Here is a 110786-nt window from a genome sequence, read left to right on the forward strand (position 1 = left end):
TCGCCCGCCGGCGACGGCTCCGCTAGACCACCTGTGCCCGTTAGCGAATTTTTCAACGACACAGGTTTGGTGCCGACTTCCCCGGGGTAGACCTGCCCACAATGGCCCGAGCTTGCCCTGAACCCCGTCGGAGATAACACGTGCCGTTGAACCGGCCTGCCCTGTCCTTGGGCAGTGGACCCCGAGGTGTGCAAGACGCGCGCCGCTGGGTGGTCGCGACCTGCGTGGACATCGACCGCGCCGACCTGGTCGAGTGCGCCGAGCTGGGCGTGTCCGAGCTCGTCACCAACGCGTTGCTCCATGGCGCCCCCCCGATCCAGGTGCGCGTGCGCGGCACCTGGGAGCACCCGCGGGTGGAGGTGCGCGACGGCTCGACCACGCCTCCGCTGCTGCCGTCGGTCACGGAGCCCACCGACGAGGACGACCTGCTGCTGACCTTCGGCCGCGGCCTGAGCATCGTGGCGCGCAGCGCGGACGCCTGGGGTGCGGAGATCGAGGAGGACGGCAAGATCGTCTGGTTCAACCCGGCGCCGGTCTTCTCCGAGGACGACGGGGTCGAGGGCGTCATCACCGGCATCGCCCGCGAGGACCGCTCGCTGTCGGACTCCCCCGACATGATCGAGTTCGAGATCCGCGACGTCCCGCTCAAGGCGTACGTCGCCTTCCACCGGCACTACCGAGAGCTGCGCCGCGAGGTGCGGCTGCTGGCCCTGGCCCACGAGGCCGACTACCCGCTCGCCAAGAGCCTCTCCGACCTGTTCGGCTCCCTCGAGCAGCCCCTCCACGACGGGATGGGGGCCGGCCAGATCGAGGCCGCCCTCGAGGCCGGCAGCACCACGACCGACGTCCACGTGATCATGGAGCGCTCCTCGGCCAAGCTGATCGGCCGGTTCATGGAGCTGCTCGACCTGGCCGACGCGTTCTGCCGCGAGGAGCGGCTGCTCTCCCTGGCCCGCACCGAGGAGCAGCAGCAGTTCCAGGAGTGGTTCCTCGGCGAGTTCGTCCGGCAGGCCAACGGCGAGGAGCCGCTGCCGTGGCGCGGGTCGAGCGACCCGTCGGTGCGCCAGACCTCGCTGTCCTGAGCCTCCGAGAGGCTCGCGGGCCGGGTCAGGCGTAGCCGAGCTCGTGCAGGCGGTCGTCGTCGATCCCGAAGTGGTGGGCGACCTCGTGGACGACGGTGATCCGCACCTCCTCGACCAGCTCGGCCTCGTCGGCGCACATGTCGAGCAGGGGGCCGCGGAAGACGAAGATCCGGTCGGGCAGCTCCCCACCCGGCATCCACTCGCGCTCGGTGAGGGCGACCCCGTCGTAGAGCCCCAGCAGGTCGTCGGGCTCGCCCTCGGGCGGCTCGTCCTCGACGAGCACCACGACGTTGCGCACCAGTGAGGCCAGCTCGTCGGGGATGCCGTCCAAGGCCTGGTCGACGAGCTCGTCGAACCGCTCCGGCTCCATCTCGATCGGCACGCCGCCATTGTGCCCGAAGCCGTGCGCGAGCCCGGCGAGCGGTGCGGTGCCCCAGGACGCACAGACGCCCCGGACCGTGATGGTCCGGGGCGTCTCTCTGCGACCCCGACGGGACTCGAACCCGCGGCCTCCGCCGTGACAGGGCGGCGCGCTAACCAACTGCGCTACGGGGCCAGGTGTGGTGCTTTGGTGCTGCTCGCTGCGGCTCGGCCGAAGCGCTGGAACTCTAACCCATCGACGCGAGCAGGTCCCAATCCGGGACCCGCGCCGCACCCCCAACGGGATTCGAACCCGTGCTACCGCCGTGAAAGGGCGACGTCCTAGGCCGCTAGACGATGGGGGCCTTGCTGCCGGGCCAGCATAGGGCCGCGCACGATCGGCCTCCAAAGTGCCACCCCGGGGTGGCCCGGAGCAGGCCCGGACCGTCTCGTGGTCTCGCTTTCGCCCCCGCCCGGGGCCTCCTGTAGGGTTTCGGTCGCTTGGCCAGGTAGCTCAGTTGGTACGAGCGTCCGCCTGAAAAGTGGAAGGTCGGCGGTTCGACCCCGCCCCTGGCCACCGGCACCCGAACGCCCCCGTCGCACCGCGGCGGGGGCGTTCGGCGCTCAGAGGCGCTCGAGGATCGTCACGTTGGCCTGGCCGCCGCCCTCGCACATCACCTGCAGGCCGTAGCGGCCGCCGGTGCGCTCGAGTTCGTGGAGCAGCGTGGTCATCAGCCGGGTGCCGGTGGCCCCGATCGGATGGCCGAGGGCGATGCCGCCGCCGTTGACGTTGGTCTTCGCCAGATCCCCACCGGTCTCCTTCGCCCAGGCGAGCACGACGGAGGCGAAGGCCTCGTTGACCTCGAACAGGTCGATGTCGTCGATGCTCATCCCGGTGCGCTCCAGGGCCCGTCGGGTCGCCGGGATCGGGCCGGTGAGCATCCAGACCGGGTCGTCGGCGAGCACGCTGAGGTGGTGGATGCGGGCGCGCGGGGTGAGCCCGTGGTCGGCGAGCGCGCGCTCGGAGGCGACCAGCATGGCGCTGGCGGCGTCGCTGATCTGCGAGGCGACGGCCGCCGTGATCCGGCCACCCTCGGCGAGCGGCTTCAGGCCGGCCATCCGCTCGCGGGTGGTGTCGCGGCGTGGCCCCTCGTCGGCCTCGAGCCCCGCCAGCGGCTCGATCTCGCGGGCGAAGCGCCCCTCGTCGGTGGCCCGGATCGCCCGCTGGTGGCTCTCGTAGGCGAAGGCCTCCATGTCGTCGCGGGAGATGTCCCACCTCTCCGCGATCATCTCGGCGGAGCGGAACTGCGACACCTCCTGGTCACCGTAGCGGGCCTGCCAGCCCGGCGACTCCGCGAACGGCGTCGTGAACCCGAGCTCCCGACCGACCACCATGGCCGAGGAGATCGGGATCGCCGACATGTTCTGGACCCCGCCGGCCACGATCAGGTCGGCGGTCCCCGACATCACGCCCTGGGCCGCGAAGTGGACGGCCTGCTGGCTGGAGCCGCACTGCCGGTCGATGGTCACCCCCGGCACGTGCTCGGGCAGCCCGGCGACCAGCCAGGCGGTCCGCGCGACGTCGCCGGCCTGGGAGCCGATCGTGTCGCAGCAGCCGAGGATGACGTCGTCGACGGCGCCGGGGTCGACGCCGCTGCGGCGCATGAGCGCGGCCAGCGCGTGCCCGCCGAGGTCGGCGGAGTGGACGCCCGCGAGCGCGCCGCCCCGGCGGCCGACGGGCGTGCGGACGGCGTCGACGATGTAGGCCTCAGGCACGGGGTCCTCCAGGGACGAGGGAGCTGCTCACGGGTGCTGGCTGCTGACCGACACGACCTCGCCGGTGAGGTACGACGAGTACCCGCTGGCGAGGAAGACCATGACGTTGGCGATCTCCCACGGCTCGGCGGCGCGACCGAACGCCTCACGGCCCTGGAGCTCGGCGAGGAGCTCGTCGCTGGTGACCTTGGCGAGGAACGGGTGCATCGCCAGGCTCGGGGAGACGGCGTTGACCCGGATGCCGTGCTCGGCCAGGTCCATCGCGGCACTGCGGGTCAGGGCCATGACGCCGGCCTTGGCGGCGGCGTAGTGGGCCTGACCCTCCTGGGCGCGCCAGCCGACGACGGAGGCGTTGTTGACGATCACGCCCTTCGTGCCTCGCTCGACCATGCGTCGCCCCGCGGCGCGCACACACCGGAAGGTGCCGGTCAGCGTGACGTCCAGGACCAGCGACCACTGCTCGTCGGTCATCTCGAGGAGCGAGGCGGTGCCGCCCAGGCCGGCGTTGTTGACCATCACCTCGACGCCGCCGAACGGCTCGGCCGCGTCGAGCAGCGCCTGCACGTCGTCCTCCCGGGTCACGTCGCACACGACCGAGACCACGCGGTCGGTGCCGAACTCCGCACCCAGGGCCGCGCTCGCCTCAGCCAGGCGGCGCTCGTGGGTGTCGCCGATCACGAGCCCCGCGGCGCCCTCCTCGAGGACCTTGCGGGCGACCGCGGCGCCGATCCCCGCGCCGGCGGCCGCGGTGACGACCACGGTGCGGCCGGCCAGCAGCCCGTGGCCCGGCACGTAGTCGGGCGCGCTCTGTCCGGGTCGGGCCGAGGTCATCCGCGAGGCTCCTTCGGTAGGCCGAGCACCCGCTCGGCGATGATGTTGCGCTGGATCTCGTCGGAGCCGCCGTAGATCGTGTCGGCCCGGCTGAACAGGAACAGCGTCTGCAGGTCCCCCAGACCGTACGGCGCCTCGACGGTGAGTGCCTCCGCGCCGAGGACGTCCATGGCGAGCTCGCCCAGGTCGCGGTGCCACCGGGCCCAGAGCAGCTTGGAGACCGACGCCTCCGGGCCCTGCGAGCCGGCGTCGTACGCGCTCAGCGTGCGCAGCGCGTGGGTGCGCATCACCTCGAGCCCGAGGCGGGCGCGCGCGATGCGGTCGGCGATGACCGGGTCGTCGAAGGCGCCGGTGCGCCGGGCCTCGGCGACCACCCGGTCGAGCTCGCGGCCGAAGCGGACCTGCTGGCCGACCGTGGAGACGCCGCGCTCGTAGCCGAGCGTCGCCATGGCAACACTCCAGCCCTCGCCCGGCTCCCCCACGACCAGCCCCGCCTCGGTCTCGGCACCGTCGAAGAAGACCTCGTTGAACTCCGAGGTCCCGGTCAGCTGCAGGATCGGGCGCACCTCGACCCCGGGCTGGTCCATCGGCACCAGGAGGTAGGAGAGGCCGCCGTGGCGCTGGGAGCCGGCCTCGGTGCGGGCCACGACGAAGCACCAGTCGGCGACGTGGGCCAGGGAGGTCCAGACCTTCTGCCCGTCCAGCACCCAGCGCTCGCCCTCGAGCCGCGCCCTGGTCCGTACGCCGGCGAGGTCGGAGCCGGCGCCGGGCTCGGAGTAGCCCTGGCACCACAGCTCGGTCACGTTCACGATGCCGGGCAGGAAGCGGGCGCGCTGCTCGTCGGTGCCGAGCGCGATGAGCGTGGGACCGAGCAGCTCCTCGCCCAGGTGGTTGACGGTCGCCGGCGCGTCGGCCCGCGCGTACTCCTCGTGGAAGATCACCTGCTGGAAGAGGCTGAGCCCCCGACCGCCGTACTGCTCCGGCCAGCCCAGGCAGGTCCACCCCCCGGCCGCGAGGTGCCGGTTCCAGGCGAGCCGCTCCTCGTGGGCCTCGTGCTCGCGCCCCGACCCGCCCCGCCCCTTGAGCGCGGCGTACTCCCCGACCAGGTTCTCCGCCAGCCAGGTCCGGACCTCCTCGCGGAACGCCTCGTCGGCGGCGGAGTGGGTCAGGTCCATGCCTCGCACCGTACCAAACCAAGCACTTGTTTGGTACGGTGCGCAACATGACCCACCCGGCCCCCGTGGAGCTCACCGAGGCCGAGGAGGCGTTCCGCGTCGAGGCGCGCGCGTGGCTGGCCGAGCACCGCCCCGGGCGGCTGCCGTCGATGGACACCCCGGACGGCGCAGCCGCGCACCGGGCCTGGGAGCGGACCCTCGCGGAGGCCCGCTGGTCGGTCGTGGCCTGGCCCGAGGAGTACGGCGGCCGCGACGCGTCGCTGACGGAGTGGGTGCTCTTCGAGGAGGAGTACTACCGCAGCGGCGCCCCGACCCGGATCGCCCAGAACGGCATCACGCTGCTCTCGCCCCTCCTCTTCAGCCACGGCACCCCCGAGCAGCAGGCCCGCTACCTGCCGCCGATGACCGACGGCACCGAGGTCTGGGCCCAGGCGTGGTCCGAGCCCGAGGCCGGCAGCGACCTCGCCGGCATCCGCAGCCGGGCCGAGCGCGACGACGAGCGCGGCGGCTGGGTGCTGACCGGGCAGAAGACCTGGAGCTCGCGCGCGCCGTTCGCGGACCGCGGCTTCGGGCTGTTCCGCAGCGACCCGGACGCCGAGCGGCATCGCGGCCTGACCTACTTCCTGTTCCCGCTGGACGCCGAGGGCGTGACCGTGCGGCCGATCGCCCAGCTCGACGGCGACTCCGGCTTCGCGGAGATCTTCTTCACCGACGTCTTCGTGCCCGACTCCGACGTGCTCGGCGGGGTGGGCGACGGCTGGCGGGTGGCCATGAGCACGGCGGGCAACGAGCGCGGGCTCTCGCTGCGCGCGCCCGGACGGTTCCTGGCGGCGGCCGACCGGCTGCTGGGGCTGTGGGGCGAGCGGGGCGCGGACGCCCCCCACCTGCGCGACCGCGTGGTCGACGCCTGGATCGGTGCCCAGGCCTACCGGCTCTACACCTGGGCCACGGTCGACCGGCTGCAGGACGGCGGCGACCTCGGCGCCGACGGCAGCGTCAACAAGCTCTTCTGGTCCGAGCTCGACGTCGACCTGCACGAGACCGCGCTCGAGCTGCTGGGCCCCGACCAGGAGCTGCGCGGCGACGGAGCCAGCGGCGCGTGGGCCGACGACTACCTGTTCTCCCTGGGCGGGCCGATCTACGCCGGCACCAACCAGATCCAGCGCAACATCGTCGCGGAGCGCCTGCTCGGGCTGCCGCGTGGCGATCGGAGGGCCGGCGCATGAGGTTCGGGCTCTCCGGGGAGCAGCGGGCGTTCGGCGAGGCCGTCGAGTCCCTGCTCTCCGCGGCCGACGTCACCGCCGCACGGCGCTCCTGGGCGGCCGGCGACCCCGCGGCCGGCCAGGCCCTGTGGGGCCGGCTCGCCGAGCTCGGCGTGGCCGCCCTCGGCGTCCCCGAGGAGCTCGGCGGCCTCGGCGGCACCCCGCTGGACCGGGTCGTCGCGCTCGACCGGATCGGCTACCACGGGGTCCCCGGCCCGGTGGTCGAGTCGCTCGCCGTCGCACCCGTGCTCCTGGCCGGCACCGCCGAGAGCGGCCTGCTCGAGCGGGTCGCCGGCGGCGAGGCCCGGGTCACGTTCGCGCTGCCGCCGCACACGCCGTACGCCCTCGACGCCGACAGCGCCACGCACGTCTTCCTGGCCGCCGCGGGCACCCTGTCGCGGGCGCGCGTGGCGCGCGAGCTGACCTCGGTCGACCCCGCCCGACGGCTGGCCGAGATCACCGCGACCGATGAGATCGGCGCCCTCGACGAGGCGACGGTCGCCCGCGCCCTGGACCATGCGGCGCTGGCCACCTCCGCCGTGCTCGTGGGGGCCGGGCAGCGACTGCTCGACGAGGCGGTGACCTACGTGGGGCAGCGCCGCCAGTTCGGCCGGGTCATCGGCGAGTACCAGGCGATCAAGCACCTCCTGGCCGACGTGCGGGTGGCCCTCGACTTCGCCCGCCCGCTCCTCCACGGCGCCGCGCTCGAGCTCGGCGGGGGCAGCGCGGTGGCGTCGCGCGACGTGTCCGCCGCCAAGGTCGCGGCCTCGGACGCCGCCCACCTCGCCGCTCGTACGGCGCTGCAGGTGCACGGCGCCGTCGGCTACACCCTCGAGCTCGACCTCAGCCTGTGGCTGCTGCAGGTGCGCGCGCTCCTCGGGGTCTGGGGCACGCCGGGCTTCCACCGGGCCCGCGTCCTCGACCACCTGACGGGGGTGTGACCGTGCGCTTCGCCCTCACCCAGGAGCAGGAGGAGCTGGCCGCCGCCGTACGCGGGCTGGTCGAGCGGCGGGCCGGCACCCTGGATCTGCGCGCCGCCGCGGCCTCCGAGAGGGGCTACGACCAGGAGCTGTGGTCGACCCTCGCGAGCCAGATCGGCGTGGCCGCCCTCGCCGTGCCCGAGGAGTACGGCGGCGCCGGCTTCGGGCTGTTCGAGACCCACGTCGTGCTGGAGCAGCTCGGCGCCGCACTGACCCCGTCGCCCCTGCTCGGCTCGGGCGTCCTGGCCGCCCAGGCGGTCCTCGTCGCGGCCGGTCCCGACGACTGCGCCCGGCTGGTGCCCGGCCTGGCCGAGGGCACCACGATCGGCGCACTCGCCTGGGCCGACCCGGCCGGACGGTGGCGCACCGACGGCAGCGACGTCACTGCGACCGAGGACGGCGGCTGGACCCTCACCGGCACCGCCACCCTCGTGCTGGACGGCGCGCGCGCCGACCTGCTGCTGGCGGTGGCCGACACCGGCAGCGGCATGGGGCTGTTCGAGGTGGACCCCGCGGCCGTCGGGGTGACCCGCACGCCGACGCCGGCGCTGGACCTGACGCTCCAGCTCGCCGAGGTGCGCTTCGAGGAGGCACCGGCGACCGCACTGTCGACCGACGCCGGCGCCGCGCTCGAGCGGTTGCACGCGATCGCGGCGGTGGCCGTGACCGCGCTGCAGGTCGGCGGCGCGCAGGCCGCGCTCGACCGCACCGTCGCCCACCTCCAGGAGCGCGAGCAGTTCGGCCGGCCGCTCGGCTCGTTCCAGGCGCTCAAGCACCGCGTCGCCGACCTGCTGGTCGCCGTCGAGACGGCCCGCTCCATCTCCTGGGCGGGCGCCTGGGCGACCTCGCGTGACACCCCCGACCTGCTGCTGAAGGCATCCCTGGCGAAGGCCTGGTGCTCCGAGGCGTTCTCCACGGTCGCCGCCGAGGCCGTCCAGCTGCACGGCGGCATCGCGATCACCTGGGAGCACGACGCGCAGCTGTACCTCAAGCGCGCCCACGCCACCGCCCAGCTCTTCGGGGCCGCGCACGAGCACCGGGCGCGGATCCTTCAGGCCCTCTGACCTCGCCTCACCACGGGATCGCCCCGTCGTCGTCGAAGAAGCCGCCGCTGGGGCCGTCGTCGGGCAGCGTGGCGAGCCGGATCGGCGTCGCCGCGCCCTGCTCCGGGCTGCGGTGGCCACGGAAGCCGTTGAAGTCGGTCGCGACGAAGCCGGGGCAGGCGAGGTTGATCAGGACGTTGGTGTCCGCCAGCTCCTTGGCGTACTGCACCGTCACCGCGTTCAGCATGGTCTTGGACGGCGAGTAGGCCACGGCGATCGGCCCGGAGTCGCGCTCCGGGTCGCTCTGCCGGGTCAGGGAGCCGACCGTGCTGGACACGTTCACGACCCGCGGCGACGCCGAGCGCCGCAGCAGCGGCAGCAGCGCGTTCGTCACGCGGATGACGCCCAGCACGTTCGTCTCCAGCGCCTCACGGACCGTGGAGAGGTCGGCCGTGGTCGGGGTCTGGTCCATGCCGCCGGTGACGCCGGCGTTGTTGACGAGCACGTCGAGACGTCCCTCCTGCCGCTCGACCAGCCGCGCCGCGGCGGCCACGCTCTCGTCGTCGGTCACGTCGAGCGGGACGCCGAAGGCGTCGACACCCGAGGCCCGCAGCCTCGTCACGGCCTCCTCGCGTCGTCCCGCGTCGCGGGCGCCCACGACCACCCGGTAGCCGCGGGCGCCCAGTCCCGCGGCGATCTCGTAGCCGATTCCCTTGTTCGCGCCGGTCACCAGCGCGGTCGTCCTGCCCTGCGTCGTGTCTGTCATGCCTCGAGCCTGGCCCGCACGGCCTTTCGCTCCAACACCGATCGGGTGGGCGCCGATATCCTCAGGGTATGGATCCCGAGGACGCCGTCGCCGGCCTGGAGACCCGGGAGCTGCGGTACTACGTCGCGGTCGCCGAGGAGCTGCACTTCGGCCGCGCCGCGGAGCGGCTGGGCATGGCGCAGCCGCCGCTCTCGAGGGCGATCGGCCAGCTCGAGCGCCGGCTCGGGGTCACGCTGCTCGAGCGCACCAGCCGCCGGGTCGACCTGACCGAGGCCGGCGACGTGCTGCTCCACGAGGCCCGGGCCGCGCTCGATGCCGTCGCGGCCGCCGGCCGCCGGGCCCGGCGCGCCGCACGGGCGTCGACCGGCGCGCCCTCCGTGGTGCTCGTCGCCAAGGCGGGAGCGTCCAGCGAGCTGCTGGCCAAGCTCCTCGACGCGTACGCCGCCGAGCCGGGCGCCGCCACCGTCGACGTGCACCTGTGCGGCCCGGGCGAGCAGGAGCCGCTGCTGCGCGACGGGCGCGCGGACGTCGCCATCCTGCACCGGCCGTTCGACGCGACCGCCGGGCTCGACTCCGAGGACCTCCTGACCGAGGGCCAGGTGCTCGTCCTGCCCGCGGGCCACCCGCTCAGCCACCGCAGCGCCATCACCGAGGCCGAGGCCGGCTCGCTGCCCGGGCTGCCCCTGCCCCGGTGGCCACGCCGCGACGGCACCTTCCCCGAGGGCCCCGGCCCGCAGGTGCGCGACCACACGCAGCTGACCCAGCTCATCGCCCTCGGGCGGGCCTGCGCGATCGTGCCGGAGTCAGGGGTCGCCGGTCTGCGCGGCGACCTGGTCGCCGTACCGGTGACGGACGCCCCGCTGGTCACGACCGTGATCGCGTGGCCCGCGCACAGCCGCTCGCGCGGCGTGGCCGGTCTGGTGCGGGCTGCCGTGGGCCGCTAGGGCCTGAGCAGACCGCCGTGGAGCAGCGCGAGGTACTGGTCGGCCACCGACTCGTGCCGGAGTCGCCCGTCCGGGCGGTACCAGCGCACGGTCGCCCAGACCGCGTCGCGGACGAACCGGTAGACCAGCAGCGGCTCGAGGTCCTCGCGGAAGTCGCCGGAGCGCTGGCCCTCCTCGATGACGCCCAGCCAGATCCGGTTGACGCGGGCACTGGTCTCGCCGACGAAGCCGAGCTCCGGCAGGGTCGCGATCACGGCGGACTCGTTCTGGTAGAGCGCGACCGCGTCGGGGCTGGCGTGGATGGTCGCGAAGGCGCTCCGGATGAGCCCGTCCAGGCTCTCGCGCGGCCCGCCGCCGCGCTCGACACTCTCCTCGAAGCCGGCCAGGAGGGTCTGCATGAAGTCCTGGAGGATCTCCTGCAGCATCGCCTCCTTGGAGTCGAAGTGGTGGTAGAGACTGCCGGAGAGGATCCCCGCCTCGTCGGCGATGTCGCGCACGGTCGTCTGCGAGTAGCCCCGGGTCGCGAAGAGCCGCTCCGCGATGCCCAGGAGCTCGGCGCGGCGACTCGAGCCGGCGCCGTTGCCGGCACGGCGGCGAGGTCGCTCGGCGTCGCTCGGGCTCATCGACGACCCCTTCCGATCGGGTTACCGTAGGCTACCAAACAAGCACTTGGTCAGTGAGGAGGCCCCCGTGGCCGCACCGCACACCGTCCCGCGCCTCCTGGAGCAGGCGGCGACCCGCTTCGCGGACCGCCCCGCCATCATCGACGGCGACCGGTCGCTGACCTACGCCGGGCTCGCCGCCGAGGTCCTCCGGACCAGCCGGGGGCTGCGCGCGATCGGGGTGTCTCCGGGCGACCGGGTGGCGGTCTGGGCGCCCAACCGCACCGAGTTCGCCCTAGCCCTGCTGGGCGCGCAGTGCCTCGGTGCCTCGCTGGTGCCGCTCAACACGCGCTACCGCGGTCACGAGGCGCGGGCGGTCCTCGAGCGCTCCGGCGCCGGCGTGCTCGTGGTCGCCGACGGCTTCCTCGACACCCACTACACCCGCATGCTGCGCGAGTCGGCGCCGGCGGGCGGCGTACCCGGCGGGGGGCCGGTGGCGGGCCTGCCCCGGCTGCACACGGTCGTGGACCTGGAGGGCGGCGACGAGGCGGGGACGCTGGCGTGGGCAGACCTGCTGGCCCGGGGCCGAGAGGTGCCGGAGGCCGAGGTCACCGCGCTCGCCGAGCAGGTCACGCCCGACACCGTCTGCGACATCCTCTTCACCTCCGGCACGACGGGCCGACCCAAGGGCGTGATGAGCAGCCACCGGCAGACGATCGGGGTGGCGTCGGTCTGGGCGAGCGGCGCCGCGCTCACCGACGAGGACCGGTACGCCGTCATCAACCCGTTCTTCCACAGCTTCGGCTACAAGGCGGGGCTGATCGCGGCCTGCACCGCCGGCGCGGCGGTCTACCCGGTGCCGGTCTACACCCCCGAGAGCCTGATGGGGCTCATCGAGCGGGCGCGGATCACCGTCCTGCCGGGCGCACCGACGATCTTCCTCACGCTCATCAACCACCCGCGGCGCAGCGCCTTCGACCTGTCGTCGCTGCGCTTCGCGATCGCGGGCGCCGCCACCGTGCCGCCGAGCCTCTTCCAGCAGATGCGCGACGTCCTCGGCTTCGACACCGTCGCGCAGGCCTACGGCCTCACCGAGTGCGTCGTCGCCACCCAGTCCCGCCCCGGCGAGGACCCGCGCCACGTCGCCGAGACGACCGGCCCTGGGGTCGCCGGCATCGAGGTCCGCGTCGTCGACGCCCTGGGTCACGACGTCCCGGTCGGCGCGGACGGGGAGGTCCTGCTGCGCGGCGAGAACGTGATGCTGGGCTACTTCGAGGACCCCGTGGCCACGGACGAGGCGATCGACCCCGACGGCTGGCTGCACACCGGCGACGTGGGGCGCCTCGACGAGCACGGCTGCCTGAAGATCACCGACCGGATCAAGGACATGTTCACCGTCGGCGGCTTCAACGTGTACCCCGCGGAGGTCGAGCACGTGCTGAGCGGCCATCCCGACGTCGTCGAGGCCGCCGTCGTCGGCGTGCCCGACGAGCGCCTGGGCTTCGTGGGGCGGGCCTACGTCACCCTGCGTCCCGGCGCCGACCTCGACGAGGCCGCGCTCACGGCGTACTGCCGCGAGCGGCTGGCGAACTTCAAGGTCCCGCGCGAGGTGACGGTGCTGAGCGAGCTGCCGCGCAACGCCAGCGGCAAGGTGCTCAAGAAGGACCTCCGCTAGGCAGCTCGGTGCGGCGGGCCGACCACCGCGGGTCGTGGCGCACCAGGCCCGCGACCGCTCCACCGGCGACCACCAGCCCGGCGAGGGTGAGGTAGGGCGAGGCGACGGCCCAGCCCAGCAGCACCGGGTGGAAGCCGGTCAGGGCCAGACCGTCGCCGACGGCGCGCGCCTCGACCCGCTCGCCCTGCATCGGGGCCGGACCGCCGTAGCGGTCGCTCACGTCGCCCTCCCCTGACCCCCACGTCGCCGCACAGGTCCGCGCCTCCTCCGGTGGCGGGCCCACGCGGCAGCGGGCGTCGTGGGCCACCACCGCGGTCACCGGGCGGTCCTCGACCCATCCCTCGGCCGACCCGTGCATGAAGACCCAGACCGGCGTGCCGAGCAGCACCGCGGCGCACGCCGCGACGAGCGCCACCACCAGCGCGCGCATCAGGCCGGGCCGCCGGCTGGGTCGCAGGTTGAGCGGAAGGTCGAACGCGTCGGCCACCGGCTACCCGGCCTCGCGCTCGCGGGTGACCTCGAGCCGGCGTACGCCGCCGAGCCCGCGGCGGTAGCGCACGTGCGCGGCATGCGTGTCGAGGGCGTCGTAGAGCGCCTGGTGCGCGGCCCAGGGCAGCGGCTCGTCACCCGTGCGCCAGCTGGCGCCGAAGGCGACCCACACCGGGACCCACTGCGCCGCGCAGTCCCAGGCACCCCGGCGTGCCTCGACCAGACGGCGGCGGAGCTGGAAGGCGGCCCGCGGCCCGTCCTCGTGGACCTGGGCGGTGGCCACCGGCCACACCCACAGGTCCAGGGCCATGAGGTCCAGCTCGAGCTCGCGCAGCGCCGCGGGATCGACCAGCACGGTCGCGACGTTCTCGTGGCCCGGGCGCCTCATGTCCGCAGACGCTAACCGACGCCACCCTCCCTGTCCCCGCCTCCGACCGCTGACCCGTCAGAAAGTTTCTGACGGGTCAGCGGTGAATCGCGTGAGTTGGTGACGGGTCGGTGGGCGCATCCGGGGGGAGGGGGGTGGGTACCGCGCTGGCGTCGAGCCCCGAAGTCGCCCAGGACGGAGAGCTGCGTGAAGCCGAGATGGACCAGCGGACCGGCCGGACTGACCCTGGTCAGGCACGGCCACAGCGTCGGCAACGAGGCCGACAGCGCCGCGCGTGAGGCCGGCGCGGAGGTGCTCGACCTGGACGCTCGCGACGCCGACGTGGAGCTCTCCCGCACGGGACAGGAGCAGGCCGACGCCGTCGGGCGGTGGCTCGACGAGCTCGGCGACGACGACCGCCCGACGGTGGTCGTCAGCTCGCCGTACCGGCGCGCCGCCGAGACCGCGCGGCGGGCCGTCGAGCGCCTGGGCGTCGACCTGGAGTACGACGAGCGGCTGCGCGAGCGGGACCTCGGGGTGCTCGACGGGCTCACCGGGACCGGGATCCGCAAGCGGCACCCGGAGGAGGCCGGGCGGCGCGACAAGCTCGGCAAGTTCTACTACCAGCCACCCAGCGGCGAGAGCTGGGCCGACGTGGTGCTGCGGGCGCGGAGCCTGCTGCAGGACCTGCGCCACGGCTACGACGACGCGCGGGTCTACCTGTTCACCCACCAGGCGGTGATCATGTCGTTCCGCTACGCGCTGGAGGGCCTCTCGGAGGAGGAGATCCTCGACATCGACCGCGAGGTGCAGATCCCCAACGCCTCGTTCACGACCTACCGGCGCGAGGGCGAGGGGCTCGAGCTCGTGACCTTCGCCGACACGGCGGCGGTCGACCGCACCGACGCCGACGTGACCGAGCAGGCGGACCGAGTGGGGGCGGGCGGCGCGGATGTCTGAGCCCACGGTCGTCACCCCCGCGGTGCTGCGGGACTGGGCGCTGCCCGCCGCCGGGGAGGGCAAGCAGGCCCGGGGGCGGGTCTGCGTGGTCGGCGGGACCAGCGCCACGCCCGGGGCCGTCCTGGTCGCCGGCGAGGCCAGCCTGCGCGCCGGCGGCGGCGTGCTCGCGCTCGCGACCGCCGCGGCCGCCGCCCCGGCGCTCGCCGTCGCGGTACCCGAGGCGTCGGTGGAGGGCGTGGCCGTCGACCAGGACGGCAACCTCGCCGAGTCCGCGGCCGACGTCCTCGCGCCCTGGGCGCAGGGAGCCGACGTGGTGCTGGTCGGCACGGGCTTCTCCGATCCCGAGGCCTCGGCGGCCCTGCTGCGCCGCCTCGCGCCCGAGCTGGCCGGGACGGTCGTGGTCGACGCGCTGGGCTCGGCGTTCCTCACCGCCCACCCCGACGGACTGCACCACCTCGAGGGCCGCGCCGTGCTCTGCGTGAACCCGACCGAGCTGGCCCGCACCGCGGGCGTCGAGGACGACGAGGCCGAGGGTGACCTGGCGGCGGTGGCGGCGGACGTGGCGCGACGCTGCCGCGTCGTCGTCCTGTGCGGAGCCGCCGAGAAGCACGTGGTCACCCCCGAGGGGGACTCCTGGCTCGTGCAGGGCGGCGGTCCCGGGCTGGGCGTCTCCGGGTCCGGCGACGTGCAGGCCGGGATCGTGGCCGGCCTGATCGCGCGCGGGGCCGAGCCCGCCCAGGCCGCGACCTGGGGCGCCTATCTGCACGCCCGCGCCGGCGAGCGCCTCGCCGCGGAGGTCGGCGTCGTGGGCTACCTCGCCCGCGAGCTGCCCGCGCAGGTGCCGCAGATCCTGGTCGAGCTGGGCTGACCGGGGGCTGACTGGCGGCTCAGTCCCCGCGCAGCCGGGCGTAGGCGTGCTGCAGGACGTCGGAGGTCGCCGTGACCGACAGGACCGCGGCCGCCGCCCGCGTCGCGCGCGGCGCCAGGGTGAGCCCCGCGACGTACCCGGTGGCGACCCAGACGCCCAGGCAGAAGGGGCAGGTCAGGAGCTCGCCGACGGTGTGGCGCACCCCGTGGCCGCGGGGCGCCTCGACGTGCTCACCCGACCCGGCAGCTTCCTCGAACCTCGTGAACGGCGCCCGCAGCGGACTGGCCACCGAGGAGCGCGACAGCAGCCGGGTGAGCTTGTGGGTGGCCAGCCCACCCACGGCCAGGTCGGAGAGGGCGTAGCGCTCCGGCGCCTCGTGACCGCCCGCCCTGGCCACGGCCACGAGCGACGCGACGGCGGTGCCGTAGGCGGTCAGGCTGCCGGCGAACCCCGTCAGGTGCACCTGGTCGTCGGGGTCGTACGCCGAGTCGCCGCGGTGGAGTGCGGTGACGCCGTCAAGGAGGTCGGACAGAAGGGTCATGACGAGTGGTACCCCACTCGTGGCGCCGTATCCCCTCCGCTCCGACAGGATGTCCCCATGACGCTCGACGAGGTGCTGCGCGAGCCCGCCCCGGCCCTGTCCGCTCGGGCGGTGACCGCGCTGCTCGAGACCGGCTGGGGGCTGGGGGCTGCCGGGATCCGGCCGCTCCCGAGCGAGCGCGACCTCAACGTGCTGGTGGGCGCGGGCCACGTGCTCAAGTTGTCCAACCCCGCGGAGACGCGCGAGAGCGTCGAGCTCGAGGTCGCGGTCATGGCGCACGCCGCCGCGACCGACCCGGGGCTGGTGATGCCGCGCACCGTCCCCACCATCGGCGGTCACGGGCTGCTCGAGACCACCGACGACGCCGGCCGGGCCTGCCTGGCCCGTCTCGTCACGGTCGTCCCCGGGGAGATCCTGGAGGGGGCGGTCCTCACCACCTCGCTGGCCGAGCAGGTCGGCGACCTGGCGGCCCGCACGAGCGTCGCGCTGCAGGGGTTCTTCCACCCGGCCGCGGGCGGCCGCGGCCTGGACTGGGACGTACGCCGGCTGCCCGACGTCGTGCGCGGCGCACTGGTCTCCGGGGTGCTGGACCCCGCCCGCGAGCCGGTCCTGGCCGGCCTGCCCGACCGGGTCGCCGGCTCCCTGCACGCCTGCGCCGCCCTGCCGTCGGGCATCCAGCACGCCGACGTGACACTGACCAACGTGCTCGCCCACGACGGCCGGGTCACCGGCGTCATCGACTTCGGCGACGTCCACCACACGGCCCGGGTCGCGGACCTCGCGGTCACCCTGACCGCCGTGCTCCGCAACTCGGGACCGCGCCACGACGCCGGCCTGTGGGACCTCGCCGCGGCGGTGCTGCGTGGCTACCAGCGCCGGCAGCCGCTGCAGGCCGAGGAGGTCGAGGTGCTCGGCGACCTGGTGCTGGCCCGGCTGGCGGTGTCCACGCTCATCTCGCGCACCCGGGCGGCCGGGCACGCCGACAACCTCGCCTACATCACCCAGTACGACGACGCCAACGCGCGGGTGCTCGCCGAGCTGGCGGCGCTGTCCCCGGGCGAGCTGCGCGGGCGCCTGCACCGCCTCGCCGGTACCGCCGACCCCCACGTCGACGGCGACCTCGGCGTGCGGCGGGCCGCGGTGATGGGCGGTCGCCTGTCGCCGCTCTTCTACGCGCGCCCGCTGCACGTCGTCCGCGGCGAGGGCCCGTGGCTGGTCGGTGACGACGGCCGCCGGATGCTCGACGCCTACAACAACGTCGCGGTCGTGGGTCACGCCCATCCCACCGTGACCCGAGCCGTGACCCGCCAGCTCGCGCGCCTCAACACCCACTCGCGCTACCTGCACGCGGGCGTCGTACGGCTGGCGGAGCGGCTGGTCGCCACCATGCCCGACGGGCTCGACACGGTGCTCTTCACGACGTCCGGCACCGAGGCCAACGAGCTGGCGTGGCGCCTGGCCACCGAGGCGACCGGCGGCGACGGCGCGCTGGTCGCCCGCCACGCCTACCACGGCAGCACCCGCTGGCTGGCCGACCTCAGCCCGAACGAGTGGCCACCGGGACACCGGCCGGAGGGCGTGGCGCGCTTCGAGGCGCCGTACGGCGACCCCTCGCTGCTCACCGCGGCGACCGCGGCCGGGCGGGTCCGCGACGCGGCAGCGGAGCTCGCCGAGCGCGGGCACCGGCCGGCGCTGGTACTGGCCGACAGCGGGTTCACCAGCGAGGGGGTGCGCGACGCCCCGCCCGCCTACCTGCAGGGCTTGGTCGACGGCGCGCACGCGACGGGAGCGCTCTTCCTCGCCGACGAGGTGCAGGTGGGCTACGGCCGCACGGGCCCCCAGCTGTGGCGCTTCGCACTGGCGGGCATCACGCCGGACATCGTCACGCTCGGCAAGCCGATGGGTGCCGGCTACCCGGTCGGCGCGGTCGTCACCCGCCGGGAGATCGCCGACGCCCTGGCCCGCCGCTACGAGTACTTCTCCACCTTCGCCGCGACCCCGGTGGCCGCGGCGGCCGGCAACGCGGTGCTGGACGTGCTCGAGGCCGAGCGGCTGCCGCAGCGCGCCGTCCTCGTGGGCGAGCACCTGCGCCGCGGCCTGCGGGACCTGGCGGCGACGCACGACGCGGTCGGCGAGGTGCGCGGGTCCGGGCTGCTCGCCGGTCTGGACCTGCCGGGTCGCGACCTGGCCGGCGAGGTGCTGGCGGGCCTCGTCGGGCACGACGTGCTGGCCGGGCTGACCGGTCCCGGCGGCGACGTGCTCAAGGTGCGGCCCCCGCTGGTGTGGGAGGTCGAGCACGCCGACCTGTTCGTCTCCACCCTGGACCGGGTCCTGCACGAGGTGGGCGGGCGCCGATGACCGGGTTGCCCCGCTTCGAGACGGTCGCCCGGCTGCGACCGGTCGAGCTCGTGGTCCCCGGCACCGACCTCCCCGGCGCCCTCGCGCCGTACGTCGCGGTCCAGGCCGACGTCACGGGTCCCGGCCGGACGGCACTGACCCTGCGCAGTGGCGGCGACCGGCTGAGTGGCGGGTACGACGACGGGCTGGCCCTGACGGTCACCGCCGGGGGCCGCACCACCACCCACCGGAGCCGCCGCCACGCCCGCCCCGGCGGCCCGCTCGAAGCGGTCGGGCTGAGCCTCACCGGCACCCACCTCGCGGTGCTGGGCCGCGAGGGCGGCGTGTGGACGGTCCGGGGCCGGGTCGACCTCGCCGGGCGGGTGGACACCCGCGACGAGACCTGGCTGGCCGGGCTCGAGGCCACGGCCGACGGGCCGGTCCGTGCCGTGCGCTCCGGTGGCTTCGGGCAGCTCGGGCTGCGGGACCTGCGCCTGGTCACCCATGCCGACGGCACGCCGTACCGGGACGGCGGCGAGGCGCTGCTGACGGCGACCAGCGCCGGCCCGGGCTTCTTCGACACCGCCCACACCTCGGTCTGGGGCCTGCGCCCGGACACCCTCGCGCTGCGCCACCGTGGCGACCTGTTCTTCCGCCGCCCCGACCGCCCCGGCGTCTTCGGGGACCACGCGACCCACCTGCTGCGCGACGGTGACCGGTGGCTCGCCGCGACCAGCACCTGGGGCGACTTCGACCGCGCGGCGCCGGGCGCCACCGTCGGGGTGACCCTCGCCGAGACCACGGCCGACCTCACCCGGGGTCGCCACGTCCTCGACACCCGCGCCCTGGCGCTGCCCACCGACGGCCTGCGCTCGGTCGGGGTCTGGGACCCGCACCTGGTGCGCGACGGCGACACCTGGCTGGTCGCCTACGTCAGTGCCCGCCGGTTCTTCGCCTTCCACCCCGTCCTCGCCACCGGAGCCCGGCTCGACGCCCTCGCCTTCCGCGCCGCCGCCTCCCGGCGGCGCGCCACCGAGGGGCCCACCCTGGTCCGGCTCGAGGGCGAGTGGCGCCTGCTGGCCAGCGACGGCCGCGACGGGCGGGCCGGGGAGCGCGAGCGCTATCCGGTCTTCGACCTCGACCTGGTCGAGGTCGGCACCCTCGAGGCGCCGTACCACTCCAACCTCCCGTGGCCCACGCTCCTGCCGCCCGACGGCGAAGGGCCCTGGCTGCTGATCGGCTTCGACGCCACGAGGTACGGCGGCGCGCTGGTCGGGTACGGCGCCCACGGCGACGTGGTCCTCGCCCGCGGCGACACTCCCGGGAGCCCGAGGGGTGTCACGCCCGGGGCGGCAGGGTAGGAAGGGGGGGCGGAGGGGAGACATGGTGGACGCCGATGAGCTGCTGCGCGGCATCGTCGCCGACAGCCCTGACGGGCTGTGGGTGGTGGACGCCGACGGCGCGACCGTCCTCGCCAACCCCCGCATGGCCGAGATCCTCGGGCGCCCCGGCGACGACCTGAGCGGGGTCACGCTCTTCGACATCGTCGACGACGAGGGCCGCCGTCAGCTCGAGGACCACCTCGAGGACATGCGTGCGGGGCACCCCGGCGAGCACAACCTGGACTCGCTCACGTTCCGGGCCGACGGCACCAGCGTGTGGACGCTGCTCAGCTGGGCGCCGCTCCACGGCGCCGACGGCTCCACGCTGGGCTGGCTGCACCGGATCAGCGAGTACGCCGACCGCAAGAGCCTCCTCGACACCCTGCAGGACCGCGAGCACCAGCTGGCCGCAGCCCAGTCGCTGGCCCGCCTCGGCAGCTGGGAGTGGGCGATCGGCAGCGATCGGATCTGGTGGTCCGACGAGCTCTACCGGATCTACGGCCTGCACCCCGACGAGTTCGAGGCGACGTACGACGCCTTCCTCGCCCACATCCACGAGCACGACCGCCCCACCGTCGAGACGGCCATCGCGCGGGCCCTCGCCGGCGCCAACAGCTTCCGCTGGGAGGCCCGGATCCGGCGCGGGGACGCCGGCGAGCGGTGGGTCCGCGGCCTCGGGGTCGTCGAGCGCGGGGCCGACGGGGCGCCCGTGCGGATGACCGGCACCGCTCAGGACATCACCGACCTGGTGCGCGCCGACTTCCAGGCGGCCGAGGCGACGCGACGGCTGCACCTGCTGCGGGGCATGGCGGAGGCGGCCAACCAATCGAGCAGCCTGGCCGCCGCCGTCGAGCACGCCTCCTCCGCGCTGTCCGGCACCGACGGGTGGGAGGTGATCAGCCTGCTGGTCCGCGAGCGCCCGGGCGGCCCCCTGGTGCCGATGAGCCTGCCCGGGGCCGACGACGCCTCCCTGCCCGAGCCCGACTTCGAGCTGGCCGAGCGGTGCTGGGCGTCGCGGGAGATCGAGTCGGTCCCGGCTCCCGGCCGGGAGTCGACCCACAGCCTGGTGGCCTTCCCGGTGGTCGGCGGCCCCGACGTGGCCTGCGTCGTCGAGCTGATCGCCGACGAGATGCCGCCGGACGACCGCTCGCGCGAGCTGATCCACCAGATCGCCGACCAGCTCAACCGGGTCGCCGACCGCGAGCGCAGTGCGGCCGACCTCGCGGCCGCACGCGACAGCGCGATGGAGGCCTCCCGGCTCAAGTCGGAGTTCCTGGCGACGATGAGCCACGAGATCCGGACCCCGATGAACGGCGTGATCGGCCTCAACGACCTGCTGCTGCGCACCGAGCTCGACGCGCGTCAGCGTCGGCTCGCCGAGGGCGTCCGCAGCGCCGGGCTGACGCTGCTCGGGCTGATCAACGACATCCTCGACCTGTCCAAGATCGAGAGCGGCAAGCTCGAGCTGGAGTCGGAGGACCTCGACATCCGCGCGGTCTTCGAGCAGACGGCCGCGGTGCTCGCCGGGCCCGCCCACGAGAAGGGGCTGGAGCTGGTCGTCGCCTGCCACCCCGACGTCCCCGTCCTGGTCAACGGCGACTCCGTGCGCTTCGGGCAGATCATCACCAACCTGGGCTCCAACGCCGTGAAGTTCACCGACCACGGGGAGGTGTCGATCCGGGCCTCGGTGGCCGAGCGCACCGACGACGAGCTGGTCCTGCGCGTCGAGGTCTCCGACACCGGCATCGGGATCACCGACGCCGAGCGTGACGGGCTCTTCGACGCGTTCACCCAGGCCGACCGCTCCACGACCCGGCAGCACGGCGGCACCGGTCTCGGGCTGGCGATCTCCCAGCAGCTGGTCCACGCCCTCGGTGGTGAGATCGGCCTCGAGAGCACGCCCGGCCAGGGCAGCACCTTCTGGTTCACGGCGCGGCTGGGCACGGCGCGCTCGCACCGGAGCGCCGGCCCGGACGTCTCGCCGTACCCGCTGCAGGACCGCCGGGTCCTCGTGGTGGACGACAACGGCACCTCGCGCACCGTCCTGCTGGAGCAGCTCGGAGCCTGGCACCTCACCTGCGTGCCCGCCGCGACAGCCGACGAGGCCCTGGCGGAGGTGGGCCGCGCGGCGCTGCAGCGCAGGCCGTTCGACGCGATCCTCCTCGACCTGACCCTCGACACCACCGACGGCCTGGCGCTGGCGTCCCGGATCCACGACGCGGAGCCGGTCGCGCCGCCGCTGCTGCTGCTCACCCGCGACCAGGTCGTCTCGGAGAGCCGCACCAGGGCCGCGGGGATCACCGCGACGCTGACCAAGCCGGTGCGCTACTCCGAGCTGTACGACGCGCTCCTGCACACCATCGTGGGCGAGGCGCCCCAGCCCTCTCCGCGCCGCTCGCCGTCGCCGACCACCCTCGGCGTGAGGGTGCTCGTGGTCGAGGACAACGCCGTCAACCAGCTGGTGGCCACCGGGCTCCTCGAGGCGCTCGGCTGCCACGCGGACGTCGTCGGCAACGGGGTCGAGGCGGTGAGCGCCCTTCGAGGCGACCACGGGTACGACGTAGTGCTGATGGACTGCCGGATGCCACTGCTCGACGGCTACGACGCCACACGCGCCGTGCGGGCCGCGGAGGAGGGGGCCCGGGTGCCGATCATCGCGATGACCGCCTCCGCCCTCGAGGGCGAGCGTGAGCGGTGCCTCGCGGCCGGGATGGACGACTTCCTCACCAAGCCGGTCGACCCCCCGCAGCTGGCCCGGGCACTGTTCCGCTGGGCGCCGGCGGCCCGCGGGTCGGCACCCGTCGAGATGCCCGCTGTGTCGGCTGTGCCGGCTGGGTCGGCTGGGTCGGCTGGGCCGACAGAGGTCGTCCTGGACCCGGAGCGCGTCGCGATGCTGGCCAGGCTGGTCAAGGACGGGGTCAGCTTCTTCGAGCGCACCCGCGCGTCCTTCATCGCCCGCGTCGAGGGGGCGCTGGACGATCTGCGCGCCGCCGTCGCCGCCGGCGACGCGGCCGGCACCGCCGCGACCGCCCATCAGCTCAAGGGCAGCGCGCTCAACCTGGGCCTGGTGCAGGTGGGCGCCGCCGCGGCGGCCGTCGAGGCCCAGGCCGACGCCGGCTCCACCGACGGCATCGACGGCCTCCTCGCCGTCCTGACCGCCACAGTCGCCGACGGGGTCGAGGCCCTGGCGGCGGCCGACCCGGCGTAATCCACCAAACCGAGGGCGCTTTCCTGTCGGCGAGGACGAGGCGGCCGCCGGGTCGTCGGCCACTATTCTGAGGCTGTGGGCGGCGTCACCCCTGCCGCCCCGACACCACCTCGGCCCGCCCACCCGCGCGGACCACGACACAGAACGGACAGCACCCATGTCTGGAAGCCCTTCGGCCGACGTCTTCGACCTCGGCGCCGAGCACGAGCAGGTCGTCTTCGCCAATGACCCGGCCACCGGCCTCAAGGCGATCATCGCCATCCACTCCACGGCGCTCGGCCCCGCCCTCGGCGGCACCCGCTTCTTCCCGTACGCCAGCACCGCCGATGCGGTGCGTGACGTCCTCGACCTCTCGCGCGGGATGTCCTACAAGGCCGCGCTCGCCGGCCTGGACCTGGGCGGTGGCAAGGCGGTGATCATCGGCGACCCTGCCGAGCTCAAGACCGAGGCGCTGCTGCGCGCCTACGGCCGCTTCGTGCAGTCGCTGAACGGCCGCTACTACACCGCCTGCGACGTCGGCACCTTCTCGCCGGACATGGACGACATCGCCCGCGAGTGCTCGTTCGTCACCGGCCGCACCACCGCCCACGGCGGCGCGGGCGACAGCTCGGTCCTCACGGCGTACGGCGTGTTCCAGGGCATGCGGGCGGCCGCCGCCTTCGCGTGGGGCACCGAGTCGCTCGCCGGCCGGACCGTCGGCGTGGCCGGGGTCGGCAAGGTGGGGCGACACCTGGTGCGCCACCTCGTCGAGGACGGCGCCGACGTCGTCGTCACCGACGTGTACGCCCCGTCGGTGGACCGGCTGCGAGACGAGCTCCCCAGCGTCCGCGTCGCCGCCTCGACCGAGGAGCTCGTCGCGGGCGCGCTCGACGTCTACGCCCCCTGCGCGATGGGCGGCGCCCTGAGCGACGAGGTCGTCGACGTGCTGTCGGCGCGGATCGTGTGCGGCGCGGCCAACAACCAGCTGGCCCACCCCGGAGTGGAGAAGGCCCTCGAGGACCGCGGAATCCTCTACGCGCCCGACTACTGCGTCAACGCCGGCGGCCTGATCCAGGTCGCCGACGAGCTCGAGGGCTTCTCCTTCGAGCGTGCCCACCAGCGCGCGACCGGCATCTTCGACACGGCGCGGACCGTCTTCGAGCTCGCCGCCGCCGACGGCGTACCGCCCGCCACCGCCGCCGATCGCCTCGCCGAGCGCCGCATGCGCGACGTGGGCCGCCTGCGCGGCGTGTGGCTCCCCCGCTGATCTCGGCTCCGTGGCGTCAGGTGGGCGCTGAGGTCAACTCCCGTCCCGCCGGGTGCGCGAAAATCGCGCCTCCCCGACGAAGCTTCGTCGGGGAGGCGTGAGTTTCACCGGGTGCCCGGTGAAACTGGCGCGCTGCGGCAACCGGGTGAAGGCGCCACGGCACAGTACGCAGCAGGCGTCGCACCGACCTCACAGAACTCACGGCTCCCCGACAAAGCTTCGTGGGGGAGCCGTGAGTTTCACCGGGTGCCCGGTGAAACTCCCCGCGCCCGACCGAACCCGGTCACCACGCGAGGTCCGTCAATCGCGCGAGGGCTCGATGACGTCGGACCACTTCTCCAGCACCTCGGGATCGACCTGCTCGTCCTTGGTGCCGCTGTCGCCGTGCAGCTCACTGGCGAGCGCCCCGAAGTCCGTCTCGTGAGTGCGGTACTTCAGGTCGCGCGCGACCTTCGTCTGCTTGGCTTTAGCTCGGCCGCGCCCCATAGGGTCAGCCCCCTCGCAAGTCGGCCGGGGCAACCATGGCTCCCGGGCTGTCTCAAAGATTTCTCGTGAGGACAACGCTACCTGCTGCCTGGCTGTTCCCGCACGTCCGGGTGCGATGTCCGGCGTTTTTCGCCCGGACATCGTGGCCGCAGGGTCACCAGCCGGGGTGCTGGCCCTCCAGTACGACGCGGCCCGACTGCTCGGGGTCGACGGCGACCTCGCCGGCGACCCAGGCGCGGATCCCGAAGCCGTCGAGCACCTCGATCGCGCGGTCCATCGCCGCCGGAGCGGTGATCGCCACCATGCCGACGCCGCAGTTGAGGGTGGCCTCGAGGTCGGGCTGCGACACCTGGCCGACGCCGCGGACCAGGTCGAAGATCGGCTGGGGCGTCCAGGTGCCGCGCTCCAGGGTGGCCATGAGCTCCTGGGGCATCACCCGGGCGAGGTTGGCGGCGAGACCGCCGCCGGTGACGTGCGACATGGCGTGGACCTCGGTCTGCTCGGCCAGCGCGAGGCACGCCTTGGCGTAGATCCGGGTGGGGGTGAGCAGCTCCTCCCCCAGCGTGCGCCCGAGCTCCGGCACGTCCTTGTCCAGGGCCCAGCCGGCGGTCTGCAACAGCACGTGCCGGACCAGCGAGTAGCCGTTGGAGTGCAGGCCGCTGGCCTGCATGGCGATCACGGCGTCCCCGGGACGTACCCGGCCGGGGCCGAGCAGCCGGTCGGCCTCCACCACGCCGGTCGTCGCGCCGGCGACGTCGTACTCGTCGGGGCCCAGCAGGCCGGGGTGCTCCGCGGTCTCGCCGCCCACCAGGGCGCAGCCCGCCTCGACGCACGCCTCCGCGATGCCCTTGACGATGGCCGCGATCCGCTCGGGCACGACCCGGCCACAGGCGATGTAGTCGGTCATGAACAGCGGCTCGGCGCCGCAGACGACCAGATCGTCGACGACCATGCCGACCAGGTCGAAGCCGATCGTGTCGTGGACGTCCATCGCCTGAGCGATCGCCACCTTGGTGCCGACGCCGTCGGTCGACGTCGCGAGCAGGGGACGCTCGTAGCCCTTGAGGGCCGAGGCGTCGAAGAGCCCGGCGAAGCCGCCGAGGCCACCGATCATCTCGGGGCGGCGGGCCTTCTCGACCCACCCCTTCATCAGCTCGATCGCGGTGTCGGCCGCCTCGATGTCGACGCCGGCCCGCGCGTAGGCGTTGCCAGGGGTGGGGGTCTCGCTCACGGCATGCTTCCGATCAGGGGTTGTTGAGGACGGGGAGCGCCTTGCCCAGGGTGGGCGAGCTCAGCGTGGCCTCGAGCAGGTGCTTGCCGAGCAGGCTCGCGTCGGGCAGCTCGATGGGGTACTCGCCGGTGAAGCAGGCCGTGCAGAGCCGGGTCTTCTCCTGCTTGGTCGCCTCGATCATGCCGTCGAGGGAGATGTAGCCGAGGCTGTCGGCGCCGACGCTGGCCGCGATCTCCTCCGGGGTCAGCCCGTTGGCGATCAGCTCGGCGCGGGTGGCGAAGTCGATGCCGTAGAAGCACGGCCACTTGACCGGCGGGCTGGAGATCCGCACGTGGACCTCCTGGGCGCCCGCCTCCCGCAGCATCCGGACCTGGGCACGCTGGGTGTTGCCGCGCACGATCGAGTCGTCCACGACGACGATCCGCTTGCCCCGGATCATGTGCTCCAGCGCGTTCAGCTTGAGCCGGATGCCGAGCTGGCGCAGCGTCTGGCTCGGCTGGATGAACGTACGGCCGACGTAGGCGTTCTTGACGAAGCCCTGGCCGAACGGGATCCCGCTCTCCTCGGCGTAGCCGGCGGCGGCCGGGGTGCCGGACTCGGGCACCGGGATCACCAGGTCGGCCTCGACCGGGAACTGTCGGGCGAGCTCGCGGCCCATCTCGACGCGCGACTCGTGCACGCTGCGCCCGGCGATCGTCGCGTCGGGGCGCGCGAGGTAGACGTACTCGAAGACGCAGCCCTTGGGCTCGGGCGCGGCGAAGGTGTGCGAGCGCAGGCCCTGGTCGTCGATCACCAGCATCTCGCCGGGCTCGACCTCGCGTACGACGCTCGCGCCGATCGTGGCGAGCGCGGCATCCTCCGACGCGACGACCCAGCCGCGGTCGAGCCGGCCGAGCACGAGCGGCCGGATGCCCTGCGGGTCGCGGGCGGCGTACAGGGTGTTCTCGTTCATCCACACGAACGAGAAGGCGCCCTTGAGCAGCGGCAGCACCTCGAGGGCCCGCTGCTCCAGGGAGGTGTCGGGGTGATGGGCCAGCAGCGCGGTCACGAGGCCGGTGTCGTTGGTCGACGACTCGACGTTGCGCGCGTGCAGGTCGAGCTCGCCGGGGTCGGCGGGCAGCTCCGTGACCAGCTGCGCGAGCTCGTGGGTGTTGATCAGGTTACCGTTGTGGCCGAGCGCGATCGACCCGTCGGCCGTGGGCCGGAACGTCGGCTGCGCGTTCTGCCAGGTGCTGGCGCCGGTGGTCGAGTAGCGCGAGTGCCCGATGGCCAGGTGGCCCTTGAGCGAGTCCAGCGTGGTCTCGTCGAAGACCTGCGACACCAGCCCCATGTCCTTGTAGACCAGGATCTGGCGGCCGTTGCTGACGGCGATGCCAGCCGACTCCTGGCCCCGGTGCTGCAGGGCGTACAGGCCGAAGTAGGTCAGCTTGGCGACGTCCTCGCCTGGGGCCCAGACCCCGAAGACTCCGCACGCGTCCTGGGGTCCTTGGTCCTGGGGATCGAGCGCCGCGGTGAGTCGGCCGTCTCCACCGAGACGCTGGCCACGACTGCTGAGGTAGGGCACGGGTCGAGTCTAGGAGATCGCACGCCGAATCGCCGGGTCGCCCGTAGCATGGCGGGGCTGGACGCCGTATCGGGACGATGAAGCAGCGAGGTGGAGATGGCTCTCGAGCCCGTCGACACGCTCGCCGCCGACCGGGCCGGCTGGTCGGACGCCCTCTCGCGCGACGCGCTGCGGCTGATCGCCGAGGCGGTGCGCGAGATGGCCGGCTTCCAGGTGGCCGCGGTCTCGGTGGTCCGCGGCGACGACCTGCACTCGGTCGCGATCGCGGGCAGCGACGAGGCGCGTGCGGCGCTGTGGGACGCCGTCACGCCGATGCAGGTGATCCGCGACGAGCTGGCCAAGGCCGACGACTGGGGGCGCTTCAAGTTCGTCCCGAGCGAGCGTGCGGGCGCCGTCGAGGAGTGGGGCTGGGTCCCCGCGTACGAGCCCGCGGACGACGACGAGGCGTGGGACCCCCGCGACCTGCTGCTCGCGCCGCTGTACGACGACGACGCCCGCCTGGTCGGGCTGCTCTCGATCGACCTGCCCACGAGCGGGCGCCGTCCCGACGCCCGCCAGCGAGCGCTGCTGGAGCGCTATGCGGCCCATGCCGAGCGCACCGTCCTCGTCGCGCTCGAGCGCCATGACTTCTCCGAGCAGATCCGCCTCGCCACGACGGCGCGGGAGATCGTGCGGAGCCTGAGCGTCCATCTGCCGATCGAGGAGCTGCTCGAGCAGTGCGGCGCCGCGCTCTCCGCGGGCTTCCGGGCCGGTGGCAGCTGGGTCCAGACCTTCGCCGGTGACGTCCTCGGCTCCGGGGCGCTGCACAGCGCCCGGGGGGCCGAGATCGTGCTGCCCGACCTGCTGATCGAGGTCGCCGAGGAGTCCGCCCACCAGCTGTGGGCCGCGCAGCAGTGGGTCGTGATCGAGCGGGACCTCCCGGTCCAGCTGCTCACCTCGGAGCAGTCCGGCCTGATCCACCTGTTCATGGAGCGGATCGAGGCCGCGTCGCTGCTGTTCGTCCCGATCGGCGCCGGGGCGTCGTGCGTGGGCAACCTGGTGCTGACCCGCGTGGACGGCCAGCCCCCGTGGGGGCGGACCGAGGCGGAGGCGGCGCTCGACATCGGCCACGACCTCGGTCGCTCGATCCTCAACGCCCGGACGTTCGCTCGCGAGCACCGGCTCGTCCAGGAGCTCACCGCGCTCGACCAGTACAAGGGGCGGCTCATCGCGACCGTCGCGCACGAGCTCAAGAGCCCGCTGACCGCGGTGGTCGGCCATCTCGAGATGGCGGAGGCGGCCCCCGAGCTCAGCGAGACGACCCGCCGCTCGCTCGCCGCGATGGATCGCGGGGCGCAGCGCCTGCAGCGGGTCATCGACGACCTGCTGCTGTTCTCCAAGGTCGGTGACCCCGACAGCGCCCTCATCGCGGTCCCCGTGCCGCTCCAGCCGGTGCTGGAGGAGCTCGCCGAGCTGCACACCGTCACGGCCCGGCGTGCCGGCGTCACCATCCGGCTGGAGACGCCGGACGAGCCGGTGGGGGCACTGGGCGAGCCGGAGGAGATCGACACCGCACTCGGCAACGTGCTCGGCAACGCGGTCAAATACGGCCGCCCCGGCACCGTCGTGACGGTCAGCCTGGCCCGGGAGCGGGACGACGCGGTGGTGACCGTGCGCGACGAGGGGATCGGCATCTCGCTGCAGGACCAGGCGCAGCTCTTCGACGAGTTCTACCGCTCCGCGGACCCGGCGGCACTGGCCCAACCCGGCACCGGGCTCGGCCTGGCCATCGTCCGCCGCATCGTCGACCGGCACAGCGGCACCGTCACCGTGACCTCCGAGCTGGGCGTCGGCAGCACGTTCACGCTGCGGCTGCCCGCCGCACCCGCCTGAGCGGCCGCCGACCGACCCGCCTGCTCAGCGGCGGACCAGGCCCGCGAGCTGGGCGCGGGCGACCTCGGCCGCCTGGCCGCGGATCTCCGGGATCGCCGTCGACTCCCAGAGCACGCCCTTGCGCGGCGGCCCCACGGCGTACAGGCCCGGCACCACGCGGCCGTCGGGGTCGAGGAGCGCGCCGTCGGCAGTGGTCGCCAGGCCGAGGTGCAGGGCGTCGGGCGCGGCCAGGCCGCGCTCTCGCAGGGCGAGCAGCAGCGGGTCGCTGCTGCGGGTGATGTCGGGTGAGGGGCCGGTGCAGTTGACCAGCACGTCGGCCGGCACCGGCGCCCCGACCTGCCCGATGTGCACGTCGCAGCGGCGTCCGCGGTCGACGACCCGGGCGATGCCGCCCGAGAGGACCACGAGCCGACCCTCGGCCTGGTAGTGCTCGAGGCGCTCGGCCACCTCGGGGGCCATGCGGTGGCGGCGTACCTCCCAGAAGCGGGCGTGCGTGGCCAGGAAGCGCCGCCGCTCGTCGAGGCTCATGCCCTGCCAGATCGCCTGGGTCTGGGGGCGCAGACCGTCGACGACGGCGCGCCAGTCGACGCCGCGCGCCTCGGCCGCGGCCACCTGCGTGCGGAAGAACGCCGTCAGCGCGTCGGCGGTCACCGGGGTCTCCACCGGAGGGCTGACCCAGGCCGTCGACTGCTGCCCGACGTGCGGGAACGGGAGCAGGCCGTGCCGGCTGGCCATCACGACCCGGCGCGACGCGTGCTTCTCCAGGAAGGTGATCGTGGTGTCGATGGCGGTGAGCCCGGTGCCCACGACGACCGCGGTGGCGTCGCCCGGCAGCAGGTGCAGGCCGGCCAGGTCCCACGGGTTGGGCAGGTGCCACGGGGCGGCGGGCAGGGTGTCGCCGTCGACGACGAGGTCGCGTGGCTCCTGGTTGCCGTAGGCCAGGACGACCGCGTCGGCGACCGAGACGGCGCCGGCGGAGTACAGCTCGTAGCCCCCCTCGGGCAGCGGCACGATGTCGTCGACGCGCCCGGCGCGGACGGTCAGGCGGTGGTCCGCGACGCTGGCGAGGGTGTCCTGCAGGTAGGCGGCGTAGTCGCGGCGGGGCAGAAAGCCCTGAGGGTCGAGGTCGCGCCCGGTGCGGGCGGCCCACTCCAGCAGGTCGGAGGGTACGTCGGGCCAGGCGCTCATGTGCCGGGCACGGACGTTGAGCAGGTGCCGCGGATCCGAGGTGCCGTAGGCGATCCCGCGTCCCACGATGCCGCTCGCCTCGTGGATCGTGACGGACAGCCCCTCGCTGCCGGCCGCGCTCAGCAGGTTGACCGCGGTGAGGACGCCGCTGGCGCCGCCGCCCACGATCGCGACCCGGGTCGCGGGCGCGGTGCTCGGCGGAGCGGGAGGACTGGACGGGTACAGAGTGGCCACGCCGAAAGTCTAGTGCCTCTATCGAGATGATGCGAAAGCGACACGACGGCCGCCCCCACCGCTGACCCGTCAGAAACTTTCTGACGGGTCAGCGGTGATTTCGTCGAGTTGGTGACGGGTCAGCGGGCCAGGTTGCGCAGGAGGAGCGCCTCGGCGAGGACGACCCGGGCGAACTCGGCCAGGTGCAGGCCCTCGTTGGCGCCGTGGGCGCGGGTGTCGGGGTCCTCCACCCCGGTGACCAGCACGCTGGCCTCGGGGAAGGCCTCGAGGAACTCCGCGATGAACGGAATCGACCCGCCGACGCCCATGTCGACCGGCGCGACGCCGTCCCAGGCCTCCTCGAACGCCGCCCGCGCCGCGTCGTACGCCGGGCCGGTGGCATCGATCCGCGTGGCCTCGCCGGTGTCGACGAGGGTGACGCTCAGCTCCGCGCCCCACGGGACGTGGGCCTCGAGGTGGGCGGTCAGGCAGGCCAGGGCGTTCTCGCAGGTGTCGCCGGGGGCGACGCGCAGGCTGATCTTGGCGCGCGCGGCCGGGACCAGGGTGTTGCTGGCCCCGTCGACCTTGGGCGCGTCCAGGCCGGTGATCGAGAGCGCGGGCTTGGTCCACAGCCGCTCGACCGCGGAGCCGCTGCCGATCCACTCGATGCCCGGCACGGCACCGGACTCGGCGCGCAGCCGCTCCTCGGGGTAGACCACGTCCGCGGCCGGGCCGGAGTGCAGGCCGGCGATCGCCACGTTGCCCTCGTCGTCGTGCAGGCTGGCGATGACCCGGCTCAGTGCCATCAGCGAGTCGGGCACGAGGCCGCCCCACATGCCGGAGTGGACGGCGTGGGTGAGCGTGCGGACCTCGACGTCGACGCGCACGAGGCCGCGCAGGCTGGTCGTCAGAGCCGGCTCGCCGATGTCCCAGTTGCCGGAGTCGGCGATCACGATGACGTCGGCGCGCAGCCGGTCGTGGTGCTGCTTCAGCAGTGCCGGCAGGGTGTCGGAGCCGACCTCCTCCTCGCCCTCGATGAACATCGTGACGCTCACCGGCAGGTCGTCGCCGAAGACCCGCAGCGCGCCCAGGTGGGCGGCGATGCCGGCCTTGTCGTCCGCGGCGCCGCGGGCGTAGAGCCGCCCGTCGCGCTCCGTGGGCTCGAACGGCGGCGAGTCCCAGTCAGCGGGGTCGTTCTCCGGCTGGACGTCGTGGTGGGCGTAGAGCAGCACCGTCGGCGCACCCTCCGGCCCGGCCTTGTGGGCGATGACCGCCGGCGCCCGGCCGTCGGCCTCCGCGCTCACGATCTCGACGGAGTCGAAGCCCTCGGCGCGGAACAGCTCGGCCACGGCCTCGGCGCTGCGCTGCACCTCGCCGGCGCGCGCCGGGTCGGCGCTGACCGACTCGATGCGGACCAGATCCTCGAGGTCACGGCGGATCCCGGGGAGCAGCTCGGTCACCTTGGCACGAATGTCGTCACTCATCCGTCCAACTTAACCTCAGCCCAGCGGCAGGTACGGCGAGAGGTCGGCCCGCTCCCCGGAGGCTCGCACCCGGCCGGCACTGTCCGCCTCGGCCCACGTGAGCTCTCCGGTGGCGAGCGCGACCCAGGTGGCGCCGTCCATCTCGACAACGGCCGGCGGCGTGCCCCGGGTGTGGCGCACGCCGGGGATCACCTGGACGGCGGCGTACGGCGGGACCCGCACCTCGACCGAGTGACCCGGCGCGCGCTGCTCGAGCACGGCCAGGAAGTGCTTGGTCAGCGCCCGCTGGTCGCCGGCCTCGAACGCCGCGGCGAGGTCGGTGGGAGCGAGCTGTCGGAGCCGGGGAGCCATGCGCGCAGGCTACGCAACGCCGGCGCGCGCGAAGCGGGCGCTCACCTCGCTCACCAGGTCGACCAGCTCGACCGGTGACTCGACGGTGAAGTCGGCGCCGAGCTGAGCGAGCACCATCACCGGCCACTGCAGGTCATCGACGCTCATCGCGAGCAGGCAGCCCTGCTCGTACGGCGTGACGTCGCCCCAGCGGCCGACGGCGCGCGCGACCACCGCGGGGTCGGCCGCGACCCGGACGCGTACGTCGTAGCGCTGCGGGATCCGCCGGATCCCGGCCTGGACGAACGCGAGCGCGTCGTCGGCGGGCAGCTCGCGCGGCCGGTAGCGGTGGCCGGTCGTGCGCGGGGACGCGATCCGGTCGACGCGGAACGAGCGCCAGTCCTGGCGGTCGCGGTCGTAGGCGACGAGGTACCAGCGGCGCCCCAGGGAGACCAGCCGGTGCGGCTCGACCCAGCGCTCGGTGGGCTCGGCACCCCGGGCGGTGTAGGTGAGGTGCAGCGGCTCGTCGTCGCGGCAGGCCTGGGCGAGCGTCGTCAGGATGGCGGGGTCGATGTGCGGACCACCGCCCCAGACCAGATTGTCGGTCTGGGACCGCAGCGCGTCCATCTGCCGGCGCAGCCGCGGCGGCATCAGCGCGATCACCTTGGTCAGCGCCTGCACCGAGGTCTCCTCCATGCCGCCGACCGAGCCGTTGGCCGCCTGCTGCAGGCCGACCGCGATCGCGACCGCCTCCTCGTCCTCGAGCAGCAGCGGCGGCAGCGAGCCGCCCGCGCGCAGCTGGTAGCCGCCGGCCACGCCCCGGGAGGCGTCGACGGCGTACCCGAGCTCGCGCAGCCGGTCGATGTCGCGGCGCAGCGTGCGGCCGCTGACCTCCAGCCGCTGGGCGAGCTCCTCGCCGGGCCAGTAGCGGTGGGTCTGCAGGAGGGACAGCAGGCGCAGCATCCGAGCACTGGTGGACATGGGCCCAGACTAATTTCGAATGCGGACGGAATGTGGCCTAAAGGCTCGGAAGAGTGCACGGCATGACGACAACCACCCGCTCCGGCCCGGTGATCCGCACCCGCGGGCTCACCCGGCACTTCACCCGCCACCAACAGACCGTCGAGGCGGTCCGCGGCCTCGACCTCGAGGTCACGGACGGCGAGCTCGTCGCGTTCCTCGGCCCCAACGGCGCCGGCAAGTCCACCACCCTGCGCATGCTGACCACCCTGATCGCGCCCACGTCCGGCGCCGCCGAGGTCGCCGGGTACGACGTGGTGCGCGAGCACCGCGACGTACGCCGCTCGATCGGGTACGTCGGTCAGGGCAACGCTGCGGGCCACCAGCAGCGCGGCCGCGACGAGGTCGTGAGCCAGGCGCGCTCGTTCGGGATGAGCCGGGGCGCCGCCCGCGCCCGCGCCGACGAGCTGCTCGAGGCCTTCGACCTCACCGAGCACGCCCGCCGGCCGGTCTCGACCCTGTCCGGCGGCCAGCGCCGCCGGCTCGACGTCGCGATCGGCCTGGTGCACGCCCCGCGGCTGATGTTCCTCGACGAGCCGTCGACCGGCCTGGACCCGCAGAACCGGGTCAACCTCCAGGAGCAGGTCAAGCGGCTCAACCGCGAGGCCGGGACCACGATCGTGATGACCACCCACTACCTCGAGGAGGCCGATGCGATCGCCGACCGGGTGATCGTGATCGACCACGGGCGGGTCATCGCCGACGACACCGCCTCGCGCCTGAAGTCGGCACTCGGCGACCTGGTGACGCTCGGGTTCGCCTCGCCCGCCCATGCCCAGGCCGCCGCCGCCCGGGCGGAGCGGCTGGAGGGGGCGTCGGTCGACGTCGACGGCGCCGCGCTGTCGGTCCGCGTCGCCCACGGGCGCGACCTGGCACCCGGCCTGGTCGCCGACCTGGCGGGCGCCGGGACGCCGGCCACCCGCATGGAGGTCGCGGGCCCCACGCTCGACGACGTCTTCCTCGACCTCACCGGGCGCAGCCTGCGCGAGACCGGCGCCGACACCACCCCCGCCGCCACCACCGAAGGAGCAGCAGCATGACCACCCTCATCGAGACCGCCCCCGTCCGGCGTACCACCGTCGAGGCGCCGACGCCGCCGGGCTTCCTCGGCGACACCTGGAACGTCATGGTCCGCGAGCTCAAGCCGGTCTTCCGCGAGCCCGCGTCGGTGCTGTTCGCGATGGTGCAGCCGCTGGTGTTCCTCGGGCTCTTCGCGCCGCTGCTGCCCGACGTGGGCAACGGCTCCGCACTGCAGTGGTTCGTGCCGGGCATCGTCGCGATGACCGTGCTCATGGGGGCCAGCTTCACCGGCGCCAACCTCATGCAGGAGATCATGAGCGGCTCGCACGAGCGGCTCCTGGTGTCGCCGCTGAGCCGCTCCTCGCTGCTGGTCGGCCGCGCGCTCAAGGAGGTGGTGCCGATGCTCATGCAGACCGCGATCATCGTCGCCGTCGTGACGCCGTTCAGCTTCGAGCTGCACCTCGGCGGGATCCTCGTCGGGGTCACGATCCTCGCGCTGTTCAGCGTCGGGATCGGCTCCCTGTCGTTCGCCCTCGCGCTCGCCTCCAAGGACCAGGACTGGCTGTTCTGGACCGTCCAGCAGACCGTGATCTTCCCGCTGCTGCTGCTCGGGGGCGTCCTGCTCCCCCTCGAGGGCGCCCCGCGCTGGCTCCAGGTCGCCTCCGACCTCAACCCCCTGGCGTACGTCGTCGAGGCCGAGCGCGCGCTCTTCGCCGGCTCCTACCCCGCCGACACCATCGGCGCCGGCCTCCTCGCCGCCGCCGTCACCGCCGCCCTCGGGCTGACGGTGGGCCTCAAGGCCATGCGCTCCTCCAGCTGACCCGTCACCAACTGCAGCCAACCCCCGCTGACCCGTCAGAAAGTTTCTGACGGGTCAGCGGTGAATCCGGTGAGTTTCTGACGGGTCGGCGTCCTAGGCTGCGGGGCGTGACGTCCCGGGACCTGCACGAGCCGCTGGAGGCGGGGCCGGTACGGACGACGGTGACGCACCTGCAGGAGCGGATCGTGGCCCGGTTCCCCCAGCGTGGGCTGCGCAAGGTGGCCGGGGACCTGCTGCTGATCATCGACGAGGTGGAGTCCGGGGCCGGCGAGGCGCAGGGCCGGATCCGCGCCGCCCGGCTCGCGTCGCGGCTGCTGATGGCGCTGGTGCTGGCCGGCACGGTGGTGGCGCTGGTCCTGGCGGTGCGCGACACGCTGCGCCTCGGCGGGGTGCTCGACAGCTCGCTCGACGTGCTGCCGCTGATCGAGACGGTCATCAACGACCTGGTGTTCGCGGGGATCGCGGTGTACTTCCTGTGGAGCTTCCCCGAGCGGCTGCAGCGCGGTCGCACCCTGGCGCTCCTGCACCAGCTGCGCTCCACCGCCCACATCGTCGACATGCACCAGCTCACCAAGGACCCCGAGCAGCTGCGCCCCTCGTTCGCGCCGACCTCGGTGAGCGCACCGCTGGACATGACCCGCGACGAGATGGAGCGCTACCTCGACTACTGCTCGGAGCTGCTCAGCCTCGTGGGCAAGACCGCCGCGCTGTGCGCCGAGGAGTCCCGCGACGCGGTGGTGCTGGACACCGTCAACTCCATCGAGCAGCTCACCACCGGCATGTCCCGCAAGATCTGGCAGAAGATCTCGACCCTGCCCTCGTGAGCCGGCTCAGCCGAGCGTGTCGAGGATCCCGACGATCCGCGCCCACGCCGGCGAGTCGGGGTCGACGACGACGAAGTGGTCGCCCTCGACCTCCACCAGCTCCGCACGCCCGCCGCTCGCCCGCGCCGCCTCGACGTACGCCGCCGACTGGCTCGGCGGCACCACGTCGTCGTCGCGCCCGTGCACGCACCAGACCGGCACCCCGGCCGGCACCCGCTGGATCGGGTCGTACGGCGCATCGGCCGCCGTGGCCGCGTGGCCGAGCAGGGCGCGCACGGCGCCGTCGCCCAGCCCGTCGGCGTCCGCCGAGCGCAGGTCGAGCACGCCCGCCTGCGAGACGACCGCGGTGACGGGGACGCGCTGCGGCCAGCCGTCGCGCCCGCGCGTCGCCGCCCAGGCGGCCAGGTGGCCGCCCGCGGAGTGGCCCAGGGCGACCACGGTCGTGAGGTCCAGCCCGAGCCCGGCCAGGTGGTCGATGCCGGCCGCCACGTCGTCGAAGGTCGCGGGCGCGCCCCCGCCGGCGCCACCGCCCGCGCCGACCCGGCGGTACTCCAGGTTCCACGCGGCCCAGCCCCGCGCCACCAGCGCAGCCGCGAGCGGCCGACCGAGCGAGGCGTCGTAGGCCGCCTTCCAGAAGCCGCCATGGATCACCACGACCACCCCGCGCGGGTCGCCCTCGGGCAGCGACAGCTCGCCGTACTGGCTGGGATCGGATCCGTAGTCGAGGCGCCCCTCGGCGCGACCCTCTGGCTCGCTCACGGGAGCATCCTCCCCGCACCCGGCCGCCAGGGCACCCAGGGCCCCGGCCACGGGCAGCCCCAGCAGGTGGCGCCGGCGCATCACTCGAAGCGCCCCTGCCGGCCCTTCTTGATCTCGCCGCGCCGCTTCTTCGCGCCGAGCCGTCGCTCCTTGGAGCCGCGGGTGGGGCGCGTGGCCCGCCGCGTCGGCGAGGGGGGCAGCGCCGCGTCGCGCAGCAACGAGGCCAGCCGCTCGCGCGCCGCGCGCCGGTTGGCCAGCTGGGTGCGGTGCTCGCTGGCGGTCACGGTGACGACGCCGTCCACCAGCCGCGAGGACAGCCGCGACAGCATCCGCTCCTGGAGGTACGCCGGCACCGAGGCCGAGGCCGCGAGGTCGAAGGACAGCTCGACGCGGGTGTCGGCGGTGTTGACGCCCTGGCCCCCCGGCCCGGAGGAGCGCGAGAACCGCTCGGAGAGCTCGGCCGCCGGGATCACCAGCGACCGTGAGACGACGAGGTCGTCAGCCAAGGGCGGCCGGCAACGTCGCGGCCCACGCCGCGCGCAGGTCGGCCAGCGGCAGCTCGAAGACCCCCTCCGCCGCGAACGAGTCGCCGCCCGTCACGCCCAGCTCAGTGAGCGGTACGCCGTGGCGCGCGGCCAGCGCGGCCAGGTCGTCGACCGCCTCCGGCGCGACGGTCACGACCACGCGTCCGGCGGACTCGGAGAACAGCGCGAGGAACGGGTCGTCGGCGAGGGTCACCGTGACCCCGACGTCGTTCCTGATCGCCGCCTCGACCAGCGTCTGCGCCAGGCCGCCGTCCGAGACGTCGTGCGCGCTGGTCAGCAGGCCGACGCCCTCGTGCAGCAGCTCGGCGAGGGCCTTCTCGCGGGCCAGGTCGACCCGCGGCGGCAGCCCGCCGAGGTGGCCGTGCACCACGTGCGCCCACTCCGAGCCGGACAGCTCCTCGTGGGTCTCCCCGAGCAGGAAGACCCGCTCGCCCGCGGCCTCGAACGCCGAGGGGGTGCGCCGGGTGACGTCCTCGATCACGCCGAGCACGGCCACCACCGGCGTGGGCAGGATCGCCGTCTCGCCGGTCTGGTTGTAGAGGCTCACGTTGCCGCCGGTGACCGGGATGCCGAGCTCCAGGCAGGCGTCCTTGAGGCCGCGGCAGGCCTCCGCGAACTGCCACATGACGGCCGGGTCCTCGGGCGAGCCGAAGTTGAGGCAGTCGGAGATCGCCAGCGGCACCGCGCCGCCGGTCGCGACGTTGCGATAGGACTCGGCGAGGGCGAGCTGGGCGCCGGCGTAGGGGTCGAGCAGCGTGAAGCGGCCGTTGCAGTCGGTGGAGACCGCGACGCCGAGGTCGGTGTCCTCGTCGATGCGGATCATCCCGCTGTCGCTGGGCTGCGCGAGCACGGTGTTGCCGCGGACGTAGCGGTCGTACTGGTCGGTGATCCACGACTTGTCGCACAGGTTGGGCGAGGCGACCATCCGCAGCACCGTCGCCGCGAGCTCCTCGCCGGTGGTCGGCCGCGGCAGTGCCTCGGCCGTGTCGGCCTGCAGCACGTCCTGGGAGTCCGGCCGCGCATACGGGCGGTGGTACGTCGGTCCGTCGTGCGCCACCGAGCGCGGCGGGACGTCGACGACGCGCTCGCCGTGCCAGTCGATCTGCAGGCGCCCGGTGTCGGTGACCTCGCCGATGACGGTGGCGTCGACCTCCCACTTGGCGCAGATCGCCAGGAAGGCGGCGACGTCGTCGGGCTCGACGACGGCCATCATCCGCTCCTGCGACTCGCTCATGAGGATCTCCTCCGGCGAGAGCGTGGAGTCGCGCAACGGCACGGTGTCGAGCTCCACGTGCATCCCGCCGTCCCCGGCGCTGGCGAGCTCCGAGGTCGCACACGACAGCCCCGCCCCGCCCAGGTCCTGGATGCCGGCGACCAGGCCGGCGGCGAAGATCTCGAGCGTGCACTCGATGAGCAGCTTCTCCATGAACGGGTCGCCGACCTGCACGCTGGGCCGCTTGGCCGGTCCGGTCGACTCGAAGGTCTCGCTCGCGAGGATGCTGACCCCGCCGATGCCGTCGCCGCCGGTCTTGGCGCCGTAGAGGATCACCTGGTTGCCCACGCCGGAGGCCTTGGCGAGGTGCAGGTCCTCGTGGCGCAGCACGCCGACGCACAGCGCGTTGACGAGCGGGTTGCCCAGGTAGGTCTCGTCGAAGACGGCCTCGCCGCCGATGTTGGGCAGGCCGAGGCAGTTGCCGTAGCCCCCGACGCCGGCCACGATGCCCGGGAGCACGCGGTGGGTGTCATCCGCGTCCAGCGGCCCGAAGCGCAGCGGGTCCATGACGGCGACGGGGCGCGCGCCCATCGCGAGGATGTCGCGCACGATGCCGCCGACGCCGGTGGCGGCGCCCTGGTAGGGCTCGACGTACGACGGGTGGTTGTGCGACTCGACCTTGAAGGTCACGGCGTAGCCCTGGCCGACGTCGATGACGCCGGCGTTCTCGCCGATGCCGGCCAGCATCCGGCCGGCGGGGGTCTCCTGGGGGATCTCGGAGAACTGCTTGAGGTGCACCTTGGAGGACTTGTAGGAGCAGTGCTCGCTCCACATGACCGAGTACATCGCGAGCTCGGCGCTCGTGGGGCGGCGTCCGAGGATCTCGCGGATCTCCTGGTACTCGTCGGCCTTGAGGCCGAGGTCGGCCCACGGCTGCTCACGGCCCGGGTCCTCGCCGGCGACGGAGACGGTGTCGAGCGTGTGCAGGCGGGTCTCGGTCACGGGCGCCAATCTACCGGCGCGGCGGCCTCTTCACCGAAGGAGCCCATCGGCGAGGTGATCTTCGCGGGCCGGCGCGCGCCGGACGACGGCACTGCCGGAACTACAGGGCTGTAGTTACTCGCGAGGCCTGTTACTGCTGTGACTGGTGGGGTTATCGTGATCGCGCCGACCTGGTGCCGAGCCTTCCCCTGGAGCCCCGCGATGTCCCCTTCCCTGTCCACCCTGCGCATGCGCGCCCTCTGCGTGCTCGCCGCCACGGTCGTGGCCGCGGCCACGCTCACCGCGTCCGGAGCGGGAGCCCAGGCCAGCGACGGCAAGGCCTCCTCGAGCCCGAGCGCGGCCCGCGCCACGAACCCCGTCACCCCCGGCGACTTCACCGGCTTCGGGTTCGACCAGTGCCTCGCGCCGAACCAGAAGCAGATGGACACCTGGCTGGCGACCTCGCCGTACCTCGCGGTCGGCATCTACATCTCCGGCGACTCGCGCGCCTGCCGCAGCCAGCCCAACCTGACCCCCACGTGGGTCGCGACCCAGCTGGCGAAGGGCTGGCGGCTGCTCCCGATCACGCTCGGCCCCCAGGCGTCGTGCCAGCCGCGCTTCCCGCGCTACTCCGACGACGTCAAGATCGACCCGAACCCCGGGACCAAGCAGGTCTACGCGCCCTCGCGCCGCCAGGGCGTGGCCGAGGCCGACAAGACCGTCAAGGACGCGGCGGCGCTGGGCATCGTCCGCGGAAGCACGCTCTGGTACGACCTCGAGGGCTTCGACGCGGCCAACGAGCGCTGCCGCGAGTCGGCGTTGTCGTTCCTCAGCGGCTGGACCACCCGCCTGCACAAGCACGGCTACGTCTCGGGCGTCTACTCCAGCGCCGGCTCCGGCATCGCCGCGCTCGACTCGGCGCGGATCAACCGGCCCACGCGGTTCACGCTGCCGGACATGATCTGGCTGGCCCGCTGGGACGGCGTCGCCAACACCTCCTCGTCGTACCTGCGCGAGGACGGCTGGCGTCCGGGTCGCCGCGTCAAGCAGTACAAGGGCGGGCACGACGAGGTGCACGGTGGCGTCCGGATCAACATCGACACCAACTTCCTCGAGGTCGGGCGCGGCTCGGTCGCCGCACCGGAGACCCGCTGCGGCGGCATCAACGTCTCGTTCTCGACCTACCCCGTCCTGCGTCCCCCGGCGAACGGCGTGAAGCCGTCGAAGCCACACGTCAAGGCCCTGCAGTGCCTGCTCAAGGAGAAGGGCCTCTACCAGGGCAACATCGGGGGCGGCTGGAGCAAGCGGCTGGTCGCCGCGATGAACGCCTACCAGCGCAGTGCCGGCCTGGGCCTCGACCGGGTCTGGTGGATCCGCGGCTGGGTCTCCGTCCTCGCGAGCGGCGACAAGGTCGTGCTCAAGCGCGGGTCCGTGGGTCCGGCCGTCCGCCGGGTCCAGCGCGCGCTCAACGCGACCGGCGTCGGCAAGGCGATCGCGATCACCGGCGTCTTCGACGCCCGGACCGACGCCAAGCTGCGCGCCTGGCAGGCCAAGGCGAAGGTGCCCGTCAACGGCGTCATGCAGGACGCCTCGTGGGCGCCCCTGCTCAAGGGCCGCCGCTGAGGCTCGGCGTCAGCCGACGGGCGGACCGACCAGCAGCGCGACGCCGGTGAGGGCGACGACCGCGACCAGGCCGGTCGCCGCGCCGCGCAGCGGGTTGCGCAGCAGCCAGGCCACCGGTCGCTCCGGGCCGCGGGTCGGCTCCTCCTCGAGCAGGCGCCAGGTCGGCGCCAACCCGCCGCGGGACTCGACGTGGCGTTCGAACCACAGCGTCAGGAACGGCGGCACCGCGGACGCGAGGCCGAGCGCCGTACGCCCGAGCGTCCAGCGGCGGTCGACGGCGACGAGCACCGTCGTGAGCAGGTAGGCGATGAACACCGTGCCGTGCAGCATGCCGAAGACCCGCACCCCGAGCTCGGTGGTGTGGGTGACGTACTTGAGGAACATGCCCACCAGCAGCCCGGCCCAGGTGACGGCCTCGGCGGTGGCGACGGTGCGGAACAGGCGGGTCGGACTCATGCGAAGACCTCCTCGATCAGCTCGGCAGTCAGTGAGGTGAAGAACCCGAGGCCGTCGGTGCCGGCGCCGGTCAGGGCCTCGACCGCGTGCTCGGGGTGCGGCATCAGGCCGACGACGTTGCCGCGGGCGTTGCTGATGCCGGCGATGTCGCGCAGGGAGCCGTTGGGGTTGCCGCCGAGGTAGCGGGCCACCACCTGGCCCTCCCCCTCCAGCCGGTCCAGCGTCGGCTCGTCGGCCACGAACCCGCCCTCGCCGTTCTTGAGGACGATCGTCACCTCGGCCCCCTCCGCGTAGGCGGCCGTCCAGGGCGTGCGGTTGTTCTCGATGCGCAGCCGCTGGTCGCGGCACACGAACTTGCGGTGGTCGTTGCGGATCAGCGCCCCCGGCAGCAGGTGCGACTCGCAGAGCACCTGGAAGCCGTTGCAGATGCCCAGGACCGGCATCCCGCGCCCGGCCGCGGCGACGACCTCGGTCATCACCGGGGAGAAGCGCGAGATCGCGCCGCACCGCAGGTAGTCGCCGTAGGAGAACCCGCCGGGAAGGACCAGCGCATCGACGCCGCGCAGGTCGTGGGCCCCGTGCCACAGCGCGAGTGCCTCGTGGCCGCCGATGCGCACCGCGCGCTGGGCGTCGACGTCGTCCAGCGAGCCCGGGAAGGTGACGACCCCGACCCTCATGCCGGCACGACCGTGTCGTCGACGTGGACGGTGAAGTACTCGATGACCGGGTTGGACAGCAGCGTCTCGGCCATCCGGTGCACGTCGGCCAGCACCGCCTCGGTGACCTCGCCGGCGACCTCGAGCTCGAAGCGCTTGCCCTGGCGTACGTCGCTCACGCCCGAGAAGCCGAGCCGGGGCAGCGCCCCGAGCACCGCCTTGCCCTGCGGGTCGAGGATCTCGGGCTTGGGCATGACGTCGACGACGACTCGGGGCACAGCGGACTCCTGCTTCAAGGCGGGTGTGGCGGTGCCTCCATTCTAGGAGGTCCCCCTCGAGACGCCCCGGTGCTCCCACCGTGGGTGGGACTCGGTGCTCGCGCCTCCCATCGCGGACGGGGCACACTGGGGACATGAGCCTGTCCTCCGGAGCCACCCCCGCGTCGCCGCTGAAGCTGACCTTCCCGCAGTCGCTCGCGATCTACGACGACTACCAGTCCGCACAGAAGGCCGTGGACTACCTGGCCGACCAGAAGTTTCCGGTGCAGCAGTGCATGATCGTCGGGACCGACCTCAAGCGCATCGAGCGGATCACCGGCCGCCTGACGACGGGCCGCGTCGCCCTGGGCGGGGCGCTCTCGGGGGTGTGGTTCGGGCTGTTCATCGGGCTGATCTTCGCGATCTTCACCGAGGAGGGCGCGCTGGTCACGATCATCTCCACGATGCTCTTCGGCGCGCTGTTCGGCCTGATCTTCGCCCTGGTGAGCTACGCGCTCACCCGCGGCCAGCGTGACTTCTCCTCGGTCACCCAGGTGGTGGCGACCCGCTACGAGGTGCTCGTCGAGCACAAGGTGGCCGCGCAGGCGCGCGAGCTGCTGGCGCAGCTGCCGGGCGCGACCCCCGACCCGTTCGCCTGACCCGTCAGGCCCGACCCGTCAGGCCAGCTCGCGCTTGAGGATCTTCCCGGTGGCGGTCATGGGCAGAGCGTCGACGAACTGGACCTGGCGCGGGTACTTGTAGCCGGCCATCTGGTCCTTGCACCACGCGATGAGCTCGTCCTCGGTGAGGGTGGAGCCGTCGTTGCGGATGACGACCGCCTTGATCTCCTCGCCGTGGCTCTCGTGGGGCACCCCGATGACGGCGGCCAGCGAGACGTCGGGGTGCGTCATCAGCACCTCCTCGACCTCGCGCGGGTACACGTTGTAGCCGCCGCGGATGATCAGGTCCTTGGAGCGGTCGACGATGTAGTACCACCCGTCGGCGTCGCGTCGGCCCAGGTCGCCGGAGCGGAACCAGCCGTCGTGGATGGCCTCGGCGGTGGCCTCGGGGCGGTTGTAGTAGCCCTTCATGACGTTGTGACCCTTGATCGCGATCTCGCCGATGGCGTGCTCGGGGTCCTCCCCGCCGTCGATCTCGTCCCAGCTCTCGGGCTTCAGCAGGGTCATCTCCACGCCCGGGATCGGCCGGCCGATCGAGCCGACCCGCACCGGCTCGCCGTACGGCGAGAAGCTGGCGACCGGTGAGGTCTCGGACAGCCCGTAGCCCTCGAGGATCGTCACGCCGAAGCGCTCCTCGAACTCCTTGTGCACCTCGACCGGCAGGGCCGAGCCGCCGCACGCGGCGACGCGCAGGTTGCGACGGATCTCCTCGACGTCGACCGAGCCGTCGAGCGCGCCGAGCAGGCCCCAGTACATCGTCGGCACGCCGGCGAAGAAGGTGACCTTCTCGGTGAGCATGGTCATCAACGCCGCTCCGGCCTCGAAGCGCGGCAGCATCACCACCGTGCCGCCGTAGGCGAAGGCGCCGTTCTGGATCACGGTCTGGCCGAAGGAGTGGAAGAGCGGCAGGACGCAGAGGTAGGTGTCGGGGCGCTGCGCGTCGGCGCCGAACAGCGCCTCGCCGGCGAGGGCGTTGTCGCGCATGTTGCGGTGGCGCAGCTCGGCGCCCTTGGGCTGCCCCGTCGTGCCGGAGGTGTAGAGGATCACCGCGGTGTCGTCCTCGTCGGTGGCCACGGTGTCGAAGGTCGTCGGCTGCCCGGCCAGCGCCTGGCCGAAGGTCTGCGCGCCCTCGATCGGGGAGTCGGCAGCGGGGTCGACGGTGACCAGGAAGAAGTGCTCGCAGCCATCGGCCCGGCCGAACCCGTCGAAGCCCTCCCGGCCGATCGGCAGCTCGGCGGTGCCCTCGAAGCAGAAGTACGCCTTCGCCTCCGCGTCGCCCAGGTGGTAGGCCACCTCGCGGCCCTTGAGCAGCACGTTGAGCGGCACGACCGTGGCGCCGGCCTTGAGGATCCCGAAGTAGATGATCGTGAAGTGCGGCAGGTTGGCGCAGCTCAGCGCGACCTTGTCCCCCGGCTGGATGCCCCGAGAGACCAGCAGGTTGGCGACCTGGTTGGCCGCGCCGTCGACCTGCGCGTAGGTCAGGCGGGTGTCGCCGAGGACGACCGCGTCGCGCTCGGGGAACCGCGCGGCACCGTCCTCCAGCAGGCTGGCCAGGTTGTACGTCGTGTCCGTCACCACGGTCCTCCTCGTCACCTCGTCCTGATGAGAGCCAACCTACTGACCCTCCCCGACCGGCCCGCGGGACAGTGCCCCCGGCCACCAGAAGCGCCGCCCGAGCAGGGACACGAGGGCCGGCACCAGCACGCTGCGCACGAGCAGCGTGTCGAGCAGGACGCCGAAGCCGACGATGACGCCGACCTGGGTGAGAACGATCAGCGGCAGCACGCCGAGCACCGTGAAGACCGCCGCGAGCAGGATGCCGGCGCTGGTGATGACCCCGCCGGTCACGGCGAGCGCGACCGAGATCGCCGTCTTGGTGTCGTGGCGCCTGGCCTCCTCCTTGGCCCGTGTCGTCAGGAAGATGTTGTAGTCGACGCCCAGCGCGACCAGGAACAGGAAGCTGAGCAGCGGCACGCTGTAGTCGAGCGCCGGGAAGTCGAACCAGTGCTGGAAGGCCCACCAGCTCGCCCCGAGGCTGGCCGCGAAGGTCGCGACCACGGTGAGCACCAGCAGCACCGCGGCCACGATCGAGCGCAGCAGGACCAGCAGCACGAGCAGCACGACGGCCAGGATCATCGGGATGATCAGCTTCTGGTCGCGGGTCGTGGCGGTCTCGGAGTCCAGCGACTCGGCGTCCGCCCCGCCCACCAGCACGTCCGGCTCGACGCCCTGCGCGGCCTCGCGGATCGACTCGACGGTCGCCAGCGCCGCCTCGGAGGCCGGCTCCGCGCCGAGTACGGCGGTCAGGACCGTCGTGCCGTCGGCCGAGCCGGCCGGCTCGACCCGGTCGACCCCCTCGACCTCGGCGACCGCGCGGCGCACGTCGTCGGCGGCCGCGGTCGGGGTGAGCAGCGACGTGGGCTGGGAGGCTCCGGCGGCGAAGTGCTCGGCCAGTACCTCCTGTCCGGTCACGGACTGCGGGGTGGCGCGGAACTGCTCGGTCTGCGACAGCCCGGCCGCGACGCCGGTGAGCGGGATCGCCAGGACCGCGAGGACCGCCACGCCGACGACGGAGACCAGCACCGGGCGGCCGGTGACGACCGCGGCCACCTTCGACCAGAAGCCGGTCGCGGTGGGGTCGGCCTGGCCGACCTTCGGCACGAACGGCCAGAACAGCCGCCGCCCGAACAGCGTCATCGCCGCCGGCAGCACGACGAGCGCGTAGACGACGGCCACGACGATCCCGATCGCGCCGCCGTAGCCGATGTTGCGGCTGCTCGGGCTGTCGGCGAAGCCCAGGCAGAGCAGCGCGAGCACCACCGTGCCCGAGCTGGCCAGGATGGCGGGCGCGGCCTGGCGCCAGGCGACCCGCATGGCGTCGTACCGGCTCTCCTCGCGGCGCAGCTCCTCGCGGTAGCGCGCGATCAGCAGCAGCGCGTAGTTGGTGCCGGCGCCGAACACGAGCACCGAGGTGATGCCGGTCGACTGCCCGTCGACGGTGAACGGGAAGATCCGGCTCGCGACGTCGACGGCGGTGGCGGCGACCTGGTCGGCGACGGCCACCACCGTCAGCGGCACCAGCCACAGCCAGGGGCTGCGGTAGGTCAGCAGCAGGAGCAGCGCCACGACGCCGGCGGTCGTGACCAGCAGCCGCACGTCGGCGCCGTCGAAGACCTTGGAGAGATCCACGGAGAACGCCGGGCCGCCGGTCGCCTGGGCCTCGAGCCCGGCGGGCAGGTCGGCCGCGGCCAGCTCCCGGATGTCGGCGACCGGCTCCTCGTAGGAGTCACCGGAGGGGTCGGTGGCCAGCGGCACCCCGACGAACGCGGCCGCGCCGTCCTCTGCGAAGACCGGGAACGCCTTCTGCCCCTCGGCGGCGAGGTCCTGGAGCTCGCGCACCTTCTCGCCGACGACCCGGCGGTCCTCCTCGGTCAGCTTCTCCCCGCCGCGGTCGAACACGGCGAAGACGGGGGTGAACTTCGAGGTGCCGAGCGACTCCTGCAGCTCGCTGGCCCGGGCCGACTCGGCGTCGGCCGGCAGGTTGGCCACGGAGTTGGAGCTCTCGTCCCCGGTGATCCCGGAGCCGAGGGCCACCGCGGAGAAGATGAGGGCCACCAGGACCACGATCCGGCTCGCCCAGCGCCCCACGAGGGGTCGCCAGCGGGTGGTCGTCGTCCGCGCTCCGTCTGCATCCACGCCCGAACCATAGGTCGGCGCGCGAGCGGCACCAACCCGAAACTTATGCAATATCCGTCGAAGACTTGCGCAGGATCCGGCCGGCGCGGCGCAGGTCCGCCCGTACGGCGTGCGGCGCCAGGCGGCCGAGGGCCCGAGCCCCGAGCGCGGCCGGTCCGCGGGCGGCCAGTCGCATCGTCGGCTCGACCACGCAGCCGCCCGGCGCGGGCGCGAACTCCAGCGTCAGCTCGGCCGACCAGGACCGCCAGGTGCCGCGCTCGGTCCAGCGGTGCGGGCGCTCCAGCACGACGGTCTCCATCCGGGGGCGCAGGCCCGGGGCCGTCACGTCCACCCAGCGCTGGCCCACCGCCACCGGGCCGCTCACCTCCTCGACCCGGGTCAGGCTGGACTGCCACTGCGCCCGGTGGACCGGGTCGACGAGGTAGTCGAACGCGACCTCGGCGGGGACCGGGAGGTGGACCGCCATCAGAACCGTTCGCCGGTCAGCAGCTCGTAGGCCTCGACGTAGCGGCTGCGGGTGCGCTCGACGACCTCGCGCGGCAGCGGCGGCGGCGCGACACCGGACGCCTTGTCCCAGCCGGACTCGGGCGACAGCGCCCAGTTGCGCACGATCTGCTTGTCGTAGGACGGCTGCGCGTGGCCGGGGCGCCACTCGGCGGCCGGCCAGAAGCGCGAGGAGTCGGGGGTCAGCACCTCGTCGGCGAGCACCAGGGTCCCCTCGGCGCCGGCGCCGAACTCCAGCTTGGTGTCGGCCAGGATGATCCCCCGCTCCCGGGCGACCGCCTCCGCACGGGCATAGACGTCCAGGGTGCGCTCGCGCAGGGCCGCCGCGGTGTCCGCGCCGACGACGCCGGCGACCTGCTCGTAGGAGACGTTCTCGTCGTGCTCGCCGAGCGCCGCCTTGGTCGCCGGGGTGAAGATTGGCTCGGGCAGCCTGCTGCCGTCCTCCAGTCCGGGCGGCAGGGCCAGGCCGCACACCTCGCCCGTGGCGCGGTAGTCCAGCAGGCCCGAGCCGGTGAGGTAGCCGCGCGCGACGCACTCGACCGGGTACATGTCGAGTCGCCGGCACACCACCGCGCGTCCCCGCACCGCCTCGGGCACGTCGGTCGACAGCACGTGGTGCGGCACCCCGAGCTCGGCGAACCACCACAGCGACAGCCGGGTGAGGATCTCGCCCTTGTCGGGGATCGTGGTGTCGAGGACGTAGTCGAAGATCGACAGCCGGTCGCTGGCCACCATGAGCAGCTCGCCGGCGTACGGCCCGGAGTCGAGCACGTACAGGTCGCGCACCTTGCCCGAGTGCAGCGGGGTGGCGCCGGGGATCGGCGGCGCTTCGGGGATGTTCAGATCGGCCACACCGTGAGCCTAGTCGGGGTCTTTGTCGCGTGACATAGTTGTTTAATGACCACCGTGGTCGGACCCGACTTCATCGTGATCGGCGCCCCCAAGGCCGGCACCACCGCGTTGCACGCCGCGCTGACCCAGCATCCCGAGGTGCGGATGTCGCGGCCCAAGGAGCCGAAGTACTGGCTCTGCGACGACGCACCCCCGCCGCGCTACCGCGGCCCCGGCGACGCGCACTCCGTGCAGGAGTGGCTGTGGCGGCGCGAGGACTACGAGCGCCTGTTCGCGCAGCCGACCGAGGGCGTCGTCCAGGGCGAGAGCACGCCGTTCTACCTGTGGCACCGCGGCGCGCACCGCCGGATCGCGGAGAACCTGCCCGACGTGAGGCTCATCGCCGTCGTGCGCGACCCGATCGACCGCGCCTACAGCAACTGGATGCACCTGTGGTCCGACGGCCTCGAGCCGGTGGCCGACTTCGAGCGGGCGTTCGCCCTGCAGGACCGCCGGGCGGCCGACGGCTGGGCGCCGTTCTGGCGCTACCGCGACCTGGGCCGGTACGGCGCCCAGCTCGCGCACCTGCACCGCTACGTCGACCCCGAGCGGGTGCTCGTGCTGCGCTACCGCACCATCGTCGACGAGCCCGCCGCGGCGGTCGACCGGGCGTGCCGGTTCCTGGGCATCACTCCCGGGCTGGTCGACTCGATCCCCCGCGACAACTCCCACCCGTTCGTCCAGCCCGGCTGGCGCCCCCGCATCCTCGGCCCGGTCGTGCGGGCCGGCGCCACGCTCGGCCAGTTCGCGCCGCCGCGGGTGTGGCGCCGGGCGAGCGCGCCGATCATCGCCCAGCTGACCGGGTCCGCCGCGCCCCACCGGCCGCTCCTGGCGCCGCAGGCGCGCGAGCGGCTCATCCCCCACTTCGCCGAGGACATCGCCCAGCTCCGCGAGGTCACCGGCGAGAGCTTCGACGACTGGCTGTCCACCGCCAGCCGCGGCTCCTTCAGTCAGCGGACGCAGGTCACCAGGTCGTGAGCCCCGTCGGGTCGCGCCGACTCGACGTAGAAGCGGGTCCGGCCGTCCGGCAGCGCCACGGCGGCGGCGTAGCGGAAGGCGCCGTCGGAGTGCGGCGAGGCGATCGGCGGGCGGTCGTCGGGGACCAGGCGGGTGCCGTCCCACCGAGCCACCCCGGTGGTCTCGTGCCAGTTGGAGGCGGCGTCGGCCCGGCCGTCGTACAGCACGGTCAGGGGGCTGCCCGGCAGGACCGCTGCGACCCGGGCGCCACGCGCGTCCCACTCCCCCGGGCGGCCGGCGAGGACCTCGCCGCGGTCGGTCCAGGTCAGCCCGTCGGGGCTGGTGAGCCGCCGGGTGGTCATCCGGTCCTCCTGGCCGGGGTCGTCCAGGGGGTGGCAGCACAGCCACATCTCCCAGCCGCCGTCGACCGCGGTGACGACCGGGTCCTTGACTCCCGTGTGCGCGTCGCCGGCCAGCACGACCTGGCGGCGCCCGGACGGCAGGTCCTCGACGCTCGGCGCCGTCAGGCTGTCGACCCACCAGTGCTTGGACCCCGGCGTCGCGCACGACAGGTACAGCCGCCAGCCCAGTCCGGGCACCGGCACCAGCACCGGGCGCTCGAACGACTCCGCACCGAAGGCGTCGCGGTGCACCTGCGTCACGGGCTCGAAGTGCACGCCGTCCTCGGAGCGGGCCACGACGACGGTGACGCCACGGCCGTCGGTGAGCGGGCGGCGCACCCGCCAGGTCAGCCAGAAGACGCCGTCGACCAGGACCGCGCTCGCGGCGCCGGCCCAGTTGCCGGGTCCGGCGTCGGGCGCGGGGACCACGACCTCGACGTCGTCGTACGACGGCAGGGGCACGAGGATGTCGGTGGTCATGCGTCCAGCATAGTCGAGCGAGTCGATCGACTATCGAGGTCGGGGTCGCCGCGTGCCTCCCGGGGTGTGTCCGAGGGCTCCTCGGCCGGGTGGCAGAGTGGTGGCATGCCGGAGTCAGCCGAAGAGGTCTACGCCCGAGTCGTCGCCGCCGCCGGAGCCGACGGCCGCCTGCCGCTGCCCGCCTCGACCGGCTGGGACATCTTCCCGTGGGAGGTCGTGGACGGCGCCCTGGCACCGAAGGTGCTGGCCCCGCCGGCCGACGAGCCCGCCCGCTACGGCGAAAGCCCCGACAAGCCGTGCGGCTCCTGCGCGCTCGACCCGGCCACGGTCGTCTGGGAGGACGAGCACTGGCTGCTGACCCATCCCGGAGCGCCGACCGGCCTGCCGCTGGTGCTCATGCTGCACACGCGCGAGCACCTCGACGCCGGCGGCATGGACGACGACCAGGCCTCCGAGCTCGGCCGGATCACCAACCGGCTCATCCGGATCATCGAGAACCTTCCCGAGATCGGGCGCGTGCACGTGAACCGCTGGGGCGACGGCGGATCCCACTTCCACCTGTGGTTCTTCGCCCGCACCGCCCGGATGACCGGCGTGAGCGGCTCGACCGTACTGGAGTGGGACGACATCATCCCCGCCGGGCCCGAGCACGTCTGGCGGGCCGACCTGCACACCGTCGCGACGAAGCTGGCCAACTGGGGTGGCGACGCCCGCGCCTGAGCCGGCGCCTGCCGTCGAGCAGGAGTACGTCGCCGACCCGCGACGCTGGCGCATCCTCGGGGTCACCCTCGTCGTCGGCTTCATGTCGCTGCTCGACGTGTCGATCGTCAACGTCGCGATCCCCTCCATGCAGGAGGGGCTGGACACCTCGCCCGGCACCATCCAGTGGGTCGTGTCCGGCTACGCGCTGGCCTTCGGGCTGACCCTCGTGGCGGGCGGACGCCTCGGCGACGCGTTCGGCCGGCGCCGGATGATGCTCGTCGGCCTGGCCGGCTTCATCGTCTCCAGCGCGGCCGTCGGCCTCGCCGCCGACGCCACGCTCGTGGTGCTGGCCCGCCTGGCACAGGGCGCGACCGCCGGTCTGCTCACGCCCCAGAACTCCGGGATCATCCAGCTGCTCTTCCGCGGCCGGGAGCGGGCCCGCGCGTTCGGGATGTTCGGCTTCACCGTCTCCAGCGCCACGGCGGTGGGCCCCGTGCTCGGCGGCCTGATCATCGCCGCCGTCGGCGAGGAGGACGGCTGGCGCTGGCTCTTCCTCATCAACGTCCCGATCGGCCTGGTCGCGATCGCCGCCGTCGCACTGCTCGTGCCGAAGCGGCCGCCGGGCGCGCGCCGCGACCCCGCCAACCGGATCGACGTACCCGGCGCGCTGCTGCTCGGGCTCACCGTGCTGTGCCTGCTCTACCCGGTGGTCCGGCTCGAGGGCGGCGAGCAGCTGCCGCTGCTGCTGCTTCTCGGGGTCCCGTTGTTCGCCTGGGTCTTCGTCACCTGGGAGCGGCGGCTCGCCCGGCGCGGTCAGGCCCCTCTTCTCGACCTGGCCCTGCTCAAGGAGCTGCCCGGCTACGTCAACGGCCTGGCCGTCGGCGCCCTCTACTTCACCGGCTTCACCGGCGTGCTGCTCGTGGTCTCGGTGCACCTCCAGGGCGACCTCGGCTACACCCCGCTCGACACCGGGCTGCTGCTGCTGCCGTTCGCGGTGGGATCGGCGATCGCCGCGCCGTTGGCCGGGCGGGTGGTCTCCGACCTCGGGCGCCGCCTCACCGTCCTCGCGCTGGGCGTGATGATGACCGGCGTCCTCGCCTTCACGGTGCTCGCGCCGTACGCCGACCCGCTGTGGCCGGTGGCCGTGCCGGCGCTGCTGGTCGCCGGCGTCGGCGGCGGCGCGGTCATCTCCCCCAACATCACGCTGACGCTGAACGACGTGCCCCCGCGCATGGGCGGGGCCGCCGGCGGCGCGCTGCAGACCGGCCAGCGCATCGGCTCCGCGATCGGCGCCGCGCTGCTGATGACGGTCTACGAGCTGACCCGGGAGCAGGCGTCGAGCGAGCGGGCCCTCCAGGCGGCCCTGGCCACCGCCCTGGTCGTGCTCAGCGTCGCGCTGGCGATGTCGGTGCAGGCGCTGCGTCAGGAGCGGCGCTCCCGGGGTGCAGCCACCACGCCATCCGACGGGTGATCCACGGCATGGCGACGTAGGTCATCATCGGTGTCACCACTGTCGCTGCCCTCAGGCGGGTCAGACGCCGGGGACGATGCGCAGGTCGCGGACGGCGCCGCCGTCGAGCGCGGCGAGGGCCTCCTGGTAGGCCGGGCTGTCGTGGGCCGCGACGGCCGCCTCGACGGAGGCGAACTCGAGGAGGACCGAGCGGGTCGCCTCGCCGGCCTCGTAGGTCTGCTCGGGCAGGCCACGGGCGAGGAAGGTGCCGCCGGCGGCCTCCAGGGCCGGGCCGGCGAGCGTGGCGTAGGCGGCGAGCTTCGCCTCGTCGGTGGTCTCGCGGTACAGGCTGATCCAGTAGGCGGTCATGGCTACAGGATCGCCCCCGGGGAGTACGCCGCGCCGGCCGGGTAGCGCTCGGCGAGCTCGGCCACCCGGCGTACGACGGACTGCGTCTGCGCCACGGCGGCGCCGGTGAAGGTGATCGGGTCGGCCACCAGGGAGGACAGCTGCTCGGCGGTGAGGCCCAGGCGCTCGTCGGCGGCGAGCCGGGCGAAGACGTCGTTGTCGGCCTGGCCTCGCCGCATGTCGAGCGCGACGCCGACCGCGGCCTCCTTGATCGCCTCGTGCGCGGTCTCGCGCCCGACCCCGTTGCGCACGGCGGCCATGAGCACCTTCGTGGTCGCCAGGAACGGCAGGTAGCGGTCGAGCTCGCGCTGGATCACCGCGGGGAACGCGCCGAACTCGTCGAGGACGGTGAGGAACGTCTGGAAGAGCCCGTCGGCGGCGAAGAACGCGTCCGGCAGCGCCACCCGGCGTACGACGGAGCAGGAGACGTCGCCCTCGTTCCACTGGTCGCCGGCCAGCTCGCCGACCATCGACAGGTAGCCGCGGGTGACGACGGCCAGGCCGTTGACGCGCTCGCACGAGCGGGTGTTCATCTTGTGGGGCATCGCCGAGGAGCCGACCTGGCCCTCCTTGAAGCCCTCGGTGACGAGCTCGTTGCCCGCCATGAGCCGGATGGTCGTGGCCAGGTTGGACGGCCCGGCGACCAGCTGCACGACGGCCGAGAGCACGTCGAAGTCCAGCGAGCGCGGGTAGACCTGGCCGACCGAGGTGAGCACCCGCTCGAAGCCGAGGAGGCGCGCGACGCCCTCCTCGAGCGCCGCCAGCCTGGTCTCGTCGCCGTCGAGCAGGTCGAGCATGTCCTGGGCGGTGCCCATCGGGCCCTTGATCCCGCGCAGCGGGTAGCGGCGCAGCAGGTCCTCGACCCGCTCGACGCCGATCAGCATCTCGTCGGCGATGGTCGCGAACCGCTTGCCGAGCGTGGTGGCCTGCGCGGCGACGTTGTGCGAGCGGCCGGCCATGACCGTCGTCTCGTGCTCGGCGGCCAGCCGGGCCAGGCGCACCAGCGCGGCCACCGCGCGGTCGCGCAGCAGCTCCAGCGACTGCTTGAGCTGCAGCTGCTCGACGTTCTCGGTGAGGTCGCGCGAGGTCATGCCCTTGTGGATGTGCTCGTGGCCGGCGAGTGCCGAGAACTCCTCGATCCGCGCCTTCACGTCGTGGCGGGTGACCCGCTCGCGGGCGGCGATCGACTCCAGGTCGACCTTGTCGACGACGTCCTCGTAGGCCTCGATGACCCCGTCCGGCACCTCGATCCCGAGGTCGCGCTGGGCGCGCAGGACCGCGATCCAGAGCCGGCGCTCGAGCACGATCTTGTGCTCCGGCGACCAGATCGCCGCGAGGTCGGCGCCGGCGTAGCGGGTGGCCAGGACGTTAGGGACGCTCATGTGATTCCTGCCGCGATGTCGGTGCGGTGCTGGGCACCTGGGAACTGTACGTGCGCGACCCCGGCGTACGCCGCGTCGCGTGCGGCCTCGACCGAGGCGCCGGTGCCGACCACGGCGAGCACCCGCCCGCCCGCGGTCACCAGGTCGTCGCCGCGCTGGGCGGTGCCGGCCTGGATGACGTGGACGCCGTCGAGCGCCTCGGCGGCGTCGAGGCCGGTGATCACGTCACCGACCGACGAGGACTCCGGGTAGCCGGCGCTCGCCATCACCACGGCGACCGCGGCGCCGGGCCGCCACCGCGGGAAGGCCACCTCGGCCAGCGTGCCCGTGGCCGCGCCGAGCAGCAGCGGCGAGAGCGGGGAGGCCAGCAGCGCCAGCAGCGGCTGGGTCTCCGGGTCGCCGAAGCGGGCGTTGAACTCCACGACCCGCAGGCCGCGCGAGGTGAGCGCGAGTCCGGCGTACAGGAGCCCGGCGAACGGCGTGCCGCGGCGGCGCATCTCGTCGACGGTCGGCTGCAGGACCGTCGCCAGCGTCTCGGCGACCAGGTCGGCCGGAGCCCACGGCAGCGGGGTGTAGGCGCCCATGCCCCCGGTGTTGGGGCCGGTCTCGCCGTCGCCGATGCGCTTGAAGTCCTGCGCCGGCTGCAGGGGGTAGACCGTCGTGCCGTCGGTGATCGCGAAGAGGGAGACCTCGGGGCCGTCGAGGTACTCCTCGATCACCACCCGCCCGCAGGTCCGCGCGTGCGCGAGGGCCTCGGCGTGGTCCTCGGTCACGACGACGCCCTTGCCGGCCGCCAGCCCGTCGTCCTTGACGACGTACGGAGGTCCGAGCTCGACCAGCGCCCGCTCGACCTCCTCGTCGTCCTCGCACACCAGGGCGCGGGCGGTGGGGACGCGGGCCGCCTCCATGACCTCCTTGGCGAACGCCTTGGAGCCCTCGAGATGGGCGGCCGCGGCCGACGGCCCGAAGACCGGGATCCCCCGCGCGGCGACGGCGTCCGCGACCCCGGCGACCAGGGGGGCCTCGGGGCCGACCACCACCAGGCCGGCGCCGACGCGCTCGGCCAGGTCGGCGACCTGGGCGCCGTCCATGGGATCGACGTCGTGCAGCGTGGCCAGCGCCGCCATGCCGGGGTTGCCCGGCGCCGCGTGCACCTCGTCGACGCCGGGGTCCTGGGCGAGCGAGCGGACCAGCGCGTGCTCGCGCCCGCCGGTGCCGATCACGAGAGTCTTCACGGGCACCCAGCCTAGTGCGCGCCGGGTGCCGCGCCGCACCGTCCCACCGGGCATGATTGCGACTCGTCTCTCCCGGGAAAGAAGCAGCCATGCCCCAGTTCCCCCGCGTCGGCGACCTCTTCGGTCGCTACCGCATCGACGCCCAGATCGGACAGGGCGGCATGGGCGTCGTGTTCGCGGCGACGGACACCGCCTTCGACCGGCGGGTCGCGCTCAAGGTGGTCTCGGCCGCGCTCGGCGGCTCCGCGGAGTTCCTGGCCCGCTTCGAGCGGGAGGCCTCGCTGCTGGCGCGGCTCAACTCGCCCCACGTCATCGCGATCTTCGACTACGGCGAGCAGGACGGCTGCCCCTATCTCGCCACCCAGTACGTCGGCGGCGGCGACCTCGGGGCGCTGCTCGCGGCCCGCGGCCCGATGCCGCCTCGGCTCGCGGCCCAGGTGTGCGCCCAGGTGGCCGACGCCCTCTCCGACGCCCACCACGCCGGCGTGGTGCACCGCGACGTCAAGCCCACCAACGTGCTGCTGCGCGACGCCGACACTGCCGAGCTGCACGCCTACCTCTGCGACTTCGGGATCGCCCGCACCGACAGCGAGGGGCTCACCGCGCCCGGCTCGGTATCCGGCACGTGGAGCTACCTGGCACCCGAGTGCGGTGCCGGCGCCCCGGGCACGGTCTCCTCCGACCTCTACGCGCTGGGCTGCCTGTACTGGGCGACGCTGACCGGCCAGCCGCCGTTTCGCGGGAGCGACGTCGAGATCGCCATCGCCCACCAGAACGCCCCGATCCCCCAGCTGGCGGGCGACGACCCCTTCGTCCGCCACGCCAACGCGATCCTCGCCAACACGCTGGCGAAGGACCCCCGCGCCCGCTACGACACCGCCGACGCGCTGCGCACGGACCTGCTCTCCGCGGCGTCGATCCCGACCAGCGGCGTCCGGCCGCTGCCCGCCGGCCCGACGGTGCCGCCGGGCGGTGCCGCGCCGACCGCCTTCCCGTCGGGCGGACGCGTGTCGCTGGGCTCGCTGCCCCGTGCCGCGGCGACGACCGCGGGCGCGCCGCGCCGACGGCGTACGGCGCTCACGGTGCTGCTCTCCTCACTCGCGGTCCTCGCCGTCGCGGGTGGCGTGGTGGCCGTGACCATGCCCGGCGACGGCGACCAGGACCCCACCGGGGGCTCGACCTCCTCCTCGGAGCCCACCGCGAGCGAGCCCGCCCCCAGCGAGCCGCCGGCTCCCGAGGTGGTGGGTCCGGTCACCGGTGACATGGACGGCGACGGCTACGCCGATCTGGTCGCCAGCTTCTACGTCGAGGAGACGAAGAAGAAGCCGAGCCACGACCGCGTCGGCACGTGGCACTCCGACGGGAGCACGCTGGTGCCGGCCGGGGACAAGCAGGAGCCGCGCCTGAAGGACCGCACCGCCCTGGAGCAGGTCCTCGGTGACTTCGATGGCGACGACGAGCTCGAGCTGGTCCAGGTGAGGTTCCCGACCCGCGGCGCGCTCACGGTCACCGCCGAGCTCTCCGGGGGGACGTCCGTGAACCAGCCGATGAGCCGGCCGGACCAGGCCCGGGCGCTGACCGCCCACGCCGGCGACGCAGACGGCGACGGGGCCGACGACCTGCTGCTGGTGAACTGGGGCCAGGACATGAAGCGGATGGAGGTGTGGGTGGCCACCTCCGACGGCTCCAGCTTCGGCGAGCCGGCCCTGGGCGGCACGGTGCCGTTCGGCTACGAGCAGGGATCCCTGGAGACCGGGGACTTCGACGGTGACGGGATCGTCGACGTGGGCGTGCTGATGACGCCGTCGTACTCAGCGACGCGCTCGACGCTGCACACCTACCTGGGCCGGCCGGACGGCACCTTCGTCGAGCGGGGGAGGCCGCTGACCTTCGAGAGCGCCATCGGTCACTACTTCCTCTCCGCGGACGTCGACGGCGACGAGGACGCCGAGCTGGTGGTCGGGCTCAACCGCACCGAGTTCGTGGAGCTCCTCGTCGCCGACCACGGGCCGGGCGGCCCGCAGCGACCGCGTCCGTGGGGGCTGATCCAGCTCCCCAGCGCCGACTTCTTCTCCTCCGACCTGACCGTCGGCGACTACGACGGCGACGGTCGCGACGACGTGGCCAGCATCGGGCCGACGAAGACCAAGGGGCGCGCGTCGCTGCAGGTGGCGCTCTCGAAGGGCAAGCGCTTCGCGACCACGACCGAATGGGGCACCTGGGCGATCGAGCTCGGCGAGTCCTACAGCGTCGAGCTGCTCGGGAGCACCTTCCCGTGACCACGCCGTCCGGATCCCCGCCTCCTGGCGGCGGCCGCCCGCCGCGCGTCGGCGAGGTGATCGGCCACTACCGCGTCGACAGCGTGCTCGGCGTGGGTGGCATGGGCATGGTCTTCTCCGCCACCGACCTGCGACTCAACCGCCAGGTCGCACTCAAGGTGATGCTCGGCCACGTCGGCACCTCGCCGGAGTTCCGGCAGCGGTTCCAGCGCGAGGCGTCGGTCCTGGCCAAGCTGGACTCGCCTCACGTGGTCGCCATCTACGACCACGGCGAGCAGGACGGCTGGCCGTTCATCGTCACCCAGTACGCCGCCGGCGGCGATCTCGGGCGGCTCATCCGGGCGCGGGGTCCGCTCCCGCCGCCCCTCGCCTTCCGGGCCTGCGCCCAGGTGGCCGACGCGCTCTCCGCCGCGCACGCCGTCGGAGTCATCCACCGGGACGTGAAGCCCGCCAACGTGCTGCTGCGCGACGAGCGCACCGACCGACTCCACGTCTATCTCTGCGACTTCGGGGTGGCGCACACCGAGGGTGCCGGGCTCACCACGCCCGGCGCCGTCGCCGGCACCTGGAACTACCTCGCACCGGAGCGGGCGGCCGGTCAGCCGGGCGGCCCGGCCAGCGACGTGTACGCCGTCGGGTGCCTGCTCTACGAGTGCCTCACCGGCCGACCGCCGTACACGGGGGCCGACGTGGCCGTCGCGATGGCGCACCTGCAGCAGCCGGTGCCGCAGCTGCCCGGCAGCGACGAGCTCACCGTGCGGATCAACCAGGTGCTCGCGGGCGCGCTGGCCAAGGATCCCGCCGAGCGCTACCCCACCGCGCGTGCCCTGCGCGACGCCCTGCGCGAGCTGGGCGGCGGCCTCACGCCCTCGACGCCGACCTCCCCGCCGCTCGTGCTGGGCCGGCGACGGCGGCGGCGCCGGGCGGCGCTCGCCAGCGGCGTGGCCGCCGTGCTGGTCCTGGGCGGTGTGGCCGCGGGGGTCCTGCTCACCTCCGGCGCGGACGACCCGGGACGGGACCCGGAGCCGACCACCGGCACCGGCGACCCGGCGCCGACCGGCACGCCGGTTCCCGACCCGCCGGAGCAGGCGGTGACCGGCGACCTCGACCACGACGGGCTCGGCGACCTCGCGGCCCAGTCCCACGAGGGCGCCTGGCTGCTGCGCTCCGACGGCACCGGGCTCGGCGCGCCGAAGGCGATGGGCGACGTGACCTACCCGGCGCTGAGCGGCGACGTGGACGGCGATGGCCGCCTCGATGTCGTCACGACCAACGGGGAGCCACCTGCGACCAGCGTGACCGTGCGGCTCGCGTCCGGTGCGAGCCCGGCGTCACTGGTGCGGAGCCCCGCGTTCGGCGACCTCTACGCCGACACCGTGCGGTTCCTCGCCGACGTCGACGGCGACCGACGCGCCGACCTGGGCCTGGTGCGGGTCGGCGTGGGGCGCCTGGTCGTCACCGTGGCCAAGGCGCGCGCCGACGGCACCTTCGGCCGCGCCCGAGGATGGCTGGACAGACCGGCGACCACCTCGTTGGGGTCGGCCGACAACGAGTTCGCCGTCGGCGACGTGGACGGCGACAAGATGGCCGACCTGATCCACATCGAGGCGCTCGACGACCAGCCCGTGCGGCTCCACGTGCTGAGGTCCACCGGCTCCGAGCTCGCCCCCGAGGAGCCGACGCGTATCCCCCAGGAGAACGCGTACCTGACCTGGCAGGCCGGTGACTTCGACGGCGACGGGGCGACCGAGATGGTGAGCCTCGACTACGGGCCGGAGGCCGTCGTGTGGAAGTGGGAGAGCGGCCGGTTCACCCCCGAGACCTGGCTCGCGCGGGGGGAGCCCACCTCCTCCGTCTACCGCGCCGGCGTCAGCGACATCGACGGCGACGGGGACGACGACGTGGTGGTCGCGCAGTACGAACGCGGACTGGAGGTCCTCGAGTCCACCGGCAGCGGGTTCCGAGTCCTGCCCGGCTCGCAGCGCAGGGTGTCCGAGGAGAAGCTGAGTATCGGCCCGATCGGCCCGTTCGAGCCCTAGCGAGCCGGCAGCCGGCTCAGAGGAGGTCGTGGACGACGATCGTCTGGTCGCGCTGGGGGCCGACCCCGATGACCGAGATCCGGGAGCCGGACATCGCCTCGACCGCCTTGACGTAGGCCTGCGCGTTGGCCGGGAGCTCCTCGAAGGTCCGGACATGGGAGATGTCCTCCCACCAGCCCGGGAACTCCTCGTAGATCGGCTTGGCGTGGTGGAAGTCGCTCTGGTTGACCGGCATCTCGTCGTGGCGCACGCCGTTGACGTCGTAGGCCACGCAGACGGGCACCTTCTCCAGGCCGGTGAGCACGTCGAGCTTGGTGAGCACGAAGTCGGTGACCCCGTTGACCCGGGCGGCGTAGCGGGCGATGACGGCGTCGTACCAGCCGCAGCGGCGAGCCCGCCCCGTGGTGACCCCGAACTCCGCGCCGACCTTGCTCAGGTGGGCGCCGTAGTCGTCGAACAGCTCGGTGGGGAACGGGCCCTCCCCGACGCGGGTCGTGTAGGCCTTCACGATCCCGACGACGCGGTCGAGCCGGCTCGGCGGGATGCCCGAGCCCGTGCACGCGCCGCCGGCGGTCGCCGAGCTCGACGTCACGAACGGGTAGGTGCCGTGGTCGACGTCCAGCAGCGTGGCCTGGCCACCCTCGAGCAGCACGGTCTCGCCGCGGTCGAGCGCCTCGTGGAGCAGCAGCCCGGTGTCGCAGACCATCGGCCGCAGCCGCTCGACGTACTCGAGCAGCTCCTCGACCACCGCGTCCACCTCGGGCGCGCGGCGGTTGTAGATCTTGGCCAGGATCTGGCCCTTGAGCTCCAGGGCCCCCTCGACCTTCTGACGCAGGATGTTCTCGTCGAAGAGGTCCTGCACGCGGATGCCGATGCGGTTCATCTTGTCGGCGTACGTCGGTCCGATGCCGCGCCCCGTCGTGCCGAGGCGGCGCGAGCCGAGGAACCGCTCGGTGACCTTGTCGAGGCTGCGGTTGTAGCTGGCGATGACGTGCGCGTTGGCGCTGACCTTGAGCTTGCTGACGTCGACCCCCCGCGCGGTGAGCGCGTCGAGCTCCTCGAACAGCACCTCGATGTCGACGACGACGCCGTTGCCGATGACCGGCGTGCAGTTGGGGCTCAGGATCCCGCTGGGCAGCAGGTGCAGCGCGTACTTCTCCTCGCCGATGACCACGGTGTGCCCGGCGTTGTTGCCGCCGTTGAACTTCACGACATGGTCGACGCGGCTTCCGAGCAGGTCGGTCGCCTTGCCCTTGCCTTCGTCGCCCCACTGGGCGCCGATGATGGCGATGGCGGGCATGTGCACTCCTCGTGGTGAAACGACAAAACCCCGGGGCAACAGCGACCGGGGCTCTTGCGGCGTCACGCTACCAAAGCGCGGCGCCCGACGCTCAATCGTGCCTGGGTTAGGGTCCGGTTGCGATGGACCCACTCCTGGTGATCACCAACAGCGACGCCGGCACCGCCGACGACGAGACGCTGCAGCGCGCCCTGGCCGTGCTCCGCGAGCACACCTCGGTGGAGGTCCAGGGGACCTCCAACCCCGGAGAGCTGGACGGCGTGCTGCACCGCGCCGGCTCCCGGCGGATCGTGGTGGCCGGTGGTGACGGCAGCCTGCACGCCGTCGTCGCCGCGCTCCACCGCCGCCACGACCTCGACAAGGCGGTGCTCGGGCTGCTGCCGCTCGGCACCGGCAACGACTTCGCCCGCGGCGTCGGGATCCCGCTCGACGTCGAGGAGGCGGCGACGGTGCTCGTGAAGGGGCAGGTCACCCCGATGGACCTGATCGTCGACGAGGTCGGGCAGGTGGTGGTCAACAGCGTCCACGTCGGGGCCGGCGCCAACGCCAGCCGCCGCGGGCACCGCTGGAAGGGCCGCCTGCACTCGGTCGGCGTCGGCAAGGTCAACCTCGGCCGGCTCGGCTACCCCCTGGGCGCGCTGCTCACCGCGTGGAACCCGCCCGTCCTGCGCCTGCACGTCGAGGTCGACGGGGTCGTGGTCAACGACCTGGACACCCGGGTGCTCATGGTCGCGCTCGGCAACGGCTCCTCCGTGGGCGGCGGGACCGAGCTCACCCCCGGCGCCGACCCCGCCGACGGCCGGATCGACGTGATGGTCTCCCGCGCGACCGGGCCGTTCGCGCGGTGGCGGTTCGCCGCCCGGCTGGGTCTGGGGACCCACGAGGAGGCCGACGAGGTCAGTGCCCTGCGGGGCCGCGAGGTGTCGGTGAGCGGCGAGCAGTTCTGGATCAGCGCCGACGGCGAGATCTCCGGGCCCGAGCGGCACCGCACCTGGCACATCGAGCCGGCCGCCTACTCGATGGTCCTGCCCACCGGCTGAGCCCGGCGGACGGGTAGCGTTGCCGCCTGTGGCACGAGGCAAGCAGGGTCAGGGTGGCGATCCCGTCGACTGGGTGACGCGCGCCGCCGACGACGCGATCCGGCACGCCCGCCTCGAGGAGCGGCCGAGCGGAGCCGCGCGCATCACCTGCGCGTCCGGGATCAGCCCCTCCGGGCCCATCCACCTGGGCAACCTGCGCGAGTTCCTCACCGTGCACTTCGTGGCCGAGGAGATCCGCCGCCGCGGCATCGAGGTCCGCCACCTGCACAGCTGGGACGACTACGACCGGTTCCGCAAGGTCCCGGTCGGGGTCGACCCCGCCTGGGCCGAGCACATCGGCCGCCCCCTGTCCGCCGTACCGGATCCGTCGGGCGAGTTCCCCTCGTGGGCCGAGCGCTTCAAGGCGCCGCTGCGCTCCGCGCTCGCCGAGATGGGCTGCGAGATGGAGGAGGTGTCGCAGACCGAGCGGTACGGCGCCGGCACCTACCGCTCGCAGATCCTGACCGCGGTCTCGCGCCGCGACGAGATCGAGGCGGTCATGGGCCGCTACCGCACCAAGGGGGCCCCGGCCGACGACGCCGACGAGGAGGCCGCGGCGGCCGACCACGGCTCGCTGGCGCGCTTCCCCTACCGGCCCTACTGCCGCGAGTGCGGCCGCGACACGGTCACCATCACCGGCTACGACGACGAGACCACCGACCTGTCCTACACCTGCGACTCGTGCGGTTTCGTGGGCGTCACCAACCTGGCCACGCAGGACGAGGGCAAGCTCGTCTGGAAGGTCGACTGGCCGATGCGCTGGGCCTTCGAGGGCGTCGACTTCGAGCCCGGCGGGGACGACCACGCGACGCCCGGCTCGTCGTACACGGTCGGCAAGGAGCTGGTGTCCACCATCTACGGCGGCCGCGCGCCCTCGTTCGTGGCGTACTCCTTCGTCGGGGTCGCCGGCATGGCCAAGATGTCCTCGTCCAAGGGCGGGGTCCCGACCGCGGCCGACGCGCTGCGGGTCCTCGAGGCCCCGATGCTGCGCTGGCTCTACGTCCGCCGCCAGCCCCGCCAGGTCTTCACGATCGACTTCGGACCCGAGGTCGTGCGCCTCTACGACGAGTGGGACGCGCTCGCGCGCAAGGCCGCCGACCCGGCCAAGCGCGACGGCGCGGTCCTGGCCTTTGAGCGCGCGTCCGCGACCGCGGCGGCCGGCACGCTGCCCACCTCGCCGGTGCCGGTGCCGTTCCGACTGCTCTCCTCCGTCGCCGACGTCACCGCCGGGTCCGCGTCGCTGATCTCGACCACCGTGGGCCGCCTCGGCTACCCGCACGAATCGGTGTCCGACCTCGAGCCCCGACTGTCGAAGGCGATGACCTGGATCCGGGAGTTCGTGCCCGCCGAGGACCGCACCACGGTGCGCTCGGTCCCGGACACGACTCGCCTCGCCGCGCTCACCGAGGACGAGCAGCGGTGGCTGGCCCAGCTCCTCGACCGGCTGCCCGACTCCTTCGACCAGGACGAGCTCACCACACTGATCTACGGCGTCCCCAAGCTCGGCCGCGGCCTCGACCTGGACGACCCGCCGACCGACGAGGTCAAGGCCGACCAGAAGGAGTTCTTCCGGCTGCTCTACCGGCTCCTGGTCGACGCCGACCGCGGCCCCCGCCTCCCCACCCTCTTCGTCGCCCTCGGCCCGGACCGGGTCCGCGCGTTGCTGGGCGGCTGAGGCTGGCTTGTAACTCACCGTTACGACCTCTTCCATGCCCTTACAAGGGTGTGCAAGAAGGTGTCACGGTGAGTTACAAGCCGAGCGACCTGCTCGGACCTGGGGCCGGCTATCCACAGGCGGGACAGCCGCGGTTTCAGAGCCTCCGTGTGCCGGGCACACCCGTTTCATGCACCCGGACGTCTTGGCCACGATGGCGCGCAACCACGGCCTCATCACGCGTGCCCAGGCGCTCGACTGCGGCCTCTCCCCCACCGCCATCACCGCCCTGCTGCGCGAGGAGTGGGTGGCCGTGCGGCGCGGCGTGTACGCCGAGCGCGGTCGGTGGGAGTCGCTCGACGCCTACCGTGGGCGCCCCCGCCTCCAGACCCGCGCCGCCCTGCTGCACATGACGCGCGGATGGGTGCTGAGCCATGACTCCGCGGCCCACGAGCAGGGCCTCGACATCCTGACGCCGGAGCGAGCGTTCGTGCACGTGACCCGCCCCGGCCACACCAACGCGTGGACCAAGGCAGGCGTCAAGCACCACCTCGCCGGATTCTCCCCCGACCAGCTGGTGACCGTCGGCGATCTCCGCTGCCTCGACCTGGCCAGGACGTGCTGCGACATCGCCCGCGAGCGCGGCGTCCAGCACGGCGTACCCGCGATGGACAGCGCCCTGCGGCGCGGGGTCTCGCGCAGCGATCTTCTGGTGGCGAGCGCACCGATGGCGTACTGGCCCGGTGTGAAGGCGGTCCGTGCCTCCCTCGAACTGGCGGACGCCGGCGCGGAGTCGGTCGCCGAGAGCCTCGGCCGGCTGCTCGTGCGCGAGCTGGGCGTCGGCGCGGTCGAGACCCAGTTCCCGATCCTCCTGGAAGGCCGCACGCACTGGTGCGACCTGCGGGTGGGGCGTCACGTCTTCGAGGTGGATGGGCACCTCAAGTACCGCGGTGTCCACGAAGGCGGGCTGGCGGTTCGCCCGGACGAGGTCGTCTGGGCGGAGAAGAAGCGGGAACGGCTCATCCGCGCCGAGGGCCTCGGCGTCTCCCGGATCATCTGGGAGGACTACTGGGGAGAACGCCGAGTGCTGGCCCGTCGCCGCCTGCGCGCCGACTACGACGTCACGGTCGCCCGCTTCGGCACCGCCCTGCCGCCACACCTGGAGCACTTCGCGCAGCAGATGCGGGGACGGCGACCGGCCTGAGGCGGCTTGTAACTCACCGTGACGTCCTCTGTCATGCCCTTACAGGGGTGCGGTAGAGGTAGTAACGGTGAGTTACAAGCACTCAGCCCAGCAGCTCGTCGTACGCCGCCGGGCTGGAGTCGCGCAGGAACTCCGAGCACCGCTCCCACTCGTGGGTCTCGCCGATGTTGCGGGCGGAGATGGCCAGGAGGGCGAGGCTGGTGAGGAAGCCGCGGTTGGGCTCGTGCTCCCACGGGACCGGGCCGTGGCCCTTCCAGCCGTTGCGGCGCAGGTTGTCCAGGGAGCGGTGGTAGCCGACGCGGGCGTAGGCGTAGACGGTCACGTCGTCGGCGCCGGACTCGCGCGCCTCGCTCGCCAGGGCGGCCCACGCGGCGGGCGACTCCGGGTGGCGTCGTACGACGTCAGCCGGCGAGGAGGCCGCCAGCTCGGCGACCGCCGGGTCGACCGGGAGGTAGGTGGGAGGGGGGCCGGCCATCAGATCCATGTGACTCATGGGAATGAGTGTCGCAGGCGGGGTGTTGAGCCAGCCCGTGACCCAGACCCGACCGACCGCCGAGCCCCCCACCGCGCCCACCGCGTCGGCGATCGGCGAGAAGGACCCGTGGCCGGCGCTCTTCGCCCTGTGCCTGGGCTTCTTCATGATCCTGGTCGACTCGACCATCGTGAGCGTCGCGACGCCGGCGATCATCGAGGACTTCGACGCCGGCGTGAACGCCGTGGTCTGGGTGACCAGCGCCTACCTGCTGGCCTACGCCGTGCCGGTGCTCATCACCGGACGGCTGGGTGACCGCTTCGGCCCCAAGCGGCTCTACCTGTCGGGCCTGACGGTGTTCACGCTCGCCAGCCTGTGGTGCGGCCTGACCGACTCGATCGAGGGGCTGATCGTCGCCCGCGTCGTCCAAGGGCTCGGCGCGGCGATGATGACCCCGCAGACGATGGCGATCATCACCCGGATCTTCCCCGCTGCCCGCCGCGGCAAGGCGATGTCGCTGTGGGGCGCGACCGCGGGGGTGGCGACGCTGGTGGGGCCGATCCTCGGCGGCATTCTGGTCGACGCACTCGGCTGGGAGTGGATCTTCTTCATCAACATCCCCGTCGGCATCATCGGCTTCGTGCTCGCCTGGCGCCTGGTGCCGACGCTCAGCACCAGCACCCACCGCTTCGACTGGCTCGGCGTGGCGCTGAGCGGCGCCGGCATGTTCCTGCTGGTCTTCGGCATCCAGGAGGGCAACCAGTACGACTGGGGCACGATCACCGGCGAGATCACCGTCTGGCGGATGATCGTCCTCGGCCTCGTGGTCTTCACCGCGTTCGTGGTCTGGCAACGCCTCAACCGCCAGGAGCCCCTGGTGCCGCTCGCCCTGTTCCGCGACCGCAACTTCTCGCTCGCCAACGTCGCGATCACCACCATGGGCTTCGCCATGACGGCGATGGCCATCCCCCTGATGCTCTACGCCCAGCTGGTGCGCGGGCTGAGCCCCTCGAAGGCGGCCCTGCTGCTGGTGCCGATGGCGCTGATGACCCTCGGCCTGGCCAACCTCGTCGGCAAGCTCACCGACACGATCCACCCGCGCCTGCTCACCAGCGTCGGGTTCACGGCCATCATCACGTCGCTGGCGTGGCTCTCGTCGGTGATGACCCCCGACAGCGCCGTCTGGGAGATCCTGCTCCCGATGGCGCTGCTCGGCTTCGGCAACGCGTTCGTGTGGTCGCCCAACTCCGCCACGGCCAACCGCAACCTGCCTCTTCACCAGGCCGGGGCCGGCGCGGGCGTCTACAACGCGACCCGCCAGGTCGGCGCCGTACTGGGAGCCGCCGGCATCGCCGTCCTGATCGACGCCCGGCTGGCGGCCCAGGGGCTCGCGACGAGCTTCACCCCTGAGGGCGGCGGGAGCCGGCTCCCCGAGGTGGCGCAGGGGCCGTTCGCCGACGCCATGGCGCAGGCGATGCTGCTGCCGCCCGCCGTCCTCGTGCTGGGGCTCGCCGCAGCGCTGTGCTTCCAGCGACCCCAGCACGAGGGTTTCGTCAGGCGCTGACGGACTTCCCGGCGGAGCGCAGGTTCTCGCAGGCCTCCACCACGCGGGCGGCCATGCCGGCCTCGGCCGCCTTGCCCCACGCGCGCGGGTCGTAGGCCTTCTTGTTGCCGACCTCGCCGTCGACCTTCAGCACGCCGTCGTAGTTCTGGAACATGTGGGCGGCCACCGGCCGGGTGAAGGCGTACTGCGTGTCGGTGTCGACGTTCATCTTCACGACGCCGTAGTCGACCGCCGCGCCGATCTCCTCCGCGGTGGACCCGGAGCCGCCGTGGAAGACCAGGTCGAAGGGCTTGCTGCCCGCCGCCAGGCCGAGGCGCTCGGTGACCGCCTCCTGGGCGGACTTGAGGATCTCGGGGCGCAGCTTGACGTTGCCGGGCTTGTAGACGCCGTGCACGTTGCCGAACGTCAGCGCTGCCATGTAGCGGCCCTGCTCGCCGTTGCCGAGCGCCTCGATGGTCGCCAGCGCGTCCTCCGGCGTCGTGTAGAGCTGCTCGTTGATCTCGTTGGCCACGCCGTCCTCCTCGCCGCCGACGACCCCGATCTCGACCTCGAGGATGATGTGGGCCGCGGCGCAGCGCGCCAGCAGGTCACGGGCGATCTCGAGGTTCTCGTCGAGCGGTACGGCGGAGCCGTCCCACATGTGCGACTGGAAGAGCGGCAGCTCGCCGCGCGCGACCCGCTCCGCGGAGATCTCGACCAGCGGGCGCACGAAGCCGTCGAGCTTGTCCTTGGGGCAGTGGTCGGTGTGCAGCGCGATCTGCACCGGGTAGCTCTTGGCCACCTCGGCGGCGTACGCGGCGAACGCGACCGAGCCGGTCACCATGCTCTTGACGCTGGGGCCCGACAGGTACTCCGCACCTCCCGTCGAGACCTGGATGATGCCGTCCGAGCCGGCGTCGGCGAAGCCCTTCAGCGCGGCGTTCAGCGTCTGCGAGGACGACACGTTGATCGCCGGGAAGGCGAAGGCGTTGGCCTTGGCGGTGTCGAGCATCTGGGCGTAGGTCTCAGGAGTCGCGATGGGCATGCGGCCAGCCTAGTGGCTATCCGCCGCGGAGGCTGGCGGCAGCCGACTAGCCTCGCCAGGCATCCTCGCCCGACAGGTCGGCGTACTGCCGCACCCAGGCATGCATGGCGATCGCGGCGGCGGCGGAGGCGTTGATCGAGCGGGTCGAGCCGAACTGCGCGATCGAGAACGTGCCGTCGCACGCCGCCCGGGCACCCTCCGAGAGGCCCGGCCCCTCCTGGCCGAAGAGGAAGCAGACCCGCCGGGGCACGGTCATGGTCTCCAGGTGCGCGCTGCCGGGCAGGTTGTCGATGCCGAGCAGTCGCACGTCGCGCTCCGCGAGGTACGCCGCCAGGTCGGCGGCCGTCTCGTGGTGGCGCACGTGCTGGTAGCGGTCGGTGACCATCGCGCCCCGGCGGTTCCACCGCCGGTTGCCGACAATGTGCACCTCGGCGGCGAGGAACGCGTTGGCCGTGCGGACGATCGTGCCGATGTTGAAGTCGTGCTGCCAGTTCTCGATCGCGACGTGGAAGTCGTGGCGCCGCCTGTCGAGGTCGGCGACGATCGCCGCCACGCTCCAGTAGCGGTAGCGGTCCACGACGTTGCGCCGGTCGCCCTCGGCGAGCAGCACGGGGTCGTACTGCTCCCCCGTCGGGAGCGGCCCCTGCCACGGCCCCACGCCGATCTCGTCGGGGCCGTGCGGCATCGGGTCGTACGGCGCCCGACGGTCCTCGCTCTCCTCCACCACGGCAGCGAGACTACCGACCCGGGCCGACGGCGACCCGGGTACGGTTTGACCGTGACTCCGCTCCTGCTCGAGCTCCACCCGCTGCTCCTGGGCATGGACTGGATGGACCCCAACTGGCTGCTGCAGGAGTTCGGGGGCGCGTTCTTCTGGATCAGCCTGCTGATCGTCTTCGTCGAGTGCGGGCTGTTCTTCCCGTTCCTGCCCGGCGACACCCTGCTCTTCGCGCTCGGGCTGTTCATCACCGGCGAGAAGATCGACATGTTCCCCGGCGGGCCCTTCGTCGAGGTGCTGATCGCCTTCGCCCTGCTCACGAGCGCGGCCGTGCTCGGCAACGTCGCCGGCTACGAGATCGGCCGCGCGATCGGCCCCCCGCTCTACCACCGCGACGGGCGCATCCTGAAGAAGAAGTACTTCGACCAGACGCAGGTCTTCTTCGACAAGCACGGCAGCAAGGCCCTGGTCATCGGCCGGTTCGTGCCGTTCGTGCGGACCTACATCACCGTCGTCGCCGGCGTGACCCGCATGGACCGCCAGCGGTTCTTCAAGTGGAGCCTGGTCGGCGCCGTGCTGTGGGTCGCGAGCATCCTGGCGCTGGGGTACTTCCTCGGGTCCGCGTTCCCCGGCCTCGGTGAGAACATCGACAAGGCGATCGCCCTGATCCTGGCGTTCTCGGTGATCCCGATCGTCTACGAGTGGTGGAAGCACCGCCGCCAGGTCGAGCGCACGGTCGACGACCTGACCTGAGCTAGCCGCGGGCGGCGTCCAGCTGCGCCTTCGTGAGCACGGCACGCACCTCGAGGCCGACGTCGGCGAGCGGGTTCTCCCCCTCCGGGCTCCGGTCGATCGCGCAGACGACGACCTCGACCACCGCGCCGGCCTCGCGCAGGGCCTTCGTCGCGTCCCGCACGGCGCCGCCGGTGGTGATCACGTCCTCGACCAGCGTCACCCGCCGCCCGGCGACGTCCGGGCCCTCGGCGAGCTTGCAGGTGCCGTACTCCTTGGCCTGCTTGCGCACGAACAGCGCGGGGGTCCCGGTGCGGCTGCTCACCATCGTCGCGATCGGGATCCCGCCGAGCTCCAGGCCGCCCAGCAGCTCGGTGTCCTCGGGCAGCAGCGGCACCATCTGCGCGGCCACCCGGGCCAGGAGCTCCGGCTGGGCCTCGAAGAGGTACTTGTCGAAGTACTCCGAGGACACCTGGCCGGAGCGCAGCGTGAACTCCCCGGTCAGGCGGCAGCAGGCGTCGACGTCGGCGGCCAGCGTGGGGTCAGGGGTCGGGTCCATGGTCACGACGGCAGGCTATCGGGCACCCGCCGTACCCTCGGGCGCATGTCTGCTCCTCGGCTCGCGCACCGGCTCGACGGCATCCCGCCCACGATCTTCTCGAGGATGTCGGCCCTGGCCGCGAGCACCGGCTCGGTCAACCTGGGCCAGGGCTTCCCCGACGTCGACGGCCCGCCCGAGGCGATCGCCCACGCGGTGGCGGCGCTCGAGGGCGGGGCCAACCAGTACGCCCCCGGCATCGGCGTGCCCGCCCTGCGGCAGGCGATCGCCCGGCACCAGCAGCGCCACTACGGGCTCGAGCTGGACCCGGACACCGAGGTCGTGGTCACCACCGGCTGCACCGAGGCGGTCGCCGCGGCCCTGCTCGGCCTGGTCGACCCCGGCGACGAGATCGTCGTGCTCGAGCCGTACTACGACTCCTACGTCGCGATGATCCAGATGGCCGGCGGCGTACGGCGCCCGGTCACCCTGCGCGCCCCCGACTACCGCCTCGACCTCGACGAGCTGCGGACCGCGGTGACGCCGCGGACCAGGTTCGTGCTGCTCAACTCGCCGCACAACCCCACCGGCACCGTGCTGAACCGCGCCGAGCTGCAGGCGGTGGCCGAGCTGGCCATCGAGCACGACCTGGTCGTGATCACCGACGAGGTCTACGAGCACCTGGTCTTCGACGAGCACGCGCACGTGCCGATCGCGACCCTGCCGGGCATGGCCGAGCGCACGCTGAGCCTGTCCAGCGCCGGCAAGTCCTACTCGTTCACCGGCTGGAAGGTCGGCTGGGCGACCGGCCCGGCCGCGCTGGTCGGGGCGCTCCTCGCCGCCAAGCAGTGGCTGACCTTCACCTCGGGATCGCCGCTGCAGCCGGCCGTGGCCCACGCGCTGGACGAGCTGCCCGACTTCCCTCGCGAGCTGGCCGCCGACCTCCAGGAGAGGCGCGACCTGCTCTGCGCCGGGCTGGATGCGGCCGGGCTTGCCGTGCGGGTCCCCGAGGGCACCTACTTCGCCACCACCGACGTGCGCGCCCTCGGCTGGGACGACGGCCTCGCCTTCTGCCTCGCCCTGCCCGAGCGGGCCGGGGTCGTCGCGATCCCGGCGCAGGTCTTCTACGACCACCAGGAGGAGGGCCGTCACCTGGTGCGCTGGGCCTTCTGCAAGGAGCGCCCCGTCATCGCCGAGGCGATGCGGCGCCTGAGCGCCGCCGAGCTCCGGGCCTGACTACCCCTTGAACCAGGCGTTGGCGCCGCCGACGTAGAGCAGCACGATCGCGGCGATGCACAGGATCACGTGGAGCAGCGGCACGATCGCCAGCGCCATCACCAGCGAGACCGGGATGGCCAGGGCGGCCGAGACGGTGAGCAGGATCCGCGCCCAGTTGCGGCGGCGCATCACGCAGAACGCCAGCACGATGGCCGCGATCGACCAGACGATGCCGATGACCGCGAAGACCGTGGTGAACGTCTTGACCTCGTCGCGCGACCAGCCCGACGCACTGTCCTGGAAGCCGTCGTAGAACTCGTCGGTCCCGGCCTGGACCGCGACCAGGAGGAACAGCAGGCAGATCAGCGCGATCGCGCTGCCCACCCAGGTCACGACGGCGGCGGCGGTCACGGTGCCGGGGCGCCGGCCCGGGTGCGCCGGCTGGTAGGCGCCCGGCTGGGGCTGGCCATAGGGCTGGCCATAGGGCTGGGGAGGCGGCGCCTCGCCGTAGGGGTTCGGCGAGGGCGGGACGTAGCCGCCGTAGGGGTTGCTCGGGTCGCTCATGCGTCCAACTTTTCCATGACGGTCCCGCTCAGGAGAACCAGGCCCGTACCTCGGGCCGCACCAGCAGCGTGATGGTGACCAGGCAGGCGACGAGCGGCAACGCCATCGCGATGCTGACCACGGCGCCCACGAGCGACGCCGCGGCCGCCCCGGCGGCCGACACCAGCAGGGCCGCGCGCGCCCAGCGCACCCGGCGGAACGCCTGGACGGCGAACCCGATCGCGGCGCCGCCCCACACGAGCAGCACGCCGGCGAGGGCGAGCGTCGCGGAGCGGACCTCGGAGTCACTGATGCCCTCGTCGCGCAGGTCCGGGTTCTGTCGGTACAGCTCCTCGAAGACCACGTCGGGCGCGGCGAGCAGGACCAGCGCGCTGAGCCCCATCACCAGGATCGCCAGCCCGCAGAAGGTCCAGGTCAGGACGCAGGCCCACAGCAGCGCGGGGGGCCGCCCAGCGGCGCGATCGGCCGGCGCGCGCATGGTCATGGGGGCCGTCGTGGGAGCGGGCGTGGGGGCGGGCGCCGATCCGAAGCCGGACATGGCGCGCGGCTCGACCGGCGGCGGAGGCGGCGGCGGGGCCTGGAACATCGACGGCCCGGCCGGCTCGCCCTGCCGCTCCCGCTCCTCGGGGGCCGGCGCGATCCCGTCGAACCAGTCCCGCGCCGGCTGCAGCCACAGCATCACGGCGGCGGCTACCACCACCGCCGGCAGCAGGCCGCCCGCGGCCATGCCGCTGATGAAGAGCGGCACCGCCAGCACCGCCAAGGCGAGGCGCGCACCGCGGGAGCGCTGCAGGACGTGGAAGCCGAGGATCGCCGCGGCGGTGGCACAGGCGCCGGCGACCATGGCCAGGATGCGCAGCATCGTAGTGACGCCGTCGAGGTCGAGGCCCAGCCCGTCACCCGGGGGCTCGGAGAGGAAGGTCTCGATCGAGCGCTGGGTCTCGAGCGAGCCGAGGCCGGCCACGCGCTCGAAGACCAGCGCCACGATCAGCGCCGAGCCGCCCATGATCATCCAGGCGGCCAGGGTGACCTGGCGGGGGCGATGGGGCGCGTCGGTCATGGCCCCATTCCATCAGTGCCGTGCTCAGGTCGCGACGGCGAGGGTCAGCCCTCCGCCGTCCGCGACGTCGACCTTGACGGTGTCGCCGTCGGCCACCTCGCCCCCGATCAGCATCCGCGCGAGCGGGTCGCCGATCGCGGTCTGGACGAGACGGCGCAGCGGGCGGGCGCCGTACGCCGGGTCGTAGCCGGTGTCGGCGAGCCAGGTCTTGGCCTCGGGCGTGACGTCGATGTCGATGCGCCGCACGGCAAGCCGGCGCTCGAGCAGGCCCAGCTGGAGATCGACGATCTGCGCCAGCTCCTCGCGGGTCAGCGCGTCGAACATCACGATGTCGTCGAGACGGTTGAGGAACTCCGGCTTGAAGCTCGACCGCACGACGGCGAGCACCGACTCCTTCTTCTTCTCCGGGTCCAGCAGCGGGTCGACCAGGAAGTGCGAGCCCAGGTTGCTGGTGAGGATCAGGATCGTGTTGCGGAAGTCGACCGTGCGGCCCTGGCCGTCGGTCAGGCGTCCGTCGTCGAGCACCTGGAGCAGGATGTCGAACACCTCGGGGTGCGCCTTCTCGACCTCGTCGAGCAGGACCACCGAGTACGGACGGCGGCGCACCGCCTCGGTCAGCTGGCCGCCCTCGTCATAGCCGACGTAGCCCGGGGGGGCCCCGACCAGGCGCGAGACCGAGTGCTTCTCGGAGTACTCGCTCATGTCGATGCGCACGATCGCGCGCTCGTCGTCGAAGAGGAAGTCGGCCAGCGCCTTGGCGAGCTCGGTCTTGCCGGTGCCGGTGGGGCCCAGGAACAGGAACGAGCCGGTCGGCCGGTTGGGGTCGGCGATGCCGGCGCGCGCGCGGCGTACGGCGTCGCTCACCGAGCGCACCGCCTCATGCTGGCCGATCAGGCGCTGCCCGACGACGGACTCCATCTCCAGCAGCTTCGCGGTCTCGCCCTGCAGCATCCGGCCGGTCGGGATGCCGGTCCAGGCCTCGACCACCTCGGCGATCTGCTCGGCCCCGACCTCCTCGCCGACCAGCGGCTCGATGTCCGGGCGATCGGCCGCCTCGACCTCGCGGATCTGCTCCTCGAGCGCCGGGATCCGTCCGTAGAGGATCTCGCTGGCCTTCTCGAAGTCGCCCTCGCGCTGGAGCCGCTCACTCTCGATGCGCAGCTGGTCCAGCTGGCGGCGCAGCTCGCCCTCGCCCTCGAGGGTCGCCTTCTCGCGCTCCCAGCGCGCCTCCAAGCCGCGCAGCTCCTCCTCGCGGTCGGCCAGGTCGGCGCGCAGGCGCTCCAGGCGCTCGGCGGAGGCCTCGTCGCTCTCGCGCTGGAGCGCGAACTCCTCCATGCGCAGGCGCTCGACGCGGCGCCGGAGCTGGTCGATCTCCTCGGGCGAGGACTCGATCTCCATGCGCAGCCGGGAGGACGCCTCGTCGATCAGGTCGATGGCCTTGTCCGGCAGCTGACGGCCGGGGATGTAGCGGTCGCTGAGCGTGGCCGCGGCCACGAGCGCGGCGTCGGTGATCCGCACGCCGTGGTGGGCCTCGTACTTCTCCTGGATGCCGCGCAGGATCTGGATGGTGTCCTCGACGCTGGGCTCGCCGACGAAGACCTGCTGGAAGCGGCGCTCCAGCGCCGGGTCCTTCTCGATCCGCTCGCGGTACTCGTCGAGGGTCGTCGCCCCGATCATGTGCAGCTCGCCGCGGGCCAGCATCGGCTTGAGCATGTTGCCGGCGTCCATGGAGGAGTCGCCGCCGGCGCCCGCGCCCACGACCGTGTGCAGCTCGTCGATGAAGGTGATGATCTGGCCGCCGCTGTCCTTGATCTCCTCCAGGACCGCCTTGAGCCGCTCCTCGAACTCGCCGCGGTACTTGGCTCCGGCGACCATCGCGGCCAGGTCCAGGCTCAGCACCCGGCGACCCTTGAGCGAGTCGGGGACGTCGCCGGCGACCACGCGCTGCGCCAGGCCCTCGACGACGGCGGTCTTGCCGACGCCGGGCTCGCCGATGAGGACCGGGTTGTTCTTGGTGCGGCGCGAGAGCACCTGCACGACGCGCCGGATCTCGGCGTCGCGGCCGATGACCGGGTCGAGCCGGCCCTCCTGGGCGGCTGCGGTGAGGTCGACGGAGTACTTCTCCAGCGCCTCGTACGTCGACTCGGCGTCCTGGCTGGTCACGCGCCGGTTGCCGCGGACGGCGGTGAGGCTCTCGCGCAGGCCGGCCTCGGTGAGGCCCGCGTCGGTGAGCAGCTTCTGGGCGGGGCTCTCGGTCCCGGCGATCGCGATCAGCAGGTGCTCGGTCGCGACGTAGTCGTCCTTCATGGAGCCGGCCAGGTCGATCGCGCCGGCCAGCACCCGGGTCAGCGCGGCCGAGGCCGCGGGCTGCTGGACGGTGGCGCCGCTGGCCTTGGGCAGGGCGTCGAGGGCCGCGACGGCGCGCGCGGTCAGCGCATCGGCGTCGACGCCGGCCTTGATGACCAGGCTGCGCGCGATGCCGTCCTCCTGGCGGAGGAGGGCCGCGAGCAGGTGGATGGGCTCGGTGGTGGTGTTGCCGGCCGTGGTGGCCGTGAGCTGGGCGGCCTCGATCGCCTCGCGGCTTCGGGTGGTGAACTTGTCAGCGCCGAGCTGGCTCATGACATCTCCTTCCTAGGGTTCTGCTCAGCGGCCGCGACGCCAGACGACGACCGCCTGGCCGCTGTGGGTCTTGCGGAGCACGGGCAGCTTGTTGGGCGACGCGGGGCCCAACGGCGGGCCGGCGAGCGCCTGCCGCAGCGTGTCGCGGGTGCTCTCGAGCTCGGCGCGCAGCTCCTCGTTGCGCGCCGACAGCGCGGCCACCTGGTTCTCCAGCTCGAGGATCCGGCGTACCCCCTCGATGCCGATGCCCGCCGCGGTGAGCTCGGAGATCTCGCGCAGCCGCTCGATGTCCCGCGCGGAGTAGCGGCGCCCACCCCCGACCGTGCGCACGGGGTTGATCAGGCCCAGGCGCTCGTAGGTGCGCAGGGTCTGGGGGTGCAGGCCGGTCAGCTCGGCGGCGACGCTGATGACGAAGACCGCGGCGTCGGGTCCGGGTACCGCGAACGGGTCGCGGGCGGCCATTAGGAGCCCGCCTCGAAGAGGTTGGCCCGCAGCGGCTTGCTCGCCGTCGCCTCCCGGTAGGCCTCGACGGCCGCGCGGGCGGCCTCGTCGAGCACGGCCGGGACCTGGACCTCGACGGTCGCCAGCAGGTCGCCGTAGCTGCCGTCGGACTTGCGCGCCCCCTTGCCGCGGACCCGGAAGGTGCGCCCGTTGGGGGTGCCCGCCGGGATCTTGAGGGTGACCGGGGCGCCGCCCAGGGTGGGGATCTTGATCTCCGCGCCCAGCGCGGCCTCGTCGAAGGAGACCGGCACCGTGAGCGTGAGGTTGTCGGCCTTGCGGGCGAAGATCCGGTGCGGCCTGACCTTGACGACCACGAACAGGTCGCCGGCCGGACCGCCGTTCTCGCCCGCCCCGCCCTTGCCGCGCAGGCGGATGCGCTGGCCGTCCTTGACCCCGGCGGGGATCCGGGCCTGGATCGAGCGCGCCGACATCCCGCGGCCGCTGCCCTGGCAGGTGGGGCACGGCTCGTCGTAGACGAGCTGGCGCCCGCCGCAGTGGGGGCAGGTCTCGTTCATGGAGAACGCGCCGCCCGCCGAGACGGTGACGTAGCCGGCGCCCTCGCACTGAGGACAGATGTGCGGCTTCGTGCCCGGCTTGCCACCGGTGCCCTGACAGTCGGGACAGGGAGCGTCGGAGGTGAGCCGCAGCGAGATCGTGACGCCGTCCATGGCGTCGGTGAAGCCGATCGTCGCGGTCGTCTCCACGTCGGCACCCTTGGTGGGCCGCCGCGCCTGCTGGGTGCGGCGCCCACCTCCGAAGAGGTCTCCGAACATGTCGCCGAAGCCGCCACCGCCGCCGGCCCGGTCGCGGAGCAGGTCGTCGAGGTTGAACCCGCCGCCCGCTCCGCCACCGAAGCCGCCACGGGCGCCCGAGCCGTAGAGCTCACGCAGCTCGTCGTACTTCTTGCGCTTCTCGGCGTCGCCGACCACGTCGTAGGCCTCGGCGACCGCCTTGAACTTCTCGTGCTTGGCGGTGTCCCCGGGGTTGGAGTCGGGGTGGTTGGCGCGCGCGAGCTTGCGGTAGGCCTTCTTGATCTCGTCGGCCGTGGCGTCCTTCTTGACGCCCAGCACCTGGTAGAAGTCCTTCTGCGCCCAGTCGGCGCGGACCCCATCGTCACTCATCGCACACCTCCCTTCTCACTCCCCGTCGGTCGCGTGGCTCGTCGCCGGCGTCGGCGGGTCGACCACCAGCACCTGCGCCGCGCGGACCACGCGGTCGCCGATCTTGTAGCCGGCCTTGGCGATCACCTTGCACGTCGTCACGGTGACCTCGGGGTCCTCACCGATGTGGGAGAGGGCCTCGTGGACCGTCGGGTCGAACGGGTCGCCGACCTCGCCGAAGCGGATCAGGCCCAGGCTCGCCACGACCCGCTCCAGCTGCTCGGCCACGGCCTTGAACCCGCCGTCGAGCTCGTCGTGCTCGCGGGCCCGGTCGATGGTGTCGAGCACCTCGGTGATCGGCGCCAGGGCGGCGTAGGTCGCGTTCTCCCGGAGCAGGTCGCGGTCGCGCTCGACGCGGCGCTTGTAGTTGAGGAACTCGGCCTGCAGTCGCTGCAGGTCCGCGGTCCGCTCCGCCAAGGCCATCTGCGTCACGACCAGCTCGTCCTGCGAGATCACGTCGTCCTCGCCGGGCTCGCCGGCCGGGGCCGAGGAGGCGGCGCCGTCGGCGACGGGCTCCTCCTCGACCTCGGTCTCGTTGGCCATCTCGGAGGCGGCGTCGCCGAAGGACTCGACCGGCTCCTCGTCGCGGTTCACGTGCGGGTCGCTCACTTGGACTGGCCCTCGTCAGCCGGCCCCTCGTCGACGATCTCGGCGTCGACGACGTCGTCGTCGGCCTCGCCCGTCGAGCCGTCGGACCCACCGGCGGCGGCCTGCTCGGCCTCCGCGGCGGCGTACATGGCCGCGCCCATCTTCTGGCTGGACTCACCGAGCTTGGCCACGCCCGTGTTGAGGGTCTCGGCGGACGCCTCGGGGTCCTCCAGCAGCGTCTTCAGCGCGTCGATGTCGCCCTGGACCTCGGTCTTGACGTCCTCGGGCAGCTTCTCGGCGTTGTCGGCGAGGAACTTCTCGGTCGTGTAGACCATCTGGTCAGCCTGGTTGCGGGCCTCGACGGCCTCGCGACGCTTGGCGTCCTCCTCGGCGTACTGCTCGGCCTCCTTGACCATGCGGTCGATCTCGTCCTTGGACAGCGCGGAGCCGCCGGAGATCGTCATCGACTGCTCCTTGCCGGAGCCCTGGTCCTTGGCGGACACGTGGACGATGCCGTTGGCGTCGATGTCGAAGGTGACCTCGATCTTCGGGATGCCGCGCGGCGCCGGGGGCAGGCCGGTGAGCTCGAAGTTGCCCAGGGGCTGGTTCTGCGACCACATCTGGCGCTCGCCCTGGGCCACCTTGATCTCGACCGAAGGCTGGTTGTCGTCGGCGGTCGTGAAGATCTCCGAGCGCTTGGTCGGGATCGTGGTGTTGCGCTCGATCAGGGTGGTCATGACGCCGCCCTTGGTCTCGATGCCCAGCGACAGCGGGGTCACGTCGAGCAGCAGCACGTCCTTGACCTCGCCCTTGAGCACGCCGGCCTGGAGCGCGGCACCCACGGCGACGACCTCGTCGGGGTTGACGCCCTTGTTGGGCTGCTTGCCCCCGAGGAGCTCGGTCACCAGCTCGCTCACGGCGGGCATCCGGGTGGAGCCACCGACGAGCACGACGTGGTCGATCTTGTCGATCGCGACGCCACCGTCCTTGAGGACGTTCTGGAAGGGCGCCTTGGTGCGGTCGAGCAGGTCCGCGGTCATCTTCTGGAACTCGCTGCGGGTCAGCCGCTCCTCGAAGTGCAGCGGGCCGGACTCGCCGTGGGTGATGTAGGGCAGGTGGATCGTGGTCTCGCTCGAGGACGACAGCTCGATCTTCGCCTTCTCCGCGGCCTCCTGGAGGCGCTGCTTGGCGATCTTGTCGGCCGCGAGGTCGACGCCGTTGTTGTCCTTGAACTTCTTGACCATCCACTCCACGACGCGGTTGTCCCAGTCGTCACCGCCGAGGTGGTTGTCTCCCGAGGTCGCCTTGACCTCGACGACGCCCTCGCCGATCTCCAGCAGGGACACGTCGAACGTGCCGCCACCGAGGTCGAAGACCAGGATCGTCTGGTCGTCGCCCTTGTCGAGGCCGTAGGCGAGCGCCGCCGCGGTGGGCTCGTTGACGATGCGGCTCACGTTGAGGCCCGCGATCTCGCCGGCCTCCTTCGTGGCCTGGCGCTGCGCGTCGGAGAAGTACGCAGGGACGGTGATGACCGCGTCGGTCACCGGCTCGCCGAGGTAGGCCTCCGCGTCCCGCTTCAGCTTCTGCAGCACGAACGCGCTGATCTGCTGGGGGGTGAAGTCCTTGTCGTCGATCCGCTGCTTCCAGTCGGTGCCCATGTGGCGCTTGACCGAGCGGATGGTGCGGTCCACGTTGGTGACCGCCTGGCGCTTCGCGACCTCGCCCACCAGCACCTCGCCGGACTTCGCGAACGCGACGACCGACGGAGTGGTGCGGGCACCTTCCGCATTGGCGATGACGGTGGGCTCGCCACCCTCGAGGACCGCGACGACGCTGTTCGTCGTCCCGAGGTCGATGCCGACAGCACGTGCCATGAGTTGTACCTCCGTGATGAGGCCCCGAAGGGCCGGGGTTGAAGACTTATGGGTCTCAGTCTGGCAGAGAAGTTGAGTCGGCTCAACTCAACTTCGCTTCTGACGGTACAACCGGAGGTCTGGCGGGGATGTTCCGCCTCACCCGGGTGCCCAGATGTGACCTGGGCTACGCCGAGAGGGCGCGCGCGGGGATCGCGTCAACGGAGGGACTTGCCGTACCAAAGGTCGGAGAACGGCCCACCGGAGTGGGCCGGCCGCTCGGTGTAGCCAAGGGACAGGTAGAGCCGCTGCGATTCAACGAGATCGTTGCGGGTGTCGAGACGTAGCGCGGCGATCCCCATGATGCGGGCTCGCTCTTCGACCTCCAGCATCAAGCGGCGGCCCAGTCCCCGGCCACGCAACCGCAGACGACGTCGACACCGATTCGGGCCACGAGGAACACGCCATGGGGCGCGACGAGGTCGTCACTCGGATGCTGCGACAGCGCAGCCTGAAGTTCGTCGGCGGTAACGGGCCGGCCGTAGTACCGACTGGCGACATCGTGGAGGTAGGCCCGCATGGCCTGCACAGCCGCTGCGGAGGTCGGCGCTACCGCGCTGACGCCGACCCCGTCCGGACTCGCCTCGCCGCTCACGCTCCACCTCCTGTCACGTTGCGTCGGTGATGGCGGCAGGTAGCTGCAATCTCCCGGCGGTCAGCCGGTATCGGCAGCGTAGGTGAGGTCGGTGGTGCCCTGGGGGGTGGTGAGGAGTCTCTGGCCGTGGGGGTCGTGCCAGAGGTAGGTGCCGGGGGCGAGTGGTCGGTAGGTCCAGCCGGCGTGGGTTTTGAGGCGGTGGTGATATCGGCACAGGGCGGCGAGGTTGCACTCGCAGGTCGGGCCGCCGTGGTCGTAGGGGGTGATGTGGTCGAGGTCGCAGGCCCGGGCCGGGCGCGTGCACCAGGGGAACACGCAGGTCAGGTCGCGCAGGCGGACCTTCTCGGCGGTCAGCGGGGAGGGGGTGTAGGGGTCGGTCTGGCCGGGGCTGTGGCCGGTGCCGTCGCAGTGGTCGGTGAGGTCGATGACGGGGCGGACGGTGACGAAGCGGTCGTTGCGGGCGAGCCACTCGCGCACGGTGTCGACCAGCCAGGTGCGCCCGGTCTCGTCGGTGGCGACGGGGTCGCAGCCCAGGGGCGCGTCGCCGCTCAAGTGGAGGTAGGCCACGATCGCCTTGGTCGGCGCCGGCGGCTCGTCGCCGTTGATCAAGGCGAGCGCACCGGGAGGGTCGGCGAGGATGCCGATCGCCATCGCGCGGCGTACGTCGAGGGGCTCGGTGCAGCCGTCGCGCAGCAGCGCGACCGCGACCAGGGACAGGGCGCGGTCGAAGTCGGTGAGGTCGGACCAGTCGGCGCGCAGGGTCATCTCGGCGACGCCGGTGTGGTTGAGCGAGCCCTCGTGCACGGTGGCGTGGCGGTGGTCGAGGGCCTCGAGCTGCTCGGCCTCGCGCTGCTCGGGGTAGAGCCGCAGCATCGCCTCGTCCAGGACCTTCTCCAGGGTGGTGGCGCCGACCTGGTGGGCGCGCTCGGCGACCTCGAGGTCGACGTAGGCGGCCACGTCGGCGGGCTTGCCGAGCACGGCTTGGGCGATCCGGCGCGCCCGCCAGACCGGGACCTGGCCGGCCAGCACGCGGGCGTGGACGCGGGGCAGGCGGTGGGCCAGGGTCAGGGCGTCGCGCAGGTAGGCCCTGCCCGCGGTGGTGGTCATCTGGTTGGCCACCGCGAACGCGGCCGGCGCGTCCCAGGCCAGGCGCGGGAGCCCGAACCACTCCAGCACCCCGGGGTCGGTCAGGTCCTCGACGTGCGGCGCGCCGTCGTGGTACGCGCCGCGGCTGCGGGCGGCGTGCCAGGTGTCGTCGGCGGGGTCCTCGAGGTGGGTGTGGGCCCAGGCCAGGCCGAGTCGCAGCAGGTCGGCCTCGGCGGCGTCGGCGCGGGCCCGGGTCTCGCGGACGGCGGCGATCAGGTCCTCGGGCGCGCCTGGCCCATCGGCGTTCGGCCGGTGGTCGTCGAGGTGCGCGATGGACATGGTCCATACTAACCGAACAGGTGTTCGATCGTCAATGGTTATGCAGACCTTTTACGCGAGGTCACGGGCATCGCGCTGGGTCTCGAGGCTCAGGCGCCAGGGCGCCTTCGCACCTCGACCACCGAGGGCCAGCCGGGGCGCCTTCGCACCTCGACCACCGAGGGCGGAGGGCAGGATGGGGGGATGAGGTGGGCGTGGGTGGTCATGGTGGTGGCGTTGTCCGGCTGCACGAGCCAGGCGGAGCCCGAGGCCGAGCCGTCTCCGGCGGACCGCTCCACAGCCACCGGCTCCCCCAGCCGGTCGTCCGGCCCGTCGCCCACCCCGACACCGACTCCCACACCGCGACCGCGCGTGACGCCCGACGACCTGGACGTGAGCACCGCGCTGCGCGCCGTGCGGCACCTGGCGGGCGAGATCGGGCCGCGGCCCGGGACGACCCCGGCGTACTTCCGGGCGGCCGCGTGGGTCGAGCGCCGCTTCACCGAGAGCGGGTGGCGGGTGGAGCGGCAGCGCTTTCCCACACCGGCGGGCTACTCGTGGAACGGACCGGTCGAGGCGGGACCCTCGGTGAACCTCATCGCCACGCACGGCACGCCGCGGCCGGGGAGGCCGTGGCTGCTGGTCGGCGCGCACCTCGACACCGTCGTCGACGCGCCCGGGGCGGAGGACAACGGGTCGGGGGTCGGGGTCCTGCTCGCGGTCGCCGAGGCGCTCCAGGACACGCGCAGCCGGCTGCCCGTGGTGCTGGTCGCGTTCGGCTCGGAGGAGCCCCGCGGCGAGGGCGACGCCCACCACCACTACGGCTCACGCGCCTACGTCGCCTCCCTCACCGCGCAGCAGCGGCGCAGCCTCGCCGGGATGGTCTCGCTGGACCGGGTCGGCGTCGGAGAGGTGCTGCCGGTCGGCAGCCCGGCCGAGCCCAACGCCCTGACCGACGAGCTCGTCGCGGCGGCGCGCAGGGCCGGGGTGGAGACGGTCCTCGACCCGTTCCAGACGTCCAGCGACCACTGGTCGTTCGTGCGCGCGGGTCTGCCGGGCGCCCGCCTCGGCAGCACGTCGTACGCCGCCTACCACGACCGCACCGACACCCCCGAGGTCGTGCAGCGCGCTCAGCTCGAGCGGACCGCACGCACGGTTCTCGCCTGGCTGGGTTGAGGCCTCAGCGCGAGGCGCGCCAGAGGCCCAGGCCGACGTCGACCAGGCTCACGCGCGGCAGGCCGGCGACCTCGGCCAGCGGGATCCACCGCGCCTCGTCGGTGCTGCCGTCGACCTCGGCAGTGAGCTCCCCGCCGATGATGCGCGCCTCGTAGACCACCCGCACCGCCTTCATCGGCCGGTCGGTGTCGGCGATGCGGCGCTCGACGGGGATCACGTAGGAGTCCACCCCGAGCAGCGCCCCCAGCTCCACGTCGTAGCCGGTCTCCTCGCGAACCTCCCGCACCGCGCCCGCGGCGGCCTGCTCCTCGAGGTCGACGCCGCCGCCGGGCAGCGTCCAGCGCTTCTCCTCGCCCTCGTTCCACAGGGCGAGGAGGACCCGGTCCCGGTCGTCCACGATGACGGCATAGGCCGCGAGCCGGGTGTCGTACTCGGTGTAGTGCACACCCCATCATGGAATACGACGGCGCCGCGGCGGGTATTCGGCCTCCTATGAGCGTTCCGACGATCACCCTCAACGACCAGACCACCATCCCGCAGCTCGGCTTCGGCGTCTTCCAGGTCCCGCCGGCGCAGACGGCGGCCACGGTGGCCACCGCGCTCGAGGTGGGCTACCGCCACCTCGACACCGCCCAGATGTACGGCAACGAGGAGGGCGTGGGGCAGGGCATCGCCGCCTCGGGGATCGCCCGCGAGGAGCTCTACGTCACCACCAAGCTGAACAACAACAACCACCGGCCCGACGACGTACGGCGCAGCTTCGAGGAGTCGTTCGAGCGACTCGGCCTGGACTACATCGACCTGTTCCTCATCCACTGGCCGCTGCCCACGCGCTACAGCGGCGACTACGTCTCGACGTGGAAGGCCATGACCGAGCTGACGCAGGACAGGCGACTGCGCTCCGTGGGCGTCTCCAACTTCCACCCCGAGCACCTAGACCGGATCATCGACGCGACGGGGGTCCTGCCCGCCGTCAACCAGATCGAGGCGCACCCCTATCTGCCCAACGACGAGGTCCGGGCCGCCTCCCACAAGCGCGGCATCACCGTCGAGGCCTGGTCGCCCATCGCCCAGGGCAAGGTGATGGACGACGAGGTGATCCGCAAGATCGCCCAGCGCCACGGCAAGACGCCCTCGCAGGTGACGTTGCGCTGGCACATCGAGCGCGGGGACGTGGTCTTCCCCAAGTCGATGCACGAGGAGCGGATGCGCGAGAACTTCGAGATCTTCGACTTCCGGCTCTCCCCGGACGAGGTCGAGGCCATCCGCCGCCTCGACCAGGGCGAGGCCGGTCGCATCGGCCCCAACCCGGAGACGATGGACTGGATCCCGAGCTGAGCTCGACTCCCTCAGATCAGCGGATCGTCACGCGGATCTCGTTGGAGGCCTCGCCGCTGTCGGTGTCGACGACGCGGAAGCGGTTCTTGCCCACCTGGCTGGTCTGGATGTACGTCGTGAACGTCTCGTTGCTCACCGAGGCCGTGACCGGGAAGATCCCCCAGTCGTCGCCCTCCCACTGCTGCACCTGCAGGATCGCGCCCTCGCCGTCGGGGTAGGTGCCCCGCAGGTAGATCCGCTCCATGGAGCCGACCTCGGAGGCGTCGGAGGTCAGCGAGATCGCGGTCTCCGGCTCCTCCGACTTGCTCGACGGTGGCGGACCTCCCTCGCCCCCGGGGTCCGGGGCGAGCGTGATCTGCGGGCCGGTGTCGCGCTCGGTGGGCGAGGGGGTCGGCAGGTACATCGTCTCCCCGCCGCTGCTTCCGTCGCTGGCGGCGGCGTCGCCGTCCAGGCCGATCAGCCGCTTCGCCAGGAGCGCGCCGCCGCCGAGGATCAGGCCGACGGCGAGCGCCACGGCGACCAGGGCGACGAGACCCTCCAGGACGGGGCGCCCCTCGCGCGGGGTGGGTTCTTCGTCGGCCACGTGCGGTCTCCCTGGATGGTGGTGCGGTGCGCCCATTGTCGGGGACCGGGTCAAGGGGACCACACGACCCCGCCGCCCCGGGTCTCAGCCGGCCCCGATCACAGCCCGCGCTTCCACACGACCTCCTCGTGCAGGCGCTCGCTGCGCCAGCCGCCGGGCGTGCGCACCAGCGCGTGGTGGTAGATCCCGCCGAGCTCGACGATCCGCTCACCTCCGGCGCCGTCGTCCACCGGCATCGGGTTGTGGAAGTACGCCGCGCAGGTGGCGGCGTCGCCGTCGACGTCAATGTCGAGCTGCCCGAGCGTGTGCATGCGCCGAGGGAAGAAGGCCGGCAGCACCTCGGCCAGCCACGGCTTGACCTCGGCGTACCCCCCGGCGATCCCGCCCGACTGCGTGTAGTCGATCTGCGCGTCGGGCGTGAACACCGTGTCGAGCCGGTCCCAGTCGCCGGTGTCGATGGCGCGCGTGTAGCGAGTCAGCACGTCGGCGATCTCGGCCCGGTCACTGAGCGTCTGCTGGTCCACCAGCGCACTCTGGCACAGAACTGGAACACGTTCTACTCTGTGGCCCATGAGGTTCACCTACGCCGAGGCCATGACCCAGGCGACGTTCTACGCCCCGCTGGCCCAGGCGGCAGAGGCCGCCGGCTACACGAGCATGACGGTGGCCGACAGCCTGATCTACCCGAAGAGCTCCGACTCCCGCTACCCCTACACCGACACCGGCGACCGGGCGTTCCTCGAGGACAAGGAGTTCATCGAGACCATGGTGCTGTGCGCGCACCTGTTCGCGGTGACGACCACGCTGCGGCTCACGCCGTTCGTGCTCAAGCTGCCGGTCCGCCCGCCGGTCCTGGTCGCCAAGCAGGCCTCGTCGCTGGCCTTCCTCTCCGACAACCGCCTCGGCCTGGGCGTCGGCATCTCGCCGTGGCCCGAGGACTTCGCCAACCTCGGGGTCGACTGGGCCCGCCGCGGCAAGCGCATGGACGAGTGCATGGACATCCTGCGCGGCCTCACCACGGGCGAGTTCTTCTCCTACGACGGCGACTTCTACACGATCGACGAGCTCAAGCAGACCCCCGGCGCCAGCAAGCCGATCCCGCTGCTCGTGGGCGGCCACGCCGACAACGCCCTGCGCCGCGCGGTGCTCAAGGGCGACGGCTGGATGCACGCCGGCGGCGACGGCGAGGAGCTCGACCGGCTGCTCGCCCGCCTCGCCGAGATCCGCCGAGAGGAGGAGGACACGCGCGACGACTTCGAGGTGCACGTCATCTCCTACGACGCCTACGACGTCGACGGCGTCAAGCGCCTGGCGGACAAGGGCGTCACCGACTGCATCGTCGGCTTCCGCGTGCCCTACGTCATGGGCACCGACCCCGAGCCCCTGCAGGACAAGGTCGACCACCTGAACCGCTACGCCGAGCAGATCATCGGCAAGGTCGGCGATGTCTGAGTCGCTCGGGCTGACGACGGTCCTGCAGGACGCGATCGCGGAGGCGGAGGAGCTGATCGCCCACGCGCCGTTCATCCGCACCGAGCAGGACCGGCTCGAGGGCTACGACTACCTGGCCGGGCGGATCCGGATGGCCATGCAGACGGCGTTCGACTACGACCTCGAGCGGCCGCTGTTCGTCAACCCGACCCACCAGTTCTCGCGGCAGGGCCTGGACAACCCCGACGCCGTCTACCTCCACGCCTACCTCCGCGAGGGGGTGGAGTACGTCGTGCGCGGTCGCCGCGGCACGAGCGCCGACCTGTCCTTCCAGGTCATGGGCGGCGCCTACACCGCCGACTCCGCGGCCACCTCGCTGCTGGCCTTCGACGATCGCGAGCTGGAGATCGCCGACGACGGCACGTTCCAGTTCACCTACGTCGCCGAGCCCGGCGCCAAGACCATGATCGTGCGGGAGGTCTTCAACGACTGGGACACCGAGGAGCGGGGCCTGCTCACCATCGAGCGCCCCGACCGACTCGGGCGACCGGCCCGGCCGCTGACCCAGGATCTGCTGCGCAAGCAGTACGAGGTCGCGGCGCGCAGCCTGGTCGGCAGCATCCAGACGTGGTTCGCCTTCCCGCAGCTCTTCCAGTACCAGGAGCCGGTCAACACCCTGAGCGCACCGCGGTCCACCCCGGGCGGTCTGGCGTCGCAGCGCTCGTCGATCGGGCACTACGAGCTGGCCGAGGACGAGGCGCTGGTGGTCACGGTGCCGGAGTGCACCGACTGCAGCTACCAGGGCATCCAGATCGGCTCGGACTGGTACGCCTCGACCGACTACGAGACCCACCAGACCTCGCTGACCAAGGCGCAGGCCGTCACCGACCCCGACGGGCGGATGCGCTTCGTCGTCTCCGAGCGACCCCCCCTGGGTGAGGGCCGCGCGATCGCCAACTGGCTCGAGACCACCGGGCACCGCACCGGCTCGATGATGCTGCGCTGGCAGCGCCTCGAGCGCGACCTCACCCAGGACTCCGACGGACCCACCGTCGAGCGCGTCAGGCTCGCCGACGTACCCGACCTGCTGCCGCACCTCGCCCCGCTCACCACCGAGGAGTACGCCGGGCGCATCGCCGCCCGGCAGCGCTCCGTCGCCCGAAGGATGATCAGTTGAGCGAGCTCGGACTGGCCAAGGCCCACGACACCTCGATCGAGGAGCGCTACACCCCGGCACCTCTGCTGAGGGGCAAGGTCCTCGTGATCTCCGGCATCGGCCCCGGACTGGGCCGGTCGCTGGCCGAGGAGGCCGCCAGGATGGGCGCCGACCTGGTGGTCGCCAGCCGGACCGAGTCGCGCCTGCGGGCACTGCAGGAGGAGCTCGAGGCTCACGGGGGCAGGGTCGTCAGCGTGGTCACCGACGTGACCGACGAGGACTCGCGCGTCCACCTGCGCGACCGGACCCTCGAGGCGTTCGGCCGCGTCGACTGCGTCATCAACAACGCGTTCACCATCCCGCCGATGGACCCGATCACCCAGATCGAGCCCCGCAGGCTGGCGAAGGTCAACGAGACCAATGTCTTCGCCCCGCTGCGGCTCTCGGCGCTCTTCGCCGACGCGCTGGCAGACAGCACGGGGTCGATCATCATGCTCAACTCCTGCGTCTCGTTCAGCTCGCAGCCCGAATACGCCGGCTACAAGCTGTCCAAGGGGGCACTGGAGCACCTCGCGTCGTCGCTGGCCACCGAGCTGGGGCCGCGCGGCATCCGGGTCAACAGCGTCGCTCCGTCTTACATCTACGAGGACGTCAACCGCGGCTACTTCGACTACCTCGCCGCCGTCGAGGGCAAGACCCACGAGGAGGTCTACGCCGAGCGGGCCGCGCCCACCGACCTCAAGCGACTGGCCTCTGCTCAGGAGGTGGCGCGGGCCACGCTCTTCCTCGCCAGCGACCTGGCCTCCGCGGTCACCGGGCAGATGCTGACCGTCGACTGCGGCGAGTTCCACAGCTGACATGAGCGACAACGTCATGGTGCGCGAGCGGCCCGACGTCGGCTCGTACGACGACATCGTCGCGGCCGCCGTCCGGACCACCGGGCTGTCGGACTTCGGGGGCACCGCGCACGAGGAGGGGCTGCGGGTCCTGGTCGAGGACCTGGCCTCGCCGGAGGCGGGGCTGACGCCGCGCGGCAACTACTTCCAGCGCTCGGAGGTGAAGTCGGCACTGGTCGGGGCGCTGCTCACCCAGGCCCAGCTCGCCGCCCACCCCGAGCATGCCGACGTGCCCATCGAGCGGCCGGTGTTCGTCATGGGGCTGCCGCGCACCGGCACGACCGCGCTGCACCGGCTGCTGCACGCCGACCCCGCGGCGCAGGGGCTGGAGATGTGGCTGACGCAGTACCCGCAGCCGCGGCCGCCGCGCGAGACCTGGGAGTCGGACCCGATCTTCACCGCGATGCAGCAGGCGTTCACGGCCCACCACGTCGAGTCGCCGGGGTTCATGGGCATCCACTACATGGATGCGACCACGGTCGAGGAGTGCTGGCGGCTGCTGCGCCAGACCGGCAAGTCGCACTCCTACGAGTCGCTGGCCCACGTCCCGCGCTACACCGCCTGGCTGGCCGACCAGGACTGGACCGACGCCTACGCGCGTCACCGGGCGAACCTCCAGCTGGTCGGACTCCACGACCCCGACAAGCGGTGGGTGCTCAAGAACCCCTCGCACCTGACGGCGCTCGACGCGCTCATGGCCGTCTACCCGGACGCCTTGGTCGTCTACACCCACCGCGACCCCGTCGTGTGCCTCGCCTCGTCCTGCTCGCTGTCCGCCGAGACCACGGCCGGCCACTCGACGACGTACGTCGGAGACGTCATCGGCCGGACCCAGCTCGACCTGTGGGCGCGGGCCTTCCACGCCTTCCACGACGCGCGGCCGACCTACGACCAGGCGCAGTTCGCCGACGTCGCCTTCTCCGACCTGGTCTCCGACCCGCTCGGCACGATGCGCGGCGTCTACGAGCGCTTCGACCTCGACTGGACCCCGCAGGCCGAGGCGGCGATCACCGAGATCGACCGCGAGTCGAGGTCGGGCTCCGCCAAGCCGTCTCACCGCTACGACCTCGCCGACTACGGCTTGGCGGAGGCCGAGGTGCGTCGGGCCTTCGACCGCTGACGCTCCCGTCCACAGGCGGCGCAGGCCCCGGTTTGCGGGGTACGCCGACGCGAGCAGCCTCCGGGTATGTTCACCACCACCCGCCACCCCCATGTCCGCCGCTGACCTCGGGATCGCGCTGCCGCCGTCGTGGCGGCAGCGCGCCGACCCCGATCACGGCGTGCTCGTCACCGCCCGCGCTTCGTCACTGCCGGCCAGCGGCGTGCGCCCCGAGCTCACGCTCGCCTGCGTCCCGGTCGATCGCCCGCTCGAGGAGTGGCGCGCCGAGGCGATGCGCGATCTCGAGGCCCGGCTTGAGGACTTCGACCTCGAGGACGACGACGAGTTCGACCTCTTCGGCCACGCCGTCGCCTATCGCCGCTTCGCGCACCGGCTCGGCACCGCCGACCTGCTCTGTGACCAGTGGGCGTGGCGGGTCGGGTCCGTGGGGGTGACTCTCACCTGCTCGGTCGCCCGGGAGGACTACTGGGACTACTGCGACGTGTTCGAGGCGATCGCCGAGACCGTCGACGTCAGCCCGCTCGCCGCCTGACCCGGGCGCGCCGACGCGCGCTCACAGCGCCTTGGTCCGCCCGCCGTCGGCATCGAGGATCGCTCCGTGGACGAGCCCCGAGGCGGGCGACAGCAGGAAGGCGGCGAGCCCAGCGATGTCCTCGGGCGTTCCCAGGCGGCAGACGTGGTCGCGCTGCTCCATCGCGGCGATCTCCTCGTCCAGCGTGATGCCGGCGGTCTCCGCCCGCAGGGTCAGCATCGCCACGAGCCGCGGGGTCAGCACCGCACCCGGGTTGATGGCGTTGACCCGCACCCCGTCGCCGACCCCCCGGTCGGCGAAGACCTTGGTAAGGGCCAGGAGCGCGGCACTGAGCGGACCGGTCATCGCGACGGCGTCGCTCGGCGTCCTGGCACCGATGCCGCCGATGTTGAGGATCGCGCCGCGTCGAGCCGCGAGCGCCGGCCATGCCGCGCGCATCAGCCTCAGTGCACCGAAGACCTTGACCTCGAAGCCGACGACCCACTCCTCGTCGCTCAGCGTGCTAGTCGTGCCGAACCGGGTGGCGCTCGCGCAGTTGACCAGGGCGTCGATCCGCCCGCGCCACCCGAGCACCTCCTGCACCGACCGCTCGACGTCCTCGACGCTGCGCACGTCGCATACCACGGGAAGCGACCGCTCCCCGATCTCCTCCTGGAGGGTCGCCAGCCGTTCTCGCGAGCGAGCCAAGGCAGCGACGCGATAGCCGTCGGCCGCCAGGCGCAGCGCGATCGCCCGGCCGATCCCCTCGCTGGCGCCCGTCACGATCGCGACCCGGTCCGTCGCCTGGCCGGGTGCCAGGGCGACCTCGGAGTCAGGCACGAGCCTCCCGCCGGAGCTCGTCGGGGACCCAGCTCGGCGAGCGCTTCTCGATGAAGGCCGCGAAGCCTTCGCGGGACTCCGGGCGCTGCAGGCTGTCGAACATCGCGATCCGGTCGTGCAGGCCGACGTACTGGTCCAGCACCCGCTTCACGTCGCGTCGGGCCAGGGGTGCCGTCTGGCACACCTGTCCCAGGACCTGAGTCGCCTCCTCCAGCAGCCGCTCGTGAGCCGCGACCCGGCTGACCAGGCCCCACTCGAGTGCCTCGGTCGCCGTGAGCGTGCGTCCGGTGAGCATCAGGTCGCGGGTGCGCACCGGCCCCACCAGCCGGGTGAGGACCTGGGCGTAGTAGGTGTCCGAGATCCCCCGCAGCAGCTCCGGGACCCGGAAGGTGGCGCGCTCGCTGACCACGGCGAGGTCCGAGCAGAGGGAGATCATGAGCCCGCCACCCTGGCAGATCCCGTTGACCGCCGACACGACCGGCTTGATGCTCTGCCGCAGCACGTCGAAGGGGAGGACGTCGATCGCCCCGGGCACACCGCCCAGGTGCAGCCAGTTGTCACCGGACCCCTTGCCCAGGTCGCCGCCCGGGATGAAGACGTCGTCGATCCCGGTGATCACCAGGCCGGCGAGGTCGGGGTCGGCGTCGACGCGGCGCACGGCGTAACGGATGCCGAAGTACATCGCGGGGGTGAGCGCGTTGCGGGCCTCCGGCCTGTCGACGACCACGCGCGCAAAGGGGCCCTCGCGCTCGAACCGCAGGTAGGGGGTGCCGAGCCAGTCTCCCTCTGGTGGGCGGGGCCCGGCCTCGACGGCGTGGTCCTGGGCCATGAGCAACTCCCTCGTCCGACGGCTAACTATTGCTAAATCATATAACGGTATTGAGTCGATGCTTCGCGCACCCGGACTCGGTGGCGGCGGCCACGCACACGTCGTGCATCGAGACGTCCAGGAGGGCGCCACTCCCCCGGGCGAGCTGCACCGCGACCGCGGCGGCGGCCGCCGCACCGGTGAGGGGATCGGCGAGGGCGTCTCCGACCGCGCGCGGCCCGCGCTCGGTGCGTACGACGAGCCCGGCCCCGGCGGCCACGTCGTCGCCGAAGCCGACCCGCATCCCGTCCGCGCCCTCACGCCCGTAGGCCGTGATGCTGGCCCAGACGACGCCCCGCGCGACGTGCTCCTCGGCCACGACGCCGAGCTGGCGCAGCGCTCGGGGCCGGCTGGCCTCGATGACGACGTCCGCGGCTCCGATCAGCTCGTGGAGCCGTTCGATCTCGGTCCCGAAGTCGAGGACGACGGACTCCTGGCCGGCGTGGAGCCGCTCGTAGAAGGCGGGCGGACCCAGCCGGGCACCGTCGGGACGAGCGGCACTCTCGACCTTGGTCACCTCGGCGCCCAGGAGGCCGAGCAGACGCGCCGCCAGCGGGCCCGCCCAGAGCGCGGAGAGATCGACGACGCGCGGGCGGGGACGGAGCCGGCGCTCTCCCCCCGACGTGACGACCACCGGGGGGCGCCGGATCGCCGGATCACCCGAGGGGATCCGGGCAGCGGGCATCCCGAGCACGACCGCGCGCGCTTCGGCGGCCGCGACCGGCTGACCGCGGAGCCAGTCGGCCACCACCGACCAGCAGGCCTCCGGGTCCGCGTCGTCCGCGGGCCGCTGCACGAGGGCAGGCACCAGCTCCCGGTCGCTGTCCCGGGCCAGCGACAGCCCGAGCCAGCCGTCCGCGGCCGCCAGGATCCGGAACGCGCGGCGCGGGACGAAGTCGCTCCCGGCGAGGAGCGCTCGCTCGTCGAGCACCTCCACCCCGGGGAGCGCCAGGTCCGGGGCGTGGGAGGCGAGCACGGCGAGGCTGTGGCGCACACTGGCCTCGGCCGCCGCGCGTACCTCACTCGCGGACTTCATCGACCAGCCCCCAGCGCCGGGCCGCGGCCAACGGCAGCGGTCGACCGCTCATCGCGAGATAGGCGGTGCGCCACGGGCCGATGCGCCGAGTCACGCCCACCGTCCCCCCGGCGCCGGGCACCAGTCCCATCCCCAGCTCCGGGAGCAGGATCCGCGCGTCCGACCGGGCGACCACCGTGCCGGCGTACGACGCGATCTCGATGCCGGCGCCGACGCAGGCACCGTGGAGCACCACCGTGACCCGCTCCCGGACCCGATGCAGGCGGGCGGCGACCGAGCGGTCCGTCCGGATCAGGTGGGCGATCGTCGGATCGGCGCTCAGCCCGAACTCGTCGAGGTCGCCGCCGCTGCAGAACGAGCGCCCGGCGCCGCGCAGGGTCACCGCGGTGATCGTCGGGTCGGCGGCGACGAGGTCGAACGCCTCGGCCAGGCCGTCGCGCACGTCCCGGCTGAACGCGTTGTGCCGCTCCGGACGGTTCAGCAGCACGAGGAGCTCGTGACCGTGCCGCTCGACGACCACCGGCTCGCCCACGGGCTCGGCGCCGGGCTTGCGCGCCCGCCCCTCGAGCCAGCGCGCGAACTCCGGCCCGGCCATCAGCATCGAGTACGCCAGCGACTCGGCCGTCAGCCCCTCGGCGACCGAGGCGTGCGCGGTCAGCGGGAGCAGGCCCGCGAGGACGCGGGTGGCCCTCGGCGAGTGCCGGGCGGTGGCCACCACCTGTGCGAGCTCGGCATCGACGTCGGCGACTCCGGCCTGCCAGGGGGCCGCCTCCGCCTCCTGCGGCACGAGCGTCGTGGTCAGCACCCTGCCGAGAGCCTCGCGACCCGGACCGACGCCCGAGCGTCCCACGCCGACCACCGGCACGGCGCTCGCGGCGACCGCGGCCGCGGCGCGGTCAAGCACACCACTGGCCTCGGACCCGCCGAGCTCGACCACGACGAGGGCCGGGGTCGGCATACCGTCCCTCAGGCGCAGGCCGTCGGCGAGCACCGCCGGGAGGTCCTCCACCCCGACGGTGACGACATCCGGCACGGCTCAGCCCCCTCGTCGGCGATCGCGGGCTAGCGGTGCACCCACCCCTGGTCGTACCAGATCGTCTTCAGCATCGTCACCGGGACGCCCCAGGTCTCGATGTAGGTGACGCCTTCCGGGCCGGCCGTCATCGTGTAGGGAGTGCCGGCCCGGCTGGTGAAGATGTCACCCGGGCCGATGACCACCGTCTGCAGCGCGTCGTCCTCGCCGTACTCGATGCTGTACTCGCCCTGGAACACGACGAGCGTCTCGTCGATGTTGTGCTCGTGCCGCGGGACCATGAAGTTCGGGACGACGCGGAGCACGTTGCGGTTGAAGGCCGGGACGTCGATCGGCTTCCTGCAGACGAACATGTTCTCGCCGAACGTCGCCGCGAAGTCGACCGGCGCGTCGGCGAGCAGCCCGCCGTCGACCCACAGGTACGTCGGGCTGTCCTGCTGATCGAGGTTCATCGGCGTCCAGCCCTCGTCGTCGACGAGGCTGGCGTAGTGGAGGACCATGCCGCGCATCCTTCACCGAGACCACCCCAGATCACGCCCGGATGTCCTGATCAGCGGAACCGGGATCCGGCGCCAGTGCCCGGATCGCGACCACCTCCGTTGACATTTCACCCGCACACAGAGTTAGATCATATTACTGTTTGTGATGGGGGTTACATTTCCCGTGACCCACGCTACATCCTGGGAGTCGACATGACGGTCCTGCACGATGACCTGCTACTAGAAGAGGCGGAGACCGACGCGGTCGTCCGGCCGCTGAGGCCTGCCGAGAGCCCCGACCGCACGGTCCTGGGCCGGCTCGACCTGATCCTCCATGCGTTCGGGGGGAACGACGGCGTCCTGGCTCTCAGCGAGATGAGCCGACGGGTCAACCTCCCGAAGTCGACGGTGCACCGGCTCGCCGACCAGATGTGCGCGGTGGGGTGGCTGGAACGCAAGAGCGGCGGATACCGGGTCGGACTCAAGCTCCTCGACCTCGGCGGTGTCGCCCTCCAGCGCAACGGGCTGCGGGACGTCGCCTTCCGGCACATCCATGCCCTCGCCGTGAAGACCGGCCTGGGCGTGCAGCTGGCCCTCCTGGACCAGAGCTCGGTCGTCTACCTCGACTGCATCGTGCTCGGCCGCTTCAAGCTGCCGACTCGGGTCGGCGGCCGGGAGCCGGCGTACTGCACCGGGCTCGGCAAGGCGATGCTGGCGTTCGAGGACAAGGACACCCAGCTGGCCGCGCTGCAAGACATGCCTCGGCGCACCGCCTCGACGGTCGTCGACCCGCGGGAGATGCAGACCGAGCTCGCCAACATCCGCAGGGTCCAGGTCGCGCACGACCGCGAGGAGGCCTACCGAGGCCTCGGCTGCGTCGCAGCCCCGATCCTCGCCAACGGCCGAGCGATCGGCGCGATCTCGGTGTCCGGACCGGTGGGACAGATCCAGGCACGCTGGCTCGCCCAGCACGTCCGCGACACCGCCCTGGCCATCTCCGAGCGTGGCCCGTCCGCCGCACCTGTCCAGCGCGCGCCACACGGTCCCTGAGAGCAGCGGCGGCGGAGCAGATCAGCTGGTCGCCGCAGTCGCGCTCCGGTCGGCGAGCTCGACGACCGTGCGCGGGAACGAGACGTTCGCCATCAGGCACTCGCGCTGGTGCATCAGCACGTCGAGCTTGCGGCGGGCGATCAGCCACTGGCCGTTCCGGTTCACCAGGCGGTCACGGAAGTGCACCCACGCACGGCTGATCTCGTCGGGCTCGCTCTCGTGGCACCACTGCACCGCCCCGTAGCAGGCGGCCCAGATCCCGTCGTCGTCGACGCCGACGACGTGGTTGCTCATCATGTGCAGCGTCCACGTGCACTCGTCGTGGAAGGGGATGAAGGACGAGAGCCAGTCCTCCATCCCGTGGTAGGACCGGGTGGGGTACGTCGCCCGGACGTCCGGCGTGAACAGGGTCGCGAAGTACCCCCAGTCGCGCGTGTCGATGGCCAGCGCGTAGGCACTCTGCAGCTGCGCGCCCACGACGGCGATCTCCGCGAGGTCGAGAGTGGTCACGAGCGACGTCCTTCCAGGTGCTACCGCGCCGGCCGGGTGTCGGCACGACGAGTCAGGCGGTCGGCGGCGGGGAGAACTTGTGTCCCCAGTACGCGCCGTCGGCGATCTCGTAGGTCGGCTTCTCGCCCGGGACCCGGAGGCCGGCCCAGCCGAACTCGACGGCGTACCTCTCCGGCGACCACACGTAGAAGGAGACCATCTGGTCGTTCGTGTGCTTGCCGAGGCTGTTCATCATCGGGACGCCGAGCTTGTCCGCGCGGTCGAGCGCGAGGCCCACGTCGTCGAGGGTCGCCGCCTCGACCATGAGGTGCAGCAGCCGACCCGGGCCAGGAGCCGAGGTCACGCCCAGGGTGTGATGGCGCTCGTTGGGGCTCAGGAACCACACGGTGCCGCGCGGGCTGGTCATCGTGTTCCGCTCGAAGAACCCGAGCACGTCGGTGTAGAAGTCGTAGAGCGCCTCGCCGTCCTCCCCGGTGACGATCACGTGCCCCATGCCCATGTCGTCGGTGACGAAGGCGCTGACGGTGGGAAGCTGCACGCGATCCTTCGTCAGGATCGGGCCGTGGTACAGCTCGACCGCGTTCCCGCCCGGGTCGTCGAAGCGGACGAACCCGGTCACCCGGCGGTCCTCGCACTCCTCGGGAGTGCCGGCGGTGACCTTGATGCCGACCGCCTCGACCGCCTCGACGAGGCGCAGGAGCTCGCGCCGGTTGGTGACGTCGTAGCCCATCGCCGTCATCTTGTTCTCGGCGCCGGGGCTCACCACCAGCCGCGGCGGGTGGTAGTGGTCCATCCGGTAGCGCAGCGAGGCGTCACCCTCGGCAGCGGCGGGCATGAGGCCCAGGAAGTCACCGGCGAAGACCTTCCAGGCCTCCAGGTCGGTGGACTCCAGCCGCAGGTATCCCAGCGAGTGAACGGTCATGTGCAACTTCCTCCTCGTAGGCCGGCAAACGGCTCGCAGCGCCTGGGGCAAGGCTGACGCATCGGGTCACGCACCTGAGGTCGTCGTACTGCCTAACGGGACGTCACTCGTGGTCGCGCAGCAGGAACGCCCGCACCACGTTCTCGAACTCGGCCTTGCGCTCGATCATCGCCCAGTGACCGCAGTCGGGGAACACATGGAGCTCGCAGCGTCGGACCAGCCGCATCGCGGCGAAGGCGCTGTCGAGCGGCGTCACCCGGTCGTCGCGACCGACCATGAGCAGGGTGGGCACCTGGATCCGCGTCAGCATGGCGATCTGGTCGGCGGCCGTACGGCCGCGGTCGCGCATCGCCAGGAGCGAGGCCCGGTTGTAGAGCTTCTTCAGGTCGTCGGCGGCGGCGGGATCGGTGGCCGACTCCCAGCGCATCTGCACGAACTCCTCGGTCAGGATGTCGGTGTCGTAGACCATCGACTCCATCCAGGCCATCAGGAGCTCACGCGTCGGTGCCTCGACGAACTCGACGAGCCGCTTGATGCCCTCGGGCGGGGAGGGGTTCAACAGGGAGAGCCCGAGTCCGCCGATGGCCATCAGCCGGGTCACCCGCTCGGGGTGGTCCGCCGCGATCCGGCCGGCGACGGCGCCTCCCATCGAGTTGCCGAGGATCGGCATGGCGGGCAGTCCCAGCGCGTCCAGGAAGTCGAGGACGCCGCCGCCCGCCGTCGTCATGGGGTTCGCGTCGGGCGAGTAGCTCCTGCCGAAGCCGGGCAGGTCGACCGCGTACGTCGTGAAGTCGGCGGCCAAGGTCGGCAGGTTCCCCCGGTAGTTCGCCCACGCGCTCACCCCCGGACCGGAGCCGTGGAGCAGCAGCAGCGGCGGCCCGTCCCCGGCCACGTGGTAGTGCAGCTTGCCCTTCGGCGTGTCCACGAACCGGCTGGTGGACTCGAACGTCAGACCACTCAACGTGCTCTCCCCTCGCTATGACGAAGCCCGCCGAAGCGGCTCGCGAGCGGACCGTCGGATCATGGCTCGGGCGCCGGCCGGCAGCAAGGGCGCGATCCCGTTCATCGGGACGTCGCAGCGCTCCGGAAACGGCTCGTTTCGCTCATCCCGATGAACGGCACGAGCGCGGTGACACGCCCCGGTTGTCGACCTACTCTGCACGAGTCCCTGGGCCGCAAGGCACGGGTCTGCACCCATGAGAACGAGGACGGTGATCGGCAATGACCGACAACAAGGACGCCGGCGAGCGGCTGGTAGTGATCTCGTCAGACTGTCACGCCGGAGCATCGCTGTACGGCTACAAGGAGTACCTCCCCAAGCACTGGCAGGTGGACTTCGACGCGTGGGCCGCCACCTTCGGCGACCCGTGGGTCGAGCACGAGGAGCGCGACATCAGCTACGGCGTCGCCGCCATGGAGTCCCAGATCGGCTGCGACTCCGCCTACCGGCAGAAGATCATCGAGGGCGACGGCATCGTCGGCGAGGTCATCTTCCCGAACTCGGCACCGCCGTACTTCCCCAGTGGGGTGCTCAGCGTCTCCGTGCCCCACACGATGCCCGAGTACGAGCGCCGCATGGCGGGCCTGCGCGCCCACAACACCTGGCTGGCCGAGTTCTGCAACGACGTGCCGGGACGCCGGATCGGCGTGGCGCAGATCTTCTTGAACAACATCGACGACACGCTGGACGAGGTGAAGCGGATCGTCGAGCTCGGCCTGAACTCGATCCTCCTTCCGTCGGAGACGCCGGGCGGTCTGGTCCCCCTCTACCCGCCGCGGCTCGAGCCGCTGTGGGAGCTGTGCGCGGACCTCGGCGTCGTCGTCCACAAGCACGGCAACTTCGCCGGCGACCCCAACACCCCGGAGTTCGGGGACGCCGCCGGCATCATCGGCAGCATCGAGGGCATGACCTGGAACCGTCGCGGCCTGGCCCACATGGTCATGTCCGGCGTGTTCGAGCGGCACCCGAACCTGAAGATGGCGTACACCGAGACGGGTGCCGACTGGGTCCCCGCCTACGTCGCCGGCATGGACGGGCACTACCGCGCCGCGTTGGTCCCGAACAGCCCGGCCGAGTTCTTCGGAGGCCCGGCCGTCAGGAACCTCCCGAAGCTTCCGAGCGAGTACTTCAAGACCAACGTCTGGATCGGCGCCTCGTTCATGACGCCGAGCGAGGGTGCGCACCGCTACGACATCGGCGTCGACCGGATCATGTGGGGCTCGGACCTGCCGCACTCCGAGGGCACCTACCCGCACACGCTCAAGGCGCTGCGGGCAGTCTTCGGCGGCCTCCCGCTCGAGGAGACCAAGGCGATGATCGCGGGGAACGCCTCGGAGCTCTACGGATTCGACCTCGACCTGCTGCAAAAGGCCGCGGACGTCGTGGGCCCGCTCGCCAGCGAGGTCGCGACGCCGCTCGCGGACGACGAGTGGCCGAGGGTCCCCGAGGAGTCCACGTGCCCGACGTTCTTCAACCAGCCGGTGCGCGCCTGAGCGCAGGCACACCCACCGCCCTGACGAGGCCGGCCCGGTTCGGGCCGGCCTCGTCGGGTCGGTGCCGCTCGGCGCCACCCATCACGTGAAGGAGCGAGCATGACGACGGCCGACGACACGAACCGCGTTGCCGGACCCGGTGCGACGATCGCTCCGCTGACCGGCATTCGAGTCTTGGAGCTCGGCAACTACATCGCCGCCCCCACCGCCGGGCGCATGCTGGCCGACTTCGGCGCCGAGGTGATCAAGGTCGAGCGGCCGCGCACGGGCGACGAGGTGCGCAACTGGCGCCTGTATGCCGGCACCACGTCGTTGCTGTTCCGCACGATCAACCGGAACAAGAAGTCCATCGTCCTCGACCTGCGGACCGACGCCGGCCGCGACGTCGTCCGCCAGCTGGTGGAGCACTGCGACGTGGTGCTGGAGAACTTCCGTCCCGGCACGCTCGAGAAGTGGGGCCTGGGTCCCGACGCGCTGAAGGCGATCAACCCGGAGCTGATCCTCACGCGCATCTCGGCCTTCGGCCAGACCGGGCCGATGGCCGCCCAGCCGGGCTTCGCCGCCGTCGCCGAGGCGCACGGCGGGCTGCGGGCCCTGGTCGGCGAGCCGGACCGGCCACCCGCGCGCGTCGGGGTCTCGATCGCCGACACGATCGCCGGCCTCCAGGCCGGGTTCGGCACCGTGATGGCGCTCTACGCCCGCGAGACGCGGCGCCGCGACGGCCTGGATCCGCGCGACACCGGCAATGACTTCAGCATCATCGACGTCGCGCTCAACGAGTCGGTCCTCTCCGTCACCGAGTCGCTGGTGCCCGACTACCTCGCCTACCAGGTCGAGCGTCAGCGCACCGGCGGGCGGATGGAGGGCATCGCCCCGTCCAACGCCTACGCCTGCAAGGACGGCTCCAGCGTCGTCATCGCGGGCAACGGTGACGCGATCTTCCGCCGGTTCATGACCGCGATCGGACGCCCGGACCTCCTCGCCGACCCGGGACTGGCCACCAACGCCGGCCGCTGGGAGTCGCGCGACGAGCTCGACGCCGCCATCGAGGCCTGGACCAGCACCTGCACCCGCGACGAGGTCCTCGCCGTCCTCACCGAGGCGGACGTTCCCGCCGGTGCGATCAACACGGCGGCGGACATCTGCATCGACGAGCAGCTGCTCGCGCGCAACATGATCCAGTCCCTCGCCGTCGACGCGACCGGCGACGGTGTCGAGCAGCAGATCGGGTTCCCCGGCATCGTTCCGGTGTACGGGGGCGTCTCACTGCCGATCGGTTCGCTCGGCCCAGACCTGGGTGCGCACACCGACGAGGTCCTTCGTGGTCTGCTGGGCCTGGAGCAGGACCTCATCGACGCGGCGACCGACTCCGCTCTGGAGCCTCGATGAGCGCCACGGCGCGTCCGCCGCTGGAGATCCGGGACGTCACGCTGCGCGACGGGCTGCAGCTCACCGGCAAGCCGCTCTCCGTGGAGCGCAAGGTCGAGATCGTCCGCGCCCTGATCGGCGCCGGCGTCACCTCGCTGGAGATCGGCTCCATGGCGCGACCGGACCTGGTGCCCTCCATGGGCAACACCACCGAGCTGGTCGAGCGCCTCGAGCCGGACGAGCTCGAGCGCTGCTGGCTGTGGGTGGCCACCCCGGGGCACGTGAAGCGCGCGTTGCAGGCCGGCGCGCACCACCTCCAGTTCTGCCTGTCGGCGTCGTCGTCGCACAACCGCGCCAACCTGGGCCGCGACACCGACACGAGCCTCGCCACCATGCCGGAGGCCATCGACCTGACTCTGTCCGCCGGAGGGCGGATCCAGCTCTGCATCGCCACCGCCTTCACGTGTCCGTTCGAGGGCAGCGTCTCGCCCGACCTGGTCCTGGCGATCGCCAACGACCCGCGCACCAGGGGCGCCGAGGACATCGTCATCTGCGACACGCTCGGCCAGGCCTTCCCCGACCAGGTCGCCAGCCTCATCCGCCGGGTGCGAGACGAGTCCCCCGAGCGGAGGATCCTCTTCCACGGCCACGACACCTGGGGCCAGGGGCTGGCCAACAGCCTGGCCGCCTACCAGGCGGGGGCCGCGATGGTCGATGCGTCGCTGGGCGGCCTGGGCGGGTGCCCCTTCGCGCCCGGCGCCAGCGGGAACGCGGCGACGGAGGACCTCCTGTTCGCCACGCGCCCGGACTGGCTCACCCCGACCACGTTCCACACCCTCGTCGACCTGGGCCAGGGGATCCTGCACGAGCTCGACGAGCCGAACCGCTCCCGCGCGGTGCAGGGCGCTCTGGCCGGCGCCGCGGCGTTCCCCTGGTCGAGGAGCACCCTCCCGGCCTGAGCAGGCTGAAGCTCCGACGACGAAGGCCGCTGCGACTCCGGGAGTCGCAGCGGCCTCGTCGTGGGTCGAGGGGGTCTCAGACCCCCGCGGCGAGCTTGGCCTCGTAGCGGGCCCGGTAGACCGCCTTGGGGGTGGTGCTGACGTCCACGTCGAGCGCCCGGGCGCGCAGCGCGCCGACGGTGGCGTCCTCCCGCTTGCCGTGCTTGAACGGGTCCCAGTTGAAGAAGCGGCACGAGTTCTCGAAGGTGATCTTGTTGATCTCCTCGTCCGTGCAGCCGGCGCCGGTCAGCTGCTCGAACAGCATCTCCGGCGAGCGCGGCCAGGTCGAGTCGGTGTGCGGGTAGTCGCACTCCCACGCGATGTTGTCGATGCCGATGCGGTCGCGCACCCGCAGCGCTGTCTTGTCGCCGATGAAGCAGGCGAGCATGTTCTTCTGGAACACCTCGGTCGGGCTCATGCCGACGCCGGAGACGTCGGTCTGCGTCCAGACGTGCTGCTGGACGACGTTGTCGGCACGGTCGAGGTAGCCGGCGATCCAGCCGATGCCACCCTCGGAGAGTGCGACCTTGAGGTCGGGGAAGCGCTTGAAGACGCCCTGGCTGAGCAGGTCGTTGGCGACGACCGCGGTGACCTGGGGACCCATGATGATCATGCGTCCCTCGTCCATGCCGTCGGGGTTGGGGATCATCCGGATCGCCAGGCCGATGTGCAGACACATCGTCATGTCGGTGTCGACGGCGGCCTTGAAGATCGGGGCCCAGTAGTCGGACTGGAAGCTCGGCAGGTCCAGGAGGTAGGGCGTCTCGGGGATGGTGAAGGCGGTGCAGCCCCTCTTCGCCATCCGGTAGATCTCCGCAGCCGCCTTGTCGGGGCTGTAGAACGGCAGGATCGACAGCGGGATGAAGCGGTCGGGGTGCTGGCCGCACCACTCGTCGAGGTGCCAGTCGTTGTAGGCCGACACGGTGGCCGCCACGAGGTCCTGGTCCTTCGCGCGTGCGAGGTAGCTGCCGCTGAACCCGGCCATCGTCGGGAAGTTCATCGAGGCGTAGACCCCGTTGGCGTTCATGTCGCGGATGCGCTCGTCGAGGTCGTAGCAGCCGGGGCGCATCTCGGCGTGGCCCACGGGGTCGATGCCCCACTCCTCGAGCGGCCAGGAGGCCGTCGCGCCGATGCCCACCGGCCCGGCGGAGTTGCCTTGGAAGACCCACTGGTCCGCGCCGTCGGCGGTCGTGGCGAACTGTGGGGCGTCGTCCTTGTACTTCGCCGGCATCCGGCCGTTGAAGAGGTCGGGCGGCTCGATGATGTGGTCATCGATGCTGACCAGGATCATGTCTTCCAGTTCCATCACAGAGCCTCTTTCTTCTTTTTCCGACCGGCGTTGTCGCTAAATAGGTGAACTGTTGGGATCCTACGACCGGGTCCGGGGCAGGTCAACCGATCTCGCGGGCGCGTGGGCGTCCACGGGCAGGAGTACCCCGGCGCAGCGTCGTCGCCTCCGCGATGTCCCGCTGATCGGGCCGGGCGCCCCCCGTCCACCCCGCGCGATGCCTAGCATCCGCACCTCGGGGCTCACGCCCGCTCCGAGCCTCGACGACGGGAAGCAGCCGCTCACGATGAACAACTACTGGGACGACCCGAACTTCCTGGACTACTACGACGCCGGCCTGATGATCCTCCGGACCGCGCTGGGCGCGATGCTCGTCTACCACGGGGTCAACAAGGCGAGGTCGTGGTCGGGCACCGCGGAGTGGTTCTCGAACCTCGGGCTGCACCCGGGCTGGCTCCACGCCCGCCTGGCCGTCGTCACCGAGATCGGCTGCGCCCTCCTCCTGATCGCCGGCTTCCTCACCCCGCTGGCGTGCGCGGGATGGGTCGCGCTGATGACGAGTGCCGCGATCACCGACCACCGGGGCAAGGGCTTCTTCGTCTTCAAGGGCGGCTGGGAGTACGTCGGCATCCTGGGCGTCGTGGCTGCCGTGATCGCGCTGATCGGCCCGGGTTCCTGGTCGATCGACGGCGCCCTGGAGTGGAGCCTCTACGGCTGGAGCTGGTTCGGTGTCGCGATCGTGCTGGGCGTCGTGGCCGGGGTCGGCCTGGTCCTCGGCTCCAAGCGGATCTTCCCCGCCGAGCCGGCAGGGGCGACCCGATCGACAGGAGACAGCGCGTGAGCCACATCGTCGTCGTGGGTGCCGGACTGGCCGGCGTCCGCACCGTCCAGGCGCTGCGCCGCGAGGGCAGCGGCGCCTCGGTCACGCTGGTCGGCGACGAGCTGCACCCGCCCTATGACCGCCCACCCCTGAGCAAGGACCTCCTCCTCGGCAAGTCCGAGCCCGACGACGTCCGACTCCTCGACGATGCGGGTCTGGCCGGCCTCGAGGCGCAGCTGCGACTCGGGGTGAGCGCCACCGCGCTCGACACCGATCGGCGCGTGGTGACGCTCAGCTCCGGCGAGGCCCTCCGCTACGACGAGCTGGTGATCGCCACCGGGGCACGGGCACGGCAGCTGCCGCACGGCGAGTCGGGCACCCCGGCCGGGCTGCACGTGCTGCGGTCTCTGGAGGACGCGATGGCGCTGCGCGACGCGTTCGCGGAAGGCCCGCGCGTGGCGGTGATCGGCGGCGGCGTCATCGGGTGCGAGGTGGCCTCCTCCGCCAGCATGCTTGGTCTGCCGGTGGTGATCATCGACAGCCTGCCCGTGCTCATGCAGCGGGTCGTCGGCGACGTGGTCGCCGAGCGGGTCGCGGCGCTGCACCGCGGCGCCGGCGTGGAGCTCCGCCTCGGCGCCACGGTCGCCGGCGTCGACACCGAGGGCGGACGGGTCCGAGGAGTCCGGCTGGCCACCGGGGAGGTCGTACCCGCGGACGTCGTCGTCGTCGGCATCGGCGCCGTCCCCAACGTCGAGTGGCTGGAGGGGTCCGGGCTCACCCTCGACGACGGAGTCGTCAGCGACGAGTTCCTCGCCGCCGTCGGCGTCGACGGCGTCCACGTCGTCGGGGACGTGGCGCGCTGGCACCACCTCGGCTACGGCGAGGCGGTCCGGGCCGAGCACTGGACCGCTGCGACCGAGCACGCCACGGCCGTCGCGAAGACCCTCACCGGCACCCCGACCAGCGTGGCCGAGATCCCGTACGCGTGGACCGACCAGCACGGCCGCAGGTTCCAGATCGCCGGGCACGTCCGGCCCGGCGACGAGGTCGTCTTCGTGGTGGACGAGGCGGGCCCTCCGGTGAAGTTCCTGGCGCTCGTCGGCTCCGGCGGCGAGCAGCACGCGGCGGTCTCGATCGGCGCGGCCCCTTTGTTCGTCAAGGAGCGGATGAAGATGCGCCGCGGCGAGGCCACCTGGCCCCCCGAGGCCCGCTGACCCCGATCCCCCACCGACGACCCGGCCAGCGGAACGACGCAGCTCGGGCGTCCACTCCCGACGACACAATGACAGCCGTTCCAGCGAAGGAGACGACCATGGGGAAGCTCGACGGCAGGGTCGCTCTGGTGACCGGCGCGGCCCAGGGCATCGGGGCCGCGATCGCGACGATCCTCGCCGAGGAGGGCGCGCGGGTCGCCGTCTGCGACATCGTGGAGGCTGAGGGCAAGCAGCTCGCCACCGACATCGGCGGGCAGTTCTACCCGCTGGATGTCAGCGACGAGGACGCGTGGGCCCGGGCGACCACCGCGATCGCGGCCGACCTGGGGCCGATCACCGTGCTGGTCAACAACGCGGGGGTCGGCGCGGCCGGCCCCATCCACAAGACGTCGACCGAGGACTGGCGCAGGATCATGTCGATCAACCTCGATGGCCCGTTCTTCGGCATCAGGGCGGTCAGTCCCCAGATGATCGAGGCCCACGGCGGGGTCATCGTCAACGTCTCGTCGGTCGCGGGTCTGACGGGCAGCTACGGCATCTCGGCGTACGCGACCAGCAAGTGGGGGGTCCGCGGACTCACCAAGGCCGCCGCCCTCGACCTCGCCGACGACAACATCCGAGTGCTGTCGGTGCACCCGGGCGTCGTGAACACCCGCGCCTCCTCGCGCTCCGACATGAGCGAGCGGGTCAAGGCCCGTCCGATGCCGCGCCTCGCCGAGCCCGTGGAGCTGGCCCGGATGGTGCTCTTCTGCGTCGCCGACGCCACGTTCTCGACCGGCTCCGAGTTCGTCGCCGACGGCGGCGTCGTGACCGGCCTCATCCCGCGCTGACGAACTAGGAGAGACATGAGCAAGCAGCAGGCGTCCGTGATCGTTCTTCCCGTGGACGATCTCGAGGATGCGCTCCGCTTCTACACCGAGACCCTCGGGTTCCCGTTGCTCCACCGCATCAGTGCGACCTACGCGATGGTCGACGGCGGCCCGCTGGCCATCGGTCTCAACGCGAGCCCACCCGACGGCGCCGCCGGAGGACGCAACATGCTGGGGATGCGCACCGAGGACGTCGACGTCCTGGCGCACGCGATCGAGCAGGGCGGCGGCACGATCGTGACGCCGCCGTACGACGACGGGACCGACCGCCGGGCGTTCGTCGAGGACGCGGCCGGCAACTTCTTGATGATCTACAAGCGAACGGAAGCGCAGTCATGATCGGCAACCCGGCACCCTTCGGAGACCTCTTCCACGTAGGCCTGCGGGTGGCCGACGTCGAGGCGTCGATGGCCGACCTCTCGGCGTCGATGGGCCTGGACTGGGCCCCTCCGCTGCACATCCCCATGCGCCCGTGGGTCCCGGGGCAGGGATACCGGGACTTCGAGATCGCGATGACCGAGTCCGTGGCGGGGCCGATCCACATCGAGCTCACGCACGGACCCGTCGGCAGCATCTGGGACGCGGCGCTCGGCGCCGGACTGCATCACTTCGGCGTCTGGGTCGACGACGTCGCCGCCACGGTGAGCACTCAGCTCGCGGCGGGCTGGGCGCTCGAGATGGCGGGCGCGTCACCTGAGGAGGGCTATGGAGCCTTCGCCTACCTGCGCTCGCCTTCGGGCGTCATCGTCGAGCCGGTCTCGGCCACCTCCCGCGCGTGGCACCAGCGCTGGTGGGACGGCGACGAGCTCGGAGCACCTGGCCGCTAGCACGACGGGCCGCCGGCAGCCGCTCCGCTCAGGCTCGCGCCGCGGGGAGGCCGGCGTAGGCGACGAGGTCCGTCTCGCCCACCTCGGCACCGGTCTCGTCGACGAGCCTGATGGCGCGCTCGGGACACGCCAGCGCACCCCGACTCGCCTCGGCGACCCGGTCGGGCCCGATCTCGGTGGCGTCGGACTCGTTGTAGCCCTCGTCATTGAGCCGGTACAGCTCGGGCGCGGCGTCCCAGCAGCGCGCGTGACCACTGCAGGCCTGGATGTCGACGTGAACCTTCATGCACACCTCCGTGTCTGACGTGGTCGTCCCCACGGACGCTAGCGGCGCGCTCCTTCCCGATGCCGTGGACATCCCGTTCGGTGGGACGGGGAAGCACCGTCCCGCCGGGCGGCACATCCCTCCGTCGTCAGCGGTCCTGGGGCATAGGTTGCTCGTACCGTTTAATGAGTCAGTTCATTCCAGAGAGGTGCTGCGCGTGGCAGTCAAGCCGGTCATGAAGAACAAGAGCTCGTTGGGCTTCGCCCGCAGCGATGCCGAGACGCCCTTCGACACGGAGCCGATCTCGCTGTGGGGCTCGACCCGTTTCGCACTTCCCGAGGACACCCAGCAGACCCCGGTCCGCCTGCAGGCGGAGGACTACGGACACTCCCAGGGCATCCTGTACACGCGTGGCGGCGAGAAGACCGCCGTGGTCTTCAACCACCCGCGCGCGGGCTTCCCCTCGCCGTACCTCGCGCCGTTCCTGCTCGACGCCGGGTTCGCCGTCTTCGGCGCGATGGGCCGGACCTACAACAACGACTCCTACTGCGTCCACGAGTACCTGCTGGCCGACATCGCGGCCCAGGTGGCGTACCTGCGCAAGATGGGCTTCGAGAAGGTCGTCCTGCTGGGCAACAGCGGCGGCGGGAGCCTGTCGACGTTCTACCAGGCCCAGGCCAACACCCAGCCCCCGAACCGGCTGACCGACACCCCGGCCGGCGACCCGTACGACCTGAACGCCCTGGATCTGCCTCCCGCCGACGGCCTGATCCTCTTCGCAGCCCACGTGGGCGAAGGCGTCTTCGGGCTCGAGAACCTCGACCCCTCGGTCACCGACGAGAGCGACCCGCTGTCCTGCGACCCCTCGCTGGACATGTACAACCCCGAGAACGGCTACCGCGAGCCTCCGCAGTCGAGCAGCTACACCCCGGAGTTCCTCGAGCGCTACCGCGCGGCTCAGGTGGCCAGGTGCGAGCGCCTCGACGCGATGGCGCGGGAGATCATCGACCGCAAGCGCAAGCACCGCCAGCAGATGGCCGACCCGGCGTTCGCCGAGCTTCCGTTCGAGGAGCGCCTCCAGATCACCCGGTTGGCGACGTCGTCGCAGTACCTCACGGTCGCGCGAGTGGGAGCGAACCCCGCCTACGCCGACCTCTCGATCGACCCGTCCACCCGCGTGGTCGGGTCGCTGCTGCACCCCGACCCGCACATCGGCAACTGGTTCCTCGGCGGGTTCTCCTCGGTCGTCACCCCCGAGGCGTGGCTCTCGACGTGGTCCGGCCTGTCCTCGCGCGCGTCGGCGCTGGAGAACATCAAGAAGGTCGACCAGCCGGTGCTCGTCGTCAGCTACACCGCGGACGAGGGGATCCTCCCGCACGAGGCGAAGGGCATGCACGACAACGCCGCCGCAGCGGACAAGACGCTGGTCTTCGTCGACGGCGACCACTACGCCCACGCGCGGACCGAGCCGAGAGACGAGCCGATCATCGAGGGTGCCGAGCGGGTCGTGTCGTGGCTCACGGAGCGCTACCCGGTCTGACCGAGCCCGTCACCACAAGCAGGCCGCGCCACCCGACTGGGTGGCGCGGCCTGCTTGTGTGGCTGTTCTCGTGCGGCCTACAGATCGAACGGCGTGCCGATGGTCTTCGACTGCACGTACTCCTCGAAGCCCTCGGGGCCGCCCTGGACCCCGGACCCGGACGCCTTCCACCCGGCGAACGGGACATCCGCTCCGGTGAAGCCCGCACCGTTGACCCCGATGGTGCCGGAGCGGACCCGTCTCGCGATCGCGTGCGCGCGCTCGGCGTTCGCCGACATCACGTACCCCGAGAGCCCGTAGCGTGAGTTGTTGGCGATGCGGATGGCCTCGTCGTCGGTGTCGAAGGGGATCACCGCCAGCACGGGTCCGAAGAACTCGGTCTGCGCCACCGTCCCGTCCGGGTCGACGTCGACGAAGAGCGTCGGCTGCACCCAGTTGCCGGGCTGGTCGACCGCCTCGCCGCCCGCGGCGAGGCGGTCGCCCTCGGCGACGCCCTGCTGGATGAGCCCGAGGATCCGCTCCTTCTGCTTCGCGTTCACGATGGGCCCCGTGAGCGTGCTCGGCTCGTGCGGATCGCCGGGGCTGACCGCGGCGAAGGCCTGGGTGAGGCCGGCCACCACCGCGTCGTACAGCGGGCGCTGGACCAGCAAGCGGGTGCCGAGCACGCAGGCCTGCCCGGCGTGGATGATCGACCCGCTCATCGCCGTGCCCACGACTGCGGCCACGTCGGCGTCCTCGAGGGCGATGACCGCCGACTTGCCACCGAGCTCGAGCACCACCTTCTTGAAGGTGGGCGCGGCGGCCTTGAGGATGTGCTCGCCGACCGCACCGGAGCCGGTGAACGTGACCATGTCGACGTCCGCACTGGTGTTCAGCAGGTCCGCGACGGCGTTGTCCGAGGTCGTCACCACCTGCAGGATCCCGGCCGGGATGTCGGTCTTCTCCACCACCAGGCGCGCGATCCGCAGCGCCGTCAGAGGCGTGTCGATGGCGGGCTTGATGATCACGGCGTTCCCGGCCGCGAGCGCGGCACCGATCTTCGTCAGCACGATCTGCACCGGGAAGTTCCACGCGGTGATGGCAGCCACCACTCCCCGCGGAGCCTTGACGACGTACCGGTGCGTCGATGCGCCCGTGAACGGGTGGGTCGCGTCCGCCTCCTGACGCTCCCACTGGTAGCGGTCGATGTACTCCGCGGGCCACCCGAGCTCGTCGGCGACGGGCTCGTCGAACTGGCTGCCCAGGAGCAGCCGCGGCGAGCCGGCCTCGAGGATGAGCTCCTCATGGAAGAGCTCCCGCTCGGCCTCCATGGCGTCCTTGAGCTGCAGGATCGCCCGCTTGCGAAGGGCACGGTCGGTGGCCCAGTCGCTGGTGTCGAAGGCCTCACGCGCCGCCGTGATCGCGGCCTGCACGTCGGCGGCCGAGGCGTCGGCGACCTGCGCGATCACCTCGCCCGTGGCGGGGTTCTCCACCGCGTAGGTGGCCCCGCCCTCTGCCTGGACGAGCTCGCCGCCCACCAGCATCCGGGTTGCGTGCTCCACGGTGTGCACTGTCATCATCATGGAATCTCCTGGAATCAGTGCTGGGTGATGCCGGCGTCGACGGTCATCGTGGTGGCCGTGACGTACCGGGCCTCGTCGCTGGCGAGGTACACCACCGCGTGGGCGAGATCGATGGGCTCGATGATCTGGACGTCGAGCATGTTCATGGCCGACGCCGCCAGCCGCGGGTTCTTGGCGAGGAAGCCCGGGAAGGCCTCGGCCAGCCCGTTGACCATCTCGGTCATGACACCGGTCGGGTGGATCGTGTTGACCCGGACGTTGTGCTGCGAGAGCTCGAGTGCGAACGCCCGCATGATGCCCACGACGCCATGCTTGGCAGCGACATAGGGGTTCAGGAAGCCCTGCGCCCGCAGCCCGGCGGAGGAGCTGGTGAGGATCATCGAGCCGCCGCCGGCGTCGATGAGGTGCTGTGCCGTCGCCATGACGGTGTTCCAGACACCGGTGAGGTTCGTGTCGATGGTGGTCTGCCACAGCTCCGGAGTGCCCTCGTCCCACGTGTGCAGGAGCATGATCCCGGCATTGGCGCAGACGACGTCGAGCTTGCCGAACTCCGCCACGCCCTCGTCGACGACCGCCTTCACGCTCTCCAGGCTGCGGACATCGCCCTGGCGGGCGATGATGCGCTGGCCCGTCTTCTCGACCAGGCGGACCGTCTCGTCCAGGTCCTCCTGGGTGGCCCCGCGGTACCGCGCGAACTCGATGGGCCCGAGGAGGTCGAGCGCGATGATGTCCGCCCCCTCCTCCGCCAGGCGCACGGCATGCTCACGACCCTGCCCCCGCGCTGCTCCGGTGATGAAGGCGACCTTGCCTGCAACTCGACCCGTCATGTCTGCTCCCGTCAAGAGTGGATCGTCATGGGGGTGGTGCCGCTGGCGGCAGGCGTGGTCAGCACGCGACCGGCAGCCACTGCCTCCCTGAGGATCATGTGATCCGTCGCACACTAGGTACGGGGAGCGAACCGATCAGCAGGGCCGTCCCGGCGACCGGAACACTTTCGAAGCCTGGGGCGGCTCGAAACCGGACACGATCATGACCTCGCACTCGGCAGACGCCTGACGGAACGCGCGTGCGGCCTGGTAGCCGGGCGAGTCGTACCAGGTCCTGGCGGCGTCGACCGAGTCGAACTCGATGACGACCAGCTGGGCC

Annotated in this window: 107 protein-coding genes and 3 tRNA genes (1 of these 110 only partly in view); 47 read left to right on the top strand and 63 right to left on the bottom strand. The window is 72.5% G+C overall.

The annotated features are described in order from the left end of the window. Positions 1–188 precede the first annotated feature (188 nt). Positions 189–1082 (top strand): ATP-binding protein, encoded by an 894-nt coding sequence (locus LQ940_RS19410; RefSeq protein WP_231241636.1) that lies wholly within the window; start codon positions 189–191, stop codon positions 1080–1082. 25 nt (positions 1083–1107) lie between these two features. Here LQ940_RS19410 and LQ940_RS19415 read toward each other — a convergent pair whose 3' ends face one another. From LQ940_RS19415 to LQ940_RS19425, 3 genes are all read right to left on the bottom strand, one after another. Further along, on the bottom strand, positions 1108–1464 hold the full coding sequence (locus tag LQ940_RS19415; RefSeq protein ID WP_231241637.1) for a metallopeptidase family protein: 357 nt from the start codon (positions 1462–1464) through the stop codon (positions 1108–1110). Positions 1465–1564: 100 nt separating this feature from the next. After that, positions 1565–1638, bottom strand: a tRNA-Asp gene (locus LQ940_RS19420). Positions 1639–1734: 96 nt separating this feature from the next. Next, positions 1735–1807 (bottom strand) — tRNA-Glu (locus LQ940_RS19425). Positions 1808–1945: 138 nt separating this feature from the next. Between LQ940_RS19425 and LQ940_RS19430 the strand changes: the two genes are divergently transcribed. Further along, a tRNA-Phe gene (locus tag LQ940_RS19430) sits at positions 1946–2019 on the top strand. Between the two features lie 47 nt (positions 2020–2066). Here LQ940_RS19430 and LQ940_RS19435 read toward each other — a convergent pair. Genes LQ940_RS19435 through LQ940_RS19445 form a run of 3 tightly spaced genes read right to left on the bottom strand, consistent with a single transcriptional unit; the run spans position 2067 to position 5224 of the window. Continuing rightward, positions 2067–3218 (bottom strand): acetyl-CoA C-acetyltransferase, encoded by a 1152-nt coding sequence (locus tag LQ940_RS19435; protein WP_231241638.1) that lies wholly within the window; start codon positions 3216–3218, stop codon positions 2067–2069. 27 nt (positions 3219–3245) lie between these two features. After that, positions 3246–4049, bottom strand: coding sequence for an SDR family oxidoreductase (locus tag LQ940_RS19440; RefSeq protein ID WP_231241639.1), 804 nt, complete (start codon positions 4047–4049; stop codon positions 3246–3248). Next, a complete protein-coding gene (locus LQ940_RS19445) occupies positions 4046–5224 on the bottom strand; it encodes an acyl-CoA dehydrogenase family protein (RefSeq protein WP_231241640.1) in 1179 nt (392 codons plus the stop codon). Before LQ940_RS19445 ends, LQ940_RS19440 begins: the two co-directional genes overlap by 4 nt. A gap of 47 nt (positions 5225–5271) precedes the next feature. Between LQ940_RS19445 and LQ940_RS19450 the strand changes: the two genes are divergently transcribed. Genes LQ940_RS19450 through LQ940_RS19460 form a run of 3 tightly spaced genes read left to right on the top strand, consistent with a single transcriptional unit; the run spans position 5272 to position 8530 of the window. Further along, entirely contained in the window at positions 5272–6450 is a 1179-nt protein-coding gene (locus tag LQ940_RS19450) for an acyl-CoA dehydrogenase family protein (protein WP_231241641.1), read from the top strand. Next, on the top strand, positions 6447–7427 hold the full coding sequence (locus LQ940_RS19455) for an acyl-CoA dehydrogenase family protein (RefSeq protein WP_231241642.1): 981 nt from the start codon (positions 6447–6449) through the stop codon (positions 7425–7427). Before LQ940_RS19450 ends, LQ940_RS19455 begins: the two co-directional genes overlap by 4 nt. 2 nt (positions 7428–7429) lie before the next feature. After that, on the top strand, positions 7430–8530 hold the full coding sequence (locus LQ940_RS19460) for an acyl-CoA dehydrogenase family protein (protein WP_231241643.1): 1101 nt from the start codon (positions 7430–7432) through the stop codon (positions 8528–8530). Between the two features lie 7 nt (positions 8531–8537). On the opposite strand, the gene LQ940_RS19465 is transcribed toward LQ940_RS19460, so the two are convergent. Further along, positions 8538–9275, bottom strand: a complete 738-nt coding sequence (locus LQ940_RS19465) for an SDR family oxidoreductase (protein ID WP_231241644.1) — start codon at positions 9273–9275, stop codon at positions 8538–8540. Between the two features lie 68 nt (positions 9276–9343). On the opposite strand from LQ940_RS19465, the gene LQ940_RS21810 reads away from it, so the two are divergent. Beyond that, entirely contained in the window at positions 9344–10219 is an 876-nt protein-coding gene (locus tag LQ940_RS21810; protein WP_269214360.1) for a LysR family transcriptional regulator, read from the top strand. Here the strand turns inward: LQ940_RS21810 and LQ940_RS19480 are convergent. Further along, positions 10216–10842 (bottom strand): TetR/AcrR family transcriptional regulator, encoded by a 627-nt coding sequence (locus LQ940_RS19480; protein WP_231241645.1) that lies wholly within the window; start codon positions 10840–10842, stop codon positions 10216–10218. The two genes, LQ940_RS21810 and LQ940_RS19480, sit on opposite strands and share 4 nt — an antisense overlap. A gap of 67 nt (positions 10843–10909) precedes the next feature. Between LQ940_RS19480 and LQ940_RS19485 the strand changes: the two genes are divergently transcribed. Next, on the top strand, positions 10910–12496 hold the full coding sequence (locus tag LQ940_RS19485) for an AMP-binding protein (protein WP_231241646.1): 1587 nt from the start codon (positions 10910–10912) through the stop codon (positions 12494–12496). Here the strand turns inward: LQ940_RS19485 and LQ940_RS19490 are convergent. Together LQ940_RS19490 and LQ940_RS19495 are read right to left on the bottom strand one after the other, a co-directional pair. Next, entirely contained in the window at positions 12477–12983 is a 507-nt protein-coding gene (locus LQ940_RS19490; RefSeq protein ID WP_231241647.1) for a hypothetical protein, read from the bottom strand. The genes LQ940_RS19485 and LQ940_RS19490 overlap by 20 nt on opposite strands. Before the next feature lie 3 nt (positions 12984–12986). Next, positions 12987–13373, bottom strand: coding sequence for a hypothetical protein (locus LQ940_RS19495; protein WP_231241648.1), 387 nt, complete (start codon positions 13371–13373; stop codon positions 12987–12989). A 186-nt stretch (positions 13374–13559) separates the two neighbouring features. Here LQ940_RS19495 and LQ940_RS19500 point away from each other — a divergent pair, with 186 nt between their 5' ends. Both LQ940_RS19500 and LQ940_RS19505 read left to right on the top strand, forming a co-directional pair. Continuing rightward, a complete protein-coding gene (locus LQ940_RS19500; RefSeq protein ID WP_231241649.1) occupies positions 13560–14312 on the top strand; it encodes a histidine phosphatase family protein in 753 nt (250 codons plus the stop codon). Further along, on the top strand, positions 14305–15180 hold the full coding sequence (locus LQ940_RS19505; protein WP_231241650.1) for an ADP-dependent NAD(P)H-hydrate dehydratase: 876 nt from the start codon (positions 14305–14307) through the stop codon (positions 15178–15180). The genes LQ940_RS19500 and LQ940_RS19505 overlap by 8 nt, the downstream gene beginning before the upstream one ends. Positions 15181–15199: 19 nt before the next feature. On the opposite strand, the gene LQ940_RS19510 is transcribed toward LQ940_RS19505, so the two are convergent. Beyond that, on the bottom strand, positions 15200–15721 hold the full coding sequence (locus tag LQ940_RS19510; protein ID WP_231241651.1) for a DUF1360 domain-containing protein: 522 nt from the start codon (positions 15719–15721) through the stop codon (positions 15200–15202). A 57-nt stretch (positions 15722–15778) separates the two neighbouring features. Here LQ940_RS19510 and LQ940_RS19515 point away from each other — a divergent pair, with 57 nt between their 5' ends. The 4 genes from LQ940_RS19515 (at position 15779) to LQ940_RS19530 (ending at position 23894) form a co-directional block, all read left to right on the top strand. Further along, positions 15779–18079 (top strand): aminotransferase class III-fold pyridoxal phosphate-dependent enzyme, encoded by a 2301-nt coding sequence (locus tag LQ940_RS19515; RefSeq protein ID WP_231241652.1) that lies wholly within the window; start codon positions 15779–15781, stop codon positions 18077–18079. Next, the gene (locus LQ940_RS19520; RefSeq protein WP_231241653.1) at positions 18076–19419 is read left to right on the top strand and encodes a hypothetical protein; all 1344 of its coding nucleotides are present in this window, start codon (positions 18076–18078) and stop codon (positions 19417–19419) included. Before LQ940_RS19515 ends, LQ940_RS19520 begins: the two co-directional genes overlap by 4 nt. Positions 19420–19441: 22 nt before the next feature. Next, a complete protein-coding gene (locus tag LQ940_RS19525) occupies positions 19442–22648 on the top strand; it encodes a response regulator (RefSeq protein WP_231241654.1) in 3207 nt (1068 codons plus the stop codon). Positions 22649–22805: 157 nt separating this feature from the next. Beyond that, complete coding sequence (locus tag LQ940_RS19530) at positions 22806–23894, top strand: Glu/Leu/Phe/Val family dehydrogenase (protein ID WP_231241655.1); 1089 nt, start codon at positions 22806–22808, stop codon at positions 23892–23894. A gap of 300 nt (positions 23895–24194) precedes the next feature. Here the strand turns inward: LQ940_RS19530 and LQ940_RS19535 are convergent, their stop codons facing one another. The 3 genes from LQ940_RS19535 to purF all read right to left on the bottom strand — a co-directional run bounded on the left by LQ940_RS19535 (position 24195) and on the right by purF (position 27175). Beyond that, entirely contained in the window at positions 24195–24380 is a 186-nt protein-coding gene (locus LQ940_RS19535; protein ID WP_231241656.1) for a DUF3073 domain-containing protein, read from the bottom strand. Positions 24381–24534: 154 nt separating this feature from the next. Beyond that, positions 24535–25611 carry a phosphoribosylformylglycinamidine cyclo-ligase gene (gene purM / locus LQ940_RS19540; RefSeq protein ID WP_231241657.1) on the bottom strand — a complete coding sequence of 359 codons (1077 nt, stop codon included), beginning with the start codon at positions 25609–25611 and terminating at the stop codon, positions 24535–24537. A gap of 13 nt (positions 25612–25624) precedes the next feature. Further along, complete coding sequence (purF, locus tag LQ940_RS19545) at positions 25625–27175, bottom strand: amidophosphoribosyltransferase (RefSeq protein ID WP_231241658.1); 1551 nt, start codon at positions 27173–27175, stop codon at positions 25625–25627. 96 nt (positions 27176–27271) lie between these two features. Here purF and LQ940_RS19550 point away from each other — a divergent pair, with 96 nt between their 5' ends. Then, on the top strand, positions 27272–29047 hold the full coding sequence (locus LQ940_RS19550; RefSeq protein ID WP_231241659.1) for a sensor histidine kinase: 1776 nt from the start codon (positions 27272–27274) through the stop codon (positions 29045–29047). A gap of 24 nt (positions 29048–29071) precedes the next feature. Here the strand turns inward: LQ940_RS19550 and LQ940_RS19555 are convergent, their stop codons facing one another. The 4 genes from LQ940_RS19555 to LQ940_RS19570 form a co-directional block, all read right to left on the bottom strand. Then, positions 29072–30469, bottom strand: coding sequence for an FAD/NAD(P)-binding protein (locus LQ940_RS19555; RefSeq protein ID WP_231241660.1), 1398 nt, complete (start codon positions 30467–30469; stop codon positions 29072–29074). A 119-nt stretch (positions 30470–30588) separates the two neighbouring features. After that, a complete protein-coding gene (locus LQ940_RS19560; RefSeq protein ID WP_231241661.1) occupies positions 30589–31932 on the bottom strand; it encodes a dipeptidase in 1344 nt (447 codons plus the stop codon). Between the two features lie 15 nt (positions 31933–31947). Then, the gene (locus LQ940_RS19565) at positions 31948–32283 is read right to left on the bottom strand and encodes a sterol carrier family protein (protein WP_231241662.1); all 336 of its coding nucleotides are present in this window, start codon (positions 32281–32283) and stop codon (positions 31948–31950) included. A 9-nt stretch (positions 32284–32292) separates the two neighbouring features. Beyond that, a complete protein-coding gene (locus LQ940_RS19570; RefSeq protein WP_231241663.1) occupies positions 32293–33243 on the bottom strand; it encodes a helix-turn-helix transcriptional regulator in 951 nt (316 codons plus the stop codon). Positions 33244–33305: 62 nt separating this feature from the next. Here LQ940_RS19570 and LQ940_RS19575 point away from each other — a divergent pair, with 62 nt between their 5' ends. The 3 genes from LQ940_RS19575 to LQ940_RS19585 all read left to right on the top strand — a co-directional run bounded on the left by LQ940_RS19575 (position 33306) and on the right by LQ940_RS19585 (position 35946). Then, positions 33306–34322 (top strand): ABC transporter ATP-binding protein, encoded by a 1017-nt coding sequence (locus LQ940_RS19575; RefSeq protein ID WP_231241664.1) that lies wholly within the window; start codon positions 33306–33308, stop codon positions 34320–34322. Beyond that, positions 34319–35122, top strand: coding sequence for an ABC transporter permease (locus tag LQ940_RS19580; protein WP_231241665.1), 804 nt, complete (start codon positions 34319–34321; stop codon positions 35120–35122). The genes LQ940_RS19575 and LQ940_RS19580 overlap by 4 nt, the downstream gene beginning before the upstream one ends. 107 nt (positions 35123–35229) lie before the next feature. Continuing rightward, complete coding sequence (locus LQ940_RS19585; RefSeq protein WP_231241666.1) at positions 35230–35946, top strand: hypothetical protein; 717 nt, start codon at positions 35230–35232, stop codon at positions 35944–35946. Between the two features lie 6 nt (positions 35947–35952). On the opposite strand, the gene LQ940_RS19590 is transcribed toward LQ940_RS19585, so the two are convergent. The 3 genes from LQ940_RS19590 to purL form a co-directional block, all read right to left on the bottom strand. Further along, positions 35953–36705 (bottom strand): alpha/beta hydrolase family protein, encoded by a 753-nt coding sequence (locus LQ940_RS19590; protein WP_231241667.1) that lies wholly within the window; start codon positions 36703–36705, stop codon positions 35953–35955. Between the two features lie 80 nt (positions 36706–36785). Beyond that, complete coding sequence (arfB, locus tag LQ940_RS19595) at positions 36786–37211, bottom strand: alternative ribosome rescue aminoacyl-tRNA hydrolase ArfB (RefSeq protein ID WP_231241668.1); 426 nt, start codon at positions 37209–37211, stop codon at positions 36786–36788. Further along, positions 37204–39465 (bottom strand): phosphoribosylformylglycinamidine synthase subunit PurL, encoded by a 2262-nt coding sequence (gene purL / locus LQ940_RS19600; RefSeq protein WP_374229497.1) that lies wholly within the window; start codon positions 39463–39465, stop codon positions 37204–37206. The genes arfB and purL overlap by 8 nt, the downstream gene beginning before the upstream one ends. 201 nt (positions 39466–39666) lie before the next feature. On the opposite strand from purL, the gene LQ940_RS19605 reads away from it, so the two are divergent. Continuing rightward, positions 39667–41067, top strand: a complete 1401-nt coding sequence (locus LQ940_RS19605) for a glycoside hydrolase domain-containing protein (protein ID WP_231241669.1) — start codon at positions 39667–39669, stop codon at positions 41065–41067. A gap of 9 nt (positions 41068–41076) precedes the next feature. Here LQ940_RS19605 and LQ940_RS19610 read toward each other — a convergent pair whose 3' ends face one another. Genes LQ940_RS19610 through purS form a run of 3 tightly spaced genes read right to left on the bottom strand, consistent with a single transcriptional unit; the run spans position 41077 to position 42457 of the window. Further along, complete coding sequence (locus LQ940_RS19610; protein ID WP_231241670.1) at positions 41077–41523, bottom strand: DUF3817 domain-containing protein; 447 nt, start codon at positions 41521–41523, stop codon at positions 41077–41079. Next, a complete protein-coding gene (purQ, locus tag LQ940_RS19615) occupies positions 41520–42200 on the bottom strand; it encodes a phosphoribosylformylglycinamidine synthase subunit PurQ (RefSeq protein ID WP_231241671.1) in 681 nt (226 codons plus the stop codon). Before purQ ends, LQ940_RS19610 begins: the two co-directional genes overlap by 4 nt. After that, the gene (gene purS, locus LQ940_RS19620) at positions 42197–42457 is read right to left on the bottom strand and encodes a phosphoribosylformylglycinamidine synthase subunit PurS (protein ID WP_231241672.1); all 261 of its coding nucleotides are present in this window, start codon (positions 42455–42457) and stop codon (positions 42197–42199) included. Before purS ends, purQ begins: the two co-directional genes overlap by 4 nt. Positions 42458–42591: 134 nt before the next feature. Here purS and LQ940_RS19625 point away from each other — a divergent pair, with 134 nt between their 5' ends. Continuing rightward, positions 42592–43095, top strand: a complete 504-nt coding sequence (locus tag LQ940_RS19625) for a general stress protein (RefSeq protein ID WP_231241673.1) — start codon at positions 42592–42594, stop codon at positions 43093–43095. Between the two features lie 18 nt (positions 43096–43113). On the opposite strand, the gene LQ940_RS19630 is transcribed toward LQ940_RS19625, so the two are convergent. The 4 genes from LQ940_RS19630 to LQ940_RS19645 are packed head-to-tail and all read right to left on the bottom strand — an operon-like array spanning position 43114 to position 48168. Next, positions 43114–44691, bottom strand: a complete 1578-nt coding sequence (locus tag LQ940_RS19630) for a long-chain-fatty-acid--CoA ligase (protein WP_231241674.1) — start codon at positions 44689–44691, stop codon at positions 43114–43116. A gap of 39 nt (positions 44692–44730) precedes the next feature. Then, the gene (locus LQ940_RS19635) at positions 44731–46812 is read right to left on the bottom strand and encodes an MMPL family transporter (RefSeq protein ID WP_231241675.1); all 2082 of its coding nucleotides are present in this window, start codon (positions 46810–46812) and stop codon (positions 44731–44733) included. 43 nt (positions 46813–46855) lie between these two features. Next, complete coding sequence (locus LQ940_RS19640; RefSeq protein WP_231241676.1) at positions 46856–47278, bottom strand: SRPBCC family protein; 423 nt, start codon at positions 47276–47278, stop codon at positions 46856–46858. Further along, a complete protein-coding gene (locus LQ940_RS19645) occupies positions 47278–48168 on the bottom strand; it encodes a phosphoribosylaminoimidazolesuccinocarboxamide synthase (protein ID WP_231241677.1) in 891 nt (296 codons plus the stop codon). The genes LQ940_RS19640 and LQ940_RS19645 overlap by 1 nt, the downstream gene beginning before the upstream one ends. A gap of 45 nt (positions 48169–48213) precedes the next feature. On the opposite strand from LQ940_RS19645, the gene LQ940_RS19650 reads away from it, so the two are divergent. Beyond that, entirely contained in the window at positions 48214–49185 is a 972-nt protein-coding gene (locus LQ940_RS19650; RefSeq protein ID WP_231241678.1) for a sulfotransferase family protein, read from the top strand. Here LQ940_RS19650 and LQ940_RS19655 read toward each other — a convergent pair. Then, on the bottom strand, positions 49158–50045 hold the full coding sequence (locus LQ940_RS19655) for a hypothetical protein (protein WP_231241679.1): 888 nt from the start codon (positions 50043–50045) through the stop codon (positions 49158–49160). The genes LQ940_RS19650 and LQ940_RS19655 overlap by 28 nt on opposite strands. A 105-nt stretch (positions 50046–50150) precedes the next feature. Between LQ940_RS19655 and LQ940_RS19660 the strand changes: the two genes are divergently transcribed. Further along, entirely contained in the window at positions 50151–50765 is a 615-nt protein-coding gene (locus LQ940_RS19660) for a hypothetical protein (RefSeq protein WP_231241680.1), read from the top strand. Then, positions 50746–52218 (top strand): MFS transporter, encoded by a 1473-nt coding sequence (locus LQ940_RS19665; RefSeq protein ID WP_231241681.1) that lies wholly within the window; start codon positions 50746–50748, stop codon positions 52216–52218. The genes LQ940_RS19660 and LQ940_RS19665 overlap by 20 nt, the downstream gene beginning before the upstream one ends. A 60-nt stretch (positions 52219–52278) precedes the next feature. Here LQ940_RS19665 and LQ940_RS19670 read toward each other — a convergent pair whose 3' ends face one another. Genes LQ940_RS19670 through purD form a run of 3 tightly spaced genes read right to left on the bottom strand, consistent with a single transcriptional unit; the run spans position 52279 to position 55222 of the window. Continuing rightward, the gene (locus tag LQ940_RS19670; protein ID WP_231241682.1) at positions 52279–52566 is read right to left on the bottom strand and encodes a DUF1330 domain-containing protein; all 288 of its coding nucleotides are present in this window, start codon (positions 52564–52566) and stop codon (positions 52279–52281) included. A 2-nt stretch (positions 52567–52568) separates the two neighbouring features. Further along, a complete protein-coding gene (purB, locus tag LQ940_RS19675) occupies positions 52569–53987 on the bottom strand; it encodes an adenylosuccinate lyase (RefSeq protein ID WP_231241683.1) in 1419 nt (472 codons plus the stop codon). Beyond that, entirely contained in the window at positions 53984–55222 is a 1239-nt protein-coding gene (purD, locus tag LQ940_RS19680) for a phosphoribosylamine--glycine ligase (RefSeq protein WP_231241684.1), read from the bottom strand. The genes purB and purD overlap by 4 nt, the downstream gene beginning before the upstream one ends. An 89-nt stretch (positions 55223–55311) precedes the next feature. On the opposite strand from purD, the gene LQ940_RS19685 reads away from it, so the two are divergent. Together LQ940_RS19685 and LQ940_RS19690 are read left to right on the top strand one after the other, a co-directional pair. Next, positions 55312–57501: a protein kinase domain-containing protein gene (locus tag LQ940_RS19685; protein ID WP_231241685.1), complete on the top strand. Its 2190-nt coding sequence runs from the start codon at positions 55312–55314 to the stop codon at positions 57499–57501. After that, on the top strand, positions 57498–59540 hold the full coding sequence (locus tag LQ940_RS19690) for a serine/threonine-protein kinase (RefSeq protein ID WP_231241686.1): 2043 nt from the start codon (positions 57498–57500) through the stop codon (positions 59538–59540). Before LQ940_RS19685 ends, LQ940_RS19690 begins: the two co-directional genes overlap by 4 nt. Before the next feature lie 16 nt (positions 59541–59556). Here the strand turns inward: LQ940_RS19690 and LQ940_RS19695 are convergent, their stop codons facing one another. Then, positions 59557–60840 (bottom strand): adenylosuccinate synthase, encoded by a 1284-nt coding sequence (locus LQ940_RS19695; protein ID WP_231241687.1) that lies wholly within the window; start codon positions 60838–60840, stop codon positions 59557–59559. Positions 60841–60962: 122 nt separating this feature from the next. Here LQ940_RS19695 and LQ940_RS19700 point away from each other — a divergent pair, with 122 nt between their 5' ends. The 3 genes from LQ940_RS19700 (at position 60963) to LQ940_RS19710 (ending at position 64777) form a co-directional block, all read left to right on the top strand. Beyond that, on the top strand, positions 60963–61880 hold the full coding sequence (locus LQ940_RS19700; RefSeq protein WP_231241688.1) for a diacylglycerol/lipid kinase family protein: 918 nt from the start codon (positions 60963–60965) through the stop codon (positions 61878–61880). 28 nt (positions 61881–61908) lie between these two features. Next, positions 61909–63594 carry a lysine--tRNA ligase gene (gene lysS, locus LQ940_RS19705; protein WP_231241689.1) on the top strand — a complete coding sequence of 562 codons (1686 nt, stop codon included), beginning with the start codon at positions 61909–61911 and terminating at the stop codon, positions 63592–63594. A gap of 169 nt (positions 63595–63763) precedes the next feature. Further along, entirely contained in the window at positions 63764–64777 is a 1014-nt protein-coding gene (locus LQ940_RS19710) for a type IV toxin-antitoxin system AbiEi family antitoxin domain-containing protein (RefSeq protein WP_231241690.1), read from the top strand. Between the two features lie 82 nt (positions 64778–64859). On the opposite strand, the gene LQ940_RS19715 is transcribed toward LQ940_RS19710, so the two are convergent. Next, positions 64860–65270, bottom strand: a complete 411-nt coding sequence (locus tag LQ940_RS19715; protein WP_231241691.1) for a DUF3151 domain-containing protein — start codon at positions 65268–65270, stop codon at positions 64860–64862. 37 nt (positions 65271–65307) lie between these two features. Here LQ940_RS19715 and LQ940_RS19720 point away from each other — a divergent pair, with 37 nt between their 5' ends. Further along, positions 65308–66813, top strand: a complete 1506-nt coding sequence (locus LQ940_RS19720; RefSeq protein WP_231241692.1) for a DHA2 family efflux MFS transporter permease subunit — start codon at positions 65308–65310, stop codon at positions 66811–66813. On the opposite strand, the gene fbaA is transcribed toward LQ940_RS19720, so the two are convergent. Then, positions 66803–67837: a class II fructose-bisphosphate aldolase gene (gene fbaA, locus LQ940_RS19725; protein ID WP_231241693.1), complete on the bottom strand. Its 1035-nt coding sequence runs from the start codon at positions 67835–67837 to the stop codon at positions 66803–66805. The two genes, LQ940_RS19720 and fbaA, sit on opposite strands and share 11 nt — an antisense overlap. Positions 67838–67883: 46 nt before the next feature. Next, the gene (locus LQ940_RS19730) at positions 67884–68522 is read right to left on the bottom strand and encodes a TrmH family RNA methyltransferase (RefSeq protein ID WP_231241777.1); all 639 of its coding nucleotides are present in this window, start codon (positions 68520–68522) and stop codon (positions 67884–67886) included. A 93-nt stretch (positions 68523–68615) separates the two neighbouring features. Between LQ940_RS19730 and LQ940_RS19735 the strand changes: the two genes are divergently transcribed. Beyond that, on the top strand, positions 68616–69308 hold the full coding sequence (locus LQ940_RS19735) for a DedA family protein (RefSeq protein WP_231241694.1): 693 nt from the start codon (positions 68616–68618) through the stop codon (positions 69306–69308). A 1-nt stretch (position 69309) separates the two neighbouring features. On the opposite strand, the gene pyrE is transcribed toward LQ940_RS19735, so the two are convergent. Beyond that, positions 69310–69846: an orotate phosphoribosyltransferase gene (gene pyrE, locus LQ940_RS19740; protein WP_231241778.1), complete on the bottom strand. Its 537-nt coding sequence runs from the start codon at positions 69844–69846 to the stop codon at positions 69310–69312. A gap of 45 nt (positions 69847–69891) precedes the next feature. Here pyrE and LQ940_RS19745 point away from each other — a divergent pair, with 45 nt between their 5' ends. Further along, the gene (locus LQ940_RS19745; RefSeq protein ID WP_231241695.1) at positions 69892–71061 is read left to right on the top strand and encodes a pyridoxal phosphate-dependent aminotransferase; all 1170 of its coding nucleotides are present in this window, start codon (positions 69892–69894) and stop codon (positions 71059–71061) included. Here the strand turns inward: LQ940_RS19745 and LQ940_RS19750 are convergent, their stop codons facing one another. From LQ940_RS19750 to LQ940_RS19795, 10 genes are all read right to left on the bottom strand, one after another. Beyond that, on the bottom strand, positions 71062–71607 hold the full coding sequence (locus LQ940_RS19750; RefSeq protein ID WP_231241696.1) for a hypothetical protein: 546 nt from the start codon (positions 71605–71607) through the stop codon (positions 71062–71064). It lies immediately after the preceding gene. Between the two features lie 28 nt (positions 71608–71635). Then, positions 71636–72667, bottom strand: a complete 1032-nt coding sequence (locus tag LQ940_RS19755; protein WP_231241697.1) for a hypothetical protein — start codon at positions 72665–72667, stop codon at positions 71636–71638. 24 nt (positions 72668–72691) lie between these two features. After that, complete coding sequence (gene clpB / locus LQ940_RS19760) at positions 72692–75286, bottom strand: ATP-dependent chaperone ClpB (protein ID WP_231241698.1); 2595 nt, start codon at positions 75284–75286, stop codon at positions 72692–72694. A 24-nt stretch (positions 75287–75310) separates the two neighbouring features. Continuing rightward, complete coding sequence (locus tag LQ940_RS19765; RefSeq protein WP_231241699.1) at positions 75311–75748, bottom strand: heat shock protein transcriptional repressor HspR; 438 nt, start codon at positions 75746–75748, stop codon at positions 75311–75313. Beyond that, the gene (gene dnaJ, locus LQ940_RS19770) at positions 75748–76908 is read right to left on the bottom strand and encodes a molecular chaperone DnaJ (protein ID WP_231241700.1); all 1161 of its coding nucleotides are present in this window, start codon (positions 76906–76908) and stop codon (positions 75748–75750) included. The genes LQ940_RS19765 and dnaJ overlap by 1 nt, the downstream gene beginning before the upstream one ends. A gap of 15 nt (positions 76909–76923) precedes the next feature. Then, entirely contained in the window at positions 76924–77556 is a 633-nt protein-coding gene (gene grpE / locus LQ940_RS19775; RefSeq protein WP_231241701.1) for a nucleotide exchange factor GrpE, read from the bottom strand. Then, positions 77553–79409 carry a molecular chaperone DnaK gene (dnaK, locus tag LQ940_RS19780; RefSeq protein WP_231241702.1) on the bottom strand — a complete coding sequence of 619 codons (1857 nt, stop codon included), beginning with the start codon at positions 79407–79409 and terminating at the stop codon, positions 77553–77555. The genes grpE and dnaK overlap by 4 nt, the downstream gene beginning before the upstream one ends. A 197-nt stretch (positions 79410–79606) precedes the next feature. Continuing rightward, entirely contained in the window at positions 79607–79780 is a 174-nt protein-coding gene (locus LQ940_RS19785) for a hypothetical protein (RefSeq protein ID WP_231241703.1), read from the bottom strand. Then, complete coding sequence (locus LQ940_RS19790; RefSeq protein WP_231241704.1) at positions 79780–80043, bottom strand: hypothetical protein; 264 nt, start codon at positions 80041–80043, stop codon at positions 79780–79782. Before LQ940_RS19790 ends, LQ940_RS19785 begins: the two co-directional genes overlap by 1 nt. Positions 80044–80103: 60 nt before the next feature. Continuing rightward, on the bottom strand, positions 80104–81468 hold the full coding sequence (locus LQ940_RS19795; protein ID WP_231241705.1) for an HNH endonuclease signature motif containing protein: 1365 nt from the start codon (positions 81466–81468) through the stop codon (positions 80104–80106). Between the two features lie 183 nt (positions 81469–81651). Here LQ940_RS19795 and LQ940_RS19800 point away from each other — a divergent pair, with 183 nt between their 5' ends. Continuing rightward, a complete protein-coding gene (locus LQ940_RS19800) occupies positions 81652–82623 on the top strand; it encodes a M28 family metallopeptidase (RefSeq protein WP_231241706.1) in 972 nt (323 codons plus the stop codon). A gap of 4 nt (positions 82624–82627) precedes the next feature. Here the strand turns inward: LQ940_RS19800 and LQ940_RS19805 are convergent, their stop codons facing one another. Further along, a complete protein-coding gene (locus LQ940_RS19805; protein ID WP_231241707.1) occupies positions 82628–83068 on the bottom strand; it encodes an NUDIX hydrolase in 441 nt (146 codons plus the stop codon). 47 nt (positions 83069–83115) lie between these two features. On the opposite strand from LQ940_RS19805, the gene LQ940_RS19810 reads away from it, so the two are divergent. Then, positions 83116–83961, top strand: a complete 846-nt coding sequence (locus LQ940_RS19810) for an aldo/keto reductase (RefSeq protein ID WP_231241708.1) — start codon at positions 83116–83118, stop codon at positions 83959–83961. 16 nt (positions 83962–83977) lie between these two features. Here the strand turns inward: LQ940_RS19810 and LQ940_RS19815 are convergent, their stop codons facing one another. Together LQ940_RS19815 and LQ940_RS19820 are read right to left on the bottom strand one after the other, a co-directional pair. Then, positions 83978–84544 (bottom strand): hypothetical protein, encoded by a 567-nt coding sequence (locus LQ940_RS19815; protein WP_231241709.1) that lies wholly within the window; start codon positions 84542–84544, stop codon positions 83978–83980. 98 nt (positions 84545–84642) lie between these two features. Continuing rightward, positions 84643–85068, bottom strand: coding sequence for a nuclear transport factor 2 family protein (locus tag LQ940_RS19820; protein ID WP_231241710.1), 426 nt, complete (start codon positions 85066–85068; stop codon positions 84643–84645). Positions 85069–85114: 46 nt separating this feature from the next. Here LQ940_RS19820 and LQ940_RS19825 point away from each other — a divergent pair, with 46 nt between their 5' ends. From LQ940_RS19825 to LQ940_RS19845, 5 genes are all read left to right on the top strand, one after another. Next, positions 85115–85996 (top strand): TIGR03619 family F420-dependent LLM class oxidoreductase, encoded by an 882-nt coding sequence (locus tag LQ940_RS19825; protein WP_231241711.1) that lies wholly within the window; start codon positions 85115–85117, stop codon positions 85994–85996. After that, positions 85989–87152, top strand: a complete 1164-nt coding sequence (locus tag LQ940_RS19830; protein WP_231241712.1) for a hypothetical protein — start codon at positions 85989–85991, stop codon at positions 87150–87152. Before LQ940_RS19825 ends, LQ940_RS19830 begins: the two co-directional genes overlap by 8 nt. Then, complete coding sequence (locus LQ940_RS19835) at positions 87149–87988, top strand: SDR family oxidoreductase (RefSeq protein WP_231241713.1); 840 nt, start codon at positions 87149–87151, stop codon at positions 87986–87988. Before LQ940_RS19830 ends, LQ940_RS19835 begins: the two co-directional genes overlap by 4 nt. A gap of 1 nt (position 87989) precedes the next feature. Further along, positions 87990–89147 (top strand): sulfotransferase family protein, encoded by a 1158-nt coding sequence (locus LQ940_RS19840; RefSeq protein WP_231241714.1) that lies wholly within the window; start codon positions 87990–87992, stop codon positions 89145–89147. Positions 89148–89238: 91 nt separating this feature from the next. After that, positions 89239–89679 carry a hypothetical protein gene (locus tag LQ940_RS19845; RefSeq protein WP_231241715.1) on the top strand — a complete coding sequence of 147 codons (441 nt, stop codon included), beginning with the start codon at positions 89239–89241 and terminating at the stop codon, positions 89677–89679. A 21-nt stretch (positions 89680–89700) separates the two neighbouring features. On the opposite strand, the gene LQ940_RS19850 is transcribed toward LQ940_RS19845, so the two are convergent. The 5 genes from LQ940_RS19850 to LQ940_RS19870 are packed head-to-tail and all read right to left on the bottom strand — an operon-like array spanning position 89701 to position 93935. Continuing rightward, positions 89701–90498 carry an SDR family NAD(P)-dependent oxidoreductase gene (locus LQ940_RS19850; RefSeq protein WP_231241716.1) on the bottom strand — a complete coding sequence of 266 codons (798 nt, stop codon included), beginning with the start codon at positions 90496–90498 and terminating at the stop codon, positions 89701–89703. Further along, positions 90491–91327 (bottom strand): enoyl-CoA hydratase/isomerase family protein, encoded by an 837-nt coding sequence (locus tag LQ940_RS19855; RefSeq protein WP_231241717.1) that lies wholly within the window; start codon positions 91325–91327, stop codon positions 90491–90493. The genes LQ940_RS19850 and LQ940_RS19855 overlap by 8 nt, the downstream gene beginning before the upstream one ends. A 37-nt stretch (positions 91328–91364) precedes the next feature. After that, positions 91365–92402, bottom strand: a complete 1038-nt coding sequence (locus LQ940_RS19860; protein WP_231241718.1) for a CoA transferase — start codon at positions 92400–92402, stop codon at positions 91365–91367. Beyond that, complete coding sequence (locus LQ940_RS19865) at positions 92386–93435, bottom strand: enoyl-CoA hydratase/isomerase family protein (RefSeq protein WP_231241719.1); 1050 nt, start codon at positions 93433–93435, stop codon at positions 92386–92388. The genes LQ940_RS19860 and LQ940_RS19865 overlap by 17 nt, the downstream gene beginning before the upstream one ends. Positions 93436–93464: 29 nt before the next feature. After that, positions 93465–93935: a hypothetical protein gene (locus LQ940_RS19870; RefSeq protein ID WP_231241720.1), complete on the bottom strand. Its 471-nt coding sequence runs from the start codon at positions 93933–93935 to the stop codon at positions 93465–93467. Positions 93936–94127: 192 nt separating this feature from the next. Between LQ940_RS19870 and LQ940_RS19875 the strand changes: the two genes are divergently transcribed. After that, the gene (locus tag LQ940_RS19875) at positions 94128–94964 is read left to right on the top strand and encodes an IclR family transcriptional regulator (RefSeq protein ID WP_231241721.1); all 837 of its coding nucleotides are present in this window, start codon (positions 94128–94130) and stop codon (positions 94962–94964) included. A gap of 21 nt (positions 94965–94985) precedes the next feature. Here LQ940_RS19875 and LQ940_RS19880 read toward each other — a convergent pair whose 3' ends face one another. From LQ940_RS19880 to LQ940_RS19890, 3 genes are all read right to left on the bottom strand, one after another. Then, positions 94986–95474, bottom strand: a complete 489-nt coding sequence (locus tag LQ940_RS19880) for a nuclear transport factor 2 family protein (protein ID WP_231241722.1) — start codon at positions 95472–95474, stop codon at positions 94986–94988. Between the two features lie 52 nt (positions 95475–95526). After that, positions 95527–96396: a VOC family protein gene (locus LQ940_RS19885; protein WP_231241723.1), complete on the bottom strand. Its 870-nt coding sequence runs from the start codon at positions 96394–96396 to the stop codon at positions 95527–95529. A 103-nt stretch (positions 96397–96499) separates the two neighbouring features. Continuing rightward, positions 96500–97357 carry an alpha/beta fold hydrolase gene (locus LQ940_RS19890; RefSeq protein ID WP_231241724.1) on the bottom strand — a complete coding sequence of 286 codons (858 nt, stop codon included), beginning with the start codon at positions 97355–97357 and terminating at the stop codon, positions 96500–96502. A 260-nt stretch (positions 97358–97617) separates the two neighbouring features. Here LQ940_RS19890 and LQ940_RS19895 point away from each other — a divergent pair, with 260 nt between their 5' ends. The 3 genes from LQ940_RS19895 (at position 97618) to LQ940_RS19905 (ending at position 101216) form a co-directional block, all read left to right on the top strand. Continuing rightward, the gene (locus LQ940_RS19895; RefSeq protein ID WP_231241725.1) at positions 97618–98889 is read left to right on the top strand and encodes an amidohydrolase family protein; all 1272 of its coding nucleotides are present in this window, start codon (positions 97618–97620) and stop codon (positions 98887–98889) included. A 99-nt stretch (positions 98890–98988) separates the two neighbouring features. Continuing rightward, a complete protein-coding gene (locus tag LQ940_RS19900) occupies positions 98989–100278 on the top strand; it encodes a CaiB/BaiF CoA transferase family protein (protein ID WP_231241726.1) in 1290 nt (429 codons plus the stop codon). After that, the gene (locus LQ940_RS19905; RefSeq protein WP_231241727.1) at positions 100275–101216 is read left to right on the top strand and encodes a hydroxymethylglutaryl-CoA lyase; all 942 of its coding nucleotides are present in this window, start codon (positions 100275–100277) and stop codon (positions 101214–101216) included. Before LQ940_RS19900 ends, LQ940_RS19905 begins: the two co-directional genes overlap by 4 nt. Positions 101217–101292: 76 nt before the next feature. On the opposite strand, the gene LQ940_RS19910 is transcribed toward LQ940_RS19905, so the two are convergent. Further along, positions 101293–102561: an amidohydrolase family protein gene (locus tag LQ940_RS19910; RefSeq protein WP_231241728.1), complete on the bottom strand. Its 1269-nt coding sequence runs from the start codon at positions 102559–102561 to the stop codon at positions 101293–101295. A gap of 199 nt (positions 102562–102760) precedes the next feature. On the opposite strand from LQ940_RS19910, the gene LQ940_RS19915 reads away from it, so the two are divergent. The 5 genes from LQ940_RS19915 (at position 102761) to LQ940_RS19935 (ending at position 106273) form a co-directional block, all read left to right on the top strand. Continuing rightward, on the top strand, positions 102761–103384 hold the full coding sequence (locus LQ940_RS19915; protein WP_231241729.1) for a DoxX family protein: 624 nt from the start codon (positions 102761–102763) through the stop codon (positions 103382–103384). Beyond that, positions 103381–104577, top strand: coding sequence for an NAD(P)/FAD-dependent oxidoreductase (locus LQ940_RS19920; RefSeq protein ID WP_231241730.1), 1197 nt, complete (start codon positions 103381–103383; stop codon positions 104575–104577). The genes LQ940_RS19915 and LQ940_RS19920 overlap by 4 nt, the downstream gene beginning before the upstream one ends. Positions 104578–104675: 98 nt before the next feature. Beyond that, entirely contained in the window at positions 104676–105407 is a 732-nt protein-coding gene (locus tag LQ940_RS19925; RefSeq protein ID WP_231241731.1) for an SDR family NAD(P)-dependent oxidoreductase, read from the top strand. 15 nt (positions 105408–105422) lie between these two features. Next, complete coding sequence (locus LQ940_RS19930; RefSeq protein WP_231241732.1) at positions 105423–105785, top strand: VOC family protein; 363 nt, start codon at positions 105423–105425, stop codon at positions 105783–105785. Further along, entirely contained in the window at positions 105782–106273 is a 492-nt protein-coding gene (locus LQ940_RS19935; RefSeq protein ID WP_231241733.1) for a VOC family protein, read from the top strand. Before LQ940_RS19930 ends, LQ940_RS19935 begins: the two co-directional genes overlap by 4 nt. Before the next feature lie 28 nt (positions 106274–106301). On the opposite strand, the gene LQ940_RS19940 is transcribed toward LQ940_RS19935, so the two are convergent. Beyond that, on the bottom strand, positions 106302–106559 hold the full coding sequence (locus LQ940_RS19940) for a ferredoxin (protein WP_231241734.1): 258 nt from the start codon (positions 106557–106559) through the stop codon (positions 106302–106304). A 196-nt stretch (positions 106560–106755) separates the two neighbouring features. Here LQ940_RS19940 and LQ940_RS19945 point away from each other — a divergent pair, with 196 nt between their 5' ends. Further along, complete coding sequence (locus tag LQ940_RS19945; protein ID WP_231241735.1) at positions 106756–108078, top strand: hypothetical protein; 1323 nt, start codon at positions 106756–106758, stop codon at positions 108076–108078. A 77-nt stretch (positions 108079–108155) separates the two neighbouring features. Here LQ940_RS19945 and LQ940_RS19950 read toward each other — a convergent pair whose 3' ends face one another. The 3 genes from LQ940_RS19950 to LQ940_RS19960 form a co-directional block, all read right to left on the bottom strand. Continuing rightward, positions 108156–109619, bottom strand: a complete 1464-nt coding sequence (locus tag LQ940_RS19950) for an aldehyde dehydrogenase family protein (protein ID WP_231241736.1) — start codon at positions 109617–109619, stop codon at positions 108156–108158. Positions 109620–109654: 35 nt separating this feature from the next. Continuing rightward, positions 109655–110467 (bottom strand): mycofactocin-coupled SDR family oxidoreductase, encoded by an 813-nt coding sequence (locus tag LQ940_RS19955; protein ID WP_231241737.1) that lies wholly within the window; start codon positions 110465–110467, stop codon positions 109655–109657. Positions 110468–110602: 135 nt separating this feature from the next. Continuing rightward, positions 110603–110786, bottom strand: partial view of a DUF1330 domain-containing protein gene (locus LQ940_RS19960; RefSeq protein ID WP_231365051.1) — the 3' portion only. The gene runs 146 nt beyond the window's last position; only the last 184 of its 330 coding nucleotides appear in the window; its start codon lies off the right edge, out of view; the stop codon is at positions 110603–110605.

It is taken from the genome of Nocardioides sp. cx-173 (assembly GCF_021117365.1).
Classification (GTDB): domain Bacteria; phylum Actinomycetota; class Actinomycetes; order Propionibacteriales; family Nocardioidaceae; genus Nocardioides.

Excerpts from the sequence above, each read along its gene's own strand:
- LQ940_RS19565 (WP_231241662.1), bottom strand. The coding sequence starts at position 32,283 with ATGGCTCCCCGGCTCCGACAGCTCGCTCCCACCGACCTCGCCGCGGCG.
- clpB (WP_231241698.1), bottom strand. The coding sequence starts at position 75,286 with ATGAGCCAGCTCGGCGCTGACAAGTTCACCACCCGAAGCCGCGAGGCG.
- LQ940_RS19940 (WP_231241734.1), bottom strand. The coding sequence starts at position 106,559 with ATGAAGGTTCACGTCGACATCCAGGCCTGCAGTGGTCACGCGCGCTGC.
- LQ940_RS19800 (WP_231241706.1), top strand. The coding sequence starts at position 81,652 with ATGAGGTGGGCGTGGGTGGTCATGGTGGTGGCGTTGTCCGGCTGCACG.
- LQ940_RS19825 (WP_231241711.1), top strand. The coding sequence starts at position 85,115 with ATGAGGTTCACCTACGCCGAGGCCATGACCCAGGCGACGTTCTACGCC.
- fbaA (WP_231241693.1), bottom strand. The coding sequence starts at position 67,837 with ATGCCCATCGCGACTCCTGAGACCTACGCCCAGATGCTCGACACCGCC.
- LQ940_RS19570 (WP_231241663.1), bottom strand. The coding sequence starts at position 33,243 with ATGTCCACCAGTGCTCGGATGCTGCGCCTGCTGTCCCTCCTGCAGACC.
- LQ940_RS19480 (WP_231241645.1), bottom strand. The coding sequence starts at position 10,842 with ATGAGCCCGAGCGACGCCGAGCGACCTCGCCGCCGTGCCGGCAACGGC.
- dnaK (WP_231241702.1), bottom strand. The coding sequence starts at position 79,409 with ATGGCACGTGCTGTCGGCATCGACCTCGGGACGACGAACAGCGTCGTC.
- LQ940_RS19440 (WP_231241639.1), bottom strand. The coding sequence starts at position 4,049 with ATGACCTCGGCCCGACCCGGACAGAGCGCGCCCGACTACGTGCCGGGC.
- LQ940_RS19695 (WP_231241687.1), bottom strand. The coding sequence starts at position 60,840 with ATGCCCGCCATCGCCATCATCGGCGCCCAGTGGGGCGACGAAGGCAAG.
- LQ940_RS19785 (WP_231241703.1), bottom strand. The coding sequence starts at position 79,780 with ATGCTGGAGGTCGAAGAGCGAGCCCGCATCATGGGGATCGCCGCGCTA.
- LQ940_RS19855 (WP_231241717.1), bottom strand. The coding sequence starts at position 91,327 with ATGGCCCAGGACCACGCCGTCGAGGCCGGGCCCCGCCCACCAGAGGGA.
- LQ940_RS19910 (WP_231241728.1), bottom strand. The coding sequence starts at position 102,561 with ATGGAACTGGAAGACATGATCCTGGTCAGCATCGATGACCACATCATC.
- LQ940_RS19935 (WP_231241733.1), top strand. The coding sequence starts at position 105,782 with ATGATCGGCAACCCGGCACCCTTCGGAGACCTCTTCCACGTAGGCCTG.
- LQ940_RS21810 (WP_269214360.1), top strand. The coding sequence starts at position 9,344 with ATGGATCCCGAGGACGCCGTCGCCGGCCTGGAGACCCGGGAGCTGCGG.
- LQ940_RS19925 (WP_231241731.1), top strand. The coding sequence starts at position 104,676 with ATGGGGAAGCTCGACGGCAGGGTCGCTCTGGTGACCGGCGCGGCCCAG.
- LQ940_RS19845 (WP_231241715.1), top strand. The coding sequence starts at position 89,239 with ATGTCCGCCGCTGACCTCGGGATCGCGCTGCCGCCGTCGTGGCGGCAG.
- purQ (WP_231241671.1), bottom strand. The coding sequence starts at position 42,200 with ATGAGGGTCGGGGTCGTCACCTTCCCGGGCTCGCTGGACGACGTCGAC.
- LQ940_RS19610 (WP_231241670.1), bottom strand. The coding sequence starts at position 41,523 with ATGAGTCCGACCCGCCTGTTCCGCACCGTCGCCACCGCCGAGGCCGTC.
- LQ940_RS19655 (WP_231241679.1), bottom strand. The coding sequence starts at position 50,045 with ATGACCACCGACATCCTCGTGCCCCTGCCGTCGTACGACGACGTCGAG.
- LQ940_RS19560 (WP_231241661.1), bottom strand. The coding sequence starts at position 31,932 with ATGAGTGACGACATTCGTGCCAAGGTGACCGAGCTGCTCCCCGGGATC.
- LQ940_RS19875 (WP_231241721.1), top strand. The coding sequence starts at position 94,128 with ATGACGGTCCTGCACGATGACCTGCTACTAGAAGAGGCGGAGACCGAC.
- LQ940_RS19715 (WP_231241691.1), bottom strand. The coding sequence starts at position 65,270 with ATGAGTCACATGGATCTGATGGCCGGCCCCCCTCCCACCTACCTCCCG.
- LQ940_RS19795 (WP_231241705.1), bottom strand. The coding sequence starts at position 81,468 with ATGTCCATCGCGCACCTCGACGACCACCGGCCGAACGCCGATGGGCCA.
- LQ940_RS19495 (WP_231241648.1), bottom strand. The coding sequence starts at position 13,373 with ATGAGGCGCCCGGGCCACGAGAACGTCGCGACCGTGCTGGTCGATCCC.
- LQ940_RS19550 (WP_231241659.1), top strand. The coding sequence starts at position 27,272 with ATGGCTCTCGAGCCCGTCGACACGCTCGCCGCCGACCGGGCCGGCTGG.
- LQ940_RS19830 (WP_231241712.1), top strand. The coding sequence starts at position 85,989 with ATGTCTGAGTCGCTCGGGCTGACGACGGTCCTGCAGGACGCGATCGCG.
- LQ940_RS19765 (WP_231241699.1), bottom strand. The coding sequence starts at position 75,748 with ATGGCCGCCCGCGACCCGTTCGCGGTACCCGGACCCGACGCCGCGGTC.
- LQ940_RS19930 (WP_231241732.1), top strand. The coding sequence starts at position 105,423 with ATGAGCAAGCAGCAGGCGTCCGTGATCGTTCTTCCCGTGGACGATCTC.
- LQ940_RS19710 (WP_231241690.1), top strand. The coding sequence starts at position 63,764 with ATGCACCCGGACGTCTTGGCCACGATGGCGCGCAACCACGGCCTCATC.
- dnaJ (WP_231241700.1), bottom strand. The coding sequence starts at position 76,908 with ATGAGTGACGATGGGGTCCGCGCCGACTGGGCGCAGAAGGACTTCTAC.
- LQ940_RS19685 (WP_231241685.1), top strand. The coding sequence starts at position 55,312 with ATGCCCCAGTTCCCCCGCGTCGGCGACCTCTTCGGTCGCTACCGCATC.
- LQ940_RS19450 (WP_231241641.1), top strand. The coding sequence starts at position 5,272 with ATGACCCACCCGGCCCCCGTGGAGCTCACCGAGGCCGAGGAGGCGTTC.
- LQ940_RS19625 (WP_231241673.1), top strand. The coding sequence starts at position 42,592 with ATGAGCCTGTCCTCCGGAGCCACCCCCGCGTCGCCGCTGAAGCTGACC.
- LQ940_RS19605 (WP_231241669.1), top strand. The coding sequence starts at position 39,667 with ATGTCCCCTTCCCTGTCCACCCTGCGCATGCGCGCCCTCTGCGTGCTC.
- LQ940_RS19745 (WP_231241695.1), top strand. The coding sequence starts at position 69,892 with ATGTCTGCTCCTCGGCTCGCGCACCGGCTCGACGGCATCCCGCCCACG.
- LQ940_RS19905 (WP_231241727.1), top strand. The coding sequence starts at position 100,275 with ATGAGCGCCACGGCGCGTCCGCCGCTGGAGATCCGGGACGTCACGCTG.
- LQ940_RS19955 (WP_231241737.1), bottom strand. The coding sequence starts at position 110,467 with ATGACGGGTCGAGTTGCAGGCAAGGTCGCCTTCATCACCGGAGCAGCG.
- LQ940_RS19895 (WP_231241725.1), top strand. The coding sequence starts at position 97,618 with ATGACCGACAACAAGGACGCCGGCGAGCGGCTGGTAGTGATCTCGTCA.
- LQ940_RS19915 (WP_231241729.1), top strand. The coding sequence starts at position 102,761 with ATGCCTAGCATCCGCACCTCGGGGCTCACGCCCGCTCCGAGCCTCGAC.
- LQ940_RS19640 (WP_231241676.1), bottom strand. The coding sequence starts at position 47,278 with ATGGCGGTCCACCTCCCGGTCCCCGCCGAGGTCGCGTTCGACTACCTC.
- pyrE (WP_231241778.1), bottom strand. The coding sequence starts at position 69,846 with ATGGACCCGACCCCTGACCCCACGCTGGCCGCCGACGTCGACGCCTGC.
- LQ940_RS19575 (WP_231241664.1), top strand. The coding sequence starts at position 33,306 with ATGACGACAACCACCCGCTCCGGCCCGGTGATCCGCACCCGCGGGCTC.
- LQ940_RS19515 (WP_231241652.1), top strand. The coding sequence starts at position 15,779 with ATGACGCTCGACGAGGTGCTGCGCGAGCCCGCCCCGGCCCTGTCCGCT.
- LQ940_RS19650 (WP_231241678.1), top strand. The coding sequence starts at position 48,214 with ATGACCACCGTGGTCGGACCCGACTTCATCGTGATCGGCGCCCCCAAG.
- LQ940_RS19840 (WP_231241714.1), top strand. The coding sequence starts at position 87,990 with ATGAGCGACAACGTCATGGTGCGCGAGCGGCCCGACGTCGGCTCGTAC.
- LQ940_RS19465 (WP_231241644.1), bottom strand. The coding sequence starts at position 9,275 with ATGACAGACACGACGCAGGGCAGGACGACCGCGCTGGTGACCGGCGCG.
- LQ940_RS19750 (WP_231241696.1), bottom strand. The coding sequence starts at position 71,607 with ATGAGCGACCCGAGCAACCCCTACGGCGGCTACGTCCCGCCCTCGCCG.
- LQ940_RS19520 (WP_231241653.1), top strand. The coding sequence starts at position 18,076 with ATGACCGGGTTGCCCCGCTTCGAGACGGTCGCCCGGCTGCGACCGGTC.
- LQ940_RS19455 (WP_231241642.1), top strand. The coding sequence starts at position 6,447 with ATGAGGTTCGGGCTCTCCGGGGAGCAGCGGGCGTTCGGCGAGGCCGTC.
- LQ940_RS19660 (WP_231241680.1), top strand. The coding sequence starts at position 50,151 with ATGCCGGAGTCAGCCGAAGAGGTCTACGCCCGAGTCGTCGCCGCCGCC.
- LQ940_RS19510 (WP_231241651.1), bottom strand. The coding sequence starts at position 15,721 with ATGACCCTTCTGTCCGACCTCCTTGACGGCGTCACCGCACTCCACCGC.
- LQ940_RS19445 (WP_231241640.1), bottom strand. The coding sequence starts at position 5,224 with ATGGACCTGACCCACTCCGCCGCCGACGAGGCGTTCCGCGAGGAGGTC.
- LQ940_RS19900 (WP_231241726.1), top strand. The coding sequence starts at position 98,989 with ATGACGACGGCCGACGACACGAACCGCGTTGCCGGACCCGGTGCGACG.
- LQ940_RS19730 (WP_231241777.1), bottom strand. The coding sequence starts at position 68,522 with ATGCCGCACGGCCCCGACGAGATCGGCGTGGGGCCGTGGCAGGGGCCG.
- LQ940_RS19700 (WP_231241688.1), top strand. The coding sequence starts at position 60,963 with ATGGACCCACTCCTGGTGATCACCAACAGCGACGCCGGCACCGCCGAC.
- LQ940_RS19755 (WP_231241697.1), bottom strand. The coding sequence starts at position 72,667 with ATGACCGACGCGCCCCATCGCCCCCGCCAGGTCACCCTGGCCGCCTGG.
- LQ940_RS19885 (WP_231241723.1), bottom strand. The coding sequence starts at position 96,396 with ATGACCGTTCACTCGCTGGGATACCTGCGGCTGGAGTCCACCGACCTG.
- LQ940_RS19580 (WP_231241665.1), top strand. The coding sequence starts at position 34,319 with ATGACCACCCTCATCGAGACCGCCCCCGTCCGGCGTACCACCGTCGAG.
- LQ940_RS19530 (WP_231241655.1), top strand. The coding sequence starts at position 22,806 with ATGTCTGGAAGCCCTTCGGCCGACGTCTTCGACCTCGGCGCCGAGCAC.
- LQ940_RS19860 (WP_231241718.1), bottom strand. The coding sequence starts at position 92,402 with ATGAAGTCCGCGAGTGAGGTACGCGCGGCGGCCGAGGCCAGTGTGCGC.
- LQ940_RS19535 (WP_231241656.1), bottom strand. The coding sequence starts at position 24,380 with ATGGGGCGCGGCCGAGCTAAAGCCAAGCAGACGAAGGTCGCGCGCGAC.
- LQ940_RS19670 (WP_231241682.1), bottom strand. The coding sequence starts at position 52,566 with ATGACCGCCTACTGGATCAGCCTGTACCGCGAGACCACCGACGAGGCG.
- LQ940_RS19505 (WP_231241650.1), top strand. The coding sequence starts at position 14,305 with ATGTCTGAGCCCACGGTCGTCACCCCCGCGGTGCTGCGGGACTGGGCG.
- purB (WP_231241683.1), bottom strand. The coding sequence starts at position 53,987 with ATGAGCGTCCCTAACGTCCTGGCCACCCGCTACGCCGGCGCCGACCTC.
- LQ940_RS19870 (WP_231241720.1), bottom strand. The coding sequence starts at position 93,935 with ATGGTCCTCCACTACGCCAGCCTCGTCGACGACGAGGGCTGGACGCCG.
- LQ940_RS19810 (WP_231241708.1), top strand. The coding sequence starts at position 83,116 with ATGAGCGTTCCGACGATCACCCTCAACGACCAGACCACCATCCCGCAG.
- LQ940_RS19525 (WP_231241654.1), top strand. The coding sequence starts at position 19,442 with ATGGTGGACGCCGATGAGCTGCTGCGCGGCATCGTCGCCGACAGCCCT.